Source organism: Microcoleus sp. S13_C5 (assembly GCF_036700845.1).
GTDB lineage: Bacteria > Cyanobacteriota > Cyanobacteriia > Cyanobacteriales > Microcoleaceae > Microcoleus.
The window spans coordinates 1-89,327 of sequence record NZ_JAUBPR010000017.1; the positions used below are offsets into that span (position 1 = coordinate 1).

The 89,327-nt window shown below is 45.8% G+C and carries 50 protein-coding genes and 3 pseudogenes; 30 read left to right on the forward strand and 23 right to left on the reverse strand.

Features of this window, described 5'->3' with window-relative positions:
* Positions 1-53: 53 nt before the first annotated feature.
* Positions 54-668 (reverse strand): class I SAM-dependent methyltransferase, encoded by a 615-nt coding sequence (locus tag QUA04_RS07190; protein WP_333255204.1) that lies wholly within the window; start codon positions 666-668, stop codon positions 54-56.
* Positions 669-974: 306 nt separating this feature from the next.
* Between QUA04_RS07190 and QUA04_RS07195 the strand changes: the two genes are divergently transcribed.
* From QUA04_RS07195 to QUA04_RS07220, 6 genes are all read left to right on the forward strand, one after another.
* Positions 975-1,646: a response regulator transcription factor gene (locus QUA04_RS07195; protein ID WP_333255206.1), complete on the forward strand. Its 672-nt coding sequence runs from the start codon at positions 975-977 to the stop codon at positions 1,644-1,646.
* Positions 1,646-3,601 (forward strand): CHASE2 domain-containing protein, encoded by a 1,956-nt coding sequence (locus QUA04_RS07200; protein ID WP_333255209.1) that lies wholly within the window; start codon positions 1,646-1,648, stop codon positions 3,599-3,601. The genes QUA04_RS07195 and QUA04_RS07200 overlap by 1 nt, the downstream gene beginning before the upstream one ends.
* A gap of 512 nt (positions 3,602-4,113) precedes the next feature.
* Positions 4,114-4,860, forward strand: a complete 747-nt coding sequence (locus tag QUA04_RS07205) for a DUF928 domain-containing protein (protein WP_333255211.1) — start codon at positions 4,114-4,116, stop codon at positions 4,858-4,860.
* Positions 4,861-4,886: 26 nt separating this feature from the next.
* Positions 4,887-7,463: a CHAT domain-containing protein gene (locus QUA04_RS07210; RefSeq protein WP_333255213.1), complete on the forward strand. Its 2,577-nt coding sequence runs from the start codon at positions 4,887-4,889 to the stop codon at positions 7,461-7,463.
* Positions 7,464-7,891: 428 nt separating this feature from the next.
* Positions 7,892-8,674 carry a calcium-binding protein gene (locus QUA04_RS07215; RefSeq protein ID WP_333255215.1) on the forward strand — a complete coding sequence of 261 codons (783 nt, stop codon included), beginning with the start codon at positions 7,892-7,894 and terminating at the stop codon, positions 8,672-8,674.
* A gap of 381 nt (positions 8,675-9,055) precedes the next feature.
* Entirely contained in the window at positions 9,056-10,774 is a 1,719-nt protein-coding gene (locus tag QUA04_RS07220) for a S8 family serine peptidase (RefSeq protein ID WP_333255217.1), read from the forward strand.
* A gap of 168 nt (positions 10,775-10,942) precedes the next feature.
* Here the strand turns inward: QUA04_RS07220 and QUA04_RS07225 are convergent, their stop codons facing one another.
* Positions 10,943-11,080, reverse strand: coding sequence for a hypothetical protein (locus tag QUA04_RS07225; RefSeq protein ID WP_333255219.1), 138 nt, complete (start codon positions 11,078-11,080; stop codon positions 10,943-10,945).
* Positions 11,081-11,092: 12 nt separating this feature from the next.
* Between QUA04_RS07225 and QUA04_RS07230 the strand changes: the two genes are divergently transcribed.
* A complete protein-coding gene (locus tag QUA04_RS07230; protein ID WP_333255221.1) occupies positions 11,093-13,672 on the forward strand; it encodes a CHAT domain-containing tetratricopeptide repeat protein in 2,580 nt (859 codons plus the stop codon).
* A gap of 154 nt (positions 13,673-13,826) precedes the next feature.
* Here the strand turns inward: QUA04_RS07230 and QUA04_RS07235 are convergent, their stop codons facing one another.
* Together QUA04_RS07235 and QUA04_RS07240 are read right to left on the reverse strand one after the other, a co-directional pair.
* Complete coding sequence (locus QUA04_RS07235) at positions 13,827-15,785, reverse strand: cation:proton antiporter domain-containing protein (protein ID WP_333255223.1); 1,959 nt, start codon at positions 15,783-15,785, stop codon at positions 13,827-13,829.
* Between the two features lie 489 nt (positions 15,786-16,274).
* A complete protein-coding gene (locus QUA04_RS07240; RefSeq protein WP_333255225.1) occupies positions 16,275-17,543 on the reverse strand; it encodes a GH25 family lysozyme in 1,269 nt (422 codons plus the stop codon).
* Between the two features lie 113 nt (positions 17,544-17,656).
* On the opposite strand from QUA04_RS07240, the gene QUA04_RS07245 reads away from it, so the two are divergent.
* Positions 17,657-18,151, forward strand: coding sequence for a DUF427 domain-containing protein (locus tag QUA04_RS07245; protein WP_333255228.1), 495 nt, complete (start codon positions 17,657-17,659; stop codon positions 18,149-18,151).
* A 384-nt stretch (positions 18,152-18,535) separates the two neighbouring features.
* Positions 18,536-19,645 (forward strand): diguanylate cyclase, encoded by a 1,110-nt coding sequence (locus QUA04_RS07250; protein WP_333255230.1) that lies wholly within the window; start codon positions 18,536-18,538, stop codon positions 19,643-19,645.
* A gap of 59 nt (positions 19,646-19,704) precedes the next feature.
* Here QUA04_RS07250 and QUA04_RS07255 read toward each other — a convergent pair whose 3' ends face one another.
* Both QUA04_RS07255 and QUA04_RS07260 read right to left on the reverse strand, forming a co-directional pair.
* Positions 19,705-19,944 carry a helix-turn-helix transcriptional regulator gene (locus tag QUA04_RS07255; RefSeq protein ID WP_172186452.1) on the reverse strand — a complete coding sequence of 80 codons (240 nt, stop codon included), beginning with the start codon at positions 19,942-19,944 and terminating at the stop codon, positions 19,705-19,707.
* Between the two features lie 323 nt (positions 19,945-20,267).
* On the reverse strand, positions 20,268-21,284 hold the full coding sequence (locus tag QUA04_RS07260; protein ID WP_333255233.1) for a methyltransferase domain-containing protein: 1,017 nt from the start codon (positions 21,282-21,284) through the stop codon (positions 20,268-20,270).
* A gap of 585 nt (positions 21,285-21,869) precedes the next feature.
* Between QUA04_RS07260 and trxB the strand changes: the two genes are divergently transcribed.
* The 6 genes from trxB to QUA04_RS07290 all read left to right on the forward strand — a co-directional run bounded on the left by trxB (position 21,870) and on the right by QUA04_RS07290 (position 27,359).
* Positions 21,870-23,240: a thioredoxin-disulfide reductase gene (gene trxB / locus QUA04_RS07265; protein WP_333255235.1), complete on the forward strand. Its 1,371-nt coding sequence runs from the start codon at positions 21,870-21,872 to the stop codon at positions 23,238-23,240.
* 265 nt (positions 23,241-23,505) lie between these two features.
* Positions 23,506-24,390: an ABC transporter permease gene (locus QUA04_RS07270; RefSeq protein WP_333255237.1), complete on the forward strand. Its 885-nt coding sequence runs from the start codon at positions 23,506-23,508 to the stop codon at positions 24,388-24,390.
* 150 nt (positions 24,391-24,540) lie between these two features.
* Positions 24,541-25,746 (forward strand): AAA family ATPase, encoded by a 1,206-nt coding sequence (locus QUA04_RS07275; protein WP_333255240.1) that lies wholly within the window; start codon positions 24,541-24,543, stop codon positions 25,744-25,746.
* A gap of 18 nt (positions 25,747-25,764) precedes the next feature.
* A complete protein-coding gene (locus QUA04_RS07280; protein WP_333255242.1) occupies positions 25,765-26,397 on the forward strand; it encodes a DUF4276 family protein in 633 nt (210 codons plus the stop codon).
* 341 nt (positions 26,398-26,738) lie between these two features.
* Entirely contained in the window at positions 26,739-26,939 is a 201-nt protein-coding gene (locus QUA04_RS07285; RefSeq protein WP_333255244.1) for a hypothetical protein, read from the forward strand.
* A 255-nt stretch (positions 26,940-27,194) separates the two neighbouring features.
* Positions 27,195-27,359: a hypothetical protein gene (locus QUA04_RS07290; protein WP_333255246.1), complete on the forward strand. Its 165-nt coding sequence runs from the start codon at positions 27,195-27,197 to the stop codon at positions 27,357-27,359.
* Between the two features lie 218 nt (positions 27,360-27,577).
* Here the strand turns inward: QUA04_RS07290 and QUA04_RS07295 are convergent, their stop codons facing one another.
* Complete coding sequence (locus tag QUA04_RS07295) at positions 27,578-27,748, reverse strand: hypothetical protein (RefSeq protein WP_333255248.1); 171 nt, start codon at positions 27,746-27,748, stop codon at positions 27,578-27,580.
* A 308-nt stretch (positions 27,749-28,056) separates the two neighbouring features.
* Between QUA04_RS07295 and rpoD the strand changes: the two genes are divergently transcribed.
* Positions 28,057-29,223 carry an RNA polymerase sigma factor RpoD gene (gene rpoD, locus QUA04_RS07300; protein WP_333255250.1) on the forward strand — a complete coding sequence of 389 codons (1,167 nt, stop codon included), beginning with the start codon at positions 28,057-28,059 and terminating at the stop codon, positions 29,221-29,223.
* Between the two features lie 214 nt (positions 29,224-29,437).
* Here rpoD and QUA04_RS07305 read toward each other — a convergent pair whose 3' ends face one another.
* The 3 genes from QUA04_RS07305 to QUA04_RS07315 form a co-directional block, all read right to left on the reverse strand.
* Positions 29,438-29,590: a high light inducible protein gene (locus QUA04_RS07305; RefSeq protein WP_015179166.1), complete on the reverse strand. Its 153-nt coding sequence runs from the start codon at positions 29,588-29,590 to the stop codon at positions 29,438-29,440.
* 125 nt (positions 29,591-29,715) lie between these two features.
* Entirely contained in the window at positions 29,716-31,128 is a 1,413-nt protein-coding gene (locus QUA04_RS07310) for an ATP-binding cassette domain-containing protein (RefSeq protein WP_333255252.1), read from the reverse strand.
* Positions 31,129-31,388: 260 nt separating this feature from the next.
* Positions 31,389-33,941 (reverse strand): DNA topoisomerase (ATP-hydrolyzing), encoded by a 2,553-nt coding sequence (locus QUA04_RS07315; RefSeq protein WP_333255254.1) that lies wholly within the window; start codon positions 33,939-33,941, stop codon positions 31,389-31,391.
* Positions 33,942-35,437: 1,496 nt separating this feature from the next.
* Here QUA04_RS07315 and QUA04_RS07320 point away from each other — a divergent pair.
* Positions 35,438-35,833, forward strand: coding sequence for a response regulator (locus QUA04_RS07320; protein ID WP_006632892.1), 396 nt, complete (start codon positions 35,438-35,440; stop codon positions 35,831-35,833).
* Between the two features lie 310 nt (positions 35,834-36,143).
* On the opposite strand, the gene QUA04_RS07325 is transcribed toward QUA04_RS07320, so the two are convergent.
* The 7 genes from QUA04_RS07325 to rpsT form a co-directional block, all read right to left on the reverse strand.
* Positions 36,144-40,274 (reverse strand): DNA-directed RNA polymerase subunit beta'', encoded by a 4,131-nt coding sequence (locus tag QUA04_RS07325; RefSeq protein WP_333255256.1) that lies wholly within the window; start codon positions 40,272-40,274, stop codon positions 36,144-36,146.
* A 460-nt stretch (positions 40,275-40,734) separates the two neighbouring features.
* Positions 40,735-42,609, reverse strand: a complete 1,875-nt coding sequence (locus QUA04_RS07330; protein ID WP_333255258.1) for a DNA-directed RNA polymerase subunit gamma — start codon at positions 42,607-42,609, stop codon at positions 40,735-40,737.
* A gap of 83 nt (positions 42,610-42,692) precedes the next feature.
* On the reverse strand, positions 42,693-43,781 hold the full coding sequence (locus tag QUA04_RS07335; protein WP_333255260.1) for an HNH endonuclease: 1,089 nt from the start codon (positions 43,779-43,781) through the stop codon (positions 42,693-42,695).
* Positions 43,782-43,923: 142 nt separating this feature from the next.
* Positions 43,924-47,310: a DNA-directed RNA polymerase subunit beta gene (gene rpoB / locus QUA04_RS07340; protein ID WP_333041547.1), complete on the reverse strand. Its 3,387-nt coding sequence runs from the start codon at positions 47,308-47,310 to the stop codon at positions 43,924-43,926.
* 451 nt (positions 47,311-47,761) lie between these two features.
* Entirely contained in the window at positions 47,762-47,944 is a 183-nt protein-coding gene (locus tag QUA04_RS07345) for a hypothetical protein (RefSeq protein WP_333255262.1), read from the reverse strand.
* The gene (locus QUA04_RS07350; RefSeq protein WP_333255264.1) at positions 47,913-48,692 is read right to left on the reverse strand and encodes a TatD family hydrolase; all 780 of its coding nucleotides are present in this window, start codon (positions 48,690-48,692) and stop codon (positions 47,913-47,915) included. The genes QUA04_RS07345 and QUA04_RS07350 overlap by 32 nt, the downstream gene beginning before the upstream one ends.
* A gap of 224 nt (positions 48,693-48,916) precedes the next feature.
* Positions 48,917-49,216 carry a 30S ribosomal protein S20 gene (gene rpsT / locus QUA04_RS07355; RefSeq protein ID WP_006632886.1) on the reverse strand — a complete coding sequence of 100 codons (300 nt, stop codon included), beginning with the start codon at positions 49,214-49,216 and terminating at the stop codon, positions 48,917-48,919.
* 895 nt (positions 49,217-50,111) lie between these two features.
* Here rpsT and hisD point away from each other — a divergent pair.
* The 8 genes and pseudogenes from hisD (at position 50,112) to QUA04_RS07395 (ending at position 67,982) form a co-directional block, all read left to right on the forward strand.
* Positions 50,112-51,425, forward strand: coding sequence for a histidinol dehydrogenase (gene hisD, locus QUA04_RS07360; RefSeq protein WP_333255266.1), 1,314 nt, complete (start codon positions 50,112-50,114; stop codon positions 51,423-51,425).
* Positions 51,426-51,768: 343 nt separating this feature from the next.
* Entirely contained in the window at positions 51,769-52,197 is a 429-nt protein-coding gene (locus tag QUA04_RS07365; RefSeq protein ID WP_333255268.1) for a universal stress protein, read from the forward strand.
* Positions 52,198-52,671: 474 nt separating this feature from the next.
* Positions 52,672-53,481 carry a tetratricopeptide repeat protein gene (locus QUA04_RS07370; protein ID WP_333255270.1) on the forward strand — a complete coding sequence of 270 codons (810 nt, stop codon included), beginning with the start codon at positions 52,672-52,674 and terminating at the stop codon, positions 53,479-53,481.
* A 128-nt stretch (positions 53,482-53,609) separates the two neighbouring features.
* Positions 53,610-54,842 (forward strand): annotated as a pseudogene (locus tag QUA04_RS07375) (ISAs1 family transposase).
* 78 nt (positions 54,843-54,920) lie between these two features.
* Positions 54,921-55,130, forward strand: a pseudogene (locus QUA04_RS07380) (tyrosine-type recombinase/integrase); the annotation flags it as partial.
* A 52-nt stretch (positions 55,131-55,182) separates the two neighbouring features.
* Positions 55,183-55,392 carry a hypothetical protein gene (locus QUA04_RS07385; protein WP_333255272.1) on the forward strand — a complete coding sequence of 70 codons (210 nt, stop codon included), beginning with the start codon at positions 55,183-55,185 and terminating at the stop codon, positions 55,390-55,392.
* Between the two features lie 334 nt (positions 55,393-55,726).
* Complete coding sequence (locus tag QUA04_RS07390; RefSeq protein WP_333255274.1) at positions 55,727-61,165, forward strand: AAA family ATPase; 5,439 nt, start codon at positions 55,727-55,729, stop codon at positions 61,163-61,165.
* Between the two features lie 187 nt (positions 61,166-61,352).
* Positions 61,353-67,982: an amino acid adenylation domain-containing protein gene (locus QUA04_RS07395; protein WP_333255276.1), complete on the forward strand. Its 6,630-nt coding sequence runs from the start codon at positions 61,353-61,355 to the stop codon at positions 67,980-67,982.
* Between the two features lie 418 nt (positions 67,983-68,400).
* On the opposite strand, the pseudogene QUA04_RS07400 reads toward QUA04_RS07395, so the two are convergent.
* A pseudogene (locus tag QUA04_RS07400) lies at positions 68,401-69,638 on the reverse strand (ISAs1 family transposase).
* A 166-nt stretch (positions 69,639-69,804) separates the two neighbouring features.
* On the opposite strand from QUA04_RS07400, the gene QUA04_RS07405 reads away from it, so the two are divergent.
* A complete protein-coding gene (locus QUA04_RS07405) occupies positions 69,805-69,975 on the forward strand; it encodes a tetratricopeptide repeat protein (RefSeq protein ID WP_333255278.1) in 171 nt (56 codons plus the stop codon).
* Positions 69,976-70,086: 111 nt separating this feature from the next.
* Here QUA04_RS07405 and QUA04_RS07410 read toward each other — a convergent pair whose 3' ends face one another.
* The 4 genes from QUA04_RS07410 to QUA04_RS07425 form a co-directional block, all read right to left on the reverse strand.
* Positions 70,087-71,361, reverse strand: coding sequence for a carbamoylphosphate synthase large subunit (locus QUA04_RS07410; protein ID WP_333255280.1), 1,275 nt, complete (start codon positions 71,359-71,361; stop codon positions 70,087-70,089).
* Positions 71,362-71,567: 206 nt separating this feature from the next.
* Positions 71,568-72,461 carry an isoaspartyl peptidase/L-asparaginase family protein gene (locus tag QUA04_RS07415; protein ID WP_333255282.1) on the reverse strand — a complete coding sequence of 298 codons (894 nt, stop codon included), beginning with the start codon at positions 72,459-72,461 and terminating at the stop codon, positions 71,568-71,570.
* 298 nt (positions 72,462-72,759) lie between these two features.
* Positions 72,760-72,921 carry a hypothetical protein gene (locus tag QUA04_RS07420; RefSeq protein ID WP_333255284.1) on the reverse strand — a complete coding sequence of 54 codons (162 nt, stop codon included), beginning with the start codon at positions 72,919-72,921 and terminating at the stop codon, positions 72,760-72,762.
* Positions 72,922-73,069: 148 nt separating this feature from the next.
* Complete coding sequence (locus tag QUA04_RS07425) at positions 73,070-73,702, reverse strand: alpha-ketoglutarate-dependent dioxygenase AlkB (RefSeq protein ID WP_333255286.1); 633 nt, start codon at positions 73,700-73,702, stop codon at positions 73,070-73,072.
* A 217-nt stretch (positions 73,703-73,919) separates the two neighbouring features.
* On the opposite strand from QUA04_RS07425, the gene QUA04_RS07430 reads away from it, so the two are divergent.
* Both QUA04_RS07430 and QUA04_RS07435 read left to right on the forward strand, forming a co-directional pair.
* On the forward strand, positions 73,920-74,753 hold the full coding sequence (locus QUA04_RS07430; protein ID WP_333255288.1) for a hypothetical protein: 834 nt from the start codon (positions 73,920-73,922) through the stop codon (positions 74,751-74,753).
* 167 nt (positions 74,754-74,920) lie between these two features.
* Positions 74,921-75,109 carry a hypothetical protein gene (locus QUA04_RS07435; RefSeq protein ID WP_333255297.1) on the forward strand — a complete coding sequence of 63 codons (189 nt, stop codon included), beginning with the start codon at positions 74,921-74,923 and terminating at the stop codon, positions 75,107-75,109.
* Here QUA04_RS07435 and QUA04_RS07440 read toward each other — a convergent pair.
* Positions 75,106-80,844: an AAA family ATPase gene (locus QUA04_RS07440; protein ID WP_333255290.1), complete on the reverse strand. Its 5,739-nt coding sequence runs from the start codon at positions 80,842-80,844 to the stop codon at positions 75,106-75,108. The genes QUA04_RS07435 and QUA04_RS07440 overlap by 4 nt on opposite strands.
* A gap of 567 nt (positions 80,845-81,411) precedes the next feature.
* On the opposite strand from QUA04_RS07440, the gene QUA04_RS07445 reads away from it, so the two are divergent.
* Positions 81,412-85,215 carry a CHAT domain-containing protein gene (locus tag QUA04_RS07445; RefSeq protein ID WP_445242295.1) on the forward strand — a complete coding sequence of 1,268 codons (3,804 nt, stop codon included), beginning with the start codon at positions 81,412-81,414 and terminating at the stop codon, positions 85,213-85,215.
* A gap of 218 nt (positions 85,216-85,433) precedes the next feature.
* A partial coding sequence (locus QUA04_RS07450; RefSeq protein WP_333255295.1) for a DUF4347 domain-containing protein occupies positions 85,434-89,327 on the forward strand: 3,894 nt, incomplete at its 3' end.

Sequence of the window (89,327 nt, forward strand, 5' to 3'; positions counted from 1 at the left end):
TTATGAAATGGAACCGAAACATCAAAAACAAAGGTAACGCGAGTTAATGCAGTTTAGATGTCGAACAGCTTAACAAATCCAACTTCTTTCAGAAGCCGACACAGATGTCGTCCAAAGTAGGGATGGCCACCCCGCAATGCCGTTACCTCCTTTAATTTCTTCTTGAGATTCTCCACTGACAAAGGTGGATCGGTCAGCCAAAACAGATCCCCATCGGCATCGATAATTACCAGTTTTCCCCCAGGCTTCAAGATGCGGAATATTTCTCTAGCTGCTGCGACAGGATCGGGGAGGTGAAGGAACAGCAAACGGGCGATCGCAAAATCGAAAGTGTTAGCCGGTAAGCCCGTATCCCCAACCGATGCTTGCACGTGATTTACTCGATAGCCCCCTTTGTCCTGCAAATATTCTGCTGCTTTTTCCTGCAGTACGGGGTCGATTTCAACCGCTGTTATCGAACTGTTGGGCAGCAATTCTACCAGTTTTTCGGTGAAGAATCCCGGCCCGCTACCCGCTTCCATAACATTCATCCCGTCGGTCAAGCCGAACCACTTTAAAGTGCGCGCTTCCTTTTCCCAACTGAGGTGAACTTGAGCTTTTAACCGCTGGATTTCTGTCTCAAGGTCTCGATTGAAGGTGCTTGCTTGATACGAACCTTCTGCTGTCATAAAATCATCCTTTTTCCTGCTACGACACCTAGATTATAATAGAACTGCGCTTTAGCGCAATTCTCGTTGCGGACATCCCCAACCTCAGTTGGCGGACAGATGCAGGACGGGAGCCACGTAATTCCTCTATTCTAAGAAGATGACCGAGACGATTTTAGATTGGGGAGTTGGGATTTTGAATGAGAATTTCAGCGGTTTAAAACCCCTAGTTTCAACTAGGTCACAAATCGAAAATCGTAAATCCCAAATCTATAATGGGTTGACGGATTACCTAAACTGACGATGTTGTGTGGCAACGAATCAACTATGCCCCAGACTTTACCTCAACCGGAGAAACGAACTTTTTTAGTTGTGGATGACCATGCGATGGTGTTAGGTGGCACGCTTAACATTCTGAAGCAAGAATATCCAGAGGCAGACATTCTGACGGCTCCGACGGCTCAGGCAGCCCTTGAGCAAATAGCGCAGACGACCCCGGATTTGGTGATTGTGGATCTGGTGATGCCAGAGACGATCGGCGAAACGGCTCAAGCAAATTCAGGGCTTCAACTCCTCAAAACGTTGATGGAGCAGTATCCGAGTCTGAATATTGTGGTGCAGAGTGCCCATGTTCGGACTTTAGTTTGGCTGAAACCGTCGATCGACAATCACATGGGCGGCTTCACAGTTGTCGATAAGAGCCAGCCGATGAAAGACTTGCTGGCAATGGTTGATTGGGCGCTGCACGAGCGGATTTATACACCCAGAGAGATCCGCAATGGGCTGCAACTCAAACCCGCTTGGATGCAGGTGTTGCAATTTGCTTTTCACGAGAGCTTGCAGGATACTGCGATCGCCAAACGAATGAATGTTTCTGAACGCACTGTGCAGTATTACTGGACTAAGATTCGAGATGTGCTAGAGGTGTATCCTGATGATGATAAGAATCTGCGGATTCAAACGGAAGTGCGAGCTAGGGAAGAAGGATTGATTGATTAGTGAAGCGCGATCGATGGCAAGCAGTGAAATCGGAGGTCACGACTTGGGGACGAGGAGCGCTTCCAGGGTTGATGGTGATTGTCGCTGTGATGATGGCTAGATTGAGCGGTGCGCTTCAGTTTTGGGAGTTGGTTGCGTTCGATCAATTTCTGCGTTTGCGTCCTCCTGAGTCAATGGATGAACGGATTGTAATTGTCGGCATCACTGAGGAAGATATTCAACGCGCTAGAACTTATCCGATTCCCGATCGCGATATTGCCGATTTACTCAAACGCTTGCAGGCCTATCAACCGATCGCGATCGGGCTGGATATTGTCCGCGATATTCCGGTTGAACCGGGTAATGCTGAACTGACATCGGTGTTTCGCAGCAGCAAGAATGTGATCGGAGTGGAGATTGCTTTGCCCGATCGCAGTGGCTTTACCGTCGCACCTCCGCCCGGGCTACTACCCGAACAGATTGGCTTTGCAGATTTCGTACTCGATGCGGATGGCTACCAGCGCCGCAGTTTATTGGGCACTAACAACGATCGACAGGAATACCGTTTTTCCTTCGCGCTCCGGCTGGCAGAACTCTATTTAGCAACCCGAGGAATTAAGCTAAGTAATGGAATTCGCGATCGGGAGGCGATGCGCTTTGGCAGCATTGAATTTACCAGAGTGCAGTCAAACTCTGGCGGATATGTGGGGGCGGATGCAGGCGGCAACCAAATTTTACTGAATGTTCGCAGCGGGACAATGCCATTTCGCGTGCTTTCCCTGGAGCAAATCAAGGCGGGACAAGTAGATCCGAACTGGATTCGAGGCAAAATTGTGCTGATTGGGATGATGTCTTTTAGCGCGAAGGATTTGGCAAGTTCGGGCGCGATCGCAGGTATCAATCCCGGACGGATTTACGGAGTCGAAATGCAAGCCCACGAAACCAGCCAGATGATTAGCGCGGTGCTTGATCGGCGAGCGTTGCTTCAGGTTTGGGGGGAGGGCTGGGAAACGCTCTGGATTGCGGTCTGGGGACTCTTGGGGATGAGTTTGGGACGATTTCTGCGATCGCCCGGGAAAATTTTGATCGGACTCTTAGTCGCCAGCATTAGCCCGATCGCGCTCTGTTACTGGCTGATTCTTTTGGGATGGTGGGTGCCGATCGTGCCTGTGTTGCTCGTACTCGTGTTGAATGGGGCTGGGTTGACCGCAGCGTTATTTTATCGCCACGAACAGGAACTCCGACTGCGGTTGGAGGAACGTCAATTTGCGATCGAGCAGACCTTTAATGCAATTCATAGCGGCCCGTTACAAACATTGGTGGGAATTTTGAGAACTGCTCAAGAACAAGCAACACCGCCGTTATTTCTACCGGAGCTGCAACGATTGAATCAAGAATTGCGGGCAGTTTACGGCTCTGTGCAACGAGACGCCATCGCAGATGAACCGCATCTCCGCATGGGGAGTGCGATCGAATTGGCCCTGCAGGCTCCATTGCATGAATTGCTCTATAAGGTCTATTCCAACACGCTCGAACAAGAATTGCCCTACCTCAAAACGATCAAATTCAAAATTGTGCAGTTCGATCCCTTGAACACCTCGCATCTGCGGTTGGAACACAAGCGAGCACTCTGCCGCTTTCTGGAAGAAGCGCTCTGCAATGTCGGGAAACACGCGATCGAAGCCACTCGCTTGACCGTAATTTGCACTCAAGAAGGCGATCGGCAGGTGATCCGGGTGGCGGATAATGGTAGGGGGAAACCGTCTCAGTCAGAAATGCTTAGCTTGGCTCAAATTGATCGAGACAGGGAAATAACCGAAGATCCAAACCCTAAAATCCAACCTTCAGGATTAGGAACCCAGCTTGCAAAGAACTTAGCCAAACAATTAGGGGGAACCTTTCGGCGCTACCCAAATGTACCGAGGGGGACAGTGTGCGAGTTAACTTGGTCAGCCAAACGGCGCTGGTTCTGGTAATTGGTTGGGTTCACCCTTGTCAAATCCGAGCTAATTGAGATGATATCTTGCACCATTTTCAATAAGGCTTTTATGAACGGGCAGGATGCCCGTTCCACAAGAAATTCACTCTTTGTGGAACGGGCATCTTGCCTGTTCTTGAGAATGGTTTAAGAGCTCAGATATAACGATCGACAACACGGCAACTCTGGATAGGGCAATGCCCAAGGCGTATCAACTTAAGCTGTCAGTCCACCCAGTCCTCCCGCCCACCCGGCAGTCCGCCAGGGAATGAATTCCCTGTCTCATAGCGAAAGTCCTCTCAAAGAGGACTGAAGAACTCATTAGTCGTCTGAAGACGAGTTTCGCTTTGAGGCAGGGGTTTAAACCCCTGCCGGACTGCCGGACTGAGGGTTTGCCCTTAAGCTGACACCAATATCTTTGCACCTTCCCGCAAACAACGCTTGCGGGCAGTCCTCTATTGTGTTTTTGTATTGTTGATTACTGTAGAAATAGTTACAGAGGGGATTGCGATGATGACTCACGAGTTGAAGCGTCGAACCGTTTACTCTGCGGGCATTGCGAGTTTAATGCTGAGTGTTTCGTTCTGGATCGCTCCTGTAGCGCTGGCAAAATACACTCCTCCTCAAAACCCTTCTAAACCGAAAGAAACGGGGACGAATACCACTCGCGGCGGCAGTTGCGAAGCTAATTCATCGGCGAGATTGACTGCCTTAGTGCCGTTTAGCCATGTGGGAGAGACGATTTCTGGGCATCCAACCTTTACCTGGTTTGTACCCGATAGCCCTCCTCGTCCGCTGCAATTCCGGCTGTTTACTCGCACGGGACAACTGCTCTACAGAACCGAGATGCAGAGTCAGCCAGGAATAATGTCGGTGGCTTTGCCCTCAAATCTGCCCCAACTGTCGATCGGGCAATCCTATCAGTGGCAAGTGGTGTTGGTCTGCGATCCGGATGATCCTCCGAGCAATGTGGTGGCGGCGGCAGAAATCCAAGTCGTTGGGCCTGCGGCGTCGTTGCAGACTCAACTTGCAGCCGCGCAAACTCCCCAACAGCGGATCGACCTGTATGCGGAGTCTGGGCTGTGGTATGACGCGATCGCCGAAGCGCGCAAAGCCTCTGAGATTTCTCAAAACCAAGCGGCTGTGCTGGAATTGCTAGATGCTCTTGCTAGTTCGGAAGCCGAACCTTTGAAAGACTGGAGCGATCGATTGAAGCAAATTAGGGCGATCGAACAACAGCGCCAAGGACAGCGCTAACCCTCGCAATCCAAAGACTAAATCCTATGAAATCTTTCTCGCTAAAATTGCTTAAATCCAGCAATTGTAAAGTGCGATCGGGCTTTCTCTTTCCCCTAGCCTTTTGCCTTTTATCTGTTGCCTTGTATATTCCTCTGCACTCCCCACTTCCGGCTAGTGCTCAGGCGATCGATGCTCGTAAAACTGAGGCTGATCGGCTAATGCAGCAGGGGATACAACAGGAAGAGACTGGCCAATTAAGAGCAGCGCTGAATTCCTGGCAACAGGCACTGGAAATTTATCGCGCTCTCAAAAACCGCCTTGCGGAATGTGTATTACTAGGCTTTTTGAGAAGCACTTACTACCATCTGGGCAACTCGACCAAAGCCATTGAGTATGGGGAGCAGAGTTTAGCCATCGCCCGCGAAATTAAACATCGCCAATTGGAGATTAGTGCACTAGGCACTTTAGGGATCGCTTACCGCTCTGTGAGCGACTATGCCAAAGCCATTGAGTATGCACAGCAATATTTAGCGATCGCCCGCTCCATTAAAGACCGCAAATGGGAGGGTTTGGCACTAAGCTTTTTGGGAGGGGTTTACCTCGAGCTGGGCAACCATGCCACAGCCATTGAGTATGCACAGCAATATTTAGCGATGGCCCGCAAAATTAAAGACCGCAAATGGGAGGGTAATGCACTAAACTTTTTGGGAACTGCTTACATCTATCAGGGCAACTATGCCAAAGGCATTGAGTATCCACAGCAGAGTTTAGCCATCGCCCGCAAAATTAAAGACCGCGTTGGGGAATGTGTGGCACTAAGGGAGTTGGGAACTGCTTACATAGATCTGGGCAACTATGCCAAAGGCATTGAGTATGTACAGCAGAGTTTAGTCATCGCCCGCGAAATTAAGGATCGCAAACAGGAAGGTGCGGCACTAAGGGAGTTGGGAACTGCTTACATAGATCTGGGCAACTATGCCAAAGGTATTGAGTATGCACAGCAGAGTTTAGTCATCGCCCGCGAAATTCAAGATCGCCGAATGGAAGCTGCAGCACTGGGGGATTTGGGAACTGCTTACCTCGATATGGGCAACTATGCCAAAGGCATTGAGTATGCACAGCAAGATTTAGGCATCGCCCGCGAAATTAAAGACCACCTTGGGGAAGGTTGGGCGCTCAACAACCTGGGAGTGGCGTTTTTAAAAGCTGGCAACCCAACAGAAGCTGAAAAAATGCTGATCGAGGGGATTCAAGTTTGGGAATCGATGCGGCAAATGCTCGGCTCCAACGACGCGAATAAAGTCTCCATCTTTGAGAAACAAGCTCGCACCTATCGGACTTTACAACGAGTCAGGGTGGCTCAGAATAACCCGATCGCGGCTTTAGAAATTGCCGAACGGGGACGCGCCCGTGCCTTTGTCGATCTCCTGACACAGCGCTTATCATCTGATTCTGCCAATCCGGTTATCGCCACTTCTCCTGATCGGGAGCAAATTCGCCAAATCGCCAAAGCACAAAATGCCACTTTGGTTCAGTATTCCATCATCTACGACAACTTCCAGATTCAGGGAAAAAGCGAACCGCGAGAATCCGCGCTCTACATCTGGGTAATTCAACCGACAGGCGAAATCACCTTCCGCGAGGTAGACCTCAAACCCCTCTGGCGGCAGCACAACGCCTCCCTAGCCAGCTTGATCGTGGGCAATCAAGAATTCCTCGCCGTCCGCAGTCGCAGCAGTCTTGGCTCCACCCAACCCCAACCCAACTTACCGACACTGCATCAACTGCTGATCGATCCCATTGCCAGCCTCCTACCGAAAGATCCCAATGCCCACGTCATTTTCATTCCTCAACGTTCCCTGTTCCAGGTGCCCTTCCCCGCCCTACAAGATGAAGGCGGCACTTACTTAATCGAAAAACACACGATTCTCACCGCCCCTTCGATTCAAGTATTAGATTTAACCCGACAGCAACGACAGAAGTTAGCGCAGAAGCCAGTCAACAGCAGCAGGGCTCTAGTCTTGGGTAATCCCACCATGCCTAGTGTGTCTCTGTCTCTGGGAGAACCGAAACAGCAATTGTCTCCTCTACCTGGAGCCGAAGCAGAAGCTAGAGCGATCGCCCCTCTACTCAAAACCCAAGCCATCACAGGCGCTCAAGGGACAAAAGCTGCGATCGTTCAAAAAATGCCCCAAGCATCGATTATTCACCTGGCAACGCATGGATTGCTGGATGATGTGCGCGGATTGGGAAGTGCGATCGCTATGGCTCCTTCTGGTAGCGATGACGGCTTATTGACCGCAGAAGAGATTTTCGACATGAAACTGCAAGCAAGCTTAGTTGTTTTGAGTGCCTGCAACACTGGAGAAGGCAGGATTACCGGGGATGGGGTGATTGGTTTGTCGCGCGCTTTGATTTCAGCAGGAGTGCCGAGTGTGATTGTTTCTTTATGGGCGGTTCCCGATGCGCCGACATCGGAATTGATGCAGTTGTTTTATCAAAACTTGCAAAATAATCCCGACAAAGCACAGGCACTTCGGCAAGCAATGTTAACTACGATGAAAACTCATCCCCAGCCGCGAAATTGGGCGGCATTTACTTTGATTGGGGAGGCAGAGTAAGTTTTTATTAATAGCGGATTGGCTCAATGTTTTTATCCTAAATTTTCTCCTAAATTATATCAATTCCGGTTGTACCGGAATGATGGAGCCGACGGCAGTGCCGTTTCCCTACCCAAAATAACATTGTAGGGAAACGGCACTGCCGTCTCCTTTTTGGATACTAATAATTCCGATGCAATCGGAAACGATCTTTATTCTTTAGTCGGCGAAGGCCGACTTTGTTTTTGTAGACGCGGTTTCAACCGCCGAGTTATCTTCTTAATCTCAAAACTGATGGAAGTGAACCATCTACTATACATATTCACATACTTTGCACTTTCCCGCAATCTATTTTGCACCTCCTACTTAATCAAGTCTGTGGATAGAACGAATGATTTTCCCATCTGGGTTCCTTAAGATTTAAGTCAAGTGTTAAGAGGATTTTTTTTATGGCTTTACAACCCGATCCGTCAGAACTTCAACGATTAATTGGCGACAATACATCCGAAGTTGTTACTTTGTCGATCGCAGATGCAACTAATTTTCCTTTAGGAGTTTGGATGCTTGCAGGTGACGATGTAGTCACTGGCTCAACAGCTAATGATTTGGTTTGTGGCAATGAAGGAGAAGATTTTATCAGCGGGGATTTGGGCAACGATTCTTTATTCGGAGGAAAAGGTAAAGACTTCCTGACTGGAGAAGAGGGAAATGACTCTCTCAGCGGCGGTCAAGATGCAGATTTTATAATAGCTGATGCAGGGAACGATATTCTCTTGGGTGGCAGAGGCAATGATTTGTTAATCAGCCTTAGCGGAAATGACACTCTGGTGGGAGGTTTGGGTCACGATATTTTAGGAGGTTTGGATGATGATTCAATCACAATCGGGGGCAGCAACTTGTACGTCATCCAAGCAGAACCCGGAGTTAGGGATGTCAATAATGCGGATTTTATTGTAGGTTTCAGAGGTGGCCTCGATCGCATTGGATTGGCCGGCGGTTTGAATGCTAGCGATGTAGACTTGCAATACGTGACCGATGTCACAGTTTTCTTTGGGTTTGATGCACCAGAAAGTTTCAAACTATTTGCCCCGCCCGGTTCATGGGATACTCAACCGATAGAGAGTGAAGGCACTCTAATTAAAGTTAGGAATTCCGGCGACATAGTAGGCTTTGTGCCAAATGTAAGAGTGGCAGATATTCAAGGTAGTATTATCTCTGCTCAGGGATTTTAATTCCTTGTTATAGCTTCGTAGCGAGGAATTTATTCCTCATCAATGGCTCTTGAAAACTTCAGTGCCTAAAAGCGACATTTATATCTAAAAGAGGACTAATGAGTTATATTCTTTAGTCCTCTTTTAGAGGACTTGCGCTATGAGACAGGGAATTAATTCCCTGGCGGACTGTGGAATGAATCTTTGTTCGCGATCGCCTCTCAATCTTAAGACTGATGGAAGTGAACCATCTACTCTACATATTCACATACTTTGCACTTTCCCGCAATCTATTTTGCACCCCGTACTTGATCAAGTCTGTGGGTAGAACGGATGATTTTTCGATCTGTGCTGCGTAAGATTTAAATCAAGAATGAATCTAATTATCTGAGGTTTTAAATTATGTTAGACATCACAACTAATCCTAACGATCGCCTTTATTTCAATCAACAGCCAAACGCGATAGCCCAATCCACATTTCCGGCTAACAGCGAGTTGCTCAGCCGAGCGATCGAGCCATTGAATATTCCTGGTTATAGTGCTGAATCTAGCTTGACTAATCCCACAGCATCCAGCTTCGACCAACACACACAGATCGCAGATTTTATTGTAGCTAATGCAGGCGAGGGTCTCAGTGTCTCTGCGGGCGATCGAGTTAGTGGCGATGTCGCCGATGCTCAACTCAAACCGCAGTCAGAATCGGCGATCGCAAACGCAGATCCACTAACAGGAACGATATCTGCTTCCCAGTTGAATTTCGCCGATCCAGGGAACTCTCTTTCGACAGCTCGTAATATTGTTGGTGTTCAGAACGGTAACATCAACTTAACTGATTTTGTGGGAACAGGCGATACCGAGGATTTCTACCGATTCGATATCAACACTAAGAGCAATTTTAACCTGCGTCTCGACGGTTTGAGCGCGGATGCTGACGTAGAGCTAATTCAAGATAGAAACCGCAACGGTGTAGTCGATTTTGATGAATATGTTGACTTCTCTGAAGAGAGTGGCACAGTCCCCGATGCTATTAATGTGCCCAATTTGGCTCCTGGAACCTACTATGTCCGAGTCTCTAGCTACTCAGGATCTACCAATTACAACCTAAATCTTTCTGCAACCGCTGTTCCTGTAGTGCCAGATATTACGACACCTAACGGTGTTTATAATACTAACTACGGCTACGGTTTGGTGAATGCAAATGCAGCAGTTTCTCACACCTTAAACCGCTCAAGTCTTTTCCCTGCTCTTCCCGATAGGGGTGGGAATAGCTGGTCGCTAGATCTCATAAATGCGCCGGAAGTTTGGAATCAGAACATTACAGGAAATGGGATTGTTGTAGCTGTCGTGGATAGTGGTGTTGACTACACCCATCCTGACTTGGATGAAAATATTTGGCGGAACGCTGGTGAAATTGCTGGAAATGGCATTGATGACGATGGCAACGGATATATTGATGATATTCGGGGTTGGGATTTTGTGGCTAGCGACAACAACCCTATGGATCTGGATTTCTACGGTCACGGGACCCACATAGCAGGTGCGATCGCGGCGGAACAAAATAATTTTGGCATCACAGGAGTTGCGCCCAATGCTAAGATTATGCCTGTCAGAGTGTTGTCCGCCTTCGGCAGTGGGAATCCGAATAATGTTGCTGCTGGAATCCGCTATGCTGCTGATAATGGAGCCAATGTAATTAACCTCAGCTTGGGAAATGAGTTTGTCCCTTCCAACGTAATAAATAACGCAATTGAGTATGCAAATAACAAAGGCTCTGTTGTGGTTATGGCAGCCGGAAACGCGGGTGTTGACCAACCAGATTATCCAGCTCGTAATGCCGATCGCTGGGGAATTGCCGTGGGCAGTATTGATATAAACGGCAGCATGGATGACGACTCTAACCGTGCGGGTTCCACACCTTTGAATTACCTAGTTGCTCCGGGAGTAGACATCTATTCTACAACTCCCTATAACACCTATGACACCCTAACTGGCACATCTATGGCAACGCCACAGGTAGCCGGTGTAGCGGCTTTAGTTTTGAGTGCCAATCCGACTTTAACTCCAGCTCAAGTTGAGCAAATTTTGACCACAACAGCTAATCGAAATGGGTTAACAGGATAGCATTACAAATTTCCACTTAAGTCCTGCGGGCGTTAATCGAGCATTAGAGCAGACGGCTCTGGATATGGACGATCTAAACACGCCAGGTTTTGATTTTGGACTTGACTATGCCAGTGGGTAATGGTTTGATTCAAACCGATCGGGCGATCGCTAAAATAGTCGTCTAATTCAGATTAGAGTCCCCATCCCTGCGGCGAGATTGGGGAGGGAGAGTAAACTTCTATGAAGGACGATCGCCTGTGGCAGATTGAGGCGATCGCACGACGACAGCAGAAAGAGCGATCGGGCTAATTCTCTAACTTCCAACTCTAGAATCCTATGCTGTATTCCCCATTTAAGCGAGTCAAATCAACCCATTCTAGGCTCACTAATGTTTTCCTAGCTTCCATTTCCCTGTTCCTGCTTGCCACTATCCCCCTATTAACTACTCCTGACTCTCTCTTCCCAGCGATCGCTCAAACTACCGATGCTCGTCAAGCAGAGGGCGATCGACTGTTGCGGCAGGGGCTTCAACAGTATGAGACTGGCCAAGTCCAAGCAGCCCTGAATTCCTGGCAACAGGCACTGCAAATTTATCGCGCCCTCAAAAACCGCCTTGGGGAAGGGGCAACACTAGCCTTTTTGGGAAATGCTTACCGCTTTCTGGGCAACTATGCCAAAGCCATTGAGTATACACAGCAGAGTTTAGCCATCGCCCGCGAAATTAAAAACCGCGGAATGGAAGGTTTTCCACTGAGGATTTTGGGGAAAACTTACCTTAGTCTGGGCAACTATGCCAAAGCCATTGAGTATGCACAGCAATATTTAGAGATCGCCCGCGAAATTCAAGACCGCGAGGGGGAAGGTACGGCACTGGGCATTTTGAGAGTCGCTTACCTCGATCTGGGCAACTATGCCAAAGCCCTTGAGTATTCACAGCAGAGTGTAGCCATCGCCCGCGAAATTAAAGACCGCCAAAGTGAAGGTGAGGCACTGATCGATTTGGGACTCACTTACCTCTATCTGGGCAACTATGCCAAAGGCATTGAGTATTCACAGCAGGGTTTAGCCATCGCCCGCTCCATTAAAGACCGCCGAGGAGAAGGTATAGCACTGGGGAATTTGGGAGGCGCTTACCTCTATCTGGGCAACTATGCCAAAGCCATTGAGTATTTCCAGCAACACTTAGTCATCGCCCGCTCCATTAAAGACCGCAAAAGTGAAGGTGAGGCACTGGGGAATTTGGGAGCCGCTTACAGCTTTCTGGGCAACCATGCCAAAGCCATTAAGTATGCACAGCAATATTTAGAGAACGCCCGCTCCATTAAAAACCGTCAAGGAGAAGGTTTAGCACTGGGGAATTTGGGAGTTGCTTACTTCAATCTGGGGAACTATGCCAAAGCCCTTGAGTATTTACAGCAATATTTAGCGATCGCCCGCGAACTTAAACAGCGCCACGAAGAAGGTGCGGCGCTCAACAACCTCGGAGCGACGTTCTTGAGAGCTGGCAACCCAACAGAAGCTGAGAAAATGCTGATCGATGGGATTCAAGTTTGGGAATCGATGCGTCAAATGCTCGGCTCCAACGACGCGAATAAAGTCTCCATCTTTGAAGAACAAGCTCGCACCTATCGGACTTTACAACAAGTTCGGGTGGCTCAGAATAACCCGATCGCCGCCTTAGAAATTGCCGAACGGGGACGTGCTCGTGCCTTTGTCGATCTCCTGAGTGAACGCTTATCTTCAGGTTCTACCAATCCGGTGATTAACACTTCTCCCAACCAGGATCAAATTCGCCAAATCGCCAAAGCACAGAACGCCACTTTGGTGCAGTATTCCATCATCTACGATATCTTCCAGATTCAGGGCAAACGAGAAGGGCGTGAATCGGCACTCTACATTTGGGTGATTCAACCCACGGGCGAAATTACCTTCCGCGAGGTAGACCTCAAACCCCTTTGGCAAAAACACAACGCCTCTCTAGCCAGCTTAATTATTGGCAATCGAGAATTTCTCGCCGTTCGCAGTCGCAGCACTCTTGGCTCCACCCAACCCCAACCCGACTTACCGACACTGCATCAACTGCTAATCGATCCCATTGCCAGCCTCCTACCCAAAGACCCTAATGCCCACGTCATTTTCATTCCCCAAGGTTCCCTGTTCCAGGTGCCCTTCCCCGCCCTGCAAGATTCCGGCGGCACTTACTTAATCGAAAAACACACGATTCTTACCGCCCCTTCGATTCAAGTATTGGATTTAACCCGACAGCAACGACAGAAGCTAGCACAGAAGCAATCCCACAGCGGCAGGGCTCTAGTATTGGGCAATCCCACCATGCCTAGTGTGTCTGCCTATCTGGGAGAGCCCAAACAGCAATTGTCTCCTCTACCGGGGGCTGAAGCCGAAGCGCTCGCGATCGCGCCTCTGCTCAAAACCCAAGCTATCTTAGGCCCACAAGGTACAAAAGCTGCGATCGTTCAAAAAATGCCCCAAGCATCGATTATTCACCTGGCAACGCATGGATTGCTGGATGATGTGCGCGGATTGGGAAGTGCGATCGCTATGGCTCCTTCTGGTAGCGATGACGGCTTATTGACCGCAGAAGAGATTTTCGACATGAAACTGCAAGCAAGCTTAGTTGTTTTGAGTGCCTGCAACACTGGAGAAGGCAGGATTACCGGGGATGGGGTGATTGGTTTGTCGCGCGCTTTGATTTCAGCAGGAGTGCCGAGTGTGATTGTTTCTTTATGGGCGGTTCCCGATGCGCCGACATCGGAATTGATGCAGTTGTTTTATCAAAACTTGCAAAATAATCCCGACAAAGCACAGGCACTGCGGCAAGCAATGTTAACTACGATGAAAACTCATCCTGGGCCGCGAAATTGGGTGGCATTTACTTTAATTGGGGAGGCAGAGTAAGGACGATCGCTCTAATCTGCTTGTTGCGATCGATCTGATATATGTTGTGCATTGAAATTGTATATTTCAATCCCATATCAAAAATTGTAAAATCCTCTCCCCCTCTTCCCCTCTAATACCATAGACAATCTATATGCACGACAGCTTACTGCTCCTATCGCGAAACTGGCGGTAGCAAAACTTCTGCTTCCTTCTCGATTTTAGCTTCCTCCAAAACAGGCTCTAAAACCGGAGAAGGAATCGGCACTTCTTCAACTACCTGATGCTTTTCCAAAGTCAAACGAGACTGAGACGAACCAGACAATCTTTTCAACAATTTCGGTGTCGGATCGTACAGCAAATAAATAATTCGATCGCCCGCTTGCCAAATCTCCGTCGCCGACACTACTTGCAAGTACCCCTGTCTTTCCAGCAGCAGCGGCGTCAACTCCCCGGCTTTAACCAAAGCTTGCAAGTGAGCAATCTGAAACTGCAATCCCTCACTTTTTAACTCAGTTTCCCCCAATTTTACTTCGCCGTCGCTCAAATATTCGTTCCAATCCTTCAGCGACAAATCCGAGACAAAAGCTTGATTGATTTTACTCTGATTAGCAGGCGTATTTGCTTGCGGATCTTTGGGAAATATTGCCAAAACCCTCGGCGGTGCAAACTCCTCGGCAGCCCGCTGAGCTAACACTAAGTTTACCTCGCCGTTGTTAGTCATTGCCAAAAAAGTTCCCATCGATTCCAGTCCGGCTTCTTCTAACACGCTGTGGTCGAGAGCACTGCTCAAAAACACCCGCAAACCTTCTCGTTCTGCTTGCGCGCAAGCTTCCGGGTCGGTGTCGATAATTGCCACCGATTCTCCGCGTTCTTGAAACAAGCGAGCAATTAATCTGCTTAAAGGATTTGACCCGACAATTGCAGCACCGGTTGCGGATTTTGAGGTGATCCCCAACAGTTGAGCGATCCGTCCGGCCGTTAGTCCCTGGACGAAAACTGTCATAATAATTGTTAGGAAAACTAAGGCTTTAATCGAGTCGCCGCCGTTGATTCCCCGCTGGGTGAGCAAAATTGCAAATAAAGATGCGATCGACGCTGAGACAATTCCCCTAGGCGCTACCCAACAAACAAATAATTTCTGCCGCCAATTCAGTCCGCTGTTCCAAGTACACAGCCAAACGTTGATCGGCCGCACTACCCACATTAAAGCTAAAACTGTAAACAAACTTCCCCAACCGAGGGCGACCACACTAGCGAGGGATAAATCAGCCGCCAGCAGCACGAACAGCATGGAAATAGCCAGGACTGTCAGTTGACCTTTAAACCTCCTCAGCAGCCTTTCTTCCGGCACAGCAGCGGCTCTGAGGACGATGCCGGAGAGGACTGTTGCCATCAGTCCCGATTCGCTGCGGATTTCTTCTGCTAAGCCGAAAAATCCCCACAAACCGGCTAAAACTACTAAGTTTTTGAGGTCTTCTGAGAGAAATTGCGATCGCTTGAGAATGAATCCCAGCAGCCAACCTCCCGCAACTCCGACGACTGCGCCAACGAAGAGTCGGACTATTAAATCTCGGAACAAAACGAGCAAATCAGGATTGCCGTTCAAAATAATATTCAGCACCAATACTGCCAAAATTGCCCCGACAGGATCGATTAAAACGCCTTCTGCTTCTAGCAAGGCGGCAACTTGTTTGTCAACGGATACTTGTTTGAGCAAAGGGCCGATTACCGTCGGGCCTGTGACGACTACTAGAGAAGCATACAAAAATGCGATCGGCCAGGGAAATTCCCCCAACCAGTGTGCGGCCATTCCGCCACCAATTAGTGTAATTAAAGTGCCTACTGTAACTAAATTGCGGATGCTGCCCGAAAGTTTGCCCAAATCTCGCAATTCCAAATTTAAGCCGCCTTCAAACAGAATTAAAGCTACGCAAAGGGATACCATAACTTCTAAACCGCTGCCCAGCAGATTCGGGTGCAGCACTCCCAAGCAGTCTGGGCCGGCTAAAATACCAAACAACAGCAAAAAGACGATCGCCGGAACTTTCAGATAGGCGGCGAGAACTTGAGCGCTGATGCCACAGATGACGGTCATGACCATCAACAGGGTGATGTTAAAGGGGATTTCCATAGATATAATTGTTACAGGCTGCCCGCTTAGTTTTAGCTGTTCGATGGCGGGTAATTGGAGTGCAGGCGCTATTTTCGGCGCAGCTTACAAACTCGGCACGGCCCTGGATTTTTCCCAATAAGATTAAAAAAACTTGATAGTCGCTATAACTTTATCAGATAATTCTCTTGGCGTCAAAGATGGCAGTAAGCTGTAGCTAAGCGAGAGATTGTCTGTTATGTTCGAGATATGTTCGAGAGTCCCATGGGGATGCGGGCACAGAGGAAGAGGATTTGACTAATTTTGATGGGGAGTCAATCTCACATCTCAAATAGCAAGATTTGCCAGCTTTTCCATTATAGAGCCTTTCAACCCCCGATTCATCTGTGGAGTCAATCTCCAATCAAAAAGCTCACATTTCAAATCGATCGCCCTCAGACTCATCTTTAGAGTAGATTTCCCATCTAAAATCTCAAATCGCAAGATTCATCTTTAGACTCAATCTATAATCTATAATCGACTGGCATTCTGCCACCTGCGAAAAAACTCCGATAGAATGGCCGGGGAAATTCGCCCTTCCAGCCAATCTAAAGCCTGGTTTTGGTTGGGTGCGGCCCGATAAAATTTGCACGCATCTATCAGCCGAATCGGAGAATTAGTGACAATAGATTGAGAACGCCATTTTTGTGCAAACTCGGTAATAATAGCCGGAGAAATTTGTTTTTGCAGCCAATCTAAAGCTTGGTCTTGTTGTGCTAAACCGCGATAAAATTTGCCTACATCTATCAATCGCAAATTACTGTCTTGAGGTAAGGTAGTTGCCCGCCATTTTTGAGCAAATTCCCCTAAAACAGAGGTAGAAACTTGACTTTGCAGCCAAATTAAGGCAGTATCTTGGCTAGCCTTAGCTTGATAAGACGAAAATATCTGAGTCAGTCGAACGCCGGATATAGGAGTGGGAGTCGGCTGCGGGGCGGGTGTCGGCGCTGGAGGGGGGACAAATACTTTGGGAGATTTTTGCATCAAAGCGGTCCAGGTTGTGAGGCTTGCAATACCGTCTGGATTGAGACCTTGAGATTTCTGAAACGAGATGAGCGCCGCTGTGGTGGTGGCTCCAAATTTACCATCCATCGCACCTTGATAAAAACCTTTAATTCTTAATTCCCTCTGGATGTCTGCAACTTTATAACTTACGGCGCCTTCTCGGACGCTTTCAAAAATATTGGTGTCTACATTGCCCGAGACGCCTGACACGGTGCCGGTGTCGCTGTACTGCCAAAAAGTCCAAGTTTTCCACCCGCCGGGAACCCAAGGTTCCTCAGCACTGGTATAGTGAGCAATCCACAGCGGGTAATCGGCAAACCGTTTTGTCCCCAGGTTGTCCCAGAAACCGGGGTAAGTGTAGATAATCGGCCGCATCAAGGTGGCTTTTTCGACTGCTTCTAACCAAATTGCGGCTCGATCGCACAGTTGATCCACACTCAAACCGCCTGTAGTTTCCAAATCCAAGACGGCCGGCAAATCCCCTGCTTCGAGTTTTACAGTTTTCAAGAACAAATCTATTTGTCCTTGAACGCTGCTTGCAGGTTGAAAAAAGTGGTAAGCACCGCGTTGAATCCCCGCCGCTTTCATCGCCGCCCAATTGCGGGCGAAAGTTTGGGAAACTAAAGTTGCACCTTCGGTCGATTTGACAAAAGCAAAGACAATACCATCCCGGGCAACTGCTTGCCAATTGACATTGGGCTGGTAGTCGGACACATCTATACCGCGAATGCTCATATTACGAAGAGTTGAGAAAAGCTGGTTTGGTCTGAAGCAGCGACTCGATTAAGGGTACATTAAATTGTAATGCTAAGTCGCTAATTGTTTTTTTTGCAGGGGAGATTGTGCGAATGAACTTCGATCGAATAGAACCCGGCCCTGGTGAAGAGTCTGTTTGGGATTACCCGCGTCCCCCTCGGCTTGAGGAATCGACCAAACACGTACAGATAATTTTTAATGGAGTGACGATCGCAGACACGCGCCGTCCTCAGCGGGTATTGGAGACCAGTCACCCTCCGGTCTACTATATCTGCCCCGATGACATCAAAATGGAATATTTGCACAAAACTTTACGGGGATCTTGGTGCGAGTGGAAGGGACAAGCCGGTTATTACACTGTGACGGTAGAGTCGAAAGAAGTAGTAAATGCTGCTTGGTTTTATCCCAGTCCTAATCAGGTTTTTGCCGCTATTAAAGATTATGTGGCTTTTTATCCGAGCAAGATGGATGCCTGTTATGTGGACGGGGAATTAGTGCAATCTCAACCCGGGGATTTTTACGGCGGCTGGATTACCAAAGATATTGTCGGACCGTTTAAGGGAGGGCCAGGAACTTGGGGGTGGTGAGGGAATGTTGAGTTTTGAGTTTTGAGTTGAGAAGAGAGGCAGAGACTACATTTTTTTACGCAAAACCTCGTTACAGCTTTTACCCCTTTTTAACAACCAGGTTTCTTGAGTTTGTTTGCCCCGTGAATGAGTTAAGGAATGGCGACCAAATCGTTTTTTTACACAGCCAAAATCCACAGTAAAAATTAAGTAATAATTCACTAAATCTCTAAGGTAGTAATGAGGAATCAATGCAATGCAGGCAGGAAATAAAGTCAGGCGTTAGTTTACTCCCTTTATTATATAGTGTAGTAAATACAGCCAATGGCACGAAACAAATACTAAGATAAGTTAATAGTTGAGACGAGCTTTGTTGCTGCTTTATTGTTTATTCGGATCTGCGCTGTGTCTGTTGAATTTCTCCCGCCATCTAACTCACAAGAAAAACTACCAAAAAATCTATCTTTAGAGTCTACTCTTAAGAATTTGGCTGTATTAAATTTTCAAGTTGAAGCTTCATCCCTAGCCAAAGAAGTAGCCCGGTTTTTTCAAGCTCACCCGCTGCTTCCGGGAGTTATCTTGACCGTAAATGGCGAATTTTTAGGGATGATATCGCGCAGGCGATTTATGGAACGCATGAGCCGCCCTTACGGACTAGATACATTTGCTGGCCGACCAATTATGGCTTTGTATCAGATAGCTCAAACTGATATTTTGATTTTACCAGGAGTAGCCTTAATTGTCGTGGCAGCTCAGCGAGCCATGCAGCGGCAGCCCGAACTGCTTTACGAGCCGATTGTGGTGCAGTTAGAACCTCAAGTTTACCGACTGTTAGACGTGCATCAAGTATTGGTAGCTTTATCCGAAATTCACCAACAAGCTACTGGGTATATTAGGCAACTGTATTACAATTTATCGGTAACACAAGCCGAGTTAGAAGCAGCTAATTCTCAATTACAATCAGCTAATTCCGAATTGTATCGCCTTGCGAACTCAGATGGGTTAACTCAGGTGGCGAACCGCCGCTGTTTTAACGAATACTTCGAGAAAAAATGGCAGGAATTGGGACAAGAATCAGCAGAACTATCTTTAATTTTATGCGATATTGACTTTTTTAAACAATACAACGATACTTACGGACATCAAGCGGGAGACGCTTGTTTGCAACAGGTAGCGAAAACTATTGTTGAGGCTGTAAATTACTCGACAGGCGAAGTTTCGGGGGAGACTCTGGTAGCTCGTTACGGAGGCGAAGAATTTGCAGTGATTTTGCCTCGGACTTCACCGGAAATAGGTGTCTCGATTGCAGAGAAAATTCGAGTGTGGATAAAAGAACTAGAAATAGAACACATTAATTCGGAGGTGTGTTCTCTCGTGACGCTGAGTTTGGGAGTAGCGAGTACGGTTCCTCGATGGTCCATTGCACAAAAAAACTTGATTGCAGCGGCAGACCGCGCGCTTTATCATGCTAAAGACCTAGGGCGCGATCGAGTAATTTTAGATTTTAGATTTTAGATTTTAGATTGGAAAAAGTGATCCACGGATTTATCCGTGGGCTTGTTTAGTCGTTTCCATTACAGATTATCTGGTAAGTCGCCGATCGACCTGCCGATGCTAGCCAGCAATTTCTCCAAAGCTTTCATCTGCTTGACGGTGAACGTCGGCACATTCTTCCCCAACTCCCAACGACTGATGGTTTGCGACGAAACGCCAAGCTCTCGCGCCAAATCTTCCTGACTCATCTCCAGTTCTTCCCTGAGCTTCTTCAAATGCGACTCTTCATCTTCAGGTCGCGGAACGGGCTTTTTCGGCATATCCTTGATCGTACATTTTTTATATAAGATGCTTAAGCATCTTGACTAAACAATAAATTGATTAGACAATATGTTTAATAGCCAGCCCCGAACCGTGGAAAGTACAAGGACTGGCTCTAAAACCCCTTTGGAAAGGAGCATGAATCGATTATGCCTTACAAACCGCGTCTGAATTCCTAGGTTATTGTTCGCCGGCTTCCCAATTGACAATAGAAGCGTCGAGCGTCGTGGGTCGGTTTCGCAGTTGGTCGGATTGGGACAAGTATTTAACTTGAATGTTTGCAATACTGCGTATAAAATTTTATCGGGCGATCGTCCCGTGCCTACAAATATTCGCACCAAGCACGTTCTGCCGTCCAGTGTCTGTCTGAAGATTCATAAATCCTCAACCCATCCAACCCGGCATTTTGGATCATCTCCTCAACTTCATCCAGCGTAAATGCTGCTTGCAACGAATCGCTGAATAACTGTTTCTGATGCGCGTTGCAATCTCCCGCATACAGATTGACTAAATTATCCCTGATTTCCGCTTTTTCCGGCCGCAGCAAATCCCGCAAAAAAATTGCTCCCTGCGGCTTCAACATCCGCTTGACTTCCTGCAAAAACGGCAGCGGATCGGGCAAATGGTGGATAATGCTGTTGGAAATCACCATGTCAAAATAACTGTCTGGATACGGCATAGCTTTAGCGTCAATTAATTCGAGACTGATTTGCGATCGCACGCCCGCCTTTTCCACATTTTGGGCCCCGACTTTCAGCATATTTGCCGACAAATCAATGCAAGTCAATTTCCATGCTGGCCGCATTTGAGAAATTGCGATCGGAATTCTCGCCGTACCCGTCCCCGCATCCAAAACGTTTCCAAAAACAGGCCCCAACGCCGCAGCACTCTGAGCAAAAGCAGCATTAACCTCAGCAAAATCCATCGAATCGTATTCGATCGCCTCTTCCAAGGAATCCATCACTTCCGGTTCCAAAACTCGCTGCATAAAATTTATCTCGTTCTCTGGCATTTCCATATAGGGGTTCAGTTTCGCCTGCAAAAGCTCGACTAACTCCGGTTCCATATATTGGTAATTGTCCGGGATTTGCAGGCAAATAACTTTCTTGCCTTCGAGACTTTCGGGAAATTTGCTGCGAAGTCGATCGCCATGCTTCTTCTCCATCACCAATATCCAATCTGCCCAGCCCAGCAAACCCTCAGTTACTCTGATTCTTGCACCTTTTTCCGTTCCAGACGATCGCACGCTGTAGCCGCTAACCTTCTCGCATATCTTCTCCGCAGTCAAACTCCTCCACTTATTCCGGCTGCATACAAACAATATCTTGATTTTATCCATTCACACACAAATACAAAATCCTATGTTAATCGTGGCACGGGCGTCCCGCCTGTGCTTCCGAAGCGGTTAAAAAGCTCGATCGAATTTCCCCCCCATCTCACCTTCCATACCACAAATCATGTATTTTGTCAAAGTGTCCCAAATCTCTGTTACAATTATTAAACCCTCAAATGCGGATTTTGCATAAACAATTGTACTTATTACATTTGCAGAGTTCGTTAATTTGACGATTTTAAAAGCTTTCAGCATCAAAAACTTAAATTAGTCATAATGCCCCTGGATTATGAAAATCGTACTACAAGCCTCAAAGCAAGTAAATAGGTAAAATAATTGAGAATGAAGTCAATAATTTGAGTCGTCTTTAGGCTTTCTTAAGATTTGAGGGGTCAAAATAGATCGAACATTTAAAACTAAATCGACTTTTAGATTGTTTTTGCTTATTAAAGTAGCTGGAATTGCCCCGAAGACCGATCAACCCTCAAAAATAGATACAGATGCTCGATCGCACAATGGCATCCAACCAAACTCGATCGAACTCTGCTAGAATTAGTAAAACGAAGTCGTTATGAGTTTAAGTAAATAGCTATGACCAACGAAACCGTAGAAAACCTAGTAATTATCGGCTCAGGGCCCGCAGGCTATACAGCAGCCATCTACGCCGGGAGGGCAAACCTGAAACCCGTAGTGTTTGAAGGCTACCAAGCCGGAGGCGTCCCCGGCGGTCAATTGATGACCACCACAGAGGTAGAAAACTTCCCCGGCTTTCCCGAAGGCATCACCGGGCCGGAACTCATGGATCGGATGAAAGCTCAAGCAGTGCGCTGGGGTGCCGAATTATACACAGAAGATGTAATTTCGGTGGATTTGACCAAGCGTCCGTTTACAGTGCGATCGGAAGATAGAGAAATTAAAACCCACACGATAGTAATCGCTACAGGCGCGACGGCGAAAAGGCTGGGGCTGCCTAGCGAACACGTATTTTGGAGTCACGGCATTTCTGCCTGTGCCATTTGCGACGGCGCTACCCCAATTTTTAAAGGAGTAGACTTAGCTGTCATCGGCGCGGGCGACACAGCAGCGGAAGAATCTATTTATTTGACAAAATACGGCTCTCACGTACATATGCTGGTGCGGCGCGATCAAATGCGCGCCAGCAAAGCCATGCAAGACCGAGTGTTGAGCAACCCCAAAATTACCGTGCACTGGAACACCGAAGCAGTGGATATTTTGGGCGAAGCGGGCGGCAAAATGGACGGGGTGATAATTAGAAATATCCAGACCGGCGCCGAGAGCGATTTGCTGGTGAAAGGATTGTTTTACGCGATCGGTCACACTCCCAACACTCAACTGTTCCAAGGTCAGTTAGAACTCGACGAAGTAGGCTATATCGTTACCAAACACGGTTCGGTAGAAACCAGCGTTGAGGGAGTTTACGCCGTCGGTGACGTGCAAGACCACGAGTTTCGCCAAGCAATCACCGCAGCCGGCAGCGGTTGTATGGGGGCGATGCTGGCAGAACGGTGGCTGTCGTCCAATGGTTTAGCTCAGGAATTCCATCAAACCGAGGAATCCGAGCAACCCGTCGCAGCGCCGGAAGCTCAAAAAGTACGCAAAACCAGCGAGAACTTTGATATCAAAGACACGCGCCACGAAGGAGGTTATGCTTTGCGGAAGTTGTTCCACGATAGCGATCGACTGATTGTGGTCAAATATGCCTCTCCGAGTTGCGGGCCTTGCCACAGCCTCAAGCCGATTTTGAGCAAAGTAGTAGATGAGTTCGAGGGCAAAATCCACTACGTGGAAATTGACATCGAAGAAGATCCAGAAATTGCTGAAAATGCTGGCGTGATTGGTACGCCGACGATTCAGTATTTCAAAGACAAAGATTTGGTGGCTGAGCTCAAGGGAGTTAAGCCGAAAAGCCAGTACCGCGAGTTAATTGCCAGTAATTTGTAGGAATTCGATCGATTTTAGATTTGAGATTCGCCAATAGAGATTTAACCTAAACTCGACAGGCGTTCCGCCTGCCAAAAAACCGATTTCTCCCCTGCGCGCCAGTCCCGTGCAGGGGAGAAACCGGTTTTTTTTTAGCCCTATCGCGCGAAAAAACCCGGTTTGTCGCGAGTCTTTGGCGAAGGAGAAAGAGGATTTTTGACTGTTCCGGGTTTTTTCGCCTGAGTCCTACTAAAATCGAAAAGTCTTATATAGGTCGATCGTCATTATGGCTCAAAGCCGCCTCCGACTGCCGCGATTTCTCAATAACATTGCCTCACCGTCAAGCCTGTCCATGAAAATGATGTGGGCAGGTTTGACAATAACTGCCGTGTTTGTATTGGTAGCCACCTTGTCTCCAGCTATGCAAGCTTGGGGATGGCTGCAAAATCCTACCGAGGCTTTGATTAACCCTATCCACGAACCGCCGTCGGCGAATTATTGGTTTGGTACAAGCCGCAGCGGCTACGATGTGTTTTCCCGCACGCTGTTTGCTTCTCGGGCCGCTTGGCAAGTGGTGATTTTAGCCACATCTTTGAGTTTGTTTATCGGTGTGCCGCTGGGTCTGGTTAGCGGTTATTTGGGCGGTAAGCTCGATCGAGTGTTGTTATTTTTAATGGATACAATTTATACTTTGCCGGGGCTGCTGCTTTCTTTGACCCTAGCGTTTGTAGTGGGAAAAGGAGTTTTGAATGCTGCGATCGCCCTGAGCATTTCCTACATCCCTCAATACTACCGCGTCGTCAGGAATCACACCGTCAGCGTCAAAACCGAATTGTTTGTCGAAGCCGCCCGAGCAATGGGTGCTGACACTTGGACAGTGCTTTCGCGCTACCTGTTTCTGAATGTGATTCAGAGCGTGCCCGTGCTGTTTGCGCTCAACGCTGCCGATGCAATTTTAACATTAGGAGGTTTGGGATTTCTCGGATTAGGACTTCCCGAAGCAACTCCCGAATGGGGACACGACTTGCGTTTAGCTTTAGATGCGCTACCTACTGGCATTTGGTGGACGGCTTTGTTTCCCGGTTGGGCGATGACTTTAATGGTAGTAGGACTATCTTTGGTGGGGGAAGGATTAAACGAGTTTGTTAACCCTCGCCTGCGGAATCAGTAATCATTTTTCTGTAGCACAATCTCAAAAAACCAAACACCCAGATTCCGGACTTCTTTGAGAAGTCGGGAATCTAACGAAAAAGCGTTTTAGGTTTAATGAAAACGACCTACTTCTCCAAGAAACACCAAGTATAGTTAAGGATGTGAAATCATGAAAAATGTTCCACGGATAGAATATCTAAAAGTCCAAAATTACCGAGCTTTACATAATCTAGAACTTAAAAAAATTACCCCCTTAACTGTCCTCTTGGGGCCTAATGGTAGCGGAAAATCAACTATTTTTGATGTTTTTGCTTTCCTGTCTGAATGTTTCAATGAAAGCCTTAGAAAAGCATGGGATAGAAGGGGCAGATTTCGAGAACTACGCACCAGAGATAGTACAGGCTGCATCATTATTGAATTAAAATATCGAGAGACATACAAATCGCCGTTAATTACCTATCATCTCGCCATAGATGAAGAAAATAATCGTCCTTTCATTGCTGAAGAATCGTTACAGTGGAGGCGAGCCAGCCAAGGTAAACCTTTTCGGTTTTTAGACTTCAAGAAAGGCGAAGGACAAGTCATTAGTGGCGAAAGTCCTGATGAAGAAGGCGAAAGGATTACCGAACAACTGGCATCACCTGAATTATTAGCAGTAAATACATTAGGACAATTTGCCAAACATCCTCGCGTCAGCGCATTAAGACGCTTTATTACAGGTTGGTATTTATCCTATTTAACCGCAGATAATACCCGCAGCCTTCCCGAAGCAGGTGCACAGGAAAGATTGTCCCCCACTGGTGACAATTTACCTAATGTTATCCAATACCTAAAAGAACAACATCCCCAACGGTTAGAAGAAATACTAAAAACCCTTTCTGCTCGTATTCCACGCCTCGAAAAAGTCGAGGCTCTTGTCATGCAGGATGGCAGACTTTTGTTGGAAATTAAAGATGCTCCTTTTTCTCATCCCATTTTGGCAAAATATGCCTCCGATGGTACGTTAAAACTCTTAGCTTATTTGACTGTTTTATTCGATCCAAATCCCCCGCAATTAGTGGGAATAGAAGAACCAGAAAATCATTTGCATCCGCAATTATTACCTCAGCTTGCAGAAGAATGTCGTTCGGCTTCGGTGAATACTCAATTAATGATAACAACCCATTCTCCCTTTTTTGTAGATCGTTTAAAACCAGAAGAATTATGGGTATTATATAGAGATGAAAAAGGTTTTACTCAAGCCAAAAGAACCGCAGATATGCAGGGAATTAAACAATTTATAGAAAACGGTTCCTTACTCGGTTCGCTGTGGATGGAAGATTTTTTTGATGTGGGAAATCCCCTCAAAAATGCGGGTGCACCGCAAGGATTTTAAACTTAAAATTAAGAGGAGGTGAGCATTTTGCATCTTGAGTTTTTAGTGGAAGAAGCATCACTAGAATCAGCTTTAACCCAGATTGTACCCAAAATAGTGCCATCGACTGTTACCTATAAAATTCATGCTTTTCGAGGGAAAACAGATTTACTGGCTAAATTGCCTAACCGTTTGAAAGGTTATCAAGCATGGCTTCCGCCTGATTGGAAAATTGTTATTTTAATAGATGAAGATCGAGAAGATTGTCTCAAATTAAAACAACAACTAGAAATAATGGCAATATCCTCGGGATTAATCACTAAATCTTCCTGTCAAAAAGATAAATCATTCCAAGTCTTAAATCGAATTGTAGTTGAAGAATTAGAAGCGTGGTTTTTCGGCGATGTTGAAGCAATTTGCCAAGCTTATCCTAAAGTCTCTGCCAATTTAGCTAATCAACAACCGTATCGCGACCCCGATGCTATTAAAGGGGGTACATGGGAGGCTTTGGAAAGAGTGCTGAAAAAAGCTGGATATCATCCGGGAGGACTAGAAAAATATAAAGCCTCTAGCGAAATTTCTCAATATATGAATCCTGAATTAAATCGCTCTAAAAGCTTCAAAGTCTTTTATCAAGGTTTATTAGAAATCATCAATAGTAAGCAGGTATAATCAACTTTATAGACAATTTTCGATGTCGTCATTGCTGAGCTAGGAGCCAGGAATGATTTAGAGATCCAACCTAGATCAGCGCTTTCTGATGGCACGCTGTAAATATAACAAAATTTTGAGCATCCCACCAGCGTCCTACCCCTCCACATCTTTAAGCGCATCCTCCCCCTTATGCCTTATCTAAAAATAGCAAGCACATCGCTAACTGGGTAAATTTTTCTTCCCTGGCGGAGTTATCATCTGCAGGCAGTTGCATCAACGTCCGCTGGTGATTTTTTTGCGTCTGCTTGAAATTATCAAGACAATTCGGGAATGCTATCTAAATTTAATTAAAGGGGTTTATGGAATCTTCACACTGTCACGATATATTTAAAGGAATCGTGAAGTTATACTTCCGGGAGATGTCGAATTGTATGGTTTGTGAGAAAGTGCGATCGCGTAAGTGCGAACCGAAAGCCAAAAAATTTAGAGAAGTCCGCAGCCGAGAGTTGCGCGGCGGGTTAACTCTCAGTAGAATTTATCCTGGTGGTTTTTGCCACTGACGCGACAAACTCGTGTCGAACTGCTTAAATAAGAATGTGACGTTAAGAACTTAATGTGATTTAACGTTAAAATTAAACCCAATTTCTGAGATTTGAGCTAACTTAACAATGAAAGCCCCTGTTGCACTACTCAACCCGCAACGCTTCATTTGGGGTCAGAGTCGGTCTCTAATCCAGAGTGGCCGGCTTAAAACTAAAGCTACGAGCTTTATTCAATCGCAGATTGCGTATGATTCAATTCAGGGAAACAGGGTAATGATGGGTGTATCTACACGGATTGTATTGGTTCCAATTTGGGCAAGTCAAAAATTGTCTGCTAACTGTCTGGCCAACTACGCCGCAGCCGTTCACCCAGATATACGCAGAAAACAGCGCCGTTCGAGCGTGCCAAAGTTTTTGCGGGCCGTTCTCAGGATTTAGCAGAGCTGGACATGAGTTAGTATTGTCAAGCTCTGCTGACAGAGTTTTCCTAGTTCTTGACAAACAATGGAAAACAACTTCCATTTTTTGTGAGAAAGGCTACAATCGGAAAGGTCTTGGCAAGATCCGATTCTCCCCCTTTGGTGCTTCAACCCTCTGCTGTTGCATTTGAGGCAGCAGACCGGCATCCAAGGTGGCGAAAATTTGCCGTGCAACTGTCATGTCTGACAACCAGAGTGAAAGCAAGGCATCAAAAGTTCGACACCTCGAATACAAAAGTTAGAGGGTTCCGTGCAGGAAAACTTGTACGGGTAATAGCTCGAAGTACCGAGTAAAAAAGCCAGTATTTTTGGAAGTGCGATCGATCGCACTTCATGGTTTGCCTTCATGGTTTGCTTCTCTGGGCAAGGTATTGCAGATGATGTGGTAACTCGCTCTGAAAGAAAAAGCCGCCAGCTCAATTTAAGGTCGCGATGTTAAAATCTGCGATCAATTGAATGCGCTGTTTGCTTCAAACCCGAACTCGAACTTTGAGTCATAAAACTGGTGCAGTTTCGGTAACAGATTCAGCTAGCAGACCGAAAATCCCACTATTTTTTCCTGCGGGAATGTCAATACTGGCTAACTTGTCTAAACTACAAACAGACACTATTCCACTGTTATTTATTCTTTAATTCAGGAGCATGAGGAAGACGGCATGATCCAGGCTAACACCGTACTCGAAACCACAATTACACCGGAAATGGAAACACTCGAGTTGCTTCGGGGCGCCGAAAGCGTTCTACCTGAGAGCGAGTTGGAACTCTTTATCGACGAAGAAGACGATCGAGAAGAATTCTTAGACGCTCAATCTGAGGACGACTCTAAATCTGGCAAAGGCGCCAAAGCCCGCCGTCGGGCACAGGCAAAGAAAAAGCATTATACTGAAGACTCTATTCGTCTTTACCTGCAAGAAATCGGTCGGATTCGACTGCTGCGAGCTGACGAAGAGATTGAACTAGCGCGCAAGATTGCAGATTTGCTGGAATTAGAGCGAGTTCGAGAACAACTGCTCGAAGAGTATAACCGCGAACCCAAAGACAGCGAATGGGCGAATGCTGTAGATATGGCACTTCCTGCATTCCGTCACCGACTCCACGTCGGCCGTCGGGCAAAGGAAAAAATGGTGCAATCAAACCTGCGTTTGGTCGTGTCGATCGCCAAAAAATACATGAATCGCGGTTTGTCTTTCCAAGATTTGATTCAGGAAGGCTCTTTGGGTCTGATCCGGGCCGCTGAAAAATTCGATCACGAAAAAGGCTACAAGTTTTCTACCTACGCAACTTGGTGGATACGTCAAGCCATTACCCGGGCCATCGCCGACCAATCGCGCACTATCCGCCTGCCGGTTCACCTTTACGAAACCATTTCGCGGATCAAGAAAACTACCAAACTCCTGTCTCAGGAAATGGGTCGCAAGCCTACGGAAGAAGAAATTGCTACCCGCATGGAGATGACGATCGAGAAGTTGCGGTTCATCGCTAAGTCCGCACAGTTGCCCATCTCTCTAGAAACTCCGATCGGCAAAGAGGAAGACTCACGTCTGGGAGATTTTATTGAATCAGACGGGGAAACACCAGAAGATCAAGTCTCCAAAAACTTGCTCAGAGAAGACTTGGAAAGCGTTTTGGATACTCTCAGCCCCCGAGAACGGGATGTACTGCGGCTGCGTTACGGCTTAGATGATGGACGGATGAAGACCTTGGAGGAAATTGGTCAGATCTTTAACGTCACTCGTGAGCGGATTCGCCAAATCGAGGCTAAAGCCCTGCGGAAGTTGCGCCATCCCAACCGCAACAGCATCTTAAAAGAATATATCCGCTAGAGTAATTTGCTAGCATCACCCAAAAGAGTGATTCGCACTCTTTTTTTTGGGGGGGAGACCCCCCGCCCCGGTTTGAGCTATAGCGGTTAAGTTTTGGGCAGCTAACTGCCCGGAGCAAGTGGCTATTTGCTGCCAAAATTGCGCTGCCAAAATTTAGGGAGTCCGTTACGGAACTCCCAAGCTTTGCAGTGTCACAAAAGTCTTAACTAGAAAATTACATCACGCCCCAAAAGTGAAGCAGGCCTTGACCGGAAACCAATTCGATGATGACAGCGGCAGAGAAACCAATCATCGCCAAACGACCGTTCCAATTTTCGGCTCCTTCGCTGAAGCCCCAGTTCCAAGCGTTGCGTTTTTGTTCTTGCATAGTGCGAACTCCTTTCGTTAACTTGTTTAAGGCTTATGTAAATAAATATAACATTCCTTGATAAAAATGCAAGCTTGTGATGAGTGAGCTCGGTCACAACGGTCGATCGACCTTGATGATTTTGCCTAACGAGGAAAAATAGCCAACTCGGTATCAGGGTCGAACAAGTGAATTTTGTCATGGGCGATGGCCAACCAAAGCTCCTCGCCAACTCGGATCGATCGCTCAGGAGGAACCCGCACTTGCATTCGCACCGCCGGAGCATCCGTCAAACAAACCCCCAAATAAGTTTCGTGTCCCAAAGCCTCTACAATTTCCACTTGTACCGAAAGATTTTTGGTAGCCGGAGGGTTAATACTCAGATGTTCCGGCCGAATTCCCAAAATTAGCCCTCGCCCGTCATATTGTTGTAGACTTTTTGCCCAAATATCGGGTAAAGTAAAGCGAAATTGCGGGTGAGAAATCAACAGCGGAGCACTAAATTCAACCGACAAAAAATTCATCGCCGGAGAACCGATAAACTCAGCAACAAACAAATTAGCCGGCTTGTTGTAAAGCTCTAGAGGTTGAGCTACTTGCTGAAGCTGGCCTCTATTCATAATAGCAATTCGATCGCCCATTGTCATCGCCTCAGTTTGGTCGTGAGTCACATAAATAGTTGTAGTTCCCAACTGTCGCTGCAACTGCACAATTTGCGATCGAGTTTCCGCCCTCAATTTCGCATCCAGATTCGATAACGGTTCGTCCATCAAAAAAACTTCAGGATTTCTAGCCATCGCCCTACCCAAAGCTACCCGCTGCTTTTGCCCTCCCGAAAGTTGTTTCGGCAAGCGATTTAAAAGAGATTCTATTTGCAATAATTCAGCTACCTCTCGCACTCGTTTTCCTACAGCCTTTTCCCGTTCCGACAAATAGCGCAAACCCGGAGGCAACTTGCGAGTGGCTCCTCCTAAAAAGTCCTCGAACAAAGGATAAATTAGAGGATTTTTAAAAGAATGAGAAGCTAAATAATTAATAACCTCTTCTACCTTATTCCTGATTTTTTCTCCCTTATGGATGCTTCCTTCTTCTCCTTGTATCTTCCCCTTTCTCCCTTCTACTTTCTTCCCTATTTCTGCTTCCTTCTTCCTTCTTCCTTCTTCTTTCTCCCTTTCCGAGCGACGCAATCCAAAGGCGAGATTATCGTAAACTGTTAAGTGAGGATAGAGAGCATAATTTTGAAATACCATAGCGATATCTCGGTCTTTAGGAGGCAAATCGTTAACCAGCCGATCGCCCACCCAAATATTGCCGGCCGTCAAAACTTCCAAACCAGCGATCGATCGCAGCAAAGTGCTTTTTCCGCAGCCCGAAGGCCCCACCAGCACCATGAATTCCCCGTCTTCGACGGTCAGGTTAATGCGTCGCAAAACGCTGTTAGACGAAGGGCGATCGGCTATAGGCGAGACATTTTCTGCGAGGGTGTTTGCTTCTTTTCCCTGTTCTCCTTGGCGGAGAGGAAAACTTTTGTAGATATTTTCTAATACAACTTGCGCCATTAAACAATTTTTGATTTTTGATTTTTGATTTTTGATTTTTGATTGGGGAATTGGGCATGGGGCATGGGGCATTGGTAATTGAGATATTCAAGGAAGGAGGAAGTTCGGGAACGAGCAGTGTACAGGATTTAAATGATTTAACGGATGGATGTTGAAGTCTGAAGTCAGAGGTCACAAATCAGATTAATACGCCATGCCCCACGCCCCATGCCCCATGCCCCATGCCCCATGCCCCATGCCCCATGCCCCATGCCCCATGACTATTGACTGCTGATAACTTTGATAATTTTTTCACCCGGATTGAGGTCAAAAACTCGATCGCCCGCAGCATCTTTCCCCCAAAAAGCTATAGCATCAATAGCCGATCGCAGCAGGCGGCCTGAATTAGTAAAAAGTTTGACATCCGTACCCGGAACAGCCTGCAGCAAGCCAACTAAAGCATCTTTAGGCTCTGCGAAGCGAAAAGCTTGAGTGCCAATTTCGCCGCGGTTAGTAAGTCTGACAGAACCCGCAGGCATTCGTTTTGCCCAACCCAACTCGGAAAATAACACCAGACTGTCGTTCGGGTCGAGAGTGATGCAGCCCACCAACTGTTCCTGCTTCCGCAACCTGGTTACTTGAGAACCCTGGGCCGCGCGGCCCATTGGCGGCAGTTGTTCGTCATCGATCTCAAACCGGAGGACTCGGCCTCCTGAAGTTGCGATCGCCACTTGCTCGCCGACTTTAGCCAGACTCGCACAGCGCAGCCGATCGTCCTCCTTGAGTTTAACAACAGTAACGCCGCGATTAGTCAAATCAGCAAATTCCTGCATCGCCAAGCGCTTAATTTTCCCTTGCTGAGTCAGAGTTACTAAATCCGCCGCCTCCGAATTTTCCGGCAAAATAAAGTGTGCAACTGTGATTTCCGACAAAGCGCGATCGGCACTGTCTTTAGTAGCACTCGGCGACAACAAACTAACGATCGGCGTTCCCCGGTCTTTGGCGCTACTACTAGGAATATCGGCCACTTTCAGCGGGTAAGCTTTGCCGTTAGGAGTTAAGACGACCAAAGTGCGATCGGTTTTCGTCAGATTTGCCGTCACAATAAAATCTTCATTTTTTTCTAAAGCGGAAACCGATTTTTCGCGACTTTTCGAGCGTGGCTTTTCCCCACTCGGCAAGCGTCGCACGTACTGCTTGTGCGAAAATTCAACAATAGTTTCCTCTGGCTCTAGAACGGGCAATAAGTTCGGCTGAATCGTTGCCGGCGACAACTGCTTGACCCCAGAATTTTTCTTACCAGCAAATTGTGATTCGGCGTTTGCTGCGCGTGCAGTTCCATTGGCGAATTTAGTGCGGCGGGGGTCAGCGTACTTGCGTTTGAGCGATCGAAATTCCTTCTTTAAAGCCTTCAAAAGTTCGCGCCTGTCGCTCAACAACCGCTGCAATTCTTGAATATTAGCCATCAACTCATCAAACTCAGACTGCAAATTTTGCCTTTCCAAACCAGTCAGCCTACGCATAGGCATCGCCAAAATCGCATCAGCTTGACTTTCGCTCAAATTGAGGCGAACTTGTAAAGTTTGCTTAGCAGTAGAGCCGTCAGGAGAATTTCTGAGAATGTCGATCGCTGTATCGAGATTTGTCAAAGCCAACATTAAGCCTTGGACAATATGACAGCGGCGTTCTGCAGCCTGCAACTCGTAATTGTAGCGGCGGGTAAGAGTCACTTCCCGGAAATCCAGAAATTCCTGCAACAATTGTCGGAGCGTCAACTGTCGCGGTTGACCGTTGACAATTGCCAGCAAAATCGCCCCAAAATTTGTTTGCAGGTCAGTTTGTTGGTAAAGGCGAGCGAGAACCGCTTCTGGGGTAAATTCCCGCTTGAGTTCAATCACCACTCGAATCCCTTCGCGATCGCTCTCGTCACGCAAATCAGAAATACCGTCGAGGCGGCCAGCATTGACCAACTCCGCCACCTTTTCAATCCAAGCCGCCTTATTTACCTGAAACGGAAACTCCGTCACCACGATCGCCGTTTTAGTACGCACCTTGCGATTACCTGGCACCTCTTCCACCCCGGCCACACCTCTGACCGCAATGCTGCCTCGACCCTTAGTGTATGCGTCAACAATTCCCTCTGTAGCGACGATTTCCCCTCCGGTTGGAAAATCCGGGCCCGGAATCAGTTCTATCAACTTCTCGTCGGATAGTTCCGGGTTTTCAATCAAAGCAATTAAACCGTCTACCACCTCCCCCAAATTGTGCGGCGGGATATTAGTTGCCATCCCCACAGCAATGCCCGTACAGCCGTTGAGTAACAGAAACGGCAACTGAGCAGGCAGCGCCGTCGGTTCCTGCTGCGAACTGTCAAAGTTAGCAGTAAAATCAACAGTTGCATCGCCGACTTGGGTTAGCATAGCTTCGTGGGCGATGGGTGCTAACCTCGTTTCCGTATAGCGCATAGCAGCCGCCGGATCGTTGTCCACCGAACCGAAATTGCCGTGACCCGCCAGTAAAGGATAGCGGCTCGAAAACTCCTGAACCATGCGTACCAGAGCGTCGTAAACCGATTGGTCGCCGTGGGGGTGATATTTTCCCAAAACATCTCCAACTACCCGGGCGCACTTACGGTAAGGTCGGTCTGGCGTCAGACCGAGTTCGTGCATCGCATATAAAATTCGACGGTGAACAGGTTTTAAACCGTCGCGGACATCAGGCAAAGCTCGCCCGACGATCACACTCATGGCATATTCGAGGTACGATTGCTGCATCTCGGCGTGCAGAGGCGTAGAAATTACTTGCCCGGAAAGTAGGTTGAGTTGTTTAGCCATGAGTCCTTGTGTCCGTTAATTCCTGAGTGAAAACAGCCTCTGTCAATAATGCCGAGGTTCCCTGTCTCGATTGAAAAGCCTTTGCCGCAGGCGAACCGAAAGTTCGACCCAACCGCCCAGTTGAAGAATAAAAATAAACTTAACTTGTGAAAGCAGAATCAGAGTCCCGAAGACGGGCAACACTTGCCTCTTACTCTCCACTCTTACCCTAACCTCTATGTTGCCTTCATTTGCGCCTACCTGTCTATTTACCTTCTGCCGTCAGAAGGTTGATTCACAGGAGAACACGGAATGCCAGAAGCTCAGAACGTAGTGAGGCTTTAACCCTTCCTAGGAAAGCGTCACGAGGGACTTGAGTCCCCGTCAATCCATGATAGAATTTAATTGCAATTAGGAATAACCATCTACACGAAGAAATATTTTATTCAGGAGAAACCCCGGATTGATCTCGTCTCAGTACAGCCGCAGCGTGGATCAAGCAGCAATGGTAGACGATCGAGCTTACCGTATTTTGGCAAGCGTGATGGAATCCGAAAGTATTAAAAAAGAAAAGTAAGCGGAATTGGAATCTCTCTGGTACTGGTACTTGTTCTGATCGTGTAGAGGCGACTGGACTATGAGTGAACTCCCAGTTTTGGGCTTATTCAACAATAGAGCATGGTCGTGACTCGGTGAGAGTGTCAAAAATGCCGATCTTGATGAATTCATCACTCAAAAGCTCTCCTGGCGATATCTCCTAGTCTGACATCGGCTTGATGAACGGAAGCGTCGATATTTTAAGCCGTTTTGATGGGTTAAAATTGAGAATTAGGAATCTCCAACAATCCCCGCTAGATTCGCTACTTCAAATGCTGTGGCGACGGGAGTATGTGAATAAACATGGCTTGATTCTAATGAGGAGGGAGGAAAATAATTATCACACATTCCCGACTCTAATACCAGTTCAAAAAATAATGCAACTGTAGGCCCGTGATCCAAACTGATATCCAGTCAATCACTTCCCATCTAAAATCTAAAATCTAAAATCTAAAATCTAAAATCTAAAATCTAAAATGGTAGAAGCCGAAGGCTTGACCGAAAGAGAGGATACTATAGTCCAGGACGCACGGGTAGTCAGAAACCTGGTTTTTTCATAGCAAGAGTTCGTTATAGCCCGCCGAAACGATCAAAAACCCGGTTTCGAGGCGTCGTCCATCCGTCCTGGATTGTACTAGAAACCTGCTACCTGAGAATCTTGAGACTCTCACCAGTTCCAGGTCTAGTTATAAAAAACAACTAAACTGTCTGTGTGTAGTAGTCTAAATGATGGTACTGGATGCTTCTAGGCATCTGTAAACCCTCTCACAGCTAGTGGCTCAAGGATATACATACGGGTTTTGCAGGGTTCCCGGCTAATGGCGCTAAAAACTCTGCATTTTTGACGGGGAATGTACTCCCCGTGTCGTGTTCCTCTTTGGACTAAAGTCACAAAGTTTCTATACTTCCCATATTTATTTATGAAAACCGTTCTGATTGTAGAGGACGATTTGGTTAATGCTCGGGTTTTTTCCAAAATTCTGACTAAGCGGGGGGGCTTAGCCGTGAAGCACACGGAAAATGTTGAAGAGGTGATGCAGATTGCTGCGAACGGCGAAGCTGATTTGATTTTAATGGATGTGTCTCTTTCGCGCAGCGTGTACCAGGGCAAATCTGTTGACGGCATTAAGATTACTCAACTGCTCAAAGCTGACCCGCAAACGGCATCGCTGCCGATTATTTTGGTGACTGCTCACGCGATGGCCGGTGATAAAGAAACATTTCTGGATCAAAGCGGTGCCGACGGTTACATCTCTAAACCTGTGGTAGACCATCAAGAGTTTGTTAATCAAATCAAGGCTTTGCTGCCTGATTGAGTGAACCATATATGCAGAAGGAATAAGAAGGAAGAAGGAAAAAGGAAGCAGGAAGAAAGAATTGTTTGTGTGAACCAACAAACAATTAAAACTCTAGAATTACAAGGTTTTCTTGAACTCTAAATCTTCCTTCTTCCTTCTTCCTTTCGATGTCCCATAGCACAATGCTATGAGTTCGGACTTGGAATTTGTGAGGAAAAATTTGAGCTTTTTTAACTCATGAAATCGTAGTGTGCGTTGTGGCGAGGAACCAACTTATCCTCAGCGAACACAACGCTGTTCACTCCTTCATGCAAGCTCAAAACTATGATTAGTCTTCGTCCTCATCGAAGTCAAAACCGATATCATCATCATCGTCACCATCAGGTCCCAAGGCATCATCATCAGTCTCAGCGACAAACTCGTCCTCATCAACCTCAACTTCCTCAAAATCCTCATCAGCCTCAAGATCAGACGCGCGCCCGAGTTCAAAACCGCTCTCGATAGTATACGCGCGACGCGCCGTACGGTCATCAAGTACCACATCCTCCTGTAAATCGTGGATGTCGTCATCAAACACAGCACCATCAAAACCCGCATCCTGGACCCCAGCATCCTCATAGGCATTGAACCCAGTACCCGCAGGAATCAGGCGGCCGATAATCACATTTTCCTTCAGTCCCCGCAGCCAGTCAGACTTACCTTCGATCGCAGCCTCAGTCAACACCCGCGTAGTCTCCTGGAACGAAGCAGCGGAAATAAAGCTATCAGTATTCAGCGAAGCCTTAGTAATCCCCAGCAACACCGGAGTATAATCCGCCGGCGCTCCACCAGTAATTGACATCGCCTCATTCACCTGCTCAACCTGCCGCAATTCTACCAACTCGCCGGGAAGCATAGTAGTATCGCCGCCATCTTCCATCCTGACTTTGTTGGTCATCTGGCGGACAATCACCTCGATGTGCTTATCAGAAATATCCACGCCCTGAGACTGATAAACCGACTGCACTTCATTCACCAAAAACGTCTGCACCTGTTGGAAACTCTCCAAGGCAGCCTCAAAAGTAGACTGTCGCTCCTTGAGCACGTGGAAGAACACCTCCAGAATTTCGTGAGGGTTAGCAGGCCCGTCGGTCAAAGCTTCGGCGACGCCCACGCGCTGTCCGTCGGAAACGATCGGGTTTTGACCAGGCAACAAAGGATACTCCTCAATCCGGCCATCATCCTCAATCACCGCAAGTTCCACAACATCGTCATCCGTAACCACGCGAGCCGTCCCCGGCCGCTTGGCTAAAATACAAGCTTCCTTAGGCTTCCGCCCTTCAAGAAGTTCCTCAATCCGTGGCAAACCTTGAATGATATCCCCAGTCTTTGCCCGCTCAAACACCAGAATCACCAAATTGTCACCCCGCTGCACCAAGTCGCCGTCGTCTACGTGCAGCACCGCACCAGCCGAAACCCGGTAAGGGCGAGCCACCCTGAGCAATAGTTTCGCCGATTCTGTCTCCGACGCAGGTACAACCTTCACAACTTGGCCGGACTCTTCGAGAACAACCCCGGGAGCTATTTCGGTACCAGCCACCAGCAGTTGACCCGGACTCACATCCGGCGTACCCGCCACAGAGATCGAAATAGAATCGGCATCTCGCATCACCAAAAGTCGGCGCACTGGTTCGCCATGCCCCTCACGGATGCCTCGAACGATACCCGCTTCTTTGCAGAGAATCTCGGTGCGGGCGACTACTGCCCCGGGCGCGATCGACTGCCCATCTTCGACCAACAGTCGCGTGTGAGTGCTGCCCTGAGTCGGATCAGCAGACACGTCCCGCCGAATCACCAGCGATTCCAAAATCACTAACTGCAAGCGGAAAGTCTTGGAAACTCGATCGCCTCCATCGGCTACTGTCATAGCCAACTCTTGCGACGCAGCAACGTCTTCAGGCGAGCCCCAAGCTGGCCCCGAACCGTCTGCCCCAAAAGCCGTAGCATCCTCCTCATCCGGCAGCAACTCGATATCCGCAGCCAGTTGGGGAGCTCCCGAACCAATTTCCAAAATAAGCTGAGTCCGCAGCAGTTCCAATCCCTCGACAGATTTGACGCGCTCCCCATCCTTATAAGGAAGTCGCTGAACCGCTTTCAAAGAGATCGACTCATTCAGCGCCGTCTGAGAAGGCACAGGTGGCTTATCCGGCACCGGAAACTCCACCACAGGCCGCAGCAACAAAGCCGGGCCTTCGGGAGTTTCGATATACTCGGCATAGCCCAACTCTTCGGCAACCAAGCCTGGGAAAATTTCTTGACCGGCGTTGACGATTTGACCTTCGCCCAATGTTAGCGGCGGGCGGTCAACTACATGGAGTGTGCCCGGCTTGATCACAATTTCCCGCAGGATGTCATTTTTCTGAGTGATTTCCACTGCCCCGCTGGTTTGGCAGAAAATATCTTTAACCACCTCAGTACCGGCTTCTACGTACTGGCCATCTTCCACCAGCAGCAGAGAAATATCCTTATTTACCTCGTGGCACTCTTCCGGTATCCAGAGCAGAGTGCCGCCTTTAACGACTTCGTAGCCAAGTTTAGCTTTACCGCGCTTGTGGACTTCCACCCCTCCGTACTTGACAATGCCCCCTGTAGCTGTGCGGTAGCTGTCGTCGAGCAGTTCGGCGACGACTTCCCCGTTAATCACTTTGCTCCCAGGAGCCGTCTTCAGGGAAAACCGCTGCTTAGAAGATGTTTCGATCGTGTAGTGGTCGCGGCCACCTGCACTTTCGGCCCGCACGACTGCTTGGTCGAGCAGGACTTGGGCGGTGATAATTTCGATTTCTCTGGGGTCCGCGATGCGGACTACGCCGCCGTGTTCCGAGACGAGTTTAGTTTCGGCAATCACGCTTTCGGCCGGAATGCGATCGCCATTTTTCACTGCCGGTTCCGCGCCGGGGGGCAAGTTGTAGACTTCTCCTGAGAGAATCCAAATCAGCCCGCCTTTGCTGGCTGTGCGGGTGGTGTTCCCTTGGCGGTCGGTTTTTTCTTCAGGCACTAAATCAGCAAATTTGGCTTCTCCGGCTAAGTCGGAGGCTACGTCTGTGGTGACTTTTTCTGTTGTTTTGCGGGCGGCGCGGCCGACGATGGGTACTTCTGCTAAAACTTGACCGGGTATGGCGCGCTGTCCGTCTTTGACCATTAAGGTAGAACCTTGGACGATCGCTAGTTCGATTTTGAGTTTTTGATTTTTGGCGCCGGATTTACCTTCTTCAAAGCCGTCGCCCTCAAATACGAGTTTGCCGTTGTTTTCGGCGACCAGTGCTTCTTCGCCGTGTCTGGTGCGGAAGGCGCGGGTTCGCAGGTTTTTAAATTTGACTACGCCGGGGAATGGTGCGCGTTCTTGTTTGGCGACTTCTCCGGTGAATACGCCCCCTGTGTGGAAGGTACGCATGGTGAGTTGGGTTCCTGGTTCCCCGATCGACTGAGCTGCAATAATCCCGATCGCTTCTCCCATGTCTACCATTTTCAAGTGGGCGAGACTCCAGCCGTAGCAGTGCTGACAAACTGAGCGGGTAGATTCACAAGTCAGGGGCGATCGTAAATACACCTCTGCCACCCCAGCGTTACCAATTTCCGTCGCCAACTCATCGGTAATTGGCTGATTTCGGACTGCTTTTTCGCTGCCGTAAGTCACGATTTCCCCGGTTTTGGGGTGAACCGCATCTCGGGCCAAAACGCGCCCCAGCAGCCTGTCCTTCAGGGGGATCAGCACTGTTGCTCCGTCCGTCATCGGCCGTACTCGAATTCCCCGCTGAGTGCCGCAGTCCACTTCCCGCACAATTACGTCTTGGGACACATCCACCAAACGACGAGTCAAATAGCCAGAGTCTGCCGTCCGCAACGCTGTATCTACCAAGCCTTTGCGCGCGCCGTAGGAGGAGATGATGTATTCGGTGACGGTGAGTCCTTCGCGGAAGTTGGTTTTAATTGGCAAGTCGATGATTTCTCCTTGGGGGTCAGCCATCAATCCGCGCATTCCGACTAGCTGCCGCACTTGAGAAATGTTTCCCCGCGCCCCGGAGAATGCCATCATGTAGACCGAGTTTAGGGGGTCTGTGGCTCGGAAGTTTTTGACTACTTCGTCTTTGAGGTCTTCTGATGTGCTGTTCCAGGTATCGATTACTTTTTGGAAGCGTTCGACTTCGGTGATTTCGCCTCTGGTGTATTTTTGTTCTGTGATCCGGATTTCTTCTTCGGCTGCATCTAGGAGCGATCGTTTTGACGGGGGCACTTGCAGGTCGTCTACGCTAATCGAAACTCCCGCTCGTGTCGCAAAGCGGAAACCCAAGTCTTTGAGTTTATCGGCCATTTGCGCTGTACGGGCTGTTCCGTAGTGCATGAAGGACCAAGAGATCAATTTTTTGAGCTGACCTTTGTCAACAACTCGATTGCGAAAAACAATTTCCTTATTTTCTGTCATTTTTCTGAGGAGTGGTAATTGGTAATTGGTAACTTTTACTGGCGTTCGACTTCGGTTCTTCTGAGCGAAGCCCAAGGGTTCAGGAACCGCGTAGCAGAAGTATTGGTAATTGGTAATTGGTAATTGGTAATTGATAAGTAGAGCGACGGGAAAAAACAACAAGCATTTTGTAGGGGCTGGTTTAGCGTATAAGGAACAGAGCTAAGCTAGGAGATGAATACACTCATCTGCCATTCCCATAATAAAGTTTATTTGCACCTACCTACTTAATTGGTAATTAGTAACTGTTTACTGCACTTCGACTTCGCTCAGGAACCGCGTCGCTGAAGTATTTGTAAGTAGTAATGGGTGAATATTTCGGTTTTAATCACTATTATTTGTTAGCGATTATTTGTCCGTTATTACCCATTACCTCTTACCCCTTACCTCTTATCCATTACCTATTACCCCTTACCCATTTCTAATTGTTAATTACCGATTCGATCGTTTGGTGATAGATAATCCGGCCCGGAGTAGTGCGAATAAACTGATTGAGCACCTTGCCCTCTCCGTCTTCCCGAACCCGGCGGAACTTGTATTCTTTCGTCACTATACCGTCGGTAGACCGTTCCACCTTCAGCGGTTCTCCCTCGGGTTCTGCGTTTTCTATGGCGCCTTGAAACCTCACCCACACATAAGAGTGCAAGTCAACGATTCCTTGTTCGTAAGCTACAACCGCGTCGGTAAGGTTGGAGAAATAGTGACCGGCTCCTTTTTGAGCGTCAGGATTTTCGGCTGTCAAGTAATAGCAACCGAGCACCATATCTTGAGAAGGAGTAACGATCGGTCTTCCGGTTGCCGGCGACATAATGTTGTTAGAAGCCAGCATCAGCAAGCGCGCTTCCGCCTGAGATTCCAGAGACAAAGGCACGTGCACTGCCATTTGGTCGCCGTCAAAGTCAGCGTTAAAAGCCGGACAGACTAGCGGGTGAAGCTGAATTGCCCTCCCGTCCACCAAAATCGGCTCAAAGGCTTGAATCCCCAAACGGTGAAGCGTCGGCGCCCGGTTTAGCATTACCGGGTGTCCTTCAATCACCTCCTGAAGCACGTCCCAAACACTGGGATCGTTGCGCTGGATCAGTTTTTTGGCAGCTTTGATGTTGTTGACTAATCCTTGGCGGATCAAGCGGTGGATGACGAAAGGCTGGAAAAGTTCGATCGCCATTTCCCTCGGCAAACCGCACTGATGAATCTTCAGTTTCGGCCCCACCACAATCACCGATCGTCCGGAGTAGTCAACCCGTTTCCCCAACAAGTTTTGCCGGAAGCGACCTTGTTTCCCTTCAATGATGTCCGACAGCGACTTCAGCGGGCGGTTGTTTGCCCCCACCACTGTCCGACCCCGGCGACCGTTGTCAATCAGCGCATCCACAGCTTCTTGCAGCATCCGCTTTTCGTTGCGGATGATAATCTCCGGCGCCAGAATTTCTTGGAGTCTAGCCAAGCGGTTATTCCGATTAATTACTCTCCGATAAAGGTCGTTGAGGTCGCTCGTTGCAAAACGGCCGCCGTCTAACTGCACCATCGGCCGCAAGTCGGGGGGAATCACCGGAATCACATTGAGCACCATCCAATCGGGTTGAGAACCCGTAGCGATGAAGTTGTCAATTACCCGCAAGCGTTTAATTAACTTGGCCCGTTTTTGACCTTTAGCATTAGCAATATCTTCCCGCAACTTTTCCGCTTCACTTTCTAGCGGAATATTTTGCAGCAAAACTTGCAAAGCTTCAGCACCTATGCCTACTTCTACACCTGTGAGTGTGGAATCTTCGCTGTATAGTTCGTCTTCTATTTCCAGCCAAGCATCTTCTGTTAGCAATTGCTTGTATTGCAGCTTTTCTGCATTACCTGCATTTAGGACAACGTAGGCATTGAAATAAACGATTTGTTCGACATCTCGGAGCGGCATATCTAACAGAATTGCCATGTAACTCGGGATGCCTTTGAGATACCAAACGTGAGCTACGGGAGCCGCTAATTTGATAAATCCCATCCGGTGACGGCGGACGCGAGATTCAGTGACTTCTACACCGCATCTTTCGCAAACAATGCCTCTATGGCGAACTCGTTTGTACTTGCCACAATGACATTCCCAATCTTTTGCAGGTCCAAAAATGCGCTCGCAAAACAAGCCGTCCATTTCAGGTTTTAATGTCCGGTAATTTATTGTTTCGGGTTTTGTCACTTCACCGGTTATCTGACCGTTGGGTAAAGTTCTCTCTCCCCACTGTCGAATTCTTTCTGGTGAAGCTAATCCTATCTTGACGTAATCAAAGCGTTGTTCTATTTTAGCCATTTTGACTCCTATTGCTTATTTACTGTCGATTAGTGCTGGCAATTTATATTTTTTGTTTGCTTCGTTTTGAACTCAAATCAATATTACTCTCCTCTATAGGTGACCTTTCTTTTAATATCAGAAATGATATTTCTGGATACTCCAAATTCCTGAGCTATTTTAGCAAGGGATTCTCCGGCTTGGATTCGTTCTCGGATCTCAATAGCTTGAGCAAAAGTTAGCTTGCGTTCGAGATGTCCACCCATGCGGGGAACTGGAACCTCTTGACCTTCTTCTTTCCAAGTGACGTGATACTTAATATCGTGTATGGTTTTGCGGTCTACACTGTATTCCTGTGCTACATCCTTCATCCTCTTTCCTGCTGCTAGCTTTTGCCGAATTTCTCGCACCTTTTCCCAGTCTAATTTGGCATTGGAAAGGGGATGACTTTTGCCTTGGGTGCGTCCTTTCTTGGAAGCATCTAATGAATTTTGGGAGCGAGTACCAGCCCAAAGGTGTTCTGGATTGATGCAACTGGGATTATCGCAGGTATGACAAGCATCCATCGAAGCCGGAAGTTCGTATCCTAATTTCTCTGCTAAAACAGCACGAGTCACTGATTTTGATTTTCCATTTTTCAAGTACCTGCCATAACCTGGACCGTCTTTTGAACCTTGGAAAATGATGCAGCCGCTGTCTTGAATTTCTCCTAAAAAATTGGGTGAAACTGTAGTGAAGTTATCGGGAATATTTGTCTGAAGTATCTTAGTAATAGTTTCATGTTGTACTCCATACTCTTTTGCTAGGTGGTTCTTGATGGTTCCAGATAAATATTTAGTCTGAATTTCCCGTAGTTGTGCGATCGACAATATGCCAATACCGGGAATACTTTTGCGTCTGGGAGTTTTGCGATCGCGCCCAATCATCTGCCCGGTATTCTCAGCAGCAGTACCTACTACCAGATGTGCCGGGTTGATGCAGCTTCGATTGTCGCAGGTATGGCAACCAAAATAACCGGAACCGAGGAATCCTGCTATTTTTGATTCGAGGACTAAACGGTGGACTAATACTGTTTTGCCATCGATCCACTTGCGCGCGTAACCGTTGCCAAACTTGCTCCCTTGCCAATTAATACAGCCCGTCGCCCGGTCAACTTCTCCTTGAATTCCTGGGACAACTGTTACAATATTCATGTTCAGCGTCTCTCCTGTTTAGAGCGTTGATTCGCCTCAGCAGTGTTCGTACCACTGCTGAGGCATTTTAATTTGAGATTGTCGATTAAAGATTAAAGAATTGAATGCTGTCAAAAAATCTTTAATCTTTAATCTTTAATGCCTAATCCTCGTCAAGTTCGTCACGAGAAAGCGATTCGTAAGTAGGCCGGGAGGGCGATCGCTTGCCCCCAGCATCTGCCATCAAATCCACCTCAACGTGCTCGCTGCCCTCGTCGGACGTATTCACCTTGTGCACAGCAATATCCAAGCACAAAGATTGCAACTCCCGCATCAGCACCTTGAAAGATTCCGGCGTACCGGGGCGCGGAATAGCTTTGCCTTTAACGATCGCATTCAGCGCTTCATTCCGCCCCTGCATATCGTCCGACTTCACAGTCAGCAACTCTTGCAAAGTATAAGCTGCGCCGAACGCTTCCAGAGCCCAGACTTCCATTTCTCCAAACCGCTGACCCCCCTGCTGCGCTTTGCCGCCCAAAGGCTGCTGCGTTACCAGCGAGTAAGGGCCTGTGCTGCGGGCGTGGATCTTATCGTCTACCAAGTGAACCAGCTTCAGCATATAGGCGATGCCGACTGTGATCGGGCGATCGAACGGTTCCCCAGTTCGGCCATCGTAGACAATAGTCTTGCCGGGGTGCTTTTCGTTAAACACCCAAGGCTTGCCGGTTTTTTCGCGCGCCTCCTGCAGCTTGCCGTGTACGGTTTCCCGCGACTTTTCAGCGCCGTGCATTTCATCAAAAGGCACCATCTTGAACCGCATCGACAGATTTTCGCCGGCCCATCCTAGCAAGCACTCAAAAATCTGACCTACGTTCATCCGCGACGGTACGCCCAAGGGATTGAGCACTATGTCAACGGGAGTCCCGTCGGGTAAGTAGGGCATATCCTCCATCGGCAGAATCCGGGACACAATACCCTTATTTCCGTGTCGGCCGGCCATTTTGTCGCCGACTTGAATCTTCCGCTTTTGAGCTACGTAGACGCGGACGACCATGTTGGCGCCGGGAGGCAGTTCGTCGCCCTGTTCCCGCGTAAACACCCGCACGTCCACCACGCGGCCTTTTTCGCCGTTAGGGACGCGGAGAGAATTGTCGCGCACATCGCGGGCTTTTTCGCCGAAGATTGCCCTCAGCAGTTTTTCTTCCGGCGGTTGGTCGGATTCGCCTTTGGGGGTGACTTTGCCGACTAGGATGTCGCTGGCTTCTACCCAAGCACCTTTGCGGATAATTCCTTGTTCGTCTAGCTGGCGCAGCGCGTCTTCGCCGACGTTAGGAATTTCACGGGTGATTTCTTCGGGGCCGAGTTTAGTTTGACGGGCTTCGATTTCGTATTTTTCAATGTGGATCGATGTGTAGACATCTTCGTACACTAAACGCTCGCTAATTAGCATCGCGTCTTCGTAGTTGTAGCCTTCCCAAGGCATATAAGCTACGAGGATGTTGTGACCCAGAGCGAGTTCTGCTCCTTCGGTGGAGGAACCGTCGGCGAGCACTTGACCTGCTACGACGCGATCGCCCTCATAAATCAGCGGACGCTGATTTAAGCAAGTATCCTGGTTAGAACGCTGATATTTTTGCAGTTCGTGTTCGATGCAGCCAGCATATTTTTGCTTCCAAACCGAGGGCTGTTTGACTTTGAGATCGTCGTATTCCTTAATCAGGAAATGTTCTTCGCTGGAATTCGATTCGGCATCTACAGCCAGGGGTTTGACAATAATCCGGGTAGCGTCGATGTAAATCACCTCGCCATCGATCCGGGAAACCACAACCATCCCGGAATCTCGGGCCGCCTGAGCTTCCAAGCCCGTACCGACGAGGGGCCGTTCTGGTTTCAGTAGCGGCACAGCTTGCCGCTGCATATTCGATCCCATCAGAGCTCGGTTGGCGTCGTCGTGTTCCAAGAACGGAATCAGCGATGTCGCTACGGAGACGATTTGCACGGGCGAAATCGCCATGTAGTCCACCTGCATCGGAGTGGTGGTAGTAAACTCTTGGCGGTAGCGGACGGCTACGGTTTCGCCCAAGAGGTTGTTGTTTTCGTCGAGACTGATGTCTCCTGGGGCCACGCGCAAATCGTCTTCTTCGTCGGCTGTCATGTAAACAGGGGCTTTGTCGCGCAGCACCCGTCCTTTTTCTACTGGATAAAAAGGAGTTTCGATGAAGCCGTAGGGGTTGACGCGGGCGTGGGTTGCCAAGGAGCCGATCAGACCGGCGTTGGGGCCTTCTGGTGTTTCGATCGGGCAAATCCGGCCGTAGTGGGACGGGTGAATGTCCCGCACTGCAAACCCGGCGCGTTCCCGAGTCAGACCTCCTGGGCCTAAGGCCGAAAGCCGGCGCTTGTGCGTCAGTTCTGCTAGGGGGTTGGTTTGATCCATGAACTGGGATAGCTGGGAGGAACCGAAGAATTCCTTGATTGCTGCTACCAGCGGTTTGGGGTTGACCAGAGAAGCGGGGCTGAGGGAGTCGGCATCCGAGACGGTCATTCTTTCGCGGATGATCCGTTCTAAGCGGTTGAGGCCGACTCGGACTTGGTTTTGCAGCAGTTCTCCCACACTGCGGACGCGACGGTTGCCTAAGTGGTCGATGTCGTCGGTGGAGCCGATGTCGAATTCGAGGTTAATTAAGTAGTCGATCGCCGTCAAGATATCTTGGGATGTCAGCACCCGCATGGTATCGGGGACTGTCAAGCGCAATTTTTTGTTGAGTTTGTAGCGGCCGACTCGGCCCAAATCGTAGCGTTTGGGGTCGAAAAAGCGCGAGTTGAGGAGCTGTTCGCCCCCCGCTACGGTGGGGGGTTCGCCTGGACGGAGTTTGCGGTAGAGTTCCATCAAAGCTTCTTCTTCGCCGAATTGTCCTTCTTTCTCGATCGTTTTTTGGAAGTATTCCGGGTGCCGCAGGGAGTCGTAGATTTCGCCGTCTGTGAGTCCTAATGCTTTGAGCAGCACCTGGGCTGAGAGTTTGCGGGTTTTGTCGATTCTGACCCAGACTAAATCGTTTTTGTCTGTTTCAAATTTCAGCCAAGCGCCGCGGTTGGGGATCAGACTGGCGTTGTAAGAACGGCGACCGTTTTTGTCGGTTTCGGATTTGTAGTAGACGCCTGGGGAACGCACGATTTGGTTGACGATGACCCGTTCTGCGCCGTTGATGATGAATGTGCCGCGCTCGGTCATCAAGGGCAAATCGCCGATGAAGACTTCTTGTTCTTTGATTTCCCCTGTTTCTTTGTTAATCAGGCGGGTGGGGACGTACATTTGCACCGAGTAGGTGCTGTCCCTGCGCTTGGCTTCGTCCACATCATATTTGGGGCGCTTGAGTTTGAAGTCTTTGCCCATGAAGTGGAGTTCCAGCTTGCCCGTGTAGTCTGTAATCGGGGAGAAGCTGTCGAGTTCTTCGATCAGTCCGGCTTCTAGGAACCAGCGAAAACTTGCCCGCTGGATTTCTATCAAATCGGGCAAGGTGAAGGCGAATTCTGTGTAATCTTTAGTGGTCATGGGGGTCCTTTTTCCGCAGTGGCTCTAGCTTTTTACATGGCGCCAAGGATGGGCTTTTTTACCTTGTTGCGTTTTTTTGATGGATTGTGTGAGAGAATTTATATGATGTTTTCGATCGCCTGCCAACTGCTGCAACGGTTATTTTTGCTGGTGGCTCGCAGTATTTTTGTGCGAATTTTAGTTTCGATCCCGATGCTTTTAGCTCCGATATCGTGGTATCCCGGGGTAAATTCCCTACACTTTTGACTCCTAAAATTGACTTGACAGCTATTGCCAAATTGCTGAGGTTCCAAGTTTCTTCTGATGTGTAAGTTTGAGTGTGTAAGTTTGAGGTATTGCGTGAAGTTTTTGCCGATCCCGAAGGTTAGCGTACTCGCGTTGTGTTGGCATTTCCGGGGCGACATCGCAGTCGCGGATACTAAGCCAACGCCCGATCGGGCGGTTCTTTTTATTATAGGACGCAAATCCGATCGCAGCAGGCAACGCCAAAAGAATCTCCAATAAAGGATGAATCCGGTTTTTCCGGCAGGATAGAAATGAAATTGTCCCGATCGCTGGCTCCTAAATCGACCTGTTTTCCTCGTTTCTCTGTTCTGCTATAACTAAACTGAAAAGCCGAATAGCTGACAGGCATTTTCGGTTGTCTGCTGGGACAAAGTTAAGAGAGAAACTCCTCTCAATTTAGCAACTTGCTCGGCTACGTAGTAGACGTAGGCTGGTTCGTTGCGTTTTCCCCGCTGGGGTACGGGGGCGAGAAAAGGGCAATCTGTCTCGACTAGGATGCGATCGCTATTTACCATACAAGCTGATTCTTGTATTTGCAAGGCTTTTTTAAAGGTTACTGTTCCGCTAAAACTGATGTAGAAACCTAGGTCTAAAAACCACTGGGTTTCTTCGGGCGTGCCTCCCCAGCAGTGCATGACCCCGCGCACTGGCCCGCGTGTTTGCCAAAAGTTCCTCAGCATTTCGGCCATTGGGGCGGCGGCGTCGCGACAGTGGATAATGACTGGTTTGTCAAGTTCCTGGGCAATTTCAAGCTGTGCCTCAAACACTTTAAACTGGTGTTCTCGAGCGTCAGCTTTATAAAAGTCCAGCCCGGTTTCGCCGATCGCCACTACCCTAGAGTCCGAATTCGCTAATTCCCTAATCTTGCTCGCCGTCTCGTCTGTCCACTTCTCGGCATCTAGGGGGTGGAGTCCAACTGCAAACGAGACTTCAGCAAACTGATTGGCGATTGCTTGAATGCCGGCAAACTCTTCTGGCTCTACACAAGAATGAACCAGCCGAACTACACCAGCTTCGCGCCAGCGTTCTCGAATGGCTTCTAACTCAGATTTGTAGGTCTCAAAGTTGATATGAACGTGAGTGTCGATGAGCTGCATGGGGGAAGCAGATTAGAGGTGATACGGGAGAGTCCAGGTGGGATAGGGCGAGGGCGAGTGAGAGAGTCTGGGAGTGGGAGTGGCAGAGAGTGCGTGGGAAAAATCTTCCGTCTTCTTTCTTCCTTCTTCCTTCTTCACCCTCGACTTCTTCACCCTTGACTTCTTCCCTCAACATCCATCCCTTCAATCTTGTACACTGCTTCGTTGCCGAACTTTCTGCTTCCTTAAGATGCTACCGATACTTCGTGCGGCTTGAGGGTTCTTGCCAAGCGGGACTTTTTGCGAGCGCCGTTGTTGCGGTGGAGTACACCTTTTTTGACAGCTTTGTCAATTTTGCTGTAGGCCTCAGACATTCGCTGCTGAACTTCTTGCATTAATTCCGGGCTCGGAGCTGCGGCGTACTTGTCTACGGCAGCGAAATACTTCTTCATCAAAGTTTTGACCGCTGACTTGTAAGATTTGTTGTACAAGCGGTTACGTTCGGCGATTTTGACTCGTTTGACGGCGGACTTAATATTTGCCATAGTTCAGTTGCTGGAAGTAGGTATTCATTGATACACCCTAGTCTCAAGATAGTCCCAAGACACGGGGATTTTGAAGGACAACCTTTTCGGGATCGATCCGCAAAAAGCTTGATTTTTAAAGGCGGAGTGAGACAGCCAACTTTCCATTAGCTCAGATTGAGCTGAGTCTGTGGCTACTTTTTGGCGACGCCCGCGCAATAATTTTTTATTGACTCATTTAACTGCCTGTTTTTTACCCCTGACAATACCCATAAGGTAGGACATGGGTGTTACAGAGGCGTTTTGCGGTGTTTCCACCGTCACGAGTTAAAGTCACGGTTTCTTGCGCGCAATTTTCAAGTATACAATAATTTGGCGTTTTTTTATAAAAAAATTATCAGGTGTTGGAAAAACTAATATAGCACCTATTATGCTTAAAATCCAATTCTCTGAAAAATCCAAGTTAAGCTATAACAAAGAATACGGGTTATTTGGGCTTCGGCAAGAAGCACTTACCGAAGGTAGAAGGTAAAAAGCTGAAGGTAGAAGGTAGAAGGTAGAAGACAGCCGGATCGGAAGGTAGAAGGTAGAAGGCAGAATCAAAATTCTCCCGCTCGAACACTCTCCCTCTCGGATATTATCGGGGTCGGACACTCTCCCCCTCTGCGTTCCCACCCTCTCCCTCCGCAACCGGTTCTCTGGCGGGCAATTCAAGAGAGAAGGTTGTGACTTGTCCTCAGTGTTGCAAAATCCTCCACCGAGATTTAAACGCTGCACTGAAGCCTTTGAAAATGCCGCGACTCTCGCGGTTTAAGCTTGTGGACTGGTGGTGGCCTACTTCTCTAGGAGAACCCCACAAAAATCCCCAATTGTCAAGCAAATGTTAGTGAAGTTATAGACGGCATTCCTAATCTCCATGCTGCGAATCATTACTCAGTGGGTTGAGGCACAAGCTGAACTGCGACGGATCTGCGATCGCACCCATGACGAACTTGTCGTTCACAAAGAAGCCACCGTGCGGGAGGTGCTGCAAGCTGTAAGGCGCAGAGGCGATCAGGCTGTGCTGCACTACACTGCTGAATTTGACCGCATGACCCTAAATGTGGAAGATTTACGGGTCAGCGGCGCCGAATTGGATGCTGCTTACCAGCAGGTGTCGAAAGAATTATTAAATGCTATCCGGCTAGCTTGCAAACAGGTAGAGGCGTTTCACCGACAGCGCGTACCCAAGTCTTGGGTGCAGTTTGGCGATGACGAAATTGTTTTGGGCAAGCGCTACACGCCGGTCGATCGAGCGGGAATCTACATTCCTGGGGGTCAGGCGTCCTATCCGAGCTCGGTGATCATGAATGCGGTTCCTGCGAAGGTCGCCAAGGTGCCGAGACTGGTGATGTGTACTCCCCCCGGACAGGAGAAGAAAATGAATCCTGCGGTGCTGGTAGCGGCTCAGGAAGCGGGAGTTGATGAGATTTATCGGGTAGGCGGGGCGCAGGCGATCGCGGCTTTGGCCTACGGTACGGAAACTATTCCGAAGGTGGATTTAATTACTGGGCCGGGGAATATTTACGTCACCCTGGCAAAAAAACTGGTTTACGGGACTGTGGGGATCGATTCTCTGGCTGGCCCGTCGGAAGTGTTGATTATTGCTGATGGTTCGGCGAATCCTGTGCACGTGGCTGCAGATATGTTGGCTCAAGCTGAGCACGATTCGATGGCGTCGGCAATTTTGCTGACGGCGGATTCGGTGCTGGCTAGGAAGGTGGTGGCTGAGGTAGACAGACAGTTGGCAAATCACCCGCGCCGAACTTTAACAGAAAAGGCGATCGCCAACTATGGTTTAGTCGTGGTAGTTGACTCGCTCAAAGCGGCGGCGGAACTCTCTAACGAGTTTGCGCCCGAACACTTGGAATTGCAACTTGCAGATCCCTGGGCTTTGCTCGACCAAATTCGGCACGCAGGGGCGATTTTCTTGGGCTGCTCGACGCCGGAAGCTCTGGGCGATTATTTGGCTGGCCCGAATCACACTTTGCCGACTTCTGGGGCTGCTCGCTATGCGTCGCCGCTGGGTGTCGAGACTTTTATGAAGCATTCGAGCTTGATTCAATATTCGCCTGCTGCACTTAAGAAGGTGAGTAGGGCGATTAATGTTTTGGCGGAAGCCGAGGGGCTGCCTTCTCACGCTGATTCGGTGCGGCTGCGGACTGAAAATGAGGGAAAGGGTGAGTTTTAGATGGTAGATTTGAGATTGGCGATCGAGATTTAAGTAGATGATCGGCAAAATACAGAGGTAGTCAAAAGTGAGTGAAATGCAATGAAACGAAGCAATTCTCTTGCGATTATGGTAGCTTTACATTCTCTCACAAGTGGCCCAGTTTATTTGCACTTACCAAGTTACGCACTGCGGGCTTAAGAAACCCGGTTTCTTCAAGTATCTTGCTTAAATGACGCAATTATGTTAAGAAACCGGGTTTATGGGTAGGTAATAATGAGGTTGATGGGAAGCGCGAAATTGTGGAAAGTAAACGACAATCCACGAAAAATTTAAAGTCTAAATATCTGAGATTTAAAGGTGCATGGTATTGAATACTGTTTTGGTAGCGATCGACAATTCAGAGTTAGCGACTCAGGTATTAGAAGTTGTAGGACAATTTCAGCTAGAACCGACGGCAAAGGTGATTCTAGTTCATGTTGTCACTTCTGGTACGTCGGATTTTGACGCGGTTGTCGATCGACCTCACGCTCAAGGAAATGAGATTGCTTACCGAGAGGTGGAGAAGTTGCTGCAATCTTATCAGGAAAAGTTGCCTTGCCAGAGCGAATTCGAGATTGTTTCGGGACAACCTGCAGAAGAAATTGTCCGTTTGGCTAATATTTATAAGGCTGATTTAATTGCGATCGGCTGTCGGGGTTTGACTGGTTTGAAACGGATTTTGGAGGGTTCGGTGAGTGCTGAGGTTGTGGCTGAGGCTCCTTGTTCCGTGTTGGTTGTGCGGGCTAAGTAAGGGCAATTGAACCGCAGGGATGGACAGGCGAGACACTTGTTCCACGGAGATTGACAGGCGGGAGGTCTGTTGCACAGAGATTGACAGTAGCTAAAACTTGTAGGGTGTGTCAGCCAAGAGTTATTGAATCTGCAGATAATTATAATGCGCTCTGACGCACGGATACAACTTTTTGTTTATTTATCATTGTTAATTGTTCTAAAAATTTGAGACTCCGTTTCAAACAGTAGTTAGAGTGTCAGCAGGATAAATGGTTGATTGGACTGTGGCTTGAGTCTATCGTCGGTTAGATAGGTCTCGCCAAATCCGCCTTTTCCCAATAAAAGGAGGTGTAATCTCCGGCAATAGTTGGTTTTAGAGTTACTTTAAAGCCACAATAAATTTTTATAATTAGCACACACTCCGATCCAATTCGGCGTGTTTATGAAACCGTTTAACAAGCACTTTTATTAAAACTTACTAACTGCCAAGGCTATGACTAAAAAACCGCATCCCTTCATTCCGCAAATTCTGGCGCCTGCTTTGACTCTTTTTGGAGTGGTGGCTTGTGCGACGACAGCTTCTACCTACAACAATCTGGGTAATGTCAAGTCAGTCCTAGGGAAAGACGAAGAGGCGCTCTCCGATTATACTAAGGCGATCGAGCTCAATCCCAAAAATGCTGCTGCCTACAAAAATCGGGGTGATGCCAAGTTTGTGCTAGGGAAACCAGAAGAGGCGATCGCCGCCGATTATACTAAGGCGATCGAGCTCAATCCCAAAGATGCTGCTGCCTACAAAAATCGGGGTGATGCCAAGTTTGTGCTAGGGAAACCAGAAGAGGCGATCGCCGCCGATTATACTAAGGCGATCGAGCTGAATCCCCAAGATGCTGAGGGCTACTTGAGTCCGGGTTTATTGAATTTTATCTTAGACAAAAAAGCAGAGGCGCTCGCAGATTTTAATCACGTTATAGACTTGCATCCCAAAGATGCTTCCGCTTACAATAGTCGAGGTGATGCCAAGTTTGCCCTAGGAAAAACAGAAGAGGCGATCGCAGATTATAATAAGGCGATCGAGCTAAATCCAAAAGATGCTGATGCCTACAACGATCGCGGTTATGCCAAGTCTGACCTCGGGAAAAAAGCAGAGGCGATCGCAGATTATAATAAGGCGATAGACCTGAATCCCAACGATGAGTTTTTCTACTTTGTTCGGGCTAATGCCAAGTCTGACCTAGGGAAAAAAGAAGACGCGATCTCGGATTATAGTAAGGCTATAGACCAGCAGGGTAAGCTCATCTAATTGGGTATAAATTGTACTTGACAAAACAAACAAAATACACAGGGTAGCGTGTTCGTCATTAACAGTTGTATAATGCCTCAAAAGCTAAGTCATCAAGGTAAGGAAAAGTTTATGGGTAGGAGTAAAGGATTCGCTCCCTCTGGCGCGAGCGGAAAAATCCTAGCTCGCTCAACAAGCCAAAACCAATCTCTATCGAAGATTTACAAGCTGGCTTTTCAAATTATTTTGATGAGGTACCAGACCCAAGAGTGGAGCGAACCAAACACCACTTAATCAAAGATATTCTCGTCATTGCCTTATTAGCTGTGATAGCCGGAGCCGGCGGGGTGGGAAGACATGAAAAATTATGGAATCAGTAAGCTTACCTGGTTACAAAAGTTTTTAAAGTTACCCAATGGTATCCCAAGTGACGATAGATTCCGTCGGGTCTTGGAAAAGGTAGATCCCAAAATTTTCTCTTCAAAAATTGCGAACATGGATTAACAAATTAATTGAGTCAGTTGCTCAAGAAATGAGCCCGATTGATGAAAAAAGTCTCAGAGGGTCTTATGACCGAGAAAAAGGGGTAAAAAACTTACATTTAGTGACGGCATGGGCGAGTAAACATCGGTTAGTCTGGGGATAAGTTAAAGTTGAAGACCATTCAAATGAAATCACAGCGCTCCCGGCCTTATGGGAATTAATTGACATCACCGGAGCCATTATTACGATTGATGCGATGGGGACTCAAGCCGAGATTATTCGGCTGATTCGTCAAAAAAAAGGCGATTATGTAGTTACTTTAAAAAGTAATCATCCAACTCTTTATAATAAGCGTCAAAACCTGGTTTGAGATGGCTAAATCTCAACAGTTTTAGGGAATTGAAGTGAGTCAGGATTCCCGAACAGAAAAGGGACATCCGGAGCGTCGAAATTAGAAAAGTTTGGGCGGTGCCAGTGGCGGCATTAGGAGGACTTTATAAACAAGAAAAATGGACAGATATTCAGACTATTGTTTTGGTAGAACGAGTCCGTCATCTTGAGAACAAAACGACTAACTCCTGTGCAGTTTTATCTAAGTTCTTTACCAGTGGATGCTCAGCTTAATGGCCGTGCCATTCGTCAACATTGGCGGATTGAAAACCAAGTTCATTGGACTTTTGATGTCACTTTTAATGAAGACCAATGCCGCATTCGGTCGTTAAACAGCCCTCAAAATTTGGCTCTTCTAAGACGAATGGCAGTTAATGCCATCAATCAAGAAACTACTCAAGGAGCGTAGTGTGCTACAAAAAAAGAAACGAGCGGCGATGAATGATGACTATATGATGCAGATTCAAAGAGTGCTTGTGTCAAGCCTGATTGAGATGCTCTTACCCTGACCTTTTTATTCCTCTCTTACACAGAGAGCAAGCGATACCAGCTAGGTGCTATAGTTTCCTCTATATTTAAAGGAAGCAGGGCTCAAACAGACGCCGGGGCGCACGATATCGACCCACCGTTTGAAACATACGGCGGGAATGCTGGCGCTGCGAGCTGGGGCAAAACTGCGGCAAGTGCATGACTTGTTGGGGCATAAAGACCCCAGGACGATCTCTATTTATACTCATGTAGCGCAGCGGTGGGCAAATAATCCGGCTCTGAAATTAGGGATTACAATTGGGCAGTAAACGACCGGAGCTACTTTTGCCCTGTTTTTCCCACTTTACTCCCAGTTACCTAATGAATCCAAAAAACCCTGAAATAGGCGAGCAAATTGCCCAACGTATAGCCAGCTTGCCCAGCGATGACCTGCTAAAGCAAGCTCAGACACCAGCTCAGATAGAGGAATGGTACAATGCTAGAAAAATCCAGCTTCTTCTGGCTGAGTGTTGGAGAGCAAAGTGGCTCATTAAGAACTATTATCCAATTGAAGAAGTGCTATATCTTTAGGAAAATGCCAAAAAAGCAAAAATCTGATTTCAAAGTTTTAAAATTTCTAAACTCGAATCCACTACATTTTAACAGTTTTAATTTATTATTAATTACCTCAACATTTGAGATTTGATGCCAGCACAAATGAAGCGAGCGCCCACTTTCGCAGAGCCCCTCAATGAAGCGAGCGCCCACCCCTCCACTATGTCAACCAAGCGATCACACTCCATTGAACTCACGTTAAATTATATTTAAGTTATAGGATCGAAACCGTAAAATTACTGAGGCAAAACTAAGATAAATCAATTATGATTATAATTATAAACTTTCTGCTGACAACCAGGAAAAAGCCATGTTTATTATTGCAGGTTATGAATACTTAGAAAAAATTCACGATAGTTTAATAACTCGGGTTTATAGAGCGCGGAGACTTCTAGATCTTCAACCTGTTATTATTAAAATTCTTAAAAAGGCATATCCTTCCAGTCAAGACATTTATGTATTTAAACATCAGTATGAATTGATAAAAGACTTAGATTCAGAAGGCATTATCAAAGCTTATAGCCTAGAAAAATCTAACAATTATATAGCTATAGTTTTAGAAGATTTTGGTGGGAATTCACTGAAAAAATTTATTCATTCTGGTAAAAGTATAGATTTATTTGTATTTTTGCAAATATCAATAGGATTAACTAAAGCTTTAGAAGAAGTACATAAACTCAATATTATACACAAAGATATCAAGCCAGATAACATCATTATCAATGATCGAACATTAAAAGTAAAGATCGCAGATTTTTCAATTGCATCACTTCTTACGCAAGAAAAATATTTGGTCAGCAATCCCGATCGATTAGAAGGAACTTTGGCCTATATGTCCCCAGAGCAAACGGGTAGGATGAATCGGGCGATTGATTATCGTACTGACTTTTATTCTTTGGGTGTCACATTTTATGAAATGCTGACTAGACAGTTGCCATTTCCAACTAGAGATGCGATGGAACTCGTTCACAGTCATATTGCCAAAATACCAGCTTTACCCCATGAACTAGATCCAACTATCCCGAAAGTAATATCTGATATCGTGATGAAATTACTAGCCAAAACTGCAGAAGATAGATATCAAACCGCTTATGGAATTAAGGCAGATTTGGAAGCGTGCTTAACTAAACTACAAACTAATGGAAGAATTGAAAATTTCATTCTCGGTCAGCATGATGTTTTTTCTAAATTTCAAATACCCCAAAAGCTTTACGGTCGCGATGGAGAAATTGCTACCCTAAACGCTGCTTTTGAAAGAACCAGTCAAGGTAAGAGTGAGATGATACTTGTTTCCGGTTACTCAGGCATCGGCAAGACAGCCTTGATTAGTGAAATCGAGGGACAAATTGTGCGGCGAAAGGGTTATTTTACTTCTGGAAAATGCGATCAATTTAAACGTGGTATTCCTTATGCTGCACTAATTAAAGCTTTTCAGACCTTGATTCGCCAGCTATTAACTGAAAGTGAAAAAAAAATCCAAATCTGGAAAGAAAAATTATTAAAAGCTTTGGGTACAAATGGCAGAGTTATTATTGAAGTCATTCCTGAAGTCGAATTAATTATGGGCCAGCAACCCCCTATTCCTCAATTAGAACCTGGAGAATCACAAAATCGATTTTATTTAGTCTTTCAAAAGTTTTTGGGTGTTTTTACCACTCACAAACATCCTCTAGTTCTTTTCATAGATGATTTACAGTGGGTTGATTCTGCTTCATTGAAATTACTCCAGCTACTAATGATGTCATTAGATAGTCAATACTTTTTGTTAATTGGAGCCTATCGAGATAACGAAGTTAACGAGACTCACCCATTGATGTTACTTTTGGATGAAATTAAAAAAGCTGGAGTTAAGGTAAATCAGATTGATATACAACCTTTAGATACTGTTCAAGTTAATCAATTAATTGCGGACACTCTTCACTGCGAATTAGAAACTGCGTTGCCTTTAGCAAAAATAGTCTTTAATAAAACGGCTGGCAATCCTTTTTTTGTAACTCAAATACTTAAAACCTTCTACCAAGAAAACCTAGTTTCATTCGATCCAAACGCTGGTATTTGGGAGTGGGATGTTCAAAAAATTAAAGAAGTTAAAATTACGGATAATGTTGTTGAATTAATGGTTAACAAAATTCAAAAACTGCCTAATTATACGCAAAGTGCTTTAAAAGTGGCAGCCTGTATTGGGAATACATTTACATTAAACGATTTAGCAATTGTCAATGAAAAATCTTTATCATCTACAGCAAACGAGCTTTGGCAAGCACTTCAAGAAGATTTTATTTTTCCTTTAAGCGGTGCTTATAAAATTCCTCTGACTGATGATTTAAATACGTCATCATCATTAGTTGAAAAAATCGAAAACCAAAGTAGTTTACCTCTAAATATTGAGTATAAATTTTTGCACGATCGCGTTCAACAAGCCGCTTATTCTTTAATTCCAGTAGAACAAAAAAAAGAAATTCATTTAAAAGTCGGTCAACTATTACTAAATAATACTAAAACACCAGAAATAGAAGATAAAGTTTTTGATATTGTTAATCACTTAAATATCGCTACAGAGTTAATTCTAAGTGAAAAAAGCAAACAAGAGCTAGCTGAGTTAAATCTGTTATCTGCGCGGAAAGCAAAGGCAGCAGCAGCTTATGAACTCGCGCAGAGATACTTAAATTTCGGACTACAATTACTTGCTGAAGATAGCTGGCATAGTAATTATGAATTAACTTTTTATCTGCATATAGAAGCAGTAGAAGTAGAATATTTAAATGGTAACTTTGAAACTTCAACTTCCCTTGGTGATATTATTTTAAAACAAGCTACTTCGCTTTTAGAAAGAGTCAAAACATACGAAATAAAAATTCAATTTTATATTTCTCTCAATCAGATGCAAGCAGCACTTGACACATCATTGTTAGTGCTGGGAATGCTAGGAGAACCTTTAGTTGAAAAATTGCCTGAAGAATTAGATATTGGTAATTTAAGCAATCTACCCGAAATGGCTGACCCTGATAAACTTGCAGCCATGCGAATATTAGTTAAAGCGATAACACCTGCTTATGTAATGAATCCAGCACTTTTACCGCCGATCGTGTTTACGATGGTCAATATTTGCATTAGACATGGAAATTCATCACTATCTGCTTTCGCCTATACTTTTTATGGACTGATCCTTTGTACTTCAATAGATAATATTGAAATTGGGTATCAGTTCGGTCAACTAGGAATAAATTTAGTGGAAAAACTCAATGCTAAAGAAGTTAAAGCTAAAGTATATGAATTATTCTACGGTCACATCAAACATTGGGTAAGCCATGCTAGAGAAACCATAGAGCCTTTACAAGAAACCGTTCAATATGGTTTAGAGAGTGGCGATTTAGAGTATGCTAGTTACGCGGCTATTTATACTTCAGTTTATCCTTTTTTTGTAGGCGATAATCTAAATGAAGTGTGTGCTAAACAAACTATTTATACAAACACATTAGTTAATTTAAAACAAAATTACTTTAGCTTTGCTATTATAATTTGGCGAGAGTTAGTTTTGAAGTTATTAAATAAAACCGAAAATGAATGTAGAGCAATCGGTAATTTGTTTGATGAAGAAGCAATGCTACCTATTTTTACTGAATCAAACAATGGTGCTTTACTTTTTTCTACTTATTTTTCCAAATCAATATTTTTATATTTACTTCAAAACTACGCAGAAGCAGTTAGTTATGCAAAGCTAGCGGAGCGGTATTCTGGTTATTTAGCTGGCGTAATACATACAGGAGAACAAAATTTTTACTATTCTATGATTTTACTTGCAGGATGTTCATTTTTAGAAGAATCCGAGCGAGAAATCACCCTACAACAAGTAGAATTAAACCAAATTAAATTAAAAAAATGGTCGTTATGTTCTCCTAAAAATTACGAACATAAATATTATTTAATCGAAGCAGAAAAAGCTAAGTTCTTAGGGCATATATTACCAGGAATGGAATATTACGATCTGGCAATTCTAGGAGCAAGGAAACAAGGTTATATTCCCGAAGAAGCAATAGCAAATGAAAGAGCATCAGAATTTTACCGCAGTCTTGGAAGAGAAAAAATAGCTCACACATACTTAGTAGATTCATACTATTGTTATGTTCGTTGGGGAGCAATAGCAAAAGTTAAAGATTTGGAATTACGATATCCGCAATTACTATCTTTAACGTCTAACGAAACTTCTAGTCGAGAACTAAATGTTACGACAAGTTCTGCCAGCTTAGGAACTAAAGCCGATGTTTTAGACTTAGCAACTATTATCAAAGCATCGCAAGCTCTTGCTGGCGAAATTGTACTTGATAAGTTTTTGGATAAATTACTAAAAGTTTTAATGGAAAATGCGGGCGCTCAAACTAGCTGCCTTGTTTTAGAAACCGATGGTATTTTAACGCTCAAAGCGACTGGTAATGTAGAACAAGAAAAAATAACTTTGTGGCCATCGACATCTATAGATAATAGCAAAAATTTACCAGTTTCTTTAATAAATTACGTAGCCAGAACTAAAGAAAATATTGTTTTAAATAATGCCGCACAAGAGGGAATTTTTATCAAAGATACCTATATCATTAAAGCTAAAGTTAAATCCATTTTATGTGCTCCAGTTATTAATCAAAATAAACTCATGGGGATAATTTATTTGGAGAATAATTTAACTGTTGGTGCATTTACATCTGCTCGTTTAGAAATCGTTAAAATTCTTTCAACACAAATAGTTATTTCTTTAGAAAATGCTTTGCTTTATAAAAATTTAGAAGAATACAGCCGCACGTTAGAAGAAAAGGTGGAAGAACGCACATTTGAACTAAGCGAAAAAAATGATAAATTAAAAGACCAAGCAATTAAATTACAAAAAGCTTTGGATGAACTAAAGCAAGCTCAAGCACAACTTATCCAAACTGAAAAAATGTCTAGTTTGGGACAATTAGTTGCTGGTGTTGCTCACGAAATCAACAATCCGGTTAACTTTATTTATGGTAATTTAAACCACGCCAAGGAATATAGCGAACAATTATTACATTTAATTACGCTCTATCAACACAGCAATTCTAGTCCTAAGCCAGACATCGAAGATTATATCGAAGAAATCGATTTGGAATACTTACTTGAAGATTTACCTAAAATATTTTCTTCAATGCAACTGGGCGCAAGCCGTATTCGCGAAATCGTTTTGTCACTCAGAAATTTTTCCCGTTTAGATGAAGCGGATATGAAATCAGTAGATGTCCATGAGGGTATTGAAAGTACGCTACTAATTTTGCGAAACCGTTTGCATAAGAAGGCGGATCATTCAGCAATTCAGGTAATTAAAAAGTATGGAAAACTGCCATTAGTAGAGTGTTACCCAGGTCAATTAAACCAAGTATTTATGAACATTATTGCTAATGGAATTGATGCGTTAGAGGATCGCGATACCCATCAGTCACCCACACAAATCAAGGAAAATTATAGCACGATTCTTATCGTTACAGAAGTAATAGATTGTGATCGGGTAAGAATACGCATTGCTGACAATGGGACTGGCGTAACAGAAGAAGTGCGTAGTAAACTATTTGACCCATTCTTCACAACGAAACCCGTTGGTTCTGGTACGGGTTTGGGCTTGTCTATTAGTTATCAAATTGTGGTAGAAAAACATGGCGGACAACTGAACTGCGTTTCAGCACCAGGTCAAGGTGCGGAGTTCATAATTGAGATTCCCGTCAACCAGCAAAAGCGCCGAAAGTAAAGCTCATTAGGGGAGATTTTATTTATTTAAATCTGAAGGGATTAAATACTTTTTGATCGGTACTAAATTTGTTGTTTTTTTAAATTTAGAGGCTACTATATTTAGTAGCACTACTAAAAGCCTACACGCTGTCCGTCAGGTCCAATTGCGTAGTAGACTTAGTATAATTACTTAGAGGAAGCATCAAATGTCCGATCGTTTGAAAGGTGGAACTCTTCATCAACTGTTTGAATCTCAAGTGGAGCGTACACCGGATGCGGTGGCGGTGGTTTTTGAAGGACAACAATTAACTTACCGAGATCTGAATTGTCGAGCTAACCAGCTAGCACGCTATCTTCAAAATTCGGGTGTAAAACCAGAAGTGTTAGTAGGTATTTGTGTAGAGCGATCGCTACAAATAGTAGTGGCTATTCTAGCAGTTCTTAAAGCTGGTGGTGCTTATGTCCCACTCGACCCCACATATCCTCAAGAGCGGTTAGCCTTCATGCTAGAAGATAGCCAAGTATTATTGCTGCTGACTCAAGCATCCTTAGTCGAGTCTATCCCCAAACATCAAAGTCGCATTCTCTGTCTCGACACCGACTGGGAAACAATTAGTGGCGAGAATGAGGAAAACCCTGATACGGAAGTAAATACTGAAAACCTAGCCTACGTACTTTACACATCTGGTTCTACAGGAAAGCCAAAAGGAGTTTGTTGCAACCATCTCGGTGTGATTAATCTATTGGCAGATTTCGATCTCCGCCAGCCACTCTCTGTAGGAGATGCCTGTAGTTTATGGACTAGCTTAAGTTTTGATGTTTCGGTTTATGAAATATTTTCATGTTTATTAACTGGAGGAGCGTTACATATAGTTCCAGAGTGCATACGTTCTGATGCCAAGATATTTATTGAATGGCTGGATTTCGAGAGGATTTGTAGCGCTTACATTCCACCTTTTATGTTAAACGCTTTATTTGATTATTTTAAAAAATCACCAGAGGAATCTCATCTGAAAAGATTACTCGTAGGAGTAGAACCCATTTACGAACAGCTTTTAGCGTCAATTAGTAAAAAAAATACTCGCTTGCAAATTATCAACGGTTACGGGCCTACAGAAGCTACGATTTGTGCCACTTTATATTCGGTCGAGCGCGAAACAAATAACCAGAGAAATACCCCAATCGGTAAACCAGTCCAAAATACAGAAATTTATTTGCTAAACGAGGAAATGCAGCCAGTTTCTACTGGTGAAACTGGAGAAATTTATATCGGTGGTATTGGTTTAGGCAGAGGGTACTTAAATCGTCCTAATTTGACTGCTGAAAAATTTATTCCCAATCCCTTTAGCAATGAACCAGGTTCGCGCCTATACAAAACTGGTGATTTGGCTCGTTATTTACCAGACGGCAATATTGAATTTGTAGGGCGGATCGACCATCAAGTAAAAATTCGCGGATTCAGAGTAGAATTAGCAGAAATTGAAGCATCCTTGCGACAACATCCTGACGTGCGGGAAGCCGTTGCGATCGCACGCGAAGACGTACCGGGTGACAAGCGTTTAGTCGCCTACATCGTCTCTAATCTCATCCCGGAACGGATACCTTATCAAAGTCCTTGCTTGGTTGGATTTGATGGGAATCGTACTATAGAAGTAACCACCGAAGACATTTCAATAGGTGGTATTAGCTTAGTAGGAATGACAGAAATTTTAGAGCGAGGTAGTCGCGTCCGCTTGCACCTAGAGCTACCAGAAAATGCTCAACTTTTGTGGGTAGAAGGTAAAGTAGTATGGCAAGAAGAACAGCAAACGGGGATTCAGTTCGAGCTAACGCCAACACAGCAAATTATCATCCAACAAAGCTTAGATTATCTCCTAGAAAAACAGAAACTTTTGAAAGTTTTGCAACGCAGCGTTACCCGTACCCTCCGTAACTTCTTAAAACAGAAGTTGCCCGAATATATGGTGCCTTCTAACTTTGTTATCCTAAAAGAATTGCCGCTAACTCCAAACGGAAAACTGGATCGTCAAGCGCTACCGTCACCTAGACAAATCACAAATGAACTGTCAAATAGCAATATAGAAACTGTAACTGATATTGTCTATAATTCCGATGTTTTGGAACTGGAACCAGAGCTTGAGTTAATGCCTTTTGTTCCGCCTCGTACTCCGGTTGAAGAAGTGCTAGCAATAATTTGGGCGGAAATTTTAGGTTTAGATAGAGTTGGAATTTATGACAACTTTTGGGAATGCGGAGGACACTCCTTACTAGCTGCTCAAGTTATCTCTCGCATCCGAAATACGCTTGAAATAGAATTGTCTCTGCGTTCTTTGTTTGAAGCACCCACCATAGCCGAATTAGCCCAGCAAATAGAAACAGAACTTCAAACAAACTCAAGGTTACAACTTTCTCCCATCGAAGTGATTGACCGCAACCAGAACTTGCCTCTCTCTTTTGGCGAACAACAGTTGTGGTTTTTGGCACAAGTGGAACCGGGTAATCCTTTTTATAACGAACACTTTACAATTTACTTACCGAGTTCAATCGATCGATTAGCGTTAGAACAAAGTTTCAACCAAATTATCGATCGCCACGAAATTCTGCGAACCAACTTTTCTGTCTTCGATGGGCAACCAATTCGGATCGTTCAGCCAAGTTGCTATTTAGCTCTGCCATTAATTAATCTTCAAGAAATAGCGTCAGAAAGCAATCGCGAAACGGAAGCTTTGCGGTTGGTAACAGAAAAGGCACGGCAACCTTTTAATCTTACCTCTGATTTGTTACTACGAGCTACGCTAATTCAACTCAGCGAGACGGATTACAGACTATATATAACCGTACATCACATTATTTTAGATGCTGTTTCTCTATACAGCGTGCTATTTCCCGAACTGGTAGCACTCTACGAAGCTATTTGCGATCGCAAACCCTCCTCCCTGCCAGAATTAACCGTTCAGTATGCCGACTTTGCCTACTGGCAGCGGCAACAACTACAAGTAGAATTACTGAAGCCACAGCTAGCTTACTGGAAACAGCAATTAGCAGATTTGCCTCCGCTACATTTGCCCACCGATAATCCACGACCGCCAGTTCAAAGGTTTCGAGGTGCAATGCAAACTCTGGCACTCTCCAAGAGTTTAACTGAGGCTTTGAAAGATTTTTCTATTCAGGAAAATGTCACTTTATTTATGACATTAATGGCGGTATTCAAAATTTTGCTCTACCGCTATTCGGGACAAGAAGATATTCCCGTCGCCACTGTTACTGGTGGGCGAAACCGACCGGAAATTGAAGGATTAATTGGGTACTTCCTCAATACGGTGATTCTGCGTACTGACCTTTCTGGTTTTCCCAGTTTTCGACAGTTACTTTCCAGGGAAAAAGAAGTAGTATTAGCAGCTTATTCTCACCAAGAATTGCCATTCGAGAAGTTGGTAGAAGCACTTCAACCAGAAAGAAAGGTGGGTCAGAATCCATTATTTCAGGTAATGTTTATTTTAGAACCGCCGATCGTAACTTTGGATTCTGATGATTGGCAAGTTCGCCAGATGGATATTCATGCTGGTACGTCGAAGTGCGATTTGTACTTAGAATTGGATGAAAGACCGGAAGGAATAATTGGTCGTTTTGAGTACGATACCGATTTATTTGAGACCACTACTATTTCCCAAATGGTTGGGCATTTTATCACTTTACTGGAAAGCATTGTTGCCAATCCAGAGCAGTCTGTCTCGAAGTTGCCTTTGTTAACAATTGCCGAACAAAAGCAGTTGATAAATTGGAATGCTACCGAGGCAAACTATTGTCAGAATAAGTGCGTTCACCAGTTATTTGAAACTCAAGTAGAACGAACTCCCGATGCGGTAGCAGTTATCTTTGAAGGGAAGCAACTCACTTATGGGGAGTTGAATCAACGGGCGAATCAATTAGCTCATCACTTACGATCGCTAGGAGTTGTACCAGATACGGTAGTAGGTATCTGCGTAGAACGATCGCTGGAAATGGCGATCGGGCTTTTGGGTATCTTAAAAGCAGGTGCGGCTTACTTACCTCTCGACCCGGCTTATCCGCAAGAACGGATAGCTTATATGCTGGAAAATGCCGGAGTTCCAGTAGTGCTAACTCAGGCAAATTTATTGCCGCCACTATTAGAGTATGGGATACCAGCGATCTGTTTAGATCGGGGCTGGAAATCGATCGCCCAACGCCCGCAAGATAACCCCTCCACAGCCGTATTACCCGACCATTTAGCTTACGTTATCTATACATCAGGTTCTACAGGCAAACCTAAAGGGGTGGCAATGAATCACCGTCCCCTAGTAAATCTGATCGATTGGCAATTACAAAATTTCGCTTTTCCTGCTACTAAAACCCTCCAATTTGCCCCAATTAGTTTTGATGTTTCTTTTCAGGAGTGTTTTTCCAGTTGGTGTTCTGGCGGTACTCTAGTGTTAATTGCAGACATTATTCGGAAAGATGCAGTAGCTTTATTGCAACTTCTGCAAGATGAAGCGATCGAACGTTTATTTCTTCCTTTTATTGCCCTTCAGCATCTAGCTGAGGTTGCTGAAGAACGAGGAACCGTACCTAATAGGTTGCGAGAAATTATTACTGCTGGTGAACAGTTGCAAATTAGTAGAGCGATCGTCAATTGGTTTAGTCAGCTAAAAGATTGCACTTTGCACAATCAATATGGCCCTTCTGAAAGTCATGTTGTAACGGCATTTACTCTCACGGGTTCACCTGAAAATTGGCCTAAATTGCCCTCTATCGGTCGTCCTATTGCCAACGCCAAAATCCATATCCTCGATTCACAATTACAACCAGTACCAATTGGTATTCCCGGAGAACTTTACATCGGCGGTGTTAGTTTAGCCAACGGTTATATCAACCGACCAGATTTAACATCCCAACGGTTTATTGAAAACCCATTCTTAAATAGTGATGAGTTTTTAGTTTTGAGTTCTGAATTAGAAGAAAACTCAAAACTAAGAACTCAAAATTCCAACCTGTACAAAACTGGCGATCTTGCCCGCTATTTACCAGATGGTAACATCGAGTATATGGGTCGAATTGACGACCAAGTAAAAATTCGCGGCTTTCGGATTGAGTTAGGAGAGATCGCAACTGCTTTGGCACAACACCCAAACGTAGCAGAAGCTGTTGTTACTGTTAGGGAAGATATACCAGGCGACAAGCGTTTAGTTGCTTATGTAGTTGCCTCCAAAAAATTAGCATCTTCTCCGAACGAACTGCGGCACTTTTTGCAAGAAAGATTGCCTGAATACATGATTCCTAATGCTTTTGTATTTTTAGAAGCACTGCCTTTAACTCCTTCTGGAAAAGTAAATCGGCGAATCTTACCAGCGCCAGAAGGAAATCGAGAAGAACTAGAAACAGCATTCATTGCGCCTCGTACTCCTGTGGAAGAAAAGTTAGCTGAAATCTGGAAAAAGATTCTCGGTATCGATCGAGTTGGCATTTACGATCGCTTTTTCGATCTAGGCGGGCATTCTTTAAAAGTTACTCAGCTAATGTTTAAAGTGAAAGATGCTTTTCAGGTAGAAGTATCGCTGCGACAATTTTTTGAAGTACCGACTATTGCTGGAATTGCGGATGCGATCACTCTCGCTAGTCAGACAGATTCCACTTCTACATCAGCGGAAGAAGAAACGATCGATCTAAATGCGGAAGCAATCTTAGATCCTACCATCTCTCCGGAAAGTATTAATTTTGAATGGGATAAAGAACCATCCCATATCTTATTAACAGGAGCAACTGGATTTCTCGGTACTCACTTACTTAATGAGTTACTAAAGAAAACTCCGGCAAATATTTATTGCCTGGTAAGAGCATCCAATCTCGAACAAGGCATAGAGAAGATCCAAAAAAGTCTTGAACGCTATGTACTTTCTAATCCACCTATTAGCAACCGCATCATCCCAGTTTTAGGAGATTTATCTCAACCCTTCTTAGGACTTACATCAAATGAATTTTATGCCCTGGCAAGTAAAATTGATGTGATTTACCACAATGGTGCATCAATCAATCTGGTTTATCCATACTCTGCATTAAAAGCAGTAAATGTTTTGGGTACTCAAGAAGTATTGAGATTAGCTTGCTTGGTGAAGATAAAACCAGTGCATTTTGTTTCAACTGTCGCCGTTTTATGTACACCTTCTTACTATCAGGTAAAAGCTGTTTACGAACACGACAAACTCGGGAATGGCAATGAACTTACACAGGGATACGATCGAAGTAAATGGGTTGCTGAAAATTTAGTTATGACTGCCCATTCTAAAGGGCTACCTGTTTATATTTATAGACCTGGATTCATTTCAGGAGACAGCCAAACGGGTATTGGCAATACTGCCGATTTAATCAGCAGAATGCTTAAAGGCTGCATTCAAATGGGAAAAACACCTGATTTAGAAATCCTGTTAGACATGACTCCGGTGGATTATGTCAGCCAAGCGATCGTTCATTTATCCAAACAAAAAGAATTGGTCGGTAAAGCTTTTCATTTAGTTAATCCTCACCCCATTTCTTGGAATCAGCTTTGCGATTCAATTCGCTCTTTTGGCGACTCCCTTGAACGCATTTCTTACGAACAGTGGCACTGCGAGTTATTAAAAGTTGTTGATAATTCACCAGAAAATGCTTTGCATCCACTGGTCAGCCTTTTCTCTGATGAAACCGTATCTGCACAGACGATTACACTTCCTTGCTTTGATTCTCAAAACGCGATCGATGGTTTAGTTGGTAGCTGCATTAGCTGTCCACCTATAGATGAAAGATTGTTAAATACTTACTTATCGTACTTACTGAAGTTTTGACTAACCGCGCCTTATACCAATTCTCTAAATGCCGACTACAGATAACGCCTCCAATATATATGATCTTCCAAGAATTATATATATTGTCTACTTATTTTGACGAACACTAGAAACTAAAACTAGAAAACTTAGCGTGGGAAAAAATTCCGAGTTTTGATTTTTCAAAAATGCCAGATCAGATGACTCAACGTGAGTTCGATGGGAAATTTAAATGTATTGGGTGGTCACAAATCACAGAAAAATACCACAACTAGGGACGAAAGGCAAAGCCTAAGTCCCTACTCTCTTGCTCTCTTGACGAGACGAAATCAGCTTTTCAGGTTTAACGTTTATCATAAAAGTCTACTTCATTAAAAATAGTAAACTGGTTGTTCAATCTCATACAATGATGGTTGATTTGGTTGATAAATATAAGCAATCATTCCCAGGGTAAGAGCATCTCAATCAGGCTTGACACAAGCACTCTTTGAATCTGCATCATATAGTCATCATTCATCGCCACTCGTTTCTTTTTTTGTAGCACACTACGCTCCTTGAGTAGTTTCTTGATTGATGACATTAACTGCCATTCGTCTTAGAAGAGCCAAGTTTTGAGGGCTGTTTAATGACCGACTGCGGCATTGGTCTTCATTAAAAGTGACATCAAAAGTCCAATGAACTTGGTTTTCAATCCCCCAATGTTGACGAATGGCACGGCCATTAAGCTGAGCATCCACTGGCAAAGATCTTAGGTAAAACTGTACCTCTTGAGTCGTTTTGTTCCCAAGATGACGGACTCGTTCTACAAAAACAATAGTCTGAATATCTGTCCATTTTTCTTGTTTATAAAGTCCTCCTAATGCCGCCACTGGCACCGCCCAAACTTTTCTAATTTCGACGCTCCGGATGTCCCTTTTCTGTTCGGGAATCCTGACTCACTTTAATTCCCTAAAACTGTTGAAATTTAGCCATCTCAAACCAGGTTTTGACGCTTATTATAAAGAGTTGGATGATTACTTTTTAAAGTAACTACATAATCGCCTTTTTTTTGACGAATCAGCCGAATAATCTCGACTTGATTCCCCATCGCATCAATCGTAATAATGGCTCCGGTGATGTCAATTAATTCCCATAAGGCCGGGAGCGCTGTGATTTCATTTGAATGGTCTTCAACTTTCACTTGTCCCAAGACTAACCGATGTTTACTCGCCCATGCCGTCACTAAATGTAAGTTTTTTACCCCTTTTGTTCGGTCATAAGACCCTCTGAGACTTTTTCCATCAATCGGGATTACTTCTTGAGCAACTGACCCAATTAATTTGTTAATCCATGTTCGCAATTTTTGAAGAGAAAATTTTTGGCTCTACCTTTTCCAAGACCCGACGGAATTTATCGTCACTTGGGATGCCATTGGGTAACTTTAAAAACTTTTGTAACCAGGTAAGCTTACTGATTCCATAATTTTCCATGTCTTCCCACCCCGCCGGCTCCGGCTATCACAGCTAATAAGGCAATGACGAGAATATCTTTGATTAAGTGGTGTTTGGTTCGCTCCACTCTTGGGTCTGGTACCTCATCAAAATAATTTGAAAAGCCAGCTTGTAAATCTTCGATAGAGATGGGTTTTGGCTTGTTGAGCGAGCGAGGATTTTTCCGCTCGCGCCAGAGGGAGCGAATCCTTTACTCCTACCCATAAACTTTTCCTTACCTTGATGACTTAGCTTTTGAGGCATTATACAACCGTTAATGACGAACACGCTACCCTGTGTATTTTGTTTGTTTTGTCAAGTACAATTTATACCCAATTAGATGAGCTTACCCTGCTATAGACCAGGGTTTAAAGGTGGCTGATGCCACTGCCTACTACAATCGGGGTTTAGCCAAGGCTGACTTAGGCAAAAAAGCAGAGGCGATCGCAGATTATCAAAAAGCGGCTGACTTGTACAAGCAACAAGGAAAAACCAGTGACTATCAAGATGCTGTTAATAAAATTCAAAAATTTTCACCAAAGTAGCGACTTAGAGATTGTTTTGAGAAACCGACCGAGGAGATTTTGCCTTTGGGCAAATATTTATCAAGCCGATTTAATTAAACCGCACAACCGCTGCAACCAGTAGAGCAGATATCAACCCAATTGCTGCAATCCCTTACTGTGCAAGTTCTGCTCGATGTGGTGCATTTCCTTCATATCCTTACCAGCAACTATTCCGTAAATTTCCGTGTAGATTTTTCCGTATTTAACCTTTTCTAAAGCCGAGAGGATTATCAAGTCCTTGCGATCGAGTTCTGGTTTCAGCGTGACAAGAATCGATTCCAAAGTCCCATCCATTCGCCAGCTACTGGAATATTGAGCCACCTCCTTTCCCTGCCCCAGTAAGGTATGGCGCTGCACACAAAGCGGAGTCGAGCCATTAACTCGGAAATTGGCATCAATGGCATACAACTGTCCCTCTGAGTCTTCCAGCACGTCGAAGCCAATAACGCCGAAATAACCCTGTTGGTGAGCATATTTACCAATAGCGGCAATCATCTCAAAAAACCTACTCATGTCGGTTTCGCGGTAGTGAATTAGTCCCCCTAAATAGCTGCCCTCTGGGGTGACAAGTTGGCTGGTAGTGCCGATAAGCGTGATATTTCCCGTTTTGCTTACATAGAACTGCACGCAATAGTTCTGCACTTCATTCTTAACGAATTCCGAGACAATAATCGTATCCAGCAACTTGATATCGAGATATTTCCTCACTTCCTGCAAGCAGTAGTTCAGATCGCTGGCGCTTTTGATAATATAAGTGCCTTCTCCAGAAAGTCCGTGGGATGTTTTAATCAAGTAGGGGAATTGCTCTGGTAACTGAATGCTTTCGAGATTGACTTCGTGCAGATTGTAGGTTTGGTATTTCGGACATTGCACCCCTAATTCTGCGAGCGTTGCTTTGCTGAGCAAGTGGTAGTGGATGTCGGGATGGACGGCGTGTTTTTCGGGTTTGAGATTGTCGAAGGGAAATAGACTGAGGAGTTTGTCAAAGCGATCGCTTACGCTGAGATCTTCGAGATAAGTTGAGCAGTCTATCATCTCCATACTGCTGTAGCTGAAGCCAAAATGCTCCCGCCAATAGTCCATCAGCGAGTTCGGCGGCTGATTAATCACAATCCCTGGGATGGCATCGCCTAACACAGCCAGATTTTTCCAAGGTTCTTTCTGACCAATCTTGTCGAAAGAAGTTTTGGTGGCTTCACTGCTGCCGTCTTGAATAAAGTATTTTTTTCTGTTGGGGTAAGCCGCCCAACTAGCAGTTGCAGGGTAATTTAGGATGAACGCATAACGTGCATCTTTGATGTCGGGAGCAAACAAATCGGAAAGAGAATTACCCTGAAAGTAAGGAAAGTCGTATGTTGAATTCATAGAAACATCCAAATCGAGTTTGAATTGAACTGTTTTGCCGGCCACTAAGTAGCTCGACATAATTAAAAGTAGGGTGGGCTATGCCCGCCCTACAAATTGAAAAAATGTTTATTGATGTCAAGCTACTTAATACCTAGGAAAGAAGATATTAGTGGCTGAATTTTAACTCTCTCTCTCGAACTAGAGAGAATACAACCTCAATAATTTCAATGATGGACGAGTTGTTTTTTCTTAGTGAACACAGCCACCTTGTCCATTTCTGAGGTTCTATAAGCACAAGCCATGTCGGTTGAATTATGCGCCCAGCCAACCCGCCCTTGAGGGTCTATGAGGATGCACCCAGCTTCTCCTGCCACCTTAGATGCCAGAGTCTCAATTGCCATCTTCGCTGCTTCGTCTGGGTGCTTGCCGGACGCTAGAATGTCGATCGCCGTCTTAGCTAGAACTACTGGCATAATCGACTCGCCATCGCCTGTGGTCGAGCAAGCGCCCTGTTGATTCTCAGCAAACAAGCCTGAGCCGATAATGGCGCTGTCGCCGACGCGACCGGCGGGCTTATTCATAGTGCCGCCTGTTGAGGTACCCGCAACTAAGGTGCCGCTGCTGTCCAAAGCTACACAACCAACGGTATTGGGACGGTCAAGAACTTCTTTTTCCTCCTCCCACTCTTCCTGTTGCTCATCAGCGATTAAGTCTTCTTTTGCAGCCATCTCGCCTCCATTTTCTGCTGCAAAATGTTCGGCGTGATCCGCTACTAAGAACATGGGTTTTTTATCCATAATCTTTCGCGCCACTGAGATGGGATGGCGCACGCCTTGAACATTTGCGAGGGCTCCCCAAGCTAACGAACCGCCTTCCATGATCGCTGCGTCTAGCTCTACCTCTCCCTGGTTGTTGAGAACCGATCCAAAGCCTGCGTTAAATGTCTGGTCAGCTTCCAGAACCCGGATAGCTGCCTCAACAGCTTCTGCTGCGGAACCCCCGCTTGTGAGCACTGCCCAACCCGCTTCTGCTGCTGCGGTACAGCCTGCATTGTTGGCTGCAACCTTCTCTTCTGTGATGGTTTTTGCTCCACCGTGAACAATAATGCTTAGTACCATAAATTTCCTTTTTTTAATCTTAATATCTACTTAAAAACTTCTTACATTAATCAATTTTTAAGTAGTTTTTTCTCCCTCATAGTTTTATAGATTAGCGGTGTTTAATTATGGGTTCTTCTATCTTCAGAGATAATTATTTTTGTCGAGCTTGGTGTTCCTTCAGACCTAGCTATTTACGAATTATTAATAGATATCTGAGCAAAGTTATGTCAATAGTGTGAGGCAATTTGGCTTCGAGTTAGTTAAAGAAATTGAAAGAGTTAGGGAGTAAAGAGGGGGTAAAATTTAAGGCGAGGCACTACACATTAACAGGCAAAATGGGTAAACCTGAAGAATGAGACTTTGAGAGAAAATAAGTGCGATCGCGCTTCACATCAGTCTGAGCCTGCTGACCCGCCAAAAACCCGCGCAGCCGCAACAAACTAGCCGTTTGACCCAAATTCAGCCCTAGCAGCGGCACTCCCGTGCGATCGCTAATTCGGCGGTACTGTTATTGCTGTGCCAAAAGCGCTACTTTTACTGTTAACAAAAGTGGCAATTTTTTTTATTAAAACCGCAAGTAAAGGCAGATAAACGCATATGCAAATTACAAATTACCATTAATTCATTTAGCTTACTTTCCTGAAAGTAAGGTTGATTCTTGGTTCAGTAACTTTGGCTGCTTTTGGGATTTGGTGTTGCCAAAAATGCTGGGTTACTCCTTTCATCAGCAGCAAGCTTCCCGGAGTTAATTTAATTTCTAATTTAATTTCTTTTTGGTATTTGTGCCTGAGCATAAAACGACGAGTAGTCCCAAAACTTACAGAAGCGATCGCTGGGTTTTCACCAAGTTCTGATTCATCATCACTGTGCCAAGCTACACTATCTTTGCCGTCGCGATATAAATTAAGCAACACGCTGTTAAACAATGTACCTGCTATTGCTTCTATTTTAGATTTGATTGTTATAAGTGTAGGTGTCCATAGATTAGGCTCCATTTTTATTTTGGAGTAAGTGTAAGATTTACCTGCATCTCCGTACCATGCGCTAAGTCGCGGTATAGCGACTTGCTTGCCAAAAAGCAGAGTCACCTCTTGCTTCCAATTAATAGTGCCGTACAATTCCGCAAATATCTGGTTGCTCTCATTGTTATTGAAGAAGTCGCGGTACATGATTACTTCGGCATCAGGCAGAGATAAGTGCTGACCATGCTTCTGGCTTCCTGCTTTTGGCTCTTCCCACAATGAAAGTTGAGTATACATAAATCTGCTCGCTGATTACCTTTTACTGAAATTTATAAATATACAGTTCTTGACACAAGCACTGCCCAGCTTTACCATTAATCATGTAAAGCTAATTTTAGCATTTTAACAAGACAAGGATAATTATTTTTTGTAACCTACATAAATTTTTATGTATTCACCAACCAAACCCTGAATCGTGATTTAAGATGAGACTGGTGTCAATTAGCTATGTACTATGAATTGCTTTCAAATAATTAAATCTGTTCTTGATGAAGCTTATGTCCAAATTCCAGGAGATGAAGCTGAAAAGGATGAGGTAATTAATGACGCACTAGAATACCTGCGCGAAGAATATTCTCACCTATCGCAGGAATGTAACATAAATTATAGCGACCCGACGACTAGGTTTGCTTATATTTATGCCTACGTAACATCCCATTCTAATTTGGTGTGTAGTATTATTCAGCAAAATAATTTTTTAGGTAATCTTTTTGACAACAAAAAAGTCGATGTAGCTTGTATTGGAGGAGGACCAGGCAGCGATTTCTTGGGAATCCTCAAATACTTGATGACGAACAAAAAGTCACCGAGAATAAAGTTTCAACTCTGCGATCGGGAGAAAAGCTGGGCAGAATCTTGGAGTGACGTTGATGACAAAGTAGAAGACCTCGAATTTCGCATATCAACTTCTTATCTGCCACTAGATGTCACTAAACGCGATGACTGGGAATCTCACAGAAAGTATTTTCAGTCAGACCTTTTTACAATGATTTACTTTATGTCAGAAGTATTTAGCCTACGGGACTCAGCCGAGGAATACTTCGCTCACTTATTTAATCAGGCAAAAACAGGCTCACTTTTCTTGTTTATTGATAACAATAACTCCGAATTTTATAATTGGTTTGACCAGTTGGCTGCAAATCATAAAATAGACATACTAAGGAGTAACGAAACTAACATGAACGTGCCTTTCCATGAGGAAAAGTCAGATTTAGGAAAATATTTTGCCAAATTTTCGCCTCCCAAACTTACAGCTAATGTTGCATACCGAATAGGGCGAAAAGTCTAGAATATGTTCCGGTATGTTTTTACACAGGGACATAAGTTTAGATAATGCCAGAAAAATTCGTTGACTCTTGCTTTTGTCCTCCTTACCGGCGATCGCTGCTGTGATGGATCTTCACCTAATTCTATTCCTCAATGAAGCGATCGCGCTTCACATCACTCTGAGCCTTTATGCTTACCCGCCAAAAACTCCCGCAGCCGCAACAAACTAGCCGTTTGCCTCAAATTCAGTGGCAGCAGCCACACTCCCTCCAACCGACGAGATTGCACTCAACCGTCGCCCCAATACCACTGGTGAAAAATGAAAATGATCTCCCCCTCAAAGAATGTAGCGATCGAGCTTTGGACTTTTATGATTAATCTAAATTGGGTGGTCGATCTTTGATTGTGGTGCGATTTGTTAAAATAGACTGACAGCGTTCCCAATAAATTTTAGAGACGCGATCGCCCTGATTCTGACGCCAACACTCGGAAAACAGCCCTGCCGCCTCAGCTAACTTCCCTTCCAAGTAATTTGCCCTAGCTTCTGCAAACAATTCCAACGTAGCTAACTTGCCAGCTTTGATTTTTGGCGGATCAGCATCAAACACCTCATAAACTGTTACTAATTCAGATTTTCCCTTAACTTTTACCGTATCGAGAGTCCGGATTGCGTACTGGGATAAATTTTCTAAACGCGAGTAAGTTGACTGGGTGATTAACAGCGATACCCCATAATTTTTCGTCAAACTTTCCACGCGAGAAGCTAAATTAACTGCATCGCTGATTACCGTGCCCTCCATGCGATTTTGTCCGCCCACCGTTCCCAGCATCAAAGTTCCAGTATTAATGCCAATCCCAATCTGAATCGGTGGATAACCACAATTGGCGCGATTTTGATTGTATTCAACGAGGCAGTGCAGCATAGCAATTCCCGCTTTCACCGCATGATCCGCCTCGCCGCTAAACAGCGCCATTATCGCATCGCCAATATATTTATCAATAAACCCATTATTTTCATTGATGACAGGTTCCATGCGAGAAAGATAGGAATTGATAAATCTGAAATTGTCCTCGGGCGTCATGTTTTCCGACAGGGTGGTAAAATCGCGAATGTCGGAAAACAACACCGACATTTCCAACTGCACTTGGTCGCCCAATTCGACATCAATAATGCTTGACTTCTCTAGAAACTGGAGAAATTGATTGGGGACAAAACGCTCGTAAGCTTTGTTGAGTTGGAACAATTCATCGGTAAACCTGATTCGCTCTGTTTCAGCCTTTTTACGCTCCGTGATATCTTGAAAGGCTACAATTGCATAAGCAATATTATCCTTTTCATCATAGATGGGAGTAGCCCAAGCCTCGATCGGAATAATCTTGTTGCCTTGGTGAATTTCCATATCATCTACAGTGGCACTTTGGCCACTCAACGCCCGCGTAGTGGGCAATTGTGCAGAGGGATATTCCTGCTGTGTTCCAGCTTGATAGACTTGATAAATCTCTGGTATTTGCTCGCTGGTGACTTCAGGAATAACTCCTTTACCTAATAATTGAATAGCAGCGCGATTACTATAGTAAGGTTGGCCAGAAGCATCCAGCACTGACACCCCGACTGGAATTGCTTCTAAAAATTGAGTCAGCCTGTTCTCACTTTCGCGGACTTCTGTATAGAGTTTAGAATTTTGAATCGAGATAGCTGCTTGCCCAGATAACACTTTTAATAGTTCCACTCTTTCTGGCGTAAAAGCTCCGGCTGTGAGATTGTTTTCTAGGTAAACAATACTGACGATTTGAGATTGGTTAATCAGCGGAACGCATAAAATTGATTTGGGCTGATTTTTTTGGATGTAGGAGTCCTTGGTAAATTTTCCCGATTTGGCAGCATCATCCAGTACCACGCTTTCTTGGGTGCGGGCAACATAATTGACAATTGCGGAAGAAACTTCTTGACAATTTTCAATGGGGATTGACTGCAAAACGGTGACGAGTTCGTTATCGATTGTCCCTTGAGCTTCAATTAATAGCGTTCCCTGGCTTGATAAAATTAGATACCCTCTTTGCGCTCCTGCACTTTCAATCAAAATTTTCATTAAGCTAGACATTAGCTTATCTAGCATTATTTCACCGGAAATCGCCTGAGAAGCTTTCATTACTGTGGTGATATCTAAGTTAGATTCCGAACCAGTAGTCGTCCCTCTTGCGGTAGTTTTATTGTTTTTATTTGCAGATTGAATTGGTTTTAATAACTGGGGATATCGCGTTTCTAAATCTTTTACCTTAGCAGTGGCTCCCCATTGGATATAACAATAATACGCCTCAATCATGTATATTTGAGCAAATTTTTCTTTACCCCATTCTAGGTAAAATTTTGCGGCCCTTTCATTAGCTAATGCTTCTTCGTTGAGGAATTTATTTTCTTTGGCTCCAGAAATGGCGCGATCGTACATTTCAATCGCCTCAGCTTTATTGCCAAAAACCCGATGCTTTTCTGCCTCCACCAAATACCATTTATGCAGATGATTCATCGGAGCATTTTGCGCCCACTGTTTCAGCGTAGTTTGATGAATTTCCACCTCAGCAAGAATTTCAGCTTGCTCGGTTGCTGGCTGTGTGGGGAAGAGTACCAAGTGCGTCAGGGCGGCATAGAAATGGAAAGCGGGAACAAGAACAAATCCCGATACTGCCATTAAATACGACTTGACTTGGGCAATGTAGTCTAGGGCAGCAGGATAATTCCCAAAGAAGTAGGCAAGGAGTAGTTTGTAGATGTAGGCAAAAGCCATCCCCGATAGTTGATTTTCCTGATGATACTTAGGAATCATCACCGTTTCATCGTAGGCAGTTCCAATTAAGCAATCCGGTTGACTAACGGTTTCCCTCAAGTTCTGCACCGTCTGCTGGATCATATCCAAAAAACCCTGTGCAGAATATTGCTTCACCTGAGCCAAGGCAGCGCTGTAATCTGCTATTTCGGTTTCCCAAGTATCTACTTCTACCCCACCGAAAAATTTGGCATAAAAGTAAATATCTATGTTGTAGCCAGCAGATAGAAAGTCGCCAGTTTCCATGCCAGCCGTAAAGCCATATTTTAGTGTCGGTATCGTTGCCAAGAGAGATTCTTGGTGATGCTGAATACAGCCCCCAAACAGAGTCAGAATTAGAGACTTGAATTCGCGCACATTGAACCGATCGAGCAAGTTTAGTGCTAATTTACCAAAGCCATAGCCAGTTTTGACATCTCCTAAAAAGGCACACAGCACCAGACCGTGAATTGTATACCCCACCGTCGATGCGGGTGCATTCCCAAAGGAGAGCGATAAACTCACCATAGTAGAGCCAACTAGGGGCGTTAGACTCGGCATTGCTTGAAAAATGGGTGCACATAACATTCTTAAGAGTTGCATAGCTGCCCGAGTCTGTGGATTGGTCATCAAAGGCAAGTCAACCAGTTGCTCGATCTGTCTGTCCTGAAGTTGGCTAGCCAGGGCTTGCAGCGCTTTACCAATTGTGGCTTTGTCAGGTTCGGTGGGGAGCTCGATCCCCAGTAGTCGCAGGGCATCTCTACCCACTGTGATCGCTTCTAACATCTTGTCTTGGGCTGTCCGTGCAGATATCTGAATTTCGTAAATTTTAACTTTGTCTAAAATTGTTTGAGCATTCTGCAACACCAGTGCTGCCATCTGTTCCATAACCTCAAAGTCAGCATTCAAATAGGCGGCTTCGGCAGCAGCAACATAAAGATTCAGGGTCAACTCATACTGAGTTTGCCAGCAGTTGGCTGCTAGTAGCTCAATCCCTGTTTGCAGATAGATATTTGCCGCAGAGTATGCGGTAGAACTTCTTGCCTTACCTCCCGCTTCTAAGTTGAGTAGGGCTAAGGCTTCTCGTTCGCTTAATTGATTGATTAACTCAATTCCTTGATTTAAATGCCCGACAATATCAAAGAGTTTTTCCTCTCTTTCTATGTCCGAATATTTTTGTAGGAGTAACTGTCCAATTTTGAGATGAGTGGCTTGTTTTTGGTTTTCGGGTATTAGGGAATAAGCTGCTTGCTGGACGCGATCGTGCAGGAACTTATAAATTGGTTTAGCAACATAATTAGTAGTCGATTGAGCATCTATTTGAATTAAATCATAGCCTTCTGTAATCAGTAAAATAACTCCTTCTTGCAAAGCTTTCCACAATGCTGATGCAGTTGGTTCAGGTAATTTTTCGTTGACTATTGCCAATGTATCTAAATCAAACTGCGCCCCAATGCACGCGGCAAGCTTGAGAACATCCTGAGTTTCTTTCGGCAACTTCTGTAATTGCGCCGCCATAAACTCCACCACATCCGAGGCATCGGCAAATGTAACTTGATTAATATCGCACTGCCAATGCCGTACATCCCAGTCAAAGCTAATTTGACCATCTTCATATAACGACTTGAGAAATTGAGTAGAGAAAAAGGGATTACCTTGGGTTTTTTGATAAACCAATTCTGTCAAGGGTTGAGAAGAAGATAAATCGCAAATCAGCGTATCTGCTACAAACTGATTCATATCTGCTAAACTCAACGGTTGCAGGATAATAGTATTCACCACTGCCTCCGACTTGATAATTTCATCCACCGTCAACATAAACGGATGAGTAGGTGACACCTCATTATCTCGATAAGCACCCAACACCAACAGATGCCCCCTATCCTCCATCAACAGTTGTAATAACTTTAAAGATGCCGAATCTGCCCACTGCAAATCATCCAAAAACATCACTAAGGGATGTTCGGCGATGGTAAATACTTGCACAAATTTTTGCATCAGCAAATTGAAGCGATTTTGGGCGGCAGTCCCCGACAGTTCTAGTGCAGCAGGTTGAGCACCAATGATGCGTTCTAATTCAGGAATTACCTCAATCAGCACTTGCCCATTCTCGCCTACTGCTGTGAGAATCAGAGTTTTCCATGTTTGTAATTGAGCATCACTTTCTGATAATAATTGCCCCATTAATTCCCGAAAAGCTTGCACAAATGCTGAGAAGGGAATATTGCGCTGAAATTGATCATATTTGCCTTTAATAAAATAGCCACCCTGTCGGGCTATCGGCTTGTGAACTTCGTTCACTACTGCGGTTTTACCAATTCCCGAAAAGCCAGCTACCAGCATCATTTCGGCGCTACCTGTACTGACTCGTTCAAAGGCTGCTAATAGATTAAAAATTTCAGTTTCTCTGCCGTATAACTTTTCGGGAATCAGGAAACGGTCTGTAATATCCCGCGTTGCCAAGTCAAATTCTTCTATGCTATCGGTTTCTTGTAATTGAACTAGACACATTTCTAAGTCCTGCTTGATTCCCCAGGCTGTTTGATAGCGGTTTTCGGCATTCTTCGCCATCAATTTACTGACAATTTGAGACACAATTACGGGAATTTGTGGCTCGATTTCGTGGGGAGGAACGGGTTGTCTGGCAATGTGGCAGTGAACTAGCTCTAAAGCATCTTCTGTCTCAAAAGGCAGTTTTCTTGTTAGCAATTCGTAAAAGGTGATGCCGAGGGAGTAAAAGTCAGTCCGGTAATCGAGAGTGCGATTCATCCTGCCAGTTTGTTCTGGTGAGATGTAAGCAAGGGTTCCTTCCAGAATGCCGGGGTTTTTCAGTATCGGTGTTTCTCGCGTTAGCTGAGTGGAAATGCCAAAATCAATAATTTTTAATTGTTTCGTTTGGGGGTTGTAAACAATATTAGAAGGGTTAATATCTTTGTGGATGATGTTGGCGCGGTGAATTTGGCCTAAAATTTCTGTGGTGGCGATCGCCAGAAGCAGAAATTCCTCCAGAGTAAACTTCCGCTGCTGCATCCAAATTTTCAAGGATTCGCCGCCAAAGTCCTCCAAAAACATCACTAAGGTGTTTTGGTATTTTTGCAAGTCATAAACCTGCACCACTCCTGGCTCTTTTAGCTCTTGGGTGATGCGGTATTCGGTGCGGTAGCGCACCAATTCTTGAGGTGTGGGGTAACTTTCTTTGAGGAGTTTAAGGATCACTGGCCCTTTATCCGCTTCCCGAATAGCCCGGTAAACGAGGGAGTTGGCACTTTCATAGAGAAGTGTCACGACGGCAACGCCGGGAATAGAGAGCATATTGATTTTTAGGGTAAAATTTAACGCGCAGCCAAAACGCACCCGTTTTGTCTAAAGCATAGCGCGTTAGAAAGGCAAAAATTTTGTTTTTGTAACAAATGTTTAATTTTTCGGGTAGCAGCCTGCAAATACTTTGTGGTAGCCCCGATTTCGATCGCCTAGTTTGTATGGTGCACCAACAGTCGATCGCACTTTTGCATTGATTTTCAGCCCACATTACGCAGCCTGGGATGTCACACAGCATAATTACGCATAAAACTCTATTTTTAAAGTAATAAATTATGGCTTTAAAACGTTTTTTATCAGTCAATGTACGGTTTAAAACTATAAATTATAGCTTGATTGCTGGATAAAAATAAGTAAAAACCGATCGTGACAGTTGAGGATGGAGAATGTGGGTTTCAGGTATAGCAACCGCCCTGATGGTGACGACGTTCTTAATCACAAAGTCAGTGCCGCAGTTGACCGCACTGAGCGGCCACTACCTTAAAGTTATAATTGTCAGATACGTGATCTGCCAGCTAAAAGCTAATGAAACTAGCCTTCTTTTCTATACAGGGTGCTGCAATGGTAGCGATCGCAGCCACTATTGTCAGTACAGGGGTGCTACAAGCACAACCCATTGTTCCTGCACCCGATCGCACTGGCACTACTGTCACACCCGACGGCGATCGCTTGAATATTACAGGCGGTCAAACTTCTAGAGATGGAGCGAATCTTTTCCACAGTTTTCAACAGTTTGGGCTTACCGGAGGGCAGATTGCTAATTTTATCTCTACCCCTGCTATTCGCAATATTTTAGGGCGGGTAGTAGGTGGCAATCCTTCTATTATTAACGGTTTAATTCAAGTAAGTGGCGGCAATTCTAACCTATTTTTAATCAATCCTTCGGGTATTATCTTTGGTCCTAATGCTAGCTTGAATCTTCCGGCTGCTTTTACAGCTACTACTGCTACTAACATCGGTTTTGATTCGGGTTTGTTCAATGTTGCCGGAGCGAACGATTACAGGACCCTGATAGGAACTCCGAACACTTTTTACTTTGACCTCAGCCAACCGGGAAGTATCATCAATGCAGGTAATTTAGCAGTAATGCCGGGGCAAAGTATAAGTTTAATTGGCGGCACAGTTGTCAACATTGGTTCCCTTAAGGCTCCCCAAGGTAATATTATTATCGCTGCTGTTCCCGGTGAGAATGCTGTTAGGGTTAGTCAAGAAGGACATTTATTAAGTTTAGAAATCGGGGCTGTTGACGGGCGATTGTTGGCACAGAATGGGCAATTATCCCTGCCTTTGTCTCTTCCGCAATTGCTTGCGGGCGCAGGTGGGAACTCTGCTACTGGTATCTCCGTTAACGGTGCTGGGGAAGTGGTTTTGACGGCGGGTTTGAGGGTGGAAAGCGGGGATGTGGCGATCGCTAGTTCTACTGTTAATAGTCAGAATGCTACACTCTCGGCAGCACGTAATCTCACTTTGGTAGAAAGCCAGCTACTTGCTGAGGGCAATTTGAATCTATTTGCAAGAGATACGGTGCGGGTACGGGATGGAAGTTATCCTTTCAGGGCGATCGCACGCGGCAATCTTACTATACAAGGTAATCAAAATATTGATATCTTCGCGCTAAATTACCCTAGCCCTGCATTCCAATCCTCCGGGAATATCACATTATTGAGCAATGGCACTGTTTCCGGTGATGCTCACTTCGCTGCGCGTGGTAATTTTTCTATTCTCACATTGTCTGGCAACGGCGGCAGTTTTCTGAGTTTTTACGACCCGATTATTAGCTCGGATGGAGATGTGAGATTTGGGGATTATACTGGAACCTCACTTAAGGTAGAAGCAAAAGGCGCGATCGCGGCGGGAGATATTACTATCAATGGGCCAGATACTACTTTGTCAGGTTCTGCCGATCCAGATGCGGCGGTGCTTTCAGGTAGTGCAGCTTTAATTCTGCGATCGGGCGTTTCGACTCTGGCGAATGCTGCGAATCTGCCGCCGAATGTCACCGCAGGCGAGACATTTTTTACTTCACCGGGTGTTGCTTCGGGCAATAGCATCGGAGTGGGAGCGATTTCGACAGTACGCGGGCCTGTGATTTTGGAATCAGCAGGAGACATTGCGCTGGATGCGATCGCCACTTCTGGGGGTAATATTGCTCTCAAAGCTGCCAGCGACATCGCCGTTACAGGCACTCTTCAGTCTACTGGTGGCAGTATTGACCTCACGGCTGGCAATCTTCTGACAGTCAGCGGCACTTTTACAGATAGTAGCGGTGTAAATGTGAGCATTTCCACCGCTAATGGCACAAGTGGCGGCGCGATCGCCATCCGACACGCAGGGGGCACTACTACACCTTTTATTGTCGGCGATGCGACAACGAATGGGACGACGGGAGCCATTACATCAGGTTCCGAGACAATTTCGCCACCGTTTGCGGTGCCAGTGCCGCCCAGCATTTACACTCAGGGCAATATTGCGATCGTTACTTCCGCGCCATCGTCAACGCCGGAACCAACGCCATCTTCAACACCGGAACCAACACCATCACCGACGCCATCGCCTGCACCCTCTCCAACGCCATCTCCAATACCCTCTCCAACACCCTCTCCAACGCCATCTTTAATACCCTCTCCAACGCCATCTTTAATACCAGAACCAACGCCATCACCTGTGCCATCTTTAATACCAGAACCAACGCCATCACCTGTGCCATCTTTAATACCAGAACCAACGCCATCACCTGCACCATCTTTAATACCAGAACCAACCCCATCACCTGCGCCATCTTTAATACCAGAACCAACCCCATCACCTGCGCCATCTTTAATACCAGAACCAACGCCATCACCTGCGCCAATTCCACAAGCAATACCGTCTCCGATATTGCTTGTGCCCTCCATGGCGCCTGAAATGCTAGCGCCGATGCCATTACCTAATCCGACACCAACTTTATCTCCGTCTCTTGACGCCGCCTTCCCCTTACCGGATATTTCAATTACCAATGCGATCGCTCAATCTGGCAACCTGAATAGCATTAATAGAATTGAATCTCTTTTTAACTACAGATCCGATTGGGTAAGCGAAATTGTCCAAACGGCATCGCCTCTAAGTAGAGTTAGCCTTAGCGATATCACACGACTGATCGATAAAGGCGATATCCCTGAAGCCAGTTTCTTTATCGATATCTTCTATAGCGAACAAGTGGGGTCATACATCAACCAGGAAATCAGGCGGGATTTGCAATCTTTTACCGCCATACAGCAAAGAATGAGAGCGATCGCCAGCCAAACTGGTAAAAAAACAGCCATTATCTACGTCTTATCCCGCCCTGAACAATTAGACCTGATCATCGTCCCCCCTACTGGCCTCCCAATTCACAAAAGCATCCCCGCAGCTAAGCGGGAAACTTTGATGAAAGTCGCCGCCAACTTCAGGTCTGAACTCCTTAATCCCAGAAACATCAATACTGAGAGCTATTTGCCAGCATCCCAACAACTTTACCAGTGGATAATTGCTCCCTTGGAAGCTGATTTGAAAGCTCAGGGCATCGATACGCTAGTTTTTAGTATGGATGCGGGGTTGCGATCGCTCCCCTTAGCCGCCCTCCATGACGGTTCCCAATTTCTAGTAGAAAAATACAGCATCGGACTCATTCCCAGTGTCAACTTGACCGATACTAATTATGAAAGCGTTAAAAATGCTGAAGTTTTAGCAATGGGAGCCTCGCAATTTACCAATAACCAACCCTTGCCAGCAGTGCCTGCAGAACTTAACGCTATTGCCTCAGAATGGAAAGGCGAATCTTTCCTCAACCAAACCTTTACTCTCAATAATCTTCAATCGCAGCGCAATGACAGACCCTATCGGATTATTCACCTCGCCACTCACGGAGAGTTTAAGTCAGGAGCACCGAGCAATTCTTATATTCAGTTATCAGATAGAAGGTTAACACTCGATCGCGTGCGCGAACTAGGGTGGAATCAGCCGCCTAAAGTTGAGCTATTGGTGTTGAGCGCTTGTAAAACTGCTGTGGGTGATGAGGGCGTGGAATTAGGCTTTGCGGGGCTAGCTGTGCAAGCGGGGGTGAAGTCAGTTTTGGCTAGTCTTTGGTACGTCAGCGATGAAGGTACTTTAGGCTTAATGGCTGAATTTTACCATCACTTGAAGGTCGCGCCGATTAAAGCTGAAGCCTTGCGGCAGGCTCAAATTGCTATGATTAAAGGTCAAGTTCGCATTGAAAATGGCCGTTTAATTTTGTCTAACTTAAATAAGGAGTTAGAATTGCCACCAGAATTAGCTAAACTAGGTAATGAAAACCTCTCCCATCCTTATTATTGGTCGGCATTTACAATGATTGGGAGTCCTTGGTAAGGTAGAAAGGTGATGGCGGTTGCTTCTTGACTCGCGACAAGAAATTGCTTTGTTCCTGGTAATGACATAGTAGTAAGTGCATAAATACTAACAATATCATTGCGAACGAAGCGAAGCAATCGCAAGGAATTAGGGAATCACTAGCATCTACTTGCTAGTGATTTTATAAGTGCTATGTGAATGAAAACTCTAAAAATTGAAAATTAAATAGGATGCAAATGATACACTCAAAGTTGGTTTCAAGTGTAGTTTTTCTTGACTCAAATGTTGAAGATTATCAGAGTTTAATTAGTGGCGTTTCCCAAAATGCTGAAGTAATTATCCTAGATGAAACACGGGATGGCATTGAGCAAATCACCGAAAGGTTAGCAATTGAACAGAATATAGAAGCAATCCATATCATCTCTCACGGCAGTCCAGGTGCTTTACAACTCGGTGCAAATACACTCAACAGCAGCAACATAGAAAGCTTCGCCCCTCAACTCCAACAGTGGCGCAAAGCATTAATTCCCGGTGCCGATATTCTCCTCTACGGGTGTAATGTCGCCGCTTTTAATCAGCCTTGGCGAATAGAATGCGCGGCTATACAAACAAATTCCGCCTGCGCGGACTATGGAATTTCAACCCGCGCAGGCGGGTTTAGTTTGTGTAGTAGCGGTTTTAACCGCCCAGTTGAAAATAGTCCTACAAAACCTAACCAATTCCTCCAACGCCTGAGTGAATTAACTGGTGCTGACATCGCCGCCTCTGCTAACGCCACCGGCAATGCCGCACTGGGAGGAGACTGGGAACTAGAAGTACAAATCGGCCATATCGAAGCAACACCCATTAAGGCTTTAGCCTACAGTCACATCCTAGCAGCCGCTAGCCCCGACAGCAAAGCCATCTCCGTCGGCTCGCCCCAAATTAGCATAGATAGCCTCGCCAACGACGCAGGTATCACCCGACTCTCAGTGCAGGGTATCACCACCGCCCCCACTAACGGCATCGCCACCATCAACGACTGGATTTATGCGGGTGGCAATTTCACCACCGTCAACGGTACTGCTATCAACCGTATCGTCCGATTGAATAGCAACGGCAGCCTGGATACGGGTTTCAACCCCGGTACCGGGATAAATAACACCGTCAGATCGATCGCCCTAGACAGCAGTGGCAAACCCTTAGTCGGTGGTCTATTCACGAGTGTCAACGGCACTGCAATCAACCGCATTGCCCGACTGAATACTGACGGCAGCTTGGATACCACCTTCAACCCTGGTACCGGGATGAATGGCAACGTGAATGCGATCGCCCTAGATAGTAGTGGCAAACCCTTTGTCGGTGGCAATTTCACCACCGTCAACAGCACTCCTATCAACCGCATTGCCCGACTGAATACCGACGGCAGCTTAGATACCAGCTTCAACCCTGGTACCGGAATGAATTTCAGCATCTTCGCACTCACCCTAGACAGTAGTGGCAAACCCTTAGTCAGTGGCAATTTCACTAGCGTTAACAGCACTCCTATCAACCGCATTGCCCGAATGAATAGTGACGGCAGCTTGGATACCACCTTCAACCCTGGTAGCGGGATGGATAGCACCGTCAATGCGATCGCCCTAGACAGCAGTGGCAAACCCTTTGTCGGTGGCGGTTTCACTAGCGTCAACAGCACTCCGAGCAACTATATTGCCCGAATCAATAGCGACGGCAGCCTGGATAGCACCTTTAACCCCGCTTCGGGGATGGATAACAGCGTCTATGCGATCGCCCTAGACAGCAGTGGTAAACCCTTTGTCGGTGGCGATTTCACTACCGTCAATGGCACACCTAGCATCCGCATTGCCCGAATGAATAGTGACGGCAGCTTAGATACCAGCTTCAACCCTGGTTCGGGAATGAATGTCGCCATCTTAGCGATCGCCTTAGACAGCAGTGGCAAACCCGTAGTCGGCGGTGATTTCACCACCGTCAACGGCACAGCTCGCAACCGTATTGCCCGCATGAATAGCGACGGCAGCCTGGATACCACCTTTAACCCTGGTACCGGGATAGATAGCATCGTCAATGCGATCGCCCTTGACAAAGGACGTAGCATATACTACACCCCCAACGCCGGATTCAACGGTATAGACACCTTCCAATACACCGCCACCGACGGCGTAGTTTCCACTCCCACCACAGTCACTGTCTTAGTCAACGACTCCCCCATCCTCGATAACACCGGCATCCCTACCCTCAACGCCCAAAACCAATATGACAGCGCCAGTACAGGTACATTAATTAGTACCCTCATCGCCAACCTCGGCGGCACAAAAATCACCGATCCTAATGCCAGGGCCTTACAAGGTATTGCCATCACCAACCTCGACACGACTAACGGCAGTTGGCAATACACCACCGACGGCACCACCTGGAATAACGCCCCAGCCGTTTCTCCCGCCAACGCCTTACTATTAGCTAGTAATGCCAACACCAGCCTCCGATTTGTTCCCAATGCAGGTTATAACGGCACTCTCACCAACGCCCTTACCTTTGCCGCCTGGGATCAAATAGTTGGCACTAACGGCGGTGTAGCCGACTACACTACAGACCGAACGAATAACACTACATCCAGTGTTTTCAGTAGCGCTACTGAAACTGCCGATATTGCAATTAATCCCGTTCCCACTGTTACCAGTGTTAGTGGCACCACACCAGACGGGACTTACGGTATTGGTACATCGATCGACATCACCGTTAACTTCTCTCAAATCGTCAATGTCACAGGCACGCCACAACTTAGCTTAGCAGGTGTAACTCCTTTCGCCAGCTATCTTTCAGGCAGCGGCAGCAACACCTTGACATTCCGGTACACAGTAGCAGCAGGCGATATCAGCCCCGACTTAGACTATGTTTCCACAACTGCTTTATCCCTGAGCGGGGGTACTATTAAGAATGCGACCAATGGTGATGCCATCTTAACTTTAGTAACTCCGGGTGCAGCGAATTCTTTGGGAGCTTCCAAAGCAATAGTTATTGATGGGATTGCACCAACAGTTGCTTTAACACCCGCATCACCAACAACTTTAGTAAATCGTTTATTTAGCGTCACAGCAACATTCAGCGAGAATGTCACCGGGTTTGATAATACTGATATCACCGTCGCCAATGCGACTGTCAGTAACTTTGTCCGACTTGATGCCAAAACCTACACCTTTGATGTCACACCTAATGCTGATGGTAATGTCACCGTTGATGTACTTGCTGCTAAAGCTACGGATACTGCCAGTAATAACAATACCGCTGCAACTCAACTGGTTCGTATTGCTGATTTTACCGCACCTACTGCTAGCTTGGGTACAATTTCTAACCTTACTACAGCGGGCGGCACAAGTCAGACATTGACAGTTACTTTCACTGATAGCAGTGGAGTTGATGTTAGCAGTTTAGATAATTCTGATCTGGTAGTAAACTGGTCAGGTGGTTCAATTCCCGCTACATTTGTCAGCGTCGATACTAATAGTAACGGTACCACTCGCACGGCAACTTATTCTCTAACTCCGCCTGGGGGAAGTTGGGATGATACAGATAATGGCAGTTACGCTGTTAATTTGCAAGCATCGCAAGTAAAAGATACTGTTGGCAATCAAGTTGTAGGTAGCAATTTAGGCAGTTTTACTGTTAACATTGCCACGCCTATACCGACTCCAACTCCAACACCAACTCCAACTCCAACTCCAACACCAACTCCAACTCCGACTCCAACGCCAACACCAACTCCAACTCCGACTCCAACGCCAACACCAACTCCAACACCGACTCCAACTCCAACACCGACTCCAACTCCGACTCCGACAACAACTCCGACTCCGACTCCAACTCCGACTCCGGCAACAACTCCGACAATCACGCCAACACCGACTCCGACAACAACTCCGACTCCAACGCCAACTCCAACTCCGACAATAACTCCGACTCCGACAACAACACCGACTCCGACAACAACACCCACTCCAACACCGACTCCGACTCCAACGCCAACTCCAGGTACTGCCGCTGTCATTTTCCTTGAACCACTTGGCAGTACCAACGTACTCGAAAGCTTGGGCAGCGATATATACAAAGTGCGACTCAATACTCAGCCAACT

Excerpts from the sequence above, each read along its gene's own strand:
- QUA04_RS07430 (WP_333255288.1), top strand. The coding sequence starts at position 73,920 with ATGAATTGCTTTCAAATAATTAAATCTGTTCTTGATGAAGCTTATGTC.
- QUA04_RS07435 (WP_333255297.1), top strand. The coding sequence starts at position 74,921 with ATGCTTACCCGCCAAAAACTCCCGCAGCCGCAACAAACTAGCCGTTTG.
- QUA04_RS07255 (WP_172186452.1), bottom strand. The coding sequence starts at position 19,944 with ATGCCGAAAAAGCCCGTTCCGCGACCTGAAGATGAAGAGTCGCATTTG.
- QUA04_RS07385 (WP_333255272.1), top strand. The coding sequence starts at position 55,183 with ATGAATCCAAAAAACCCTGAAATAGGCGAGCAAATTGCCCAACGTATA.
- QUA04_RS07240 (WP_333255225.1), bottom strand. The coding sequence starts at position 17,543 with ATGAGCATTCGCGGTATAGATGTGTCCGACTACCAGCCCAATGTCAAT.
- QUA04_RS07440 (WP_333255290.1), bottom strand. The coding sequence starts at position 80,844 with ATGCTCTCTATTCCCGGCGTTGCCGTCGTGACACTTCTCTATGAAAGT.
- QUA04_RS07285 (WP_333255244.1), top strand. The coding sequence starts at position 26,739 with ATGGAATCTTCACACTGTCACGATATATTTAAAGGAATCGTGAAGTTA.
- QUA04_RS07295 (WP_333255248.1), bottom strand. The coding sequence starts at position 27,748 with ATGAAGGCAAACCATGAAGTGCGATCGATCGCACTTCCAAAAATACTG.
- QUA04_RS07410 (WP_333255280.1), bottom strand. The coding sequence starts at position 71,361 with ATGAATTCAACATACGACTTTCCTTACTTTCAGGGTAATTCTCTTTCC.
- QUA04_RS07320 (WP_006632892.1), top strand. The coding sequence starts at position 35,438 with ATGAAAACCGTTCTGATTGTAGAGGACGATTTGGTTAATGCTCGGGTT.
- QUA04_RS07230 (WP_333255221.1), top strand. The coding sequence starts at position 11,093 with ATGCTGTATTCCCCATTTAAGCGAGTCAAATCAACCCATTCTAGGCTC.
- QUA04_RS07315 (WP_333255254.1), bottom strand. The coding sequence starts at position 33,941 with ATGGCTAAACAACTCAACCTACTTTCCGGGCAAGTAATTTCTACGCCT.
- rpoB (WP_333041547.1), bottom strand. The coding sequence starts at position 47,310 with ATGACCACTAAAGATTACACAGAATTCGCCTTCACCTTGCCCGATTTG.
- QUA04_RS07275 (WP_333255240.1), top strand. The coding sequence starts at position 24,541 with ATGAAAAATGTTCCACGGATAGAATATCTAAAAGTCCAAAATTACCGA.
- QUA04_RS07395 (WP_333255276.1), top strand. The coding sequence starts at position 61,353 with ATGTCCGATCGTTTGAAAGGTGGAACTCTTCATCAACTGTTTGAATCT.
- QUA04_RS07195 (WP_333255206.1), top strand. The coding sequence starts at position 975 with ATGCCCCAGACTTTACCTCAACCGGAGAAACGAACTTTTTTAGTTGTG.
- QUA04_RS07425 (WP_333255286.1), bottom strand. The coding sequence starts at position 73,702 with ATGTATACTCAACTTTCATTGTGGGAAGAGCCAAAAGCAGGAAGCCAG.
- rpsT (WP_006632886.1), bottom strand. The coding sequence starts at position 49,216 with ATGGCAAATATTAAGTCCGCCGTCAAACGAGTCAAAATCGCCGAACGT.
- QUA04_RS07290 (WP_333255246.1), top strand. The coding sequence starts at position 27,195 with ATGATGGGTGTATCTACACGGATTGTATTGGTTCCAATTTGGGCAAGT.
- rpoD (WP_333255250.1), top strand. The coding sequence starts at position 28,057 with ATGATCCAGGCTAACACCGTACTCGAAACCACAATTACACCGGAAATG.
- QUA04_RS07310 (WP_333255252.1), bottom strand. The coding sequence starts at position 31,128 with ATGGCGCAAGTTGTATTAGAAAATATCTACAAAAGTTTTCCTCTCCGC.
- QUA04_RS07365 (WP_333255268.1), top strand. The coding sequence starts at position 51,769 with ATGGTATTGAATACTGTTTTGGTAGCGATCGACAATTCAGAGTTAGCG.
- QUA04_RS07390 (WP_333255274.1), top strand. The coding sequence starts at position 55,727 with ATGTTTATTATTGCAGGTTATGAATACTTAGAAAAAATTCACGATAGT.
- QUA04_RS07330 (WP_333255258.1), bottom strand. The coding sequence starts at position 42,609 with ATGGCTAAAATAGAACAACGCTTTGATTACGTCAAGATAGGATTAGCT.
- QUA04_RS07210 (WP_333255213.1), top strand. The coding sequence starts at position 4,887 with ATGAAATCTTTCTCGCTAAAATTGCTTAAATCCAGCAATTGTAAAGTG.
- QUA04_RS07245 (WP_333255228.1), top strand. The coding sequence starts at position 17,657 with ATGAACTTCGATCGAATAGAACCCGGCCCTGGTGAAGAGTCTGTTTGG.
- QUA04_RS07215 (WP_333255215.1), top strand. The coding sequence starts at position 7,892 with ATGGCTTTACAACCCGATCCGTCAGAACTTCAACGATTAATTGGCGAC.
- QUA04_RS07415 (WP_333255282.1), bottom strand. The coding sequence starts at position 72,461 with ATGGTACTAAGCATTATTGTTCACGGTGGAGCAAAAACCATCACAGAA.
- QUA04_RS07260 (WP_333255233.1), bottom strand. The coding sequence starts at position 21,284 with ATGGATAAAATCAAGATATTGTTTGTATGCAGCCGGAATAAGTGGAGG.
- QUA04_RS07205 (WP_333255211.1), top strand. The coding sequence starts at position 4,114 with ATGATGACTCACGAGTTGAAGCGTCGAACCGTTTACTCTGCGGGCATT.
- QUA04_RS07335 (WP_333255260.1), bottom strand. The coding sequence starts at position 43,781 with ATGAATATTGTAACAGTTGTCCCAGGAATTCAAGGAGAAGTTGACCGG.
- QUA04_RS07235 (WP_333255223.1), bottom strand. The coding sequence starts at position 15,785 with ATGGAAATCCCCTTTAACATCACCCTGTTGATGGTCATGACCGTCATC.
- QUA04_RS07305 (WP_015179166.1), bottom strand. The coding sequence starts at position 29,590 with ATGCAAGAACAAAAACGCAACGCTTGGAACTGGGGCTTCAGCGAAGGA.
- QUA04_RS07350 (WP_333255264.1), bottom strand. The coding sequence starts at position 48,692 with ATGCAGCTCATCGACACTCACGTTCATATCAACTTTGAGACCTACAAA.
- hisD (WP_333255266.1), top strand. The coding sequence starts at position 50,112 with ATGCTGCGAATCATTACTCAGTGGGTTGAGGCACAAGCTGAACTGCGA.
- QUA04_RS07220 (WP_333255217.1), top strand. The coding sequence starts at position 9,056 with ATGTTAGACATCACAACTAATCCTAACGATCGCCTTTATTTCAATCAA.
- QUA04_RS07190 (WP_333255204.1), bottom strand. The coding sequence starts at position 668 with ATGACAGCAGAAGGTTCGTATCAAGCAAGCACCTTCAATCGAGACCTT.
- QUA04_RS07370 (WP_333255270.1), top strand. The coding sequence starts at position 52,672 with ATGACTAAAAAACCGCATCCCTTCATTCCGCAAATTCTGGCGCCTGCT.
- QUA04_RS07445 (WP_445242295.1), top strand. The coding sequence starts at position 81,412 with ATGGTAGCGATCGCAGCCACTATTGTCAGTACAGGGGTGCTACAAGCA.
- trxB (WP_333255235.1), top strand. The coding sequence starts at position 21,870 with ATGACCAACGAAACCGTAGAAAACCTAGTAATTATCGGCTCAGGGCCC.
- QUA04_RS07270 (WP_333255237.1), top strand. The coding sequence starts at position 23,506 with ATGGCTCAAAGCCGCCTCCGACTGCCGCGATTTCTCAATAACATTGCC.
- QUA04_RS07325 (WP_333255256.1), bottom strand. The coding sequence starts at position 40,274 with ATGACAGAAAATAAGGAAATTGTTTTTCGCAATCGAGTTGTTGACAAA.
- QUA04_RS07345 (WP_333255262.1), bottom strand. The coding sequence starts at position 47,944 with ATGCCTGTCAGCTATTCGGCTTTTCAGTTTAGTTATAGCAGAACAGAG.